The 114,021-nt window shown below is 72.5% G+C and carries 98 protein-coding genes, 2 pseudogenes and 1 riboswitch (1 of these 101 only partly in view); of the genes and pseudogenes, 23 read left to right on the forward strand and 77 right to left on the reverse strand.

The genetic code is table 11. From position 1 onward, the window contains the following. Positions 1-51: 51 nt before the first annotated feature. The 24 genes from argH to RM446_RS14350 all read right to left on the reverse strand — a co-directional run bounded on the left by argH (position 52) and on the right by RM446_RS14350 (position 27,765). Positions 52-1,485, reverse strand: coding sequence for an argininosuccinate lyase (gene argH, locus RM446_RS14235; RefSeq protein WP_311545760.1), 1,434 nt, complete (start codon positions 1,483-1,485; stop codon positions 52-54). A 139-nt stretch (positions 1,486-1,624) separates the two neighbouring features. Then, positions 1,625-2,824, reverse strand: a complete 1,200-nt coding sequence (locus RM446_RS14240; protein WP_311545761.1) for an argininosuccinate synthase — start codon at positions 2,822-2,824, stop codon at positions 1,625-1,627. A 76-nt stretch (positions 2,825-2,900) separates the two neighbouring features. Beyond that, the gene (locus RM446_RS14245) at positions 2,901-3,434 is read right to left on the reverse strand and encodes an arginine repressor (protein ID WP_311545762.1); all 534 of its coding nucleotides are present in this window, start codon (positions 3,432-3,434) and stop codon (positions 2,901-2,903) included. Further along, positions 3,431-4,411: an ornithine carbamoyltransferase gene (gene argF / locus RM446_RS14250; protein ID WP_311545763.1), complete on the reverse strand. Its 981-nt coding sequence runs from the start codon at positions 4,409-4,411 to the stop codon at positions 3,431-3,433. Before argF ends, RM446_RS14245 begins: the two co-directional genes overlap by 4 nt. Continuing rightward, positions 4,408-5,604 (reverse strand): acetylornithine transaminase, encoded by a 1,197-nt coding sequence (locus tag RM446_RS14255; RefSeq protein ID WP_311545764.1) that lies wholly within the window; start codon positions 5,602-5,604, stop codon positions 4,408-4,410. The genes argF and RM446_RS14255 overlap by 4 nt, the downstream gene beginning before the upstream one ends. Then, on the reverse strand, positions 5,601-6,524 hold the full coding sequence (gene argB, locus RM446_RS14260) for an acetylglutamate kinase (RefSeq protein ID WP_311545765.1): 924 nt from the start codon (positions 6,522-6,524) through the stop codon (positions 5,601-5,603). The genes RM446_RS14255 and argB overlap by 4 nt, the downstream gene beginning before the upstream one ends. A gap of 107 nt (positions 6,525-6,631) precedes the next feature. Further along, positions 6,632-7,783 carry a bifunctional glutamate N-acetyltransferase/amino-acid acetyltransferase ArgJ gene (argJ, locus tag RM446_RS14265; protein WP_311545766.1) on the reverse strand — a complete coding sequence of 384 codons (1,152 nt, stop codon included), beginning with the start codon at positions 7,781-7,783 and terminating at the stop codon, positions 6,632-6,634. Between the two features lie 32 nt (positions 7,784-7,815). Continuing rightward, positions 7,816-8,844, reverse strand: coding sequence for an N-acetyl-gamma-glutamyl-phosphate reductase (argC, locus tag RM446_RS14270; protein ID WP_311545767.1), 1,029 nt, complete (start codon positions 8,842-8,844; stop codon positions 7,816-7,818). Positions 8,845-8,958: 114 nt separating this feature from the next. Next, a complete protein-coding gene (locus tag RM446_RS14275; RefSeq protein WP_311545768.1) occupies positions 8,959-10,404 on the reverse strand; it encodes an NAD(P)/FAD-dependent oxidoreductase in 1,446 nt (481 codons plus the stop codon). A 130-nt stretch (positions 10,405-10,534) separates the two neighbouring features. Beyond that, positions 10,535-10,981, reverse strand: coding sequence for a MarR family winged helix-turn-helix transcriptional regulator (locus RM446_RS14280; protein WP_311545769.1), 447 nt, complete (start codon positions 10,979-10,981; stop codon positions 10,535-10,537). A gap of 204 nt (positions 10,982-11,185) precedes the next feature. Continuing rightward, positions 11,186-12,415, reverse strand: coding sequence for an aminotransferase family protein (locus tag RM446_RS14285; RefSeq protein ID WP_311545866.1), 1,230 nt, complete (start codon positions 12,413-12,415; stop codon positions 11,186-11,188). A 408-nt stretch (positions 12,416-12,823) separates the two neighbouring features. Further along, positions 12,824-15,322 (reverse strand): phenylalanine--tRNA ligase subunit beta, encoded by a 2,499-nt coding sequence (pheT, locus tag RM446_RS14290; protein ID WP_311545770.1) that lies wholly within the window; start codon positions 15,320-15,322, stop codon positions 12,824-12,826. Next, positions 15,322-16,440: a phenylalanine--tRNA ligase subunit alpha gene (pheS, locus tag RM446_RS14295; RefSeq protein WP_311545771.1), complete on the reverse strand. Its 1,119-nt coding sequence runs from the start codon at positions 16,438-16,440 to the stop codon at positions 15,322-15,324. The genes pheT and pheS overlap by 1 nt, the downstream gene beginning before the upstream one ends. A 126-nt stretch (positions 16,441-16,566) precedes the next feature. Further along, on the reverse strand, positions 16,567-17,652 hold the full coding sequence (locus RM446_RS14300; RefSeq protein ID WP_311545773.1) for a sensor histidine kinase: 1,086 nt from the start codon (positions 17,650-17,652) through the stop codon (positions 16,567-16,569). 286 nt (positions 17,653-17,938) lie between these two features. After that, positions 17,939-18,790: a TrmH family RNA methyltransferase gene (locus tag RM446_RS14305; protein ID WP_311545774.1), complete on the reverse strand. Its 852-nt coding sequence runs from the start codon at positions 18,788-18,790 to the stop codon at positions 17,939-17,941. 21 nt (positions 18,791-18,811) lie between these two features. Next, entirely contained in the window at positions 18,812-19,195 is a 384-nt protein-coding gene (gene rplT, locus RM446_RS14310) for a 50S ribosomal protein L20 (RefSeq protein ID WP_311545775.1), read from the reverse strand. Between the two features lie 120 nt (positions 19,196-19,315). Then, the gene (rpmI, locus tag RM446_RS14315) at positions 19,316-19,507 is read right to left on the reverse strand and encodes a 50S ribosomal protein L35 (protein WP_311545776.1); all 192 of its coding nucleotides are present in this window, start codon (positions 19,505-19,507) and stop codon (positions 19,316-19,318) included. A gap of 181 nt (positions 19,508-19,688) precedes the next feature. Continuing rightward, positions 19,689-20,306, reverse strand: coding sequence for a translation initiation factor IF-3 (infC, locus tag RM446_RS14320; RefSeq protein ID WP_311545777.1), 618 nt, complete (start codon positions 20,304-20,306; stop codon positions 19,689-19,691). Positions 20,307-20,777: 471 nt separating this feature from the next. Beyond that, positions 20,778-21,608, reverse strand: coding sequence for a shikimate dehydrogenase (locus RM446_RS14325; RefSeq protein WP_311545778.1), 831 nt, complete (start codon positions 21,606-21,608; stop codon positions 20,778-20,780). Beyond that, entirely contained in the window at positions 21,608-23,812 is a 2,205-nt protein-coding gene (mltG, locus tag RM446_RS14330) for an endolytic transglycosylase MltG (protein WP_311545779.1), read from the reverse strand. The genes RM446_RS14325 and mltG overlap by 1 nt, the downstream gene beginning before the upstream one ends. Then, entirely contained in the window at positions 23,809-24,288 is a 480-nt protein-coding gene (gene ruvX / locus RM446_RS14335) for a Holliday junction resolvase RuvX (RefSeq protein WP_311545780.1), read from the reverse strand. Before ruvX ends, mltG begins: the two co-directional genes overlap by 4 nt. 101 nt (positions 24,289-24,389) lie before the next feature. Next, positions 24,390-27,062: an alanine--tRNA ligase gene (alaS, locus tag RM446_RS14340; RefSeq protein WP_311545781.1), complete on the reverse strand. Its 2,673-nt coding sequence runs from the start codon at positions 27,060-27,062 to the stop codon at positions 24,390-24,392. After that, positions 27,062-27,364 (reverse strand): hypothetical protein, encoded by a 303-nt coding sequence (locus tag RM446_RS14345; protein WP_398695187.1) that lies wholly within the window; start codon positions 27,362-27,364, stop codon positions 27,062-27,064. The genes alaS and RM446_RS14345 overlap by 1 nt, the downstream gene beginning before the upstream one ends. A gap of 8 nt (positions 27,365-27,372) precedes the next feature. Then, positions 27,373-27,765: a DUF948 domain-containing protein gene (locus RM446_RS14350; protein WP_311545783.1), complete on the reverse strand. Its 393-nt coding sequence runs from the start codon at positions 27,763-27,765 to the stop codon at positions 27,373-27,375. 328 nt (positions 27,766-28,093) lie between these two features. On the opposite strand from RM446_RS14350, the gene RM446_RS14355 reads away from it, so the two are divergent. Continuing rightward, complete coding sequence (locus RM446_RS14355; protein WP_311545784.1) at positions 28,094-29,632, forward strand: serine/threonine protein kinase; 1,539 nt, start codon at positions 28,094-28,096, stop codon at positions 29,630-29,632. Between the two features lie 138 nt (positions 29,633-29,770). Here RM446_RS14355 and RM446_RS14360 read toward each other — a convergent pair whose 3' ends face one another. Both RM446_RS14360 and RM446_RS14365 read right to left on the reverse strand, forming a co-directional pair. Then, positions 29,771-31,111, reverse strand: a complete 1,341-nt coding sequence (locus RM446_RS14360; protein ID WP_311545785.1) for a replication-associated recombination protein A — start codon at positions 31,109-31,111, stop codon at positions 29,771-29,773. Between the two features lie 58 nt (positions 31,112-31,169). Beyond that, entirely contained in the window at positions 31,170-33,197 is a 2,028-nt protein-coding gene (locus RM446_RS14365; protein ID WP_398695190.1) for a SpoIIE family protein phosphatase, read from the reverse strand. Between the two features lie 378 nt (positions 33,198-33,575). Between RM446_RS14365 and RM446_RS14370 the strand changes: the two genes are divergently transcribed. Next, complete coding sequence (locus tag RM446_RS14370) at positions 33,576-33,716, forward strand: hypothetical protein (protein ID WP_311545786.1); 141 nt, start codon at positions 33,576-33,578, stop codon at positions 33,714-33,716. Positions 33,717-34,079: 363 nt separating this feature from the next. Here RM446_RS14370 and aspS read toward each other — a convergent pair whose 3' ends face one another. Together aspS and RM446_RS14380 are read right to left on the reverse strand one after the other, a co-directional pair. Further along, positions 34,080-35,819, reverse strand: coding sequence for an aspartate--tRNA ligase (gene aspS / locus RM446_RS14375; RefSeq protein ID WP_311545787.1), 1,740 nt, complete (start codon positions 35,817-35,819; stop codon positions 34,080-34,082). Between the two features lie 241 nt (positions 35,820-36,060). Then, complete coding sequence (locus RM446_RS14380; protein ID WP_311545788.1) at positions 36,061-36,747, reverse strand: MBL fold metallo-hydrolase; 687 nt, start codon at positions 36,745-36,747, stop codon at positions 36,061-36,063. Positions 36,748-37,172: 425 nt separating this feature from the next. Between RM446_RS14380 and RM446_RS14385 the strand changes: the two genes are divergently transcribed. Continuing rightward, complete coding sequence (locus tag RM446_RS14385; protein ID WP_311545789.1) at positions 37,173-38,405, forward strand: DUF349 domain-containing protein; 1,233 nt, start codon at positions 37,173-37,175, stop codon at positions 38,403-38,405. Positions 38,406-38,470: 65 nt separating this feature from the next. On the opposite strand, the gene RM446_RS14390 is transcribed toward RM446_RS14385, so the two are convergent. The 19 genes from RM446_RS14390 to RM446_RS14480 form a co-directional block, all read right to left on the reverse strand. Further along, positions 38,471-38,800, reverse strand: coding sequence for a cupin domain-containing protein (locus tag RM446_RS14390; protein ID WP_311545790.1), 330 nt, complete (start codon positions 38,798-38,800; stop codon positions 38,471-38,473). A gap of 89 nt (positions 38,801-38,889) precedes the next feature. Continuing rightward, positions 38,890-41,067 carry a RelA/SpoT family protein gene (locus tag RM446_RS14395; RefSeq protein ID WP_311545868.1) on the reverse strand — a complete coding sequence of 726 codons (2,178 nt, stop codon included), beginning with the start codon at positions 41,065-41,067 and terminating at the stop codon, positions 38,890-38,892. A gap of 523 nt (positions 41,068-41,590) precedes the next feature. Then, entirely contained in the window at positions 41,591-42,121 is a 531-nt protein-coding gene (locus RM446_RS14400; RefSeq protein ID WP_311545791.1) for an adenine phosphoribosyltransferase, read from the reverse strand. 153 nt (positions 42,122-42,274) lie between these two features. Further along, complete coding sequence (gene yajC, locus RM446_RS14405) at positions 42,275-42,673, reverse strand: preprotein translocase subunit YajC (RefSeq protein ID WP_386699399.1); 399 nt, start codon at positions 42,671-42,673, stop codon at positions 42,275-42,277. Positions 42,674-42,923: 250 nt separating this feature from the next. After that, the gene (gene ruvB / locus RM446_RS14410; protein ID WP_311545792.1) at positions 42,924-44,012 is read right to left on the reverse strand and encodes a Holliday junction branch migration DNA helicase RuvB; all 1,089 of its coding nucleotides are present in this window, start codon (positions 44,010-44,012) and stop codon (positions 42,924-42,926) included. A gap of 13 nt (positions 44,013-44,025) precedes the next feature. Next, positions 44,026-44,637, reverse strand: coding sequence for a Holliday junction branch migration protein RuvA (gene ruvA / locus RM446_RS14415; RefSeq protein ID WP_311545870.1), 612 nt, complete (start codon positions 44,635-44,637; stop codon positions 44,026-44,028). Between the two features lie 8 nt (positions 44,638-44,645). Next, positions 44,646-45,212: a crossover junction endodeoxyribonuclease RuvC gene (gene ruvC / locus RM446_RS14420; RefSeq protein ID WP_311545793.1), complete on the reverse strand. Its 567-nt coding sequence runs from the start codon at positions 45,210-45,212 to the stop codon at positions 44,646-44,648. 121 nt (positions 45,213-45,333) lie between these two features. Beyond that, positions 45,334-45,882 carry a DUF4282 domain-containing protein gene (locus RM446_RS14425; protein ID WP_311545794.1) on the reverse strand — a complete coding sequence of 183 codons (549 nt, stop codon included), beginning with the start codon at positions 45,880-45,882 and terminating at the stop codon, positions 45,334-45,336. Between the two features lie 205 nt (positions 45,883-46,087). Beyond that, positions 46,088-46,837, reverse strand: a complete 750-nt coding sequence (locus tag RM446_RS14430; protein WP_311545795.1) for a YebC/PmpR family DNA-binding transcriptional regulator — start codon at positions 46,835-46,837, stop codon at positions 46,088-46,090. After that, the gene (gene pdxT, locus RM446_RS14435) at positions 46,834-47,442 is read right to left on the reverse strand and encodes a pyridoxal 5'-phosphate synthase glutaminase subunit PdxT (RefSeq protein ID WP_311545796.1); all 609 of its coding nucleotides are present in this window, start codon (positions 47,440-47,442) and stop codon (positions 46,834-46,836) included. Before pdxT ends, RM446_RS14430 begins: the two co-directional genes overlap by 4 nt. Before the next feature lie 92 nt (positions 47,443-47,534). Further along, entirely contained in the window at positions 47,535-48,446 is a 912-nt protein-coding gene (pdxS, locus tag RM446_RS14440) for a pyridoxal 5'-phosphate synthase lyase subunit PdxS (RefSeq protein ID WP_311545797.1), read from the reverse strand. Between the two features lie 343 nt (positions 48,447-48,789). Further along, entirely contained in the window at positions 48,790-49,347 is a 558-nt protein-coding gene (locus RM446_RS14445) for a hypothetical protein (RefSeq protein ID WP_311545798.1), read from the reverse strand. A 6-nt stretch (positions 49,348-49,353) separates the two neighbouring features. Beyond that, complete coding sequence (locus RM446_RS14450) at positions 49,354-50,502, reverse strand: glycosyltransferase family 4 protein (RefSeq protein ID WP_311545800.1); 1,149 nt, start codon at positions 50,500-50,502, stop codon at positions 49,354-49,356. Next, the gene (locus RM446_RS14455) at positions 50,499-51,509 is read right to left on the reverse strand and encodes a phosphatidylinositol mannoside acyltransferase (RefSeq protein WP_311545801.1); all 1,011 of its coding nucleotides are present in this window, start codon (positions 51,507-51,509) and stop codon (positions 50,499-50,501) included. Before RM446_RS14455 ends, RM446_RS14450 begins: the two co-directional genes overlap by 4 nt. Before the next feature lie 16 nt (positions 51,510-51,525). Beyond that, positions 51,526-52,158 carry a phosphatidylinositol phosphate synthase gene (pgsA, locus tag RM446_RS14460; RefSeq protein ID WP_311545802.1) on the reverse strand — a complete coding sequence of 211 codons (633 nt, stop codon included), beginning with the start codon at positions 52,156-52,158 and terminating at the stop codon, positions 51,526-51,528. Between the two features lie 122 nt (positions 52,159-52,280). Further along, entirely contained in the window at positions 52,281-52,682 is a 402-nt protein-coding gene (locus tag RM446_RS14465) for a thiol-disulfide oxidoreductase DCC family protein (protein WP_311545803.1), read from the reverse strand. 17 nt (positions 52,683-52,699) lie between these two features. Beyond that, positions 52,700-53,245: an HIT family protein gene (locus RM446_RS14470; protein ID WP_311545804.1), complete on the reverse strand. Its 546-nt coding sequence runs from the start codon at positions 53,243-53,245 to the stop codon at positions 52,700-52,702. 177 nt (positions 53,246-53,422) lie between these two features. Next, positions 53,423-54,226 carry a TerC family protein gene (locus tag RM446_RS14475; protein WP_311545805.1) on the reverse strand — a complete coding sequence of 268 codons (804 nt, stop codon included), beginning with the start codon at positions 54,224-54,226 and terminating at the stop codon, positions 53,423-53,425. Between the two features lie 122 nt (positions 54,227-54,348). Beyond that, entirely contained in the window at positions 54,349-56,058 is a 1,710-nt protein-coding gene (locus RM446_RS14480; protein WP_311545806.1) for a DUF885 domain-containing protein, read from the reverse strand. 114 nt (positions 56,059-56,172) lie between these two features. Here RM446_RS14480 and RM446_RS14485 point away from each other — a divergent pair, with 114 nt between their 5' ends. After that, positions 56,173-56,838, forward strand: coding sequence for a cyclase family protein (locus tag RM446_RS14485; RefSeq protein WP_311545808.1), 666 nt, complete (start codon positions 56,173-56,175; stop codon positions 56,836-56,838). Positions 56,839-56,926: 88 nt separating this feature from the next. Here RM446_RS14485 and RM446_RS14490 read toward each other — a convergent pair whose 3' ends face one another. The 4 genes from RM446_RS14490 to RM446_RS14505 all read right to left on the reverse strand — a co-directional run bounded on the left by RM446_RS14490 (position 56,927) and on the right by RM446_RS14505 (position 62,003). After that, entirely contained in the window at positions 56,927-57,517 is a 591-nt protein-coding gene (locus RM446_RS14490; protein ID WP_311545871.1) for a GTP-binding protein, read from the reverse strand. A 34-nt stretch (positions 57,518-57,551) separates the two neighbouring features. Next, positions 57,552-58,046 (reverse strand): DUF742 domain-containing protein, encoded by a 495-nt coding sequence (locus RM446_RS14495; RefSeq protein WP_311545809.1) that lies wholly within the window; start codon positions 58,044-58,046, stop codon positions 57,552-57,554. A gap of 20 nt (positions 58,047-58,066) precedes the next feature. Next, on the reverse strand, positions 58,067-58,468 hold the full coding sequence (locus tag RM446_RS14500) for a roadblock/LC7 domain-containing protein (protein WP_131099191.1): 402 nt from the start codon (positions 58,466-58,468) through the stop codon (positions 58,067-58,069). A 220-nt stretch (positions 58,469-58,688) separates the two neighbouring features. Beyond that, complete coding sequence (locus RM446_RS14505; RefSeq protein ID WP_311545810.1) at positions 58,689-62,003, reverse strand: sensor histidine kinase; 3,315 nt, start codon at positions 62,001-62,003, stop codon at positions 58,689-58,691. A gap of 600 nt (positions 62,004-62,603) precedes the next feature. Between RM446_RS14505 and RM446_RS14510 the strand changes: the two genes are divergently transcribed. Next, positions 62,604-63,884: a M15 family metallopeptidase gene (locus RM446_RS14510; protein ID WP_311545811.1), complete on the forward strand. Its 1,281-nt coding sequence runs from the start codon at positions 62,604-62,606 to the stop codon at positions 63,882-63,884. A gap of 7 nt (positions 63,885-63,891) precedes the next feature. On the opposite strand, the gene RM446_RS14515 is transcribed toward RM446_RS14510, so the two are convergent. The 6 genes from RM446_RS14515 to RM446_RS14540 all read right to left on the reverse strand — a co-directional run bounded on the left by RM446_RS14515 (position 63,892) and on the right by RM446_RS14540 (position 70,691). Beyond that, complete coding sequence (locus tag RM446_RS14515; protein ID WP_311545812.1) at positions 63,892-64,572, reverse strand: hypothetical protein; 681 nt, start codon at positions 64,570-64,572, stop codon at positions 63,892-63,894. Between the two features lie 199 nt (positions 64,573-64,771). Beyond that, positions 64,772-65,794 (reverse strand): LacI family DNA-binding transcriptional regulator, encoded by a 1,023-nt coding sequence (locus tag RM446_RS14520; RefSeq protein ID WP_311545813.1) that lies wholly within the window; start codon positions 65,792-65,794, stop codon positions 64,772-64,774. A gap of 75 nt (positions 65,795-65,869) precedes the next feature. Beyond that, complete coding sequence (locus RM446_RS14525) at positions 65,870-67,234, reverse strand: GH1 family beta-glucosidase (protein WP_398695222.1); 1,365 nt, start codon at positions 67,232-67,234, stop codon at positions 65,870-65,872. 92 nt (positions 67,235-67,326) lie between these two features. Further along, positions 67,327-68,247, reverse strand: a complete 921-nt coding sequence (locus RM446_RS14530) for a carbohydrate ABC transporter permease (protein WP_311545815.1) — start codon at positions 68,245-68,247, stop codon at positions 67,327-67,329. Continuing rightward, positions 68,244-69,137: a carbohydrate ABC transporter permease gene (locus RM446_RS14535; RefSeq protein ID WP_311545816.1), complete on the reverse strand. Its 894-nt coding sequence runs from the start codon at positions 69,135-69,137 to the stop codon at positions 68,244-68,246. Before RM446_RS14535 ends, RM446_RS14530 begins: the two co-directional genes overlap by 4 nt. A 264-nt stretch (positions 69,138-69,401) precedes the next feature. Beyond that, a complete protein-coding gene (locus RM446_RS14540) occupies positions 69,402-70,691 on the reverse strand; it encodes an extracellular solute-binding protein (RefSeq protein ID WP_311545817.1) in 1,290 nt (429 codons plus the stop codon). 595 nt (positions 70,692-71,286) lie between these two features. On the opposite strand from RM446_RS14540, the gene RM446_RS14545 reads away from it, so the two are divergent. Further along, the gene (locus RM446_RS14545) at positions 71,287-72,303 is read left to right on the forward strand and encodes a coiled-coil domain-containing protein (protein ID WP_311545818.1); all 1,017 of its coding nucleotides are present in this window, start codon (positions 71,287-71,289) and stop codon (positions 72,301-72,303) included. A 68-nt stretch (positions 72,304-72,371) separates the two neighbouring features. Here RM446_RS14545 and RM446_RS14550 read toward each other — a convergent pair whose 3' ends face one another. Next, complete coding sequence (locus RM446_RS14550; protein ID WP_311545819.1) at positions 72,372-72,542, reverse strand: hypothetical protein; 171 nt, start codon at positions 72,540-72,542, stop codon at positions 72,372-72,374. A 555-nt stretch (positions 72,543-73,097) separates the two neighbouring features. Between RM446_RS14550 and RM446_RS14555 the strand changes: the two genes are divergently transcribed. Continuing rightward, the gene (locus tag RM446_RS14555) at positions 73,098-74,219 is read left to right on the forward strand and encodes a DUF3558 domain-containing protein (RefSeq protein ID WP_311545820.1); all 1,122 of its coding nucleotides are present in this window, start codon (positions 73,098-73,100) and stop codon (positions 74,217-74,219) included. A gap of 201 nt (positions 74,220-74,420) precedes the next feature. Here the strand turns inward: RM446_RS14555 and metE are convergent, their stop codons facing one another. Further along, positions 74,421-76,694: a 5-methyltetrahydropteroyltriglutamate--homocysteine S-methyltransferase gene (gene metE, locus RM446_RS14560; RefSeq protein ID WP_311545821.1), complete on the reverse strand. Its 2,274-nt coding sequence runs from the start codon at positions 76,692-76,694 to the stop codon at positions 74,421-74,423. Between the two features lie 155 nt (positions 76,695-76,849). Next, a riboswitch (cobalamin riboswitch) is annotated at positions 76,850-77,069 on the reverse strand. Positions 77,070-77,393: 324 nt separating this feature from the next. Here metE and RM446_RS14565 point away from each other — a divergent pair. The 3 genes from RM446_RS14565 to RM446_RS14575 all read left to right on the forward strand — a co-directional run bounded on the left by RM446_RS14565 (position 77,394) and on the right by RM446_RS14575 (position 81,720). Further along, the gene (locus RM446_RS14565; RefSeq protein WP_311545822.1) at positions 77,394-78,983 is read left to right on the forward strand and encodes a polysaccharide deacetylase family protein; all 1,590 of its coding nucleotides are present in this window, start codon (positions 77,394-77,396) and stop codon (positions 78,981-78,983) included. Positions 78,984-79,289: 306 nt separating this feature from the next. Then, positions 79,290-79,901: a DUF6461 domain-containing protein gene (locus RM446_RS14570; RefSeq protein WP_311545823.1), complete on the forward strand. Its 612-nt coding sequence runs from the start codon at positions 79,290-79,292 to the stop codon at positions 79,899-79,901. A 316-nt stretch (positions 79,902-80,217) separates the two neighbouring features. Then, positions 80,218-81,720 (forward strand): polysaccharide deacetylase family protein, encoded by a 1,503-nt coding sequence (locus RM446_RS14575; RefSeq protein ID WP_311545824.1) that lies wholly within the window; start codon positions 80,218-80,220, stop codon positions 81,718-81,720. A 95-nt stretch (positions 81,721-81,815) separates the two neighbouring features. On the opposite strand, the pseudogene RM446_RS14580 reads toward RM446_RS14575, so the two are convergent. From RM446_RS14580 to RM446_RS14595, 4 genes and pseudogenes are all read right to left on the reverse strand, one after another. Then, positions 81,816-82,691, reverse strand: a pseudogene (locus RM446_RS14580) (quinone-dependent dihydroorotate dehydrogenase); the annotation flags it as partial. A gap of 1 nt (position 82,692) precedes the next feature. Further along, positions 82,693-83,139, reverse strand: a pseudogene (locus tag RM446_RS14585) (PAC2 family protein); the annotation flags it as partial. 130 nt (positions 83,140-83,269) lie between these two features. Next, positions 83,270-85,039: an ABC-ATPase domain-containing protein gene (locus RM446_RS14590; protein WP_311545825.1), complete on the reverse strand. Its 1,770-nt coding sequence runs from the start codon at positions 85,037-85,039 to the stop codon at positions 83,270-83,272. Positions 85,040-85,434: 395 nt separating this feature from the next. Further along, the gene (locus RM446_RS14595; protein ID WP_311545826.1) at positions 85,435-85,884 is read right to left on the reverse strand and encodes an Lrp/AsnC family transcriptional regulator; all 450 of its coding nucleotides are present in this window, start codon (positions 85,882-85,884) and stop codon (positions 85,435-85,437) included. Positions 85,885-86,018: 134 nt separating this feature from the next. On the opposite strand from RM446_RS14595, the gene RM446_RS14600 reads away from it, so the two are divergent. Genes RM446_RS14600 through RM446_RS14610 form a run of 3 tightly spaced genes read left to right on the forward strand, consistent with a single transcriptional unit; the run spans position 86,019 to position 89,697 of the window. Continuing rightward, a complete protein-coding gene (locus RM446_RS14600; RefSeq protein ID WP_311545827.1) occupies positions 86,019-87,158 on the forward strand; it encodes a thiamine pyrophosphate-dependent enzyme in 1,140 nt (379 codons plus the stop codon). Beyond that, positions 87,158-88,195 (forward strand): alpha-ketoacid dehydrogenase subunit beta, encoded by a 1,038-nt coding sequence (locus RM446_RS14605; protein WP_311545828.1) that lies wholly within the window; start codon positions 87,158-87,160, stop codon positions 88,193-88,195. The genes RM446_RS14600 and RM446_RS14605 overlap by 1 nt, the downstream gene beginning before the upstream one ends. Next, positions 88,192-89,697, forward strand: coding sequence for a dihydrolipoamide acetyltransferase family protein (locus RM446_RS14610; protein WP_311545829.1), 1,506 nt, complete (start codon positions 88,192-88,194; stop codon positions 89,695-89,697). Before RM446_RS14605 ends, RM446_RS14610 begins: the two co-directional genes overlap by 4 nt. Positions 89,698-89,786: 89 nt before the next feature. On the opposite strand, the gene RM446_RS14615 is transcribed toward RM446_RS14610, so the two are convergent. From RM446_RS14615 to RM446_RS14625, 3 genes are all read right to left on the reverse strand, one after another. Beyond that, positions 89,787-90,752, reverse strand: coding sequence for a hypothetical protein (locus RM446_RS14615; protein ID WP_311545830.1), 966 nt, complete (start codon positions 90,750-90,752; stop codon positions 89,787-89,789). A gap of 518 nt (positions 90,753-91,270) precedes the next feature. Continuing rightward, positions 91,271-92,506: a kynureninase gene (gene kynU, locus RM446_RS14620; protein ID WP_311545831.1), complete on the reverse strand. Its 1,236-nt coding sequence runs from the start codon at positions 92,504-92,506 to the stop codon at positions 91,271-91,273. A 157-nt stretch (positions 92,507-92,663) separates the two neighbouring features. Then, entirely contained in the window at positions 92,664-93,551 is an 888-nt protein-coding gene (locus RM446_RS14625; RefSeq protein WP_311545832.1) for a tryptophan 2,3-dioxygenase, read from the reverse strand. A gap of 236 nt (positions 93,552-93,787) precedes the next feature. On the opposite strand from RM446_RS14625, the gene RM446_RS14630 reads away from it, so the two are divergent. Next, on the forward strand, positions 93,788-94,258 hold the full coding sequence (locus tag RM446_RS14630; RefSeq protein ID WP_311545833.1) for an Lrp/AsnC family transcriptional regulator: 471 nt from the start codon (positions 93,788-93,790) through the stop codon (positions 94,256-94,258). Between the two features lie 190 nt (positions 94,259-94,448). On the opposite strand, the gene RM446_RS14635 is transcribed toward RM446_RS14630, so the two are convergent. The 6 genes from RM446_RS14635 to RM446_RS14660 form a co-directional block, all read right to left on the reverse strand. Next, on the reverse strand, positions 94,449-96,023 hold the full coding sequence (locus RM446_RS14635) for a fluoroquinolone export ABC transporter permease subunit (protein WP_311545834.1): 1,575 nt from the start codon (positions 96,021-96,023) through the stop codon (positions 94,449-94,451). Further along, the gene (locus RM446_RS14640) at positions 96,020-96,949 is read right to left on the reverse strand and encodes an ABC transporter ATP-binding protein (protein WP_311545835.1); all 930 of its coding nucleotides are present in this window, start codon (positions 96,947-96,949) and stop codon (positions 96,020-96,022) included. The genes RM446_RS14635 and RM446_RS14640 overlap by 4 nt, the downstream gene beginning before the upstream one ends. Beyond that, entirely contained in the window at positions 96,946-97,527 is a 582-nt protein-coding gene (locus RM446_RS14645; protein ID WP_311545836.1) for a TetR family transcriptional regulator, read from the reverse strand. The genes RM446_RS14640 and RM446_RS14645 overlap by 4 nt, the downstream gene beginning before the upstream one ends. 125 nt (positions 97,528-97,652) lie before the next feature. Beyond that, on the reverse strand, positions 97,653-98,408 hold the full coding sequence (locus RM446_RS14650; protein WP_311545837.1) for an ABC transporter permease: 756 nt from the start codon (positions 98,406-98,408) through the stop codon (positions 97,653-97,655). A 52-nt stretch (positions 98,409-98,460) separates the two neighbouring features. Further along, complete coding sequence (locus tag RM446_RS14655; protein WP_398695207.1) at positions 98,461-99,417, reverse strand: ATP-binding cassette domain-containing protein; 957 nt, start codon at positions 99,415-99,417, stop codon at positions 98,461-98,463. A 136-nt stretch (positions 99,418-99,553) separates the two neighbouring features. Beyond that, positions 99,554-100,162 (reverse strand): PadR family transcriptional regulator, encoded by a 609-nt coding sequence (locus RM446_RS14660; protein ID WP_311545839.1) that lies wholly within the window; start codon positions 100,160-100,162, stop codon positions 99,554-99,556. A gap of 159 nt (positions 100,163-100,321) precedes the next feature. Here RM446_RS14660 and RM446_RS14665 point away from each other — a divergent pair, with 159 nt between their 5' ends. Both RM446_RS14665 and RM446_RS14670 read left to right on the forward strand, forming a co-directional pair. Next, on the forward strand, positions 100,322-100,816 hold the full coding sequence (locus RM446_RS14665; protein ID WP_311545840.1) for a hypothetical protein: 495 nt from the start codon (positions 100,322-100,324) through the stop codon (positions 100,814-100,816). A gap of 190 nt (positions 100,817-101,006) precedes the next feature. After that, the gene (locus RM446_RS14670; RefSeq protein ID WP_311545841.1) at positions 101,007-101,447 is read left to right on the forward strand and encodes a class F sortase; all 441 of its coding nucleotides are present in this window, start codon (positions 101,007-101,009) and stop codon (positions 101,445-101,447) included. A 341-nt stretch (positions 101,448-101,788) separates the two neighbouring features. Here the strand turns inward: RM446_RS14670 and RM446_RS14675 are convergent, their stop codons facing one another. Then, complete coding sequence (locus RM446_RS14675; protein WP_311545842.1) at positions 101,789-102,469, reverse strand: PhzF family phenazine biosynthesis protein; 681 nt, start codon at positions 102,467-102,469, stop codon at positions 101,789-101,791. Between the two features lie 330 nt (positions 102,470-102,799). Here RM446_RS14675 and RM446_RS14680 point away from each other — a divergent pair, with 330 nt between their 5' ends. Beyond that, positions 102,800-103,210, forward strand: coding sequence for a VOC family protein (locus tag RM446_RS14680; RefSeq protein WP_311545843.1), 411 nt, complete (start codon positions 102,800-102,802; stop codon positions 103,208-103,210). A gap of 75 nt (positions 103,211-103,285) precedes the next feature. Here the strand turns inward: RM446_RS14680 and RM446_RS14685 are convergent, their stop codons facing one another. Further along, entirely contained in the window at positions 103,286-104,056 is a 771-nt protein-coding gene (locus tag RM446_RS14685) for a DeoR/GlpR family DNA-binding transcription regulator (protein WP_311545844.1), read from the reverse strand. Positions 104,057-104,388: 332 nt separating this feature from the next. On the opposite strand from RM446_RS14685, the gene RM446_RS14690 reads away from it, so the two are divergent. After that, entirely contained in the window at positions 104,389-105,150 is a 762-nt protein-coding gene (locus RM446_RS14690; protein ID WP_311545845.1) for a glycerophosphodiester phosphodiesterase, read from the forward strand. Between the two features lie 244 nt (positions 105,151-105,394). Continuing rightward, positions 105,395-106,021, forward strand: coding sequence for a TetR/AcrR family transcriptional regulator (locus tag RM446_RS14695; protein WP_311545846.1), 627 nt, complete (start codon positions 105,395-105,397; stop codon positions 106,019-106,021). Positions 106,022-106,048: 27 nt separating this feature from the next. Here RM446_RS14695 and RM446_RS14700 read toward each other — a convergent pair whose 3' ends face one another. The 3 genes from RM446_RS14700 to RM446_RS14710 form a co-directional block, all read right to left on the reverse strand. Next, positions 106,049-107,242 (reverse strand): FAD-dependent monooxygenase, encoded by a 1,194-nt coding sequence (locus RM446_RS14700; RefSeq protein ID WP_311545847.1) that lies wholly within the window; start codon positions 107,240-107,242, stop codon positions 106,049-106,051. Continuing rightward, positions 107,239-107,856 carry a TetR/AcrR family transcriptional regulator gene (locus RM446_RS14705; RefSeq protein WP_311545848.1) on the reverse strand — a complete coding sequence of 206 codons (618 nt, stop codon included), beginning with the start codon at positions 107,854-107,856 and terminating at the stop codon, positions 107,239-107,241. The genes RM446_RS14700 and RM446_RS14705 overlap by 4 nt, the downstream gene beginning before the upstream one ends. 450 nt (positions 107,857-108,306) lie before the next feature. Further along, positions 108,307-108,867: an ATP-binding protein gene (locus RM446_RS14710; protein ID WP_311545849.1), complete on the reverse strand. Its 561-nt coding sequence runs from the start codon at positions 108,865-108,867 to the stop codon at positions 108,307-108,309. 490 nt (positions 108,868-109,357) lie between these two features. On the opposite strand from RM446_RS14710, the gene RM446_RS14715 reads away from it, so the two are divergent. From RM446_RS14715 to xylA, 4 genes are all read left to right on the forward strand, one after another. After that, the gene (locus tag RM446_RS14715; protein ID WP_311545850.1) at positions 109,358-109,594 is read left to right on the forward strand and encodes a DUF397 domain-containing protein; all 237 of its coding nucleotides are present in this window, start codon (positions 109,358-109,360) and stop codon (positions 109,592-109,594) included. A gap of 564 nt (positions 109,595-110,158) precedes the next feature. Next, complete coding sequence (locus RM446_RS14720) at positions 110,159-111,067, forward strand: helix-turn-helix domain-containing protein (protein ID WP_311545851.1); 909 nt, start codon at positions 110,159-110,161, stop codon at positions 111,065-111,067. Between the two features lie 277 nt (positions 111,068-111,344). Beyond that, on the forward strand, positions 111,345-112,736 hold the full coding sequence (gene xylB / locus RM446_RS14725; RefSeq protein WP_311545852.1) for a xylulokinase: 1,392 nt from the start codon (positions 111,345-111,347) through the stop codon (positions 112,734-112,736). A 136-nt stretch (positions 112,737-112,872) separates the two neighbouring features. Next, on the forward strand, positions 112,873-114,021 hold the 5' portion of the coding sequence (xylA, locus tag RM446_RS14730) for a xylose isomerase (protein ID WP_311545853.1). It continues 9 nt past the right edge of the window; the window shows 1,149 of its 1,158 coding nt (coding positions 1-1,149); its start codon is at positions 112,873-112,875; its stop codon lies beyond the right edge, outside the window.

The raw sequence follows: 114,021 nt of genomic DNA on the forward strand, positions 1-114,021 counted from the left end.
GTGCGGGCCGCCCGATCCCCGCCCGCCGGTTCCGGCCGGCTCGACCGGCCGCTACTCCGGCTTCGCCTCCGCGAACGCGCGGTGTCCGGCGATCCGGGAGCGGAGGCGCTCCAGCTGCTCGGCCACGCGCACCGGTGCGGTGCCTCCCTTGGCCGAACGCGACGCCAGCGACCCGGCGACGGTGAGGACCTCGCGGACCCCGGGATCCAGGTGCGGCGAGATGCCGGCGAGGTCGGCGTCGGTGAGGTCGGGAAGGTCGACGCCCCGCTCCTCGCACACGCGGACGCAGGCTCCCGCGATCTCGTGCGCCTCGCGGAAGGGGACCCGCTTGCGCACCAGCCACTCGGCGATGTCGGTGGCCAGAGAGAACCCCTGCGGGGCCAGCTCCGCCATCCGCTCACCGTTGAACCGCAGGGTGGCGACCATGCCGGTGAAGGCCGGCAGCAGCAGGGTCAGGGTGTCGACCGTGTCGAAGACGGGCTCCTTGTCCTCCTGCAGGTCGCGGTTGTAGGCCAGCGGAAGCCCCTTGAGGGTGCCCAGCAGCCCGGCCAGGTCGCCGATGAGGCGGCCGGACTTGCCGCGGGCCAGTTCGGCGACGTCGGGGTTCTTCTTCTGCGGCATGATCGAGGAGCCGGTGGAGAACGCGTCGTCCAGGACCGCGAAGGAGAACTCCTTGGTGGCCCACAGGATGATCTCCTCGGCCAGCCGCGACAGGTCGACGCCGGTCATCGCCCCGACGAACGCGAACTCCGCCACGACGTCGCGCGCGGCGGTGCCGTCGATGGAGTTCTCGGCCGAATCGGGGAAGCCGAGCTCGGCGGCGACCGCCTCGGGGTCCAGGCCAAGCGACGAGCCCGCCAGCGCGCCCGACCCGTAGGCCGAGACGGCGGCACGGCCGTCCCAGTCGCGCAGCCGCTCCACGTCGCGCAGCAGCGGCCAGGCGTGCGCGAGCAGGTGATGGGCCAGCAGCACCGGCTGGGCGTGCTGCAGGTGCGTGCGGCCGGACATGGGCACGGCGATGTTGGCCGCGGCCTGGTCGGCCAGCGCCGAAGCGAGGTCGAGCAGCTCACCGGCGACGGCGCGCGCCTGCTCGCGCAGGTACATCCGCACCATGGTGGCGATCTGGTCGTTGCGCGAGCGCCCGGCGCGCAGCCGCCCGCCCAGCTCGGGGCCCACGCGTTCGATGAAGCCGCGCTCCAGGGCGGTGTGCACGTCCTCGTCGGCCAGTACGGGGGTGAAGGATCCCGAGGCCACGTCGGTCTCCAGCCGGTCCAGGCCCTCCAGCATCGCCGCCAGTTCGCCGCCGGTGAGCAGTCCTGCGGTGTGCAGCACGCGCGCGTGCGCGCGCGAGCCGGCGATGTCGTGGCGGGCGAGGCGCCAGTCGAAGTGGGTGCTGAGGGAGAGACGGGCGAGCGCCTCGGAGGGGCCGCCGGCGAAGCGGCCGCCCCACAGGCGGGTGACCTCGGTGTCGCTCTCGTTGGCCACGGTCGGGGTCCTTTGCGTTCTGTCGTGGGGTCGGCCGGTTCCGGGCGCGCGCGCCCGGAACCGGGTGCAGCCCGGAACCCGGACTGCGGGGATCGACGGGGGCGTGAGCGGGAGGCCGCGCGGTGCAGGCCCTGCGGGCTCACCCCTGGCGGCGGTCCCGCAGGTTGGCGATCTTGGCGGGCATGCTCCAGACGTCGATGAAGCCGCGCGCCATGGACTGGTCGTAGGTGTCCCCGGTGTCGTAGGTGGCGAGGTCGTAGTCGTAGAGCGAGGAGTCGCTGCGCCGCCCGGTGACCACGGCCCGGCCGCCGTGCAGCACCATCCGGATGTCGCCGGTGACCTGCTGGTTGGCCTGGGCGATGAACCCGTCGAGGGCCTCCTTGAGCGGGGAGAACCACAGGCCGTCGTAGACCAGCTCACCCCAGCGCTGGTCGACGCCCCGCTTGAACCGGGCCAGCTCGCGCTCGACGGTGACGCTCTCCAGCTCCTGGTGGGCGGCGATGAGCGCGACCGCACCGGGCGCCTCGTAGACCTCGCGGCTCTTGATGCCCACGAGCCGGTCCTCGACCATGTCGATGCGGCCCACGCCCTGTGCGCCGGCGCGCCGGTTCATCTCCTCGATGACCTGCAGCGGGGAGAGCTCCTTGCCGTCGATGGCGGTCGGAATCCCGGCGGTGAAGGTGATGACCAGCTCGTCGGGCTCGCGCTGCTCGGCGGGGTTGTCGGTGTAGGCGTAGACGTCCTCGATGGGCCCGTTCCAGATGTCCTCCAGGAACCCGGTCTCGACTGCGCGGCCGAAGAGGTTCTGGTCGATGGAGTAGGGCGACTTCTTGGAGACGTCGATGGGCAGGCCCTTCTCCTCGGCGAAGGCGATGGCCTTGTCCCGGGTCATGCCGGAGTCGCGCACGGGCGCGACCACCTTGAGCTCGGGGAACAGCGCCGCCAGGCCGGCCTCGAAGCGCACCTGGTCGTTGCCCTTGCCGGTGCAGCCGTGGGAGACCATCGTGGCGTTGTGGTAGCGCGCGGCCTCGGCCAGGTGCTTGACGATCAGCGGCCGCGACAGCGCCGAGACCAGCGGGTAGCGGTCCATGTAGAGCGCGTTCGCCTGCAGGGCGGGGACACAGTACTGCCCGGCGAACTCGTCCTTGGCGTCGGCGACGACTGCTTCGACCGCCCCGCAGTCGAGGGCCCGCTGGCGGACCACGTCCAGGTCCTCGCCGCCCTGGCCGCAGTCGATGGCCACGGCGACCACCTCGGCCCCGGTCTCTTCGGCGATCCAGCCGATGGCGACGGAGGTGTCCAGGCCCCCCGAGTACGCGAGTACGACCCGCTCGGTCATGTCCTTCTCCCTGCTTGTTGCTTGTACGTTCTCGGCTGCGTCGCGGCCGCGGCCGCCCCCGGTCGGCCGGTGCCCCTCAGGGGCGCCGGTCGGCCAGCCGCAGCAGCGCCGATGCCAGTTCCTCGCCGCCCCCGGGGTCGCGGGAGATCACCAGGATGGTGTCGTCTCCGGCGATGGTGCCGAGGATGGCGTGGAAGTCGGTGTGGTCGATGGCCGAGGCCAGGTACTGGGCGGCGCCCGGCGGTGTGCGGACGACGACCATGTTGGCCGAGGCCTCGGCCGAGACCAGGAGGTCCTCGGCCAGGCGGGTCAGGCGGGCGTTGGAGACGCGCTCCAGGCCGAGCGCGTCGGGCCGGGCCCGCTGGAGCCGCTCGCCGCCTTCCCCGGGCAGCACGTAGATGAGTTCTCCGTCGACGGTGCGCAGCTTGACCGCTCCGAGCTCATCCAGGTCGCGCGAGAGCGTGGCCTGGGTGACCTGCACGCCGCTCTCGGCCAGCAGCCGCGCCAGGTCCGCTTGGGAGCGGACGTCGTGGCGGGTGAGGACCTCGCTGATGCGGGCGTGGCGGGCGGTCTTGGTCATGGGGGCCGAGCCGGCGCCGTCGACGGTCATCGTCGGTCGCTCTCCCTGCCCGCTGCCGGCGCGGTGCTCCCGGCGAGCAGAAAGTGCAGGAGCGCCTTCTGGGCGTGGCGGCGGTTCTCGGCCTGGTCCCACACGGCGCTGTTGGGGCCGTCGATGACCGAGGCCGCGATCTCCTCGCCGCGGTGGGCGGGCAGGCAGTGCAGCACGATCGCGCCGGGCGCGGCGGCGGCGAGGGCCTGCTCGTCGACGGCGTAGTCGCGGAAGGGAGCGGCACGCTGCTCAGCCTGGTCCTCTTGCCCCATCGAGGTCCAAACGTCGGTGGCCAGCACGTCGGCTCCCGCGGCGGCCGCGGCGGCGTCGCCGGTGACGGTGATCGACGCGCCGGTGCGGCGGGCGATGTCCTCGGCTCGGGAGAGGACGTCGGCCTCGGGCCGGTAGCCGTCGGGCGCGGCGATGCGCACGTGCATGCCCGCGAGCGCGCATCCCAGGAGGTAGGAGTGGGCCATGTTGTTGGCGCCGTCGCCGAAGTAGGTCAGCGTGGTACCGGCGAGGTTGCCCTTGCGCTCGCGCACGGTCTGCAGGTCGGCGAGGATCTGGCAGGGGTGGTAGGTGTCGGTGAGGGCGTTGACGACGGGGACGCCGCCGGCCGAGGCCATGGTCTCCAGCCGCACCTGGGCGAAGGTGCGCCACACGACCGCCGCGACCTGGCGCTCCAGCACGCGGGCGGTGTCCTCGACCGGCTCGCCGCGGCCGAGCTGACTGCCCTGGGCGTCGATGACCAGCGGGTGGCCGCCCAGCTCGGAGACGCCTACCGCGAAGGACACCCGCGTGCGGGTCGAGGGCTTGTCGAACAGCAGGGCGACGGTGCGCGGGCCTTCCAGCGGCCGGTAGGCGTAGGGGTCCTTCTTCATGGCGTCGGCCAGGTCGAGGACGGCGGCCTGCTCGGCGGACGTGAGGTCGTCGTCGCGCAGGAAGTGCCGTACCTGCCGGGGGGACGGGGTGGTCAACGTGCCTCCTCGAGGATGGCGGGCAGAGCCGAGGTGAACTCCAGGACCTCGTCGCGGGAGATCGTCAGCGGGGGCGCGATCCGCACCACGTCGGGCGCGAGCGCGTTGACGAGGAAGCCGTGTGCGGCGGCCGAGGCTTGGACGGCGGCTGCGGCGGGCGCGCTCAGCACCAGGGCGCGCCACAGACCGCTGCCGCGGACGCCCGCGAGCAGCGGGTGGTCGATCGCTGCAGCCTCGCGCTCCAGCAGGGTGCCGAGCTCGGCGGCGGAAGCCAGCAGGTTCTCGTTCTCGACCGTGTCGAGCACCGCCAGGGCGGCGGCGCAGGCGACGGGGTTGCCGCCGAAGGTGGAGCCGTGGTCGCCTTTGGCGAAGGCGGTGGCCAAGGGCCCGAAGCCCACGCACGCGCCGATGGGCAGCCCGCCGCCGAGCCCTTTGGCGAGCGTGAGCACGTCGGGGGTGACGCCGTGGGCCTGGTGGGCGAACCAGTGGCCGGTGCGGCCGATGCCGCTCTGGATCTCGTCGAGGACGAAGGCGGCGCCCGCATCGTCGCAGGCGCGGCGGATCTCGGCGAGGTAGCCCTCGGGCGCGGGCACCACGCCTGCCTCGCCCTGGACCGGTTCGACGAAGACGGCGGCGCAGGTGGCGTCGACGGCCGTGCGCAGGGCGTCGGCGTCGCCGTAGGGCACGAAGACCACGTCGGTGCCGTAGGGGCCGAAGGGGTCGCGGATTGCGGCCTTGCCGGTGACGGAGAGCGCGCCGAGGGTGCGGCCGTGGAAGCTGTTGTCGGTGGCCACGATCCGGGTGCGGCCCTCGCCCGCGGCGCGCTTGACGAGCTTGAGCGCCGCCTCGTTCGCCTCGGTTCCGGAGTTGGCGAAGAACACGCGCACGTCGCCGTCGCCCTCGCCGCCGAGGAGCGCGACGAGGCGTTCGGCGAGCTCGACCTCGCGCTCGTGCAGGAACAGGTTGCTGGTGTGGGCGACGGCGGCGGCCTGGTCGGCCACCGCGGCCACCAGCGCCGGGTGGCCGTGGCCGAGTGCGGAGACGGCGATACCGGCGATGAGGTCCAGGTAGGCCTTGCCGTCGGCGTCGTAGACGCGGGAGCCCTCGCCGCGGGCGATCGCCACGGGCGGGGTGCCGTAGTTGGGCATCAGCGCCGCGTCGAAGCGGGCCTGGAGGTCGGTCGTGGCGCTCATTCGTCGCTGCCCTCGAAGATGTCCACGGGTTCGGTGGGCTCGTCGGCCTCGGCGACGACCATGGTGCCGATGCCCTCGTTGGTGAAGATCTCCAGCAGCATGGAGTCGGGGGTGCGCCCGTCGAGAACGTGGGCCTGGGGAACGCCGCCGCGCACGGCCTTCAGGCACGCCTCCATCTTCGGCACCATGCCCGAGGACAGCTCGGGCAGCATGGTCTCCAGCTCTCCTGCGGTGAGCCTGCTGATCAGTTCCTCGCAGGCCGGATAGTCGGCGTAGAGGCCCTCGACGTCGGTGAGGACGACGAGCTTGGCGGCGTCGAGCTCCACGGCGAGCGCTGCGGCGGCGGTGTCGGCGTTGACGTTGAAGACGCCCTCGTCGGCGCGGGCGACGCTGGAGACGATCGGGATCCGCCCGTCGTCGAGCAGGGTGCGCACGACGCCCGGCTGGACGTCGACGACCTCGCCGACCTGGCCGAGGTCGACCGGGGCGCCGTCGATCCAGGCGGACTTGCGCTCGGCGGTGAACAGGTGGGCGTCCTCGCCGGAGATGCCGACCGCGAAGGGACCGTGTGCGTTGACGAGCCCGACGATGTCGCGGTTGACCTGGCCGACTAGCACCATGCGGACGACGTCCATGGTCTCGGGCGTGGTGACGCGCAGCCCGGCGGCGAAGGTGCTGGTGACGCCGAGGCGGTCCAGGTGCGCACTGATCTGCGGGCCGCCGCCGTGCACCACGACGGGGCGCAGTCCGGCGTAGCGCAGGAACACGATGTTCTCGGCGAAGCGCTCGCGCAGCGCGGGGTCGGTCATGGCGTTGCCGCCGTACTTGACCACGACGGTCCTGCCGTGGAACCGGCTCAGCCAGGGAAGGGCTTCGATCAGCGTGTTGGCCTTGTCCAGTGCCTGTTTGCGAGAGTTCATCGGATTCGCGGTGCCGGCCCCCGCCCTGCGGGGCCCGGGTGCACCGTTCTTCCCTCCCTTCCAACGTGTTCGGCCGGAGTCGCCGCCCGGCGGCCGGGCGGGTGCTGTCAGGAGCTGTAGGCGGAGTTCTCGTGCACGTAGCCGGTGGTCAGGTCGTTGGTCCACACAGTGGCGGCCTCGCTGCCGGCCGCCAGGTCGACCGTGACGGTGACGTCGCGGCCGCTGAGGTCGACCTTGCTGCGGTCGTCGCCGACTGCGCCGCGGCGGCACACCCAGACCCCGTTGACGGCGAGGTTGACCTCGTCGGGTTCGAAGGCCGCCTGGGTGGTGCCCACGGCGGCCAGCGCCCGGCCCCAGTTGGGGTCCTCGCCGTAGACGGCGCACTTGAACAGGTTGCTGCGGGCCACGGCGCGGGCGGCCTCGACGGCGTCGTCCTCGCTGGCCGCCCCCACGACCTCGACCGCGATGGACTTGGTGGAGCCTTCGGCGTCGGCGACGAGTTGGCGGGCCAGGTCGTCGCAGACCTCGGTGAGCAGCGCGCCGAACTCGGCTTCGTCGGGGGAGGTGCCCGAGGCACCGCTGGCCATGAGCACGACGGTGTCGTTGGTGGAGGCGCAGCCGTCGCTGTCGACCCGGTCGAAGGTGCGGCGCGTCGCGGCGCGCAGCAGGCTGTCGCACTGGGCGGCGGTGAGGTCGGCGTCGGTGGTGACAACGCAGAGCATGGTCGCCAGCGCGGGCGCGAGCATTCCGGCGCCCTTGGCCATGCCGCCGATGGTGTACCCGCCGCCGCGCTTGAACGAGATCTTGGCGACGGAGTCGGTGGTGCGGATGGCGTCGGCGGCGTCGGGCCCGCCGTCGCGCGCGGCCGATTCGACGGCCCGGCCGGCGCCGTCGAGCAGTGCGGGCATGGGCAGCCGCTCACCGATCAGGCCGGTGGAGCAGACGAGGATCTCCCCGGCGGAGTCGTCCATGGCGTCCGCGACGTGCTCGGCGGTGGCATGGGCGTCCTGGAATCCGGCCGGCCCGGTGCAGGCGTTGGCTCCGCCGGCGTTGAGCACGACGGCGCGCACGCGCCCGCCCGCGGCGACCTGCTGCGACCACAGGACGGGGGCGGCCTTGACGCGGTTGCGCGTGAAGACCGCCGCGGCGGCGCGGGAGGGACCGTCGTTGACGACGACGGCGACGTCGCGTGCGCCGTCGGGCTTGAGCCCGGCGCTGACGCCGGCGGCGCGGAACCCGTTGGGTGCGGTGACGCTCACAGTGGGCCTTTCACGATTCGAAGGCGGGGGTCCTAGGGCGCGACGCCGGCGACGGGGAGCCCGCCGGCCTCGGGCAGTCCCAGGGCGATGTTGGCGCTTTGCAGGGCACCGCCGGCGGTGCCCTTGGTGAGGTTGTCCAGCGCGGCGACGGCGACCATGCGCTCGGCTCCCGGGTCGACGGCGACCTGGACGAGCGCGGTGTTGGCGCCCAGCGTCATGGCGGTGGCGGGCCAGGTGCCCTCGGGCAGCAGGTGCACGAAGGGCTCGTCGGCGTAGCGCTCGCGGTAGGCGGCGGCGATCCCTTCGGCGGTGGCTCCGGGCCGCAGAGGGGCGGTGCAGGTGGCCAGGATGCCGCGGGCCATGGGCGCGAGCACCGGTGTGAAGGAGACCCGCACCGGCACGCCGGCTGCCTGCGTCAGGTTCTGCACGATCTCGGGCGTGTGGCGGTGCGTGCCGCCGACGCCGTAAGGGCTGGCCGATCCCATGACCTCGCTGCCGACCAGGTGCGGCTTGGGCGCCTTGCCGGCCCCGGAAGTCCCGGTGACCGAGACGACGACGGCCTCGGGCTCGGCCAGGCCCGCGGCCAGCGCCGGGAAGAGGGCGAGCGTGGCAGTGGTGACGTGGCAGCCGGGGACGGCGACGCGGCGGGTGCCGGCCAGCGCCTCGCGCGCACCGGGAAGCTCGGGCAGCCCGTAAGGCCAGGCGCCGGCGTGCGGGGTGCCGTAGTAGTGCTCCCAGGCCCGTGCGTCGGTGAGGCGGAAGTCGGCGCCGCAGTCGACCACGAGGACCTCGGGGCCCAGCTGCTCTGCGATCGCGGCGGACTGGCCGTGCGGGAGGGCCAGGTAGACGACGTCGTGTCCGGCGAGCGCCTCGGCCGTGGTCTCCGCCAGCACCCGGTCGGCCAGCGGGAGCAGGTGCGGCTGGTGCTCACCGAGTCTGCTGCCGGCGCTGCTCCCGGCCGTGAGCGTCCCGACCTCCATCTCGGGGTGGGCCAGAAGCAGGCGCAGCAGCTCCCCGCCGGCGTAGCCGCTGGCTCCGGCGACGGCCGCGGTGTATCCCATACTCGCTCCCCGTGGTGCGCCCCTCCGCAATCTTTGAACCATATTGCATCACGATGCAAGTTTATGCAACCGAGGTGGACGGAGACCGCCGGCGCCGGATCCGCTGCCGCCGGGCTATTCCCGTCCCGCTAGCCGGCCGGCGATGCCGGCCAGGCGGGAGGTGCGCGAGACCCGGTCGGACTCGCGGCGGTCGGCGCCCCGGTAGAGGCCGTAGACCAGGCGGGTGCCGACCCAGCGCACCGGCTCGGGTTCCCAGCCGCGCACGCGCCGGCCGACCCAGGGAAGCTGCGTGAGTTCGGTGCGCTCCCCCAGCACCAGGTCGCGCAGCGTGCGCCCGGCCAGGTTGCTCGTGGTGACGCCGCTGCCGACGTAGCCGCCGGCCCAGCCGAGGCCGGTCTCGGGGTCGAGGTCGACGCTGGGGCACCAGTCGCGGGGCACGCCCAGCACGCCCGACCAGGCGTGGGCGATGGGCACCTCCGCTGCGACCGGGAACAGCCGCGCCAGCACGCGCCACAGCTCGGCGATGGTCTGGGGCGGTGTGGCGCCGTTGGAGTCGCGGGCCGAACCGAACCTGTAGGGGACTCCGCGGCCGCCGATGGCGATACGGCCGTCGGCGGTGCGCTGGGCGTAGCAGTAGGCGTGGGCCGTGTCGCCCAGGACCTCCGGGCGCTCCCAGCCGATGTGGCGCCACATCACCTCGGAGAGCGGCTCGGTCGCGATCATCGAACTGTTCATGGGCAGCCACTGGCGGCGCTGGCCGTGCAGGCCGGCGGTGAAGCCTTCGGTGGCGCGGATGACGTGGTCGGCGCGCACGGTTCCGGCGGGGGTCACGGCGCACGGCCGCTCCCCGCCGGTGCGCGAGCGGATCTCGGATACCGCGGTGTCCTCGAAGACGTCCACGCCCAGCGCCTCGGCGGCCGCGGCCAGCCCGATCACCAGCTTGGCCGGATGCACGCGCGCGGCGTGCGGGCTGTAGGCCGCCGCCACCGCGCCGTCGACCTGCAGGCGCGGCTCGCCGCGCGGGTCGAGCAGGTGGAGGTCCTCGGGCCAGTAGCCCCACTCGTGCAGCTCGGCGACCTCTTCCTGGAGGCGGGCCTTCTGCGCCGGGTTGGTCGCCACCAGGCGCATGCCGCCCTTGACGATGTCGGCGTCGACACCCTCCTGCTCGGCGACCGAGACCACTTCGTCGACCGAGGCCATCATGGCGCGCTGGAGGGCGACCACGGCCCCCTTGCCGTGGGTGGCGGCGTAGCGCCGCTTGGAGCCGGCGAACTCGGCCGAGAGCCAGCCGCCGTTGCGGCCCGAGGCGCCGAACCCGGCGAACTCGCGCTCCAGCACGGCCACGCGCAGGTCCGGGCGGGCCTTCTTGAGGTAGTAGGCGGTCCACAGACCCGTGTAGCCGGCGCCCACGATGCATACGTCGTAGTCGGCGCCGCCGGGCAGGGCGGGGCGCCGCGCAGGGAGGCCGACGTCGCGGAACCAGTAGGAGACCCCGCCGTTGCGGAACCCCGGCGAGCGGGGCACGGCGCGCATCTCGGCGGCGGTGGCGAACGGTGTCATATTGCGGCCCCCGGCTGGTCGGTCGTGCTGCTGCAACGGCCGACCAGACTACCGGGGCGCGGTCGCGCGCTCGGGCCCGGACCTGGACTCGGCGCCGCGGTGGCCGCTCGCGGTTCGCTGCGGGCCCCGTTCAGCCCGTGCGGGAGCTGTCGCGCAGGATGCGGGCGAGCTCGCCGAGTCGGCGCAGGCCGTCCTCGCCGAGAGGGCCGAGGACGTGCTCGCGCAGCAGCACGACGTGCTGGGCGCGGGCCTTGTCGGCGAATTCGCGGCCGGCGGGCGTGAGCTCGGCGTAGACGACGCGCCGGTCGTCGGGGCACGAGGCGCGCACCAGGTAGCCCTGGCGCTCCAGGCGGTCGGCCAGCTTGGTGAATCCGCCGCTGCTGAGACTGACCTCGCGGGCCAGCGCACTCATGGGCAACCGGTTGCCGGGGGAGCGCTGGAGCCGGATCAGGACCTCGAACCAGGGACCGGACATGTCGCCGCCGCTGGGGTCGACTCCGCGGAGCAGCAGCGGCGAGGTCTCACTGTGCGCCTCGACCAGCAGCCCCCAGGCCGTGATGACCTCGTCGTCGCTCATGGCGCCGCCGGTACCGGAGTCCGCGTTCCCGCTCACGTGTTCGGCCCCGCTTTCATCGACCTCCTAGCGACTACGTTGTTTATATTATCCAAGCGCAACATCTTGCTTGTCAGACGAATAGGCCGAGCGCCCGCGCGGCACCGGGACCGCACAGCGGCGGGGGCGCCGCGGCGGATGCGCGGCGCCCCCGGCCCGGCCGGTGGGTCACTGGTGGCGCTCGGCCACGGCGTCCAGTGCGGAGCGGAGCGTGGAGACCAGGTGGTCGGTCTGCTCCCAGGTGATGATCAGCGGCGGCGAGATCAGCAGGGAGTGCGGGATCGCCCGCAGGATGACACCGCGGGCCCGCGCCTCGGCGAACACCTCGGCCGTGGTGATTCCGCGCTCGCCCAGCGCCTCCTCGGTGAGCTGCACCGCGGCCATGACCCCGGTGCCCGAGCGCACCTCGGCGACCAGCGGGTGGTCGGCCAGCGTGCGGACCGCGCCGTCGAGCTGGGTCTCGACCTCCAAGGCGACGGTGAACAGGTCCTCGCGCTCCAGGATGTCCAGGTTGGCCGAAGCGGCCGCGCTGCAGGCCGGGTGGCCGGCGTAGGTGGTCCCGTGGTGGAACGGGTTGCCCGAGCAGTTCCAGAACGGCTCGGCGATCTCGCCGCTGACGATCACACCACCCAGAGGCTGGTAGCCGCTGCTTACGCCCTTGGCGAAGACGATCATGTCGGGGAGCACGCCGTAGCGCTCGATGCCGAACCAGTTGCCCATGCGCGCGAAGGCGCAGATCACGCTGTCGACGACGAAGAGCACGCCGTGGCGCCGGCAGACCTCGGAGACGCCGGTGAAGTACTCGGTGTCGACGGCGTAGACCCCGCCCGCGCCGATGACGGGCTCGGCGAAGAACGCGGCCACGTTCTCCGGCCCGACGCGAAGGATCTCCTCCTCCAGTGCGCGCACGGAGTCGTGGGGCACCACGGAGGCGTCCTCGACCATGGGGCCGAAGCCGGTGCGGAAGCGGTCCATGCCGATGATGCCGGTGCCGATGCCGTGCAGGCCGTGGTAGCCGCCGGTACGGCTGATCAGGTGCCGCTTGGCCGAGCGCCCCCGGGTGTCCCAGTAGCGGCGGGCCAGCTTGGCCGCCGTCTCAATGGACTCCCCGCCGCCGCAGGTGAGGATCACTCGCGGATCGACCACGGGGGCGTGGGAGGCCAGGCGCTCACTCAGCTCCAGCGCGGGCCGGTTGGCGAAGTCGCCGTAGACGGTGAACGCATCGAGAGTGGTCAGCTGCCGGTGGACGGCGTCGGCGATCTCGCGGCGGCCGTGTCCGACGTTGCTGTACCAAAGGCTCGCGGTGCCGTCGAGGAACCGGTCGCCGTTGTCGTCCCAGAGCCAGGCCCCTTCGGCCCGCTCGACGACGAACTTGGGCCCCTGGGAGACCTTGTTCATATCGCTGAAGGTGTGCCAGAAGCGGCTGGGTTCCAGCCGCTCCATCGGTGTACGCGCGTACGAAACCACTGTTTCGGTCATATAGCGACCTCCGAGCCGAGCTGTGCGTGCATACACGCAAACGCCGATTGGAACAGCTCTTCCGCGAGTACCCCGGGGCCCCCGGATCGCGGCAGGTGACTGCAGGTTAAGTTCTCGGAGCGGCCCGGTTCAAGAGACGAAACAAAGAATAATCCCCGCATTAACCGGCAGCATTCATCCTACCTTTGACCTTACAACCTTAAATGCCATTTGACCTGCGACGATGAGGGGAAAATTCTTCTAAGAAAACGTCTTCGGCCCCGCCCCTCCGATGTTTCGCAGAGGCGGGGCCGACAAGCGGATCGCGGGGCGCCGGGCCGCGGCCGCTCAGGCGCGCAATGCCGCTCCGGTCCGCTCCGCCGCCGCCGCCACCGCGGCGTCGCGCGCGCCGGCGATCTCTTCGGCCTCCAGGGTGCGGTCGGGGGCGCGGAAGCGCAGCGTATACGCCAGCGAGCGGCGGCCCTCGCCCACTTGCTCGCCGGTGTAGACGTCGAACAGCCGCACGTCCTCCAGCAGGTCGCCGGCGCCCGCCCGCAGCGCGCCCTCGACGTCGGCGGCCGGAACACCCTCCTCGACCACGAGGGCGACGTCCTGCAGCGCCACCGGGTAGCCCGACACCCGCGGAGCGGTCGCCGGTCCCCCGGCCTCCTCGACGGCGTCGAGGTCGATCTCCACGGCGACGGTGCGCTCCGGGAGCCCGTAGGCCGCCACGGCGCGGGGGTGCAGCTCGCCGGCGTGGCCGGCGAGGCGCTCCTCGCCGCCGATGCGCACGTACAGCGCCGCACACCGGCCCGGATGCCAGGGCGCGTACTGCGCCGCCCGCACGACCAGCTCGGCGTTGGCCGAACGGGCCACCTCACGCGCCGTCTCGATCGCGTCAGCCCAGGTCACCGGGCTTCCTGGACCGCGCCACCCGCCGGGCTCGCGGTCGCCCGCAAGGACCGCGCCCACGCGCCGCGGCTGGTCGGGCAGGGCCCGGGCCAGCGACTCGCGCTCCTCGGGAGTCGGCCCGCGGTCGACACGCAGCATGGGCGCGCGCTCGGGCGCGCCGGGCCGCGGGATGTAGACCAGCGCGGTCTCGAAGAGCGCGACGTCGTTGAAGCCGCGCCCCACGTTGCGCACCAGGGTCTTCAGCAGCCCCGGCAGGAGTGTCGTGCGCAGCAGCGGCTCGTCCTCGCTGAGCGGGTTGGACAGCCGCAGCGCGTCGCGGCGGGCGTCGTCGGCGGGGACCTGCAGCCCGTCGAGGTCGCGCTCGCCCGTGAACGGGTAGGTCAGCACCTCGGTGAAGCCCGTGGCAGCCAGCCGCCGGCCCACGGAGCGGCGCAGCCGCTGGCCCGCGGTCAGCCCCCGACCCGCCGGAGCACGCGGCCGGATGGACGGGATGTTGTCGTAGCCCTCGATGCGGACGACCTCTTCGGCGAGGTCGTTGGGGTCGGTCAGATCAGGCCGCCAGGTCGGCGGGGTGACACGCAGGCCGTCCGCGTCCTCCTCCTCGACGGTGCAGCCGACCTGCTCCAGCCGCCGCACCACCCGCTCGCGCCCGTAGGCCACACCGGCCACGCGGTCGGGGTGGTCGGCGGCGATCGCGACGGGCCGCGGCCCGGAGGCCGGCCGCTCGGCGTGGGTGAGCCCGCCGGGGGCACCGCCGCCGAGACGGCGCAGCAGCTCGACCGCGCGGGCCGATGCGGGCAGGGGAAGCTCCCGGTCGACGCCCCGCTCGAAGCGGCGCGAGGCCTCCGAGTGCAGCGCGTGGCGGCGGCCCATGCGGGCGGTCCCCGGCGCCGAGAAGTGGGCGGCCTCCACCACCAGCTCCGTGGAGGTCTCGTCGACCTCGCTGTTGAGGCCGCCCATCGTCCCGGCGATGGAGATCGGCCCCGACTCGTCGGTGATGAGGATGTCGTCCGGGTCGAGGTCGCGGACGACGTGGTCCAGGGTCTCCAGCCGCTCCCCCTCCTGCGCGCGGCGCACCACGACCGTGCCGGTCAGCTTGGTGCGGTCGAAAGCGTGCAGCGGCTGCCCCAGCTCCCACATCACGTAGTTGGTGACGTCCACGGCCAGCGAGACCGACCGGATGCCCACCAGCCCCAGTCGGCGCTTGATCCACAGCGGAGTGGGCGCCGCGGGGTCGAATCCGCTGAGGTCGCGAAGCACGAAGCGGTCGCAGGCCTCGCCGTCGGCGATCTCGGCCGGGTAGCCGGTGCCGGGCGTCCCCGCGGCCTCGACGTCGGCCGGGTCGCGGAAGGCCGTGCCGTAGGCGGTGGCGGCCTCGCGGGCCACCCCGCGCATCGACAGTGCGTAGCCGCGGTCGGGCGTGACCGCGATGTCGAGCACGTCCTCGCGCAGGCCCAGCAGGCCGTAGGCGTCCTCGCCGGGCTCGGCGCCGCCGTCGGGCAGCACGACGATTCCGGTGTGGTCCTCCCACAGCTCCAGCTCCGCGGCCGAGCAGATCATGCCCTCGGAGAGCCTGCCGTAGGTCTTGCGCGAGCTGATGGCGAACCCGCCGGGCAGCACGGCGCCGGGCAGGGCGACCACGACCAGGTCGCCCTCGCCGAAGTTGCGCGCGCCGCAGACGATGTTCTGCGGCTCGCCCGTGCCGTTGGCCGCGCCGACGTCGACCCGGCAGTAGCGGATGGGCTTCTTGAACCCGGTGAGCTCCTCGATCGACAACACGCGTCCGACCGCGATGGGTCCGCTGATGTCGGCGCCGACGCTGTCGACGGTCTCGACCTCCAGTCCCAGGCCCACGAGCGCGGCCGCGAGGTCCCGGGCGGTCACGCCCTCGGGCAGGTCGGCATAGTCCCTTAGCCAGGAAACGGGGACGCGCATCAGATCTCCATCCCGAACGCCGAGGTGAACCGGACGTCGCCCTCGACCATGTCTCGCATGTCCTCCACTCCGCGGGCGAACATCAGTGCCCGCTCCACGCCCAGGCCGAAGGCCCAGCCGCTGTATCGGTCGGTGTCCACGCCCGCCGCCGTCAGCACCCGCGGGTTGACCACTCCGCAGCCGCCGACCTCGATCCAGCCCTCGGAGGAGCACGTGCGGCAGGGGTTGGCGGGATCGCCCACCGAGGCGCCCCGGCACACGAAGCACTCCATGTCGACCTCGGCGGAGGGCTCGGTGAAGGGGAAGTAGGAAGGCCGGAAGCGGGTACCCAGGCCGCTGCCGAACATGTTCTCGACGAAGGCGTCGATGGCCCCGCGCAGGTGGCCCATCGTGATCCCCTCGTCCACGACCAGGCCCTCCAGCTGGTGGAAGACGGGCGTGTGCGTGGCGTCCAGCTCGTCGGTGCGGAAGGTCTTGCCGGGGGCGACCACGTAGACCGGGAGGTCGCGCTCCAGCAGCGCGCGCACCTGCACCGGCGAGGTGTGGGTGCGCAGCACCAGGCCGGACTCGCCGCCGGCGGGCGACTCCACGAAGAAGGTGTCCTGCATCGTGCGGGCCGGATGGTCGGGCAGGAAGTTGAGCGCGTCGAAGTTGAACCACTCCGCCTCGACCTCGGGGCCCTCGACCATCTCGAAGCCCATGCCGACGAAGATGTCGGCCATGCGCTCGGCGACGGTGGCCACCGGGTGCCGCCCGCCCTGCGGCAGGCGGCCGGTGGGCAGGGTGACGTCGACCGCCTCCTCGACGAGGACGCGGGCGTCGCGCTCCTCCTCCAGCTCCGCTTGGCGCTGCTTCACCGCCTCCCCGACATCGCGCCGGGCGCCGCCGACCCGCTTGCCGGCCTCCGCTCGGGCGGAGGGAGGGAGCGCGCCGATCTCGCGGTTGGCCAGCGCCAGCGGGGAGCGGTCGCCGGCGTGGGCCAGGCGCGCCCGCTTGAGCTCCTCAAGCGTGGCGGCCGCCGCGACGGCCTGCAGCGCCTCGTCGCGCATCCGCGCGACCTCGTCGGGATGCAGGGGGGTCACTTCGACCGGATCGTACTGGTTATTGGGTGCAGACATGGATGTTCGCCTCGCCGCCCGCGCCCGCATGGGCGGGGCGGCCGTCACGGCCCAGCGCTTCGCATGGGCTCAAGCCGACAGGGACCTGGGAAGAAAACCGCCCGCCGCGGCCGCTACCGGGTGCGCTTACGCGAACTCGGGGGTGCCGGCGGGCACGGTAAATCGGAACTCGGCACCGCCGCTGGGCGCGCGGCCGACTGTGATCTCGCCGCCGTGGGCCTCGATGAGCCCCTTGACTATGAACAGCCCCAGACCGGTGCCGCCGCGGCGCCGCGTGCGCCAGAACCGCCGGAAGACACGCGGAACGGCGTCGGGAGCGATCCCCTTGCCTTCGTCGCGTACCGACACAACGGCTCCGTCCTCGTACGGCTCGATCACAATGGTGACAGTACCAGCGCCGTGCCGTACACCGTTTTCCAGCAGGTTCGCCATGATCTGGCCGATCTTGTCGGCGTCGAGCCAGAGCTCGGGCAGCGGCGAGCGGACCTCCAGCCGGTAGCGGTCGGCGGGTTCGCCGGCGGCCACCCGGCCGGCGATCAGCGTGCGCGCGAGCTCGGGGAGGTCGACGACCTGCTTGCGGACCTCTACCCGGCCGGACTCGATGCGCGAGACGCTCAGCAGCTCGGTGATCAGCCGGGTCACGCGGTCGGCGTCGGCGTTGACCGTCTCCAGCATGAACATCTTCTGCTTGTCGGTGAGCCGGTCCCACTTGCCCAGCAGGGTGGCGGTGAAGCCCTTCACGCTGGTCAGCGGCGAGCGCAGTTCATGGGCGACGGTGGAGACCAGGTCGGCGCGGCTGCGTTCGCCGCGAGCGCGGTGCGAGGCGTCGCGCAGCGTGACGACCAGTCGTGTGAGCTCCCCGCCGGGGTTGCCGCGGATGTAGCGCGCGGCCACCAGGATCTCGCGCCCGTCGACCAGGAACAGCGGGCGCTCGGGCTGGCGCGTGCGGGTGCGCAGGCCCCCGAAGGGGTCGCTGCACTTCCACCAGTCGCGGCCGTCGGCGTCGTGCAGGGGGAGGACGTCGCGGAAGTCGCGGCCGAGGGCGTCCTGGGGCGCGATGCGGGAGAGGCGCTGGGCCATGCGGTTGAACGTGACCACGCGGCCCTCGCCGTCGGCGACGACGAGGCCGTCGGGAAGGTCCTCGGCCGAGAGCCCGGACACCGCGCACGGCGCGCCCGAGCCGCCGAGCTCCCCTGGTTGGTCGCCGCCCACGACCGCCTCCCCACGCCCTGATGTGACTGCCCGCCGGGGATCATTACCCGCAGTCTCCGCCCGCTACGCTCCGGGGACAGTCGACCCCTGACCCACGACGGCCGGGCGGTTCCGCCGCGCTGCGCCGGCGACCCGTAGATGAGAGCTTGAGCGTATCGGCAACAAGGGGGATGCGGGCAACCCGCCGAACGCGGCAAAACCTGGGCATACGCCGGGATCACCGGCGCGGGGGCGTCTCACCAGGGGCCTTGGACCCGAAAAGCCCGACTACCCGTACCGCGGGTGGCTACGCTTCCGCCGCATAGCGCCGTGCGGTCGCCGGGGCCGCGGCGTTGGCGCGCTGCTGGCGCGCAGTGGTGTACAGGCACACCGCCGCGGCGGTAGCCAGATTAAGGCTTTCCGCCGCGCCGTAAATGGGTACGGCGACCGCGCCGTCGGTGAGCCCGACGGTCTCCTCGGGCAGGCCCCAGGCCTCGTTCCCGAAGACCCAGCACACCGGCCCGTCGAGCTCGCCGGCGTCAGCGGCCTCGTGCAGATCGCGCTCCCCGCCGCCGTCGGCCGCGAACACGCGGGAGCCGGCGCCGCGCAGGCGGCCCAGAACGTCGGCGGCGGGAACGTCCACGACGACGGGCAGGTGGAACAGGCTGCCGGCCGATGCGCGCACGCACTTGCCGTTGTAGGGGTCGACCGAGGCGTCGGTGAAGACGACCGCGTCGGCGCCGGCGGCATCGGCGGTGCGAACCACGGTCCCGGCGTTGCCCGGGTCGCGCACGTGCGAGAGCACGACGACCAGACGGGTCGGGCCGAGCCCGCTCAGCGGCACATCGACGAAGTCGCACACCGCCAGCAGGCCCTGAGGGGTGACCGTCTGCGCCAGCTCGGTCATCACCTCGAGGGTCACCCGGTGGACGGCCGCACCGCGCGCGCCGGCGGCCCCGATCAGCTCGGGGTGGCGCTGCGCGGCCTCGGCGGTGGTGAACAGCTCGTGTACCCGCCCCGGCGCGGCCAGCGCCTCCCGTACCGCCTGCGGTCCTTCGGCCAGGAACCGGCGCTCACGGCGCCGGAACGCACGCTTGGCGAGCCGACGAGCCCCCTTGATGCGGGGAGACCTGGCGCTTGTGAACTCGTGGCTCGCCATCGCGTCGTGCTGTGAGCCCGGTCAGGCCGCGGTCTTCTGCTGCACGTCGCCGGGCAGCGCGTTCTTCGCGGTCTCGACGAGGGAGACGAAGGCCGCTTCGTCGTTCACGGCCATCTCAGCGAGCATGCGGCGGTCGACCTCGATGCCGGCGAGCTTGAGACCCTGCATGAACCGGTTGTAGGTGAGGCCGTTGGCGCGGGCGCCGGCGTTGATGCGCTGGATCCACAGCTTGCGGAACTGCCCCTTGCGATCCTTGCGGTCGCGGTAGGAGTAGGTCATCGAGTGGAGCATCTGCTCCTTGGCCTTGCGGTACAGGCGCGAACGCTGCCCGCGGTAGCCGCTGGCCCGCTCGAGAACGACCCGGCGCTTCTTCTTGGCGTTGAGAGCCCGCTTCACGCGTGCCACAGTGACTCCCTAATGGGTTGGCGTCGGTATCCGCCGCGCGGCCCCCGCAGTCGGCGCAGGCGCGCGGTGGCCCCGCCGGACGGACCGGCCGGACGGATCGGACGGAATGGAACTCAGCCGCTAGCCGAGCAGCTTCTTGATCTTCTTCGTGTCGGCGGGGGCGAGCTCGATCTCGCCGCTGATGCGGCGGGTGCGCTTGCTCGGCTTGTGTTCGAGCAGGTGGTTCTTGTTGGCACGGCGGCGCATGATCTTGCCCGAGCCGGTCACCCGGAAGCGCTTGGAGGCTCCGCTGTGGGATTTGTTCTTCGGCATAGTCGCCGTCGTCTCCTACTCAGTTCTCGGTGCTCACCCGTGCCCGCCGGTCCCCGGCTGCACGACTGCGCACGGCGTTTCGGCACACCGCGGTGCGCCTCCGCCTCTCCCCGCGGGTTCGACGGCGGCACACCGCGCTGCATCAACGTACCGGGGCGCTGGGCGCCCGGCCCGCCGGAGCTCAGGTCCCCTGGCCGGCCTGCTCCTCCTGGCGCGGCTCGCGCCGCGGCTTGGCGGCGCCGGCGCGCGCTTCGGCCTTGTGCTCGGAGCGGCGCTTGTGCGGTCCGAGCACCATGACCATGTTGCGGCCGTCCTGCTTGGGCTGCGACTCGACCGCCCCGAGATCCGCGACGTCGTCGGCCAGCCGGGCGAGGAGCCGGCGCCCCAGCTCCGGCCGGGACTGCTCGCGGCCGCGGAACATGATCGTCACCTTGACCTTGTCCCCGCCCTTGAGGAACCGCTCGACGTGACCCTTCTTGGTCTCGTAGTCGTGCGGGTCGATCTTCGGACGGAGCTTGATCTCCTTGATGATCGTGTTCGACTGGTTCTTGCGCGACTCGCGCGCCTTGACCGCGGACTCGTACTTGTACTTGCCGTAGTCCATCAGCTTCGCGACCGGCGGGCGGGCCGTAGGCGCTACCTCAACGAGGTCGAGCTGGGCTTCTTCGGCGAGGCGCAGCGCGTCCTGAACGGGCACGATGCCGACCTGTTCGCCGTTCGGTCCGACGAGTCGGACCTCGGCCACCCTGATGCGGTCATTGATGCGGGGCTCAGCGCTGATGGGACCCCTCCCTAGCATTGTCGTGGATCTTGTGGGGGGTCACCCGGCCCTGAACGGAACCGAAAAGCGAAAACCCCGCCGGCGGTGTGCAAGCGGGGTGATCCACCGAAGCGCGTCCGCCGGCGAACGGTTCCACCGTCGCCGCGACGCGCCGCCGCCAATACCGGCGGCGCCGAACGGCGCACCGTGTGCGCCGCCGACCGGGACCCGGACGGGTGTGCCCCGCCGGGTGGGAGGATCCGCCTCCGCTTACGTGTGTCCGATGCGATGAGCACCGGATCAGGTCAGGCACAATCATACCAGCAGTTCCGCTGCGCTCGGCCACGAGCGCCGGGTGACACCTGCAGTCTGCACTAGACTGCTGCGTTCAACATCCGCGGTGTGTGCGCCTATTCCCTCCCGTCACCCACCGCCACCCTTGATCGAAGCGCTACGCGCCCCCACACACTGTCACCCACCGCCACCCTTGATCGAAGCGCTACGCGCCCCTCAGCCGTTCCGGCGGTCGAGCTCGGCCCGACCCGCGGTGCGCATCGCCTCGACCGGGGCGCACTCGGCGCCGGTCATCAACTCCACCTGGCGTGCCGCCTGGTGCAGCAGCATCGCGAAGCCGCCGACGACGGTACGCCCGGCCTCCTGCGCCGCCGCGGCCAACGCCGTGGGCCACGGGGTGTAGACGACGTCGAACACGACCGCACCGCACCCGGCGACCGCGCCGGCGTAGGCGTCGCCAGCTCCGCTGGGCAGCGTGGAGACGACCACGTCCACGCCGAGGAAGTCGTCGATCCGGACCAGCGGCGCGACCGAGAGCCGCACACCCATGCGCTCGGCCGCGTCGACCGTGCCCGCGGCCCGCGCCGGCTCGCGTGCGAGGAGGGCGATCCCGCCGTCGGCGGCGGCACCGAGATCGCGCAGCGCGGCCACCGCCGAGGCGGCCGTCGCTCCGCCGCCCAGCACCGCAGCCGAGGCCACCCGCTCCACGCCCGCTTCGCGCAGCGCCGCGGCGATCCCGTGGACGTCGGTGTTGAAGGCGCCGGACCGCCCGCCGCCCAAGACGAGGGTGTTCGCGCCGCCGACCTCGCGTGCGACGGTTTCGGCCTCATCGGCGAGCCGCAGCGCCTCGCGCTTGAGCGGCATCGTCAGGCTGAGCCCCGCCCAGCTGTCGTCGCAGCCCTTGAGGAAGCCGCCCAGCTCCGCTTCCGTGCACTCGCGGCGCTCGTAGGACCACTCCCCGGCCAGGCCCAACGCGGTGTAGGCGGCCGTGTGCAGCACCGGCGACAGCGAGTGGCCCACCGGAGAGCCCAGCACCGCCGCCCGCATCACGCGTCACCCCGGTTCTGCTCGAACTCCTGCTTGAGCTGCACGAACTCGTCGTAGGTCTCGGCGAACTCGGTCACACCGTTCTCGGGATCGGTGGCCACGAAGTAGCGCCAGTCGCCCTCGGCCGGGTTCAACGCCGCGTTGATGGCGTCCTTGCCCGGACTGACGATGGGCCCCTGCGGCAGGCCCTTGCGGCCGTAGGTGGCGTACTCGCTGCCGCTGCTTTCGCACTCCGCGACCTGGGCGCTGGTCAGCGCGATCCCGTACTCGCCGAGGACGTAGAAGCAGGTGCTGTCCATGCCCAGCTCCATGCCCTGCTGCAGCCGGTTGTAGACGACTCGGGCGACCTTGGACATGTCCTCGACCGACCCCGATTCCGCCTGGACGACGGCGGCCACCGACATGGCCTCGTTGGGCGTCAGGTTGAGCTCCTCCGCCTTCTTCTCCAGCTTCACCTCGCCGGCCACCGTGTGGAACCGGTCGACCATGCGCTTGAGCAACGCGGTGGCGTCGGCGTCGGCGGGCATGTCGTACGTGTCCGGGAAGAGGTAGCCCTCGGCCCCGTACTCGGCGTAGTCGGGCAGGCCCAGCTTGTCCCCGTTCTCGTAGGCCGCGCGCAGCTCCTTCATCGGGATGTCGGTCTTCTTGGAGATCAGGGTCAGGATCTCCTCGGAGCGCAGGCCCTCCTTGAAGGTGACGTGGGCCCGGATGCGTGTGGCCGGGTCCGTCAGCATGGCCACCGCCGCCTCACCGCTCATCCGCTCGCGGAGGCGGTACGTGCCGGGCGCGACGCTGCCTTCCGAGGCGTTCAGCGCGTTGAGGAACGCCTGGGAACTGGCCACGACTCCCTTATCGGCCAGGTTCCGGGCGATGGAACTGCCCGAGGAGCCTTCGGCGACCTCGACTCGCACGGAGCCGCTGCCCTTGCCCTCGTAGTCGGGCGGGAACACGTACGCGCGGCCCACGTAGCCGCCCGCCCCCAATACGGCGACCAGGACGACGCAGAGCAGGATCACCGGACCTTTCCTGGAACGGCGGTTGCGCTGCTTGGCCGGGCGCCCCTTGCGGCCGCGCCCTCCGCCGGCGCGGGCTCCGCGCCGAGGACGGCGGCCGTCATCGCCGTCATCGCCGTCGGAGGGCTCGGGCGAGTCGTCCGCGGAGGCGGCGCGGCGCCGCCTCCGGCCGCCGGTATCCTCCGGCGAAGCCTCACGGCCCCGGCGTCGCCGGGGTCCGCGCCCGCGCGGTGCGGGCTCCTCGGCCTCCTCGCGGTCCTGCGCCGCGCCGGAGGGCGCCTCGACGGGCTCGCCGCCGACCGGGACGCCGTCCGGGCGGCCCCGGGTCTCGCGCCGGGAGCGGCCGCGGCGGGGCGCGGGCGCCTCGTCTTCGGCGGGAGCCGGCGGGGTGCTCGCGGCAGTGTCGTCCCTCCGGCGCCGACGGCCGCCGCGCGGTTCGTCGCCGTAGGGATCTCCGGAACCCGCGCCCGACTCGTCCACGGCGGGGAACGAACCGGACTCCGGCGAGCGCCGCCGGCGGCCCGGGCGGCCTTCGTCGGCGCCCTGGGTGTCCTCGGAGCCTTCGGCACCCCGCTCGGGCACGGTCGGGAACGCCCCGGTGTCGCCGGAGCGCCGGCGGCGTCCGCCGCGACCCTCGTCACGGGGGTCGTCGTCGCGCGGGCGCTTGCGGCGCACCGGCACGGCGTCGAAGTCCAGGGTGCGCGGCGGCGCGGGCCGGAAATCGTCGTCGGCGTCGCCGGACTCGGGCCGGCTCCAGGCGAGGTGTTCCTCGGCTTCGTCCGCGGAGCGGGACCGGCGGCGGCGCGGTGCGCCGCCGTCGGGCGGCAGGGTGGAGTGCGGTCCGGTGGCCGGCCCCGCGTCGGCCGGGTCGCGGTGCCGGCGGCCGCGGGGTTGGGCGGCCTGCACGTCCTCCCAGCGCGGCGGACGCCGGTCGGTGTCGTAGTCGGGACCGCCGGGCGCCTCGCCCTGGTGCGGCCAGGGATCGGTGCGCGGTTCGGCGACCCGTCCGGCGCGCGCCTGGGTCGAGCGCCGCGGATCGGTGCGCGGGTCGGCGTAGGGGGCGGGCCCCTGCGGTCCGGCGGCGGGGCGCCCGCCGCGGCCGTCGTCGAGCGGGTCGGTGTCCGGCGCCCGGCGGCGGCCGCGGCGGCCCCGGTCGTGGTCGCCGCCGTCGTAGGGGGTGCGGTCGCTCATGCGCCGCTCCCCACGGTCTCGCCGGGGGGGGTTCCGGTCTGGCGCTCGGCGTCCAGGGCACTCTGCAGTAGTACGACCGCCGCGGCCTGGTCGACGACCGAGCGCCGAGCCTTGCCTCCGCGGGCGCCGCGCCGACTGTAGGAAGCACCGGCGCGCAGCTGCTCCTGCGCGGTGACCGTGGTCATGCGCTCGTCCACCAATCGCACCGGCACAGGCGCGAGCCTGCGCGCCAGCGCTTCGGCGAAGGAGCGCGCCCGCCGCGCCGAGGGCCCCGCCTCGCCGGAGAGCGAGGCGGGATAGCCGACGACGACCTCTCGGGCCTCGTGTTCGAGTACGAGCTCGGCGATCCGGTCGAGGTCGCCGTCTCCGCGGCGGACGGTCTCGACGGGGGTCGCGAGCATGCCGCTGGGATCGCTGAGTGCAACCCCGATCCTGGTACTACCGGGATCCACCGCGATGCGCACACCGTGCCTCAAGAATCGGGCTCCCCCATGCGGGGACAGGGCAGTGCGCCCGGGGGCGCGCTGGGGAGGGTCCTGCTCAACTCGGGGTGTCCTTTCTGCCCGTGGGGGGCGGGTCAGGAGGTTTCGGCGACCCGATTCTCGACGGCGCGCAGGGCGTCGTCGACGGCCGAGGGGTCGCTTCCGCCTCCCTGCGCCAGGTCGGGCTTGCCGCCGCCTCCGCCACCGAGGGCGCGGGCGGCAGGGCCGACAAGGTCGCCGGCTTTGAGGCCGCTCTCCCGCCCTCGCTTGTTCACCGCGACCACGACGACCGGGCGGTCCTCGGGGACGGCGGCGAGAGCGACGACGGCGGGGCGGTTCTCGCCGAGGCGCTGGCGCACGTCGGAGGCAAGCCGGCGGAGGTCGTCGGCGGTCGTGCCGTCGGGTGCGCGGTGGGCGACCAGCAGCGTGTCGCCGTGCGGACGGGCGCTCTCGGCAAGCTCGCCCGCCTGCTGGAGCACCTGGGCGGCCCGCAGGCGCTCGATCTCCCTCTCGGCGCCGCGCAGCCGGGTGACGATGGAGTCGATGCGCTCGGGCAGCTCCTCGCGCGGAGTCTTGAGCTGCTCGGAAAGCTGTCCGACCAGCAGCGACTCCGTGGAGAGGCGGCGGAACGCGTCGATGCCGACCGCGGCCTCGACACGGCGCACGCCCGAGCCGACCGAGGACTCCCCCAGCAGCTTGACAACGCCCAGCTGCCCGGTGGCGGCGACGTGTGTGCCGCCGCACAGCTCGCGGGAGTAGTCGCTCATCTCGACCACGCGGACGCGGTCGCCGTACTTCTCGCCGAACATCGCCAGTGCGCCCATGGACAGCGCCTCGTCCAGCGAGGTCGTGAAGTCGCGCACCTGGATGTCGCCGGCCAGGACCGTGTTGACCTCGTCTTCGACCTCGCTGAGCTCCGCTGTGCCCAGCGGCTTGCTCGCGGTGAAGTCGAAGCGCAGCCGACCCGGCCGGTTCTCCGAGCCGGCCTGCCCGGCCGAGGGGCCCAGGGCGTTGCGCAGCGCTGAGTGGATCAGGTGGGTGGCCGAGTGCGACCGGGAGACCGAGCCGCGGCGGCCGGTGTCGATGGCGGCCTCGACACGGTCGTCCAGCGCGACGGTGCCTTCGCGCACGGTCCCGCGGTGCACGAACAGGCCGGGAACGGGCTTCTGCACGTCCTCGACGTCGACGGTGCCGCGGCCGGGCGCGGCGACGGTGCCCTTGTCGGCGAGCTGGCCGCCGCTCTCGGCGTAGAAGGGGGTGCGGTCCAGCACGAGCTCGACCGCGTCGCCGGCCGAGGCGGCGCCGACGGACTCGCCGTCCACGATCAGGCCCAGCACGCGGGACTCGGACTCGTGGTCGGTGTAACCGAGGAAGTCGGTGGCGCCGGCGTTCTCCAGCAGCCGCCCGTAGACGCTGACGTCGGCGTTGCCGAGCTTCTTGGCCTTGGCGTCGCGCTTGGCGGTCTCGCGCTGCTCGGTCATGAGCGTGCGGAAGGTCTCCTCGTCGACGCCCAGGCCCTGCTCGGCGGCCATCTCCAGGGTGAGGTCGATGGGGAAGCCGTAGGTGTCGTGCAGCTGGAACGCGTCGGCGCCGGAGATCTCCGCCGAACCGCCGCCGCGCGTGCGCTCGGCGGCGCGGGCGAACAGCGCCGTGCCCGACCGCAGTGTGTCCGAGAAGTTCTTCTCCTCGGTCTCGACGACCTCGTGGATGCGGTCGGCGTTCGCGCGCAACTCCGGGTAGATGGCCTCCATGGCGGCGATGGCGGTCTCGGTCAGGCCGTGCAGGTAGGAGGCGTCGGTGCCGGAGAGCAGGCGCAGGTTGCGGATCGACCGGCGCAGGATGCGGCGCAGGACGTAGCCGGCCTTCTCGTTGCCGGGCCGGACGCCGTCGGAGACGAGCATGGTGGCGCTGCGGACGTGGTCGGCGACGACGCGCAGCATGACGTCGGAGCGCTCATCGGCGCCGTAGGCGACGCCGGTGCGCTCCGAGGCGTCGCGCAGGATGCGGCCCAGGGTGTCGGTCTCGTAGATGTTGTCGACGCCCTGCAGCACGGTCGCCAGGCGCTCCAGGCCCATGCCGGTGTCGATGTTCTTGCGGGGCAGGTCGCCGAGGATCGGGAAGTCCTTCTTGGCGCCGCCCTCGCCGCGCTCGTACTGCATGAACACGAGGTTCCAGACCTCGACGTAGCGGTCCTCGTCGGCGGCCGGGCCGCCCTCGGCGCCGTATTCGGGGCCGCGGTCGTAGAAGATCTCCGAGCACGGACCGCAGGGGCCGGGAACTCCCATGGACCAGTAGTTCTCCTCGACGCCGAAGCGCTGGATGCGCTCGGGGGGCACGCCGACCTTTTCGCGCCAGATCGTCTCGGCCTCGTCGTCGTCGAGGTAGACGGTCACCCACAGCCGGTCGGGGTCGATGCCGAAGCCGCCGTCGGGGACGGGCTTGGTCATCAGCTCCCAGGCCAGCGGGATGGCCTTCTCCTTGAAGTAGTCGCCGAAGGAGAAGTTGCCGAGCATCTGGAAGAAGGTCGCGTGCCGCGAGGTCTTGCCGACCTCTTCGATGTCGATGGTGCGGATGCACTTCTGCACGCTGGCCGCGCGGTCGTAGGGCGCCGTGCGCTGGCCGAGGAAGTACGGCTTGAACGGCACCATTCCTGCCGCGACGAACAGCAGCGTGGGGTCGTCGGCGACCAGGCTGGCCGACGGCACCGCGGTGTGTCCGTTCTCCTCGAAGAATGCGAGGAAGCGGCGGGCGATCTCTGCCGTCTCCATCAGGTGCCGTCCTTCATGTCGGGGGCGTCGATTGCGCCGCGGGGTCGGGTGGATCGGCCCGGAGGGGCGCCGGGCAGCGCAGGACGTCCGCCTTCGCTGTCGTAGCGGCTCTGCAGCTCGGCCTCACGCTGCCGCATGGCGTCGTGGACGTCCTCGTTGAACTCGCGGAGGGCGGCGCGGTAGTCGGCGACCTGGTCCTCGACGCGGCCGGCGATTCCCGCCGGGCTCCACGCACGGGCCGTGCGGTTGAGCTTGTGCACAACATACCCGCCGAGCGCGGCACCTGCGACAAGATAGAGCATCCGGCGGATCATCGGCGCGCCTTCCTGCGTCGGCCGCGTACCAGCGCCAGGGCCCGGCGCTGGCCGAGCACCCTCCGCACGCCGTACGAGAACGAGGCCGCCTTGACCAGCGGGCCGGCGACCACCGAGCGCGTCAGCGCGGTGACGGTCGAGACGTCCTCGGTGGCGGTGGCCACGTTGGCGGTGATCTCCTCGACCCGGTCGAGGGAGGCTCCCGTGCGTTCGACGGTGCCGGCGACGTCGTCGAGCATGGGCCGGGCGCGCTCGCCGAACTCCGCGACGACCTTGGTGGTCTCCGACAGCAGACGGGTGAGCTTGACGAGTACCACGCACATGAACGCGACCAGCACCGTCCAGACCACCGCCGCGATGAGCGCTGCTACGTCTCCTGCGGTCAGCATGCGGGACTCCGTTGGAAATCGGGGTGGCGGAATCTCCATCGGCGGCATTCAGGGGGGTTGCCCGGCCCGCCGCGTCGGCGGCGGAGGCCGCATCGGCGCCTCCGGTTGGCACCGGGCCGACGGAATGCGGAGATCCGAATATGCCGACCCTACCGCGTTCGGCGCCGGTGTGCCCGCGTGCGGCCGGTGTGTGGCGTCCGACGCGCGCCAGCGCGTCGGATGTCCCGCGTCGACGAAATTCCCCAGATGTCGCAGAATCAGGGCATCGATTCCCGCAACGCCGCCCGACGGCGCGAGATGGCCTGACCCCCGTGCAGACAGGATGCCCATGAGCCGCCCTTCCGAGCGCGAGATCACCGTTCTGGTACCGCCGCATCTCGACCCTCTCGCACCCGGAGACCCGGATTCGGTCGGACCCTATGTGCTCATCGGCCGCCTCGGCGCCGGCGGCACCGGAACGGTCTTCGCCGCGATCGACGCCAACGAGGCCAGCGGCGATCTGATGGCGGTGAAGGTGCTGCACCCCTGGTCGGCAGAGGAGCCGGAGGACCGCGCGCGCCTTCGGGAGCGGCTCGCTGCGCTGGCGGAGGTAGACGGGCGAACCTACGTGCCGCCGGTCGGCTTCGACGTCGGGGCCCGGCAGCCGTGGCTGGCCATGCCCTACGTGTCGGGCCTGCCGCTGGACGGCTTCGTGGGCGACCACGGCCCGCTGGGCCGGGGCCGTCTCATCGCCCTGGCGGCTGCACTGGGCGAGGTCCTGTCGGCGCTGCACATCAAGCAGGTCGCCCACGGCGATCTCACGCCCGACAACGTGCTGCTGAGCGGCCGAGGCCCGCGCGTGCTGGACTGCGCGCTACCGGGCGAGGGCGAGCTGCTGCGCCGCAACGCAGCACCGTGGACCGCTCCCGAGCGGCTGGACGGCGGCGAGCCCTCCTCGCCCGCCGACATCTTCTCCTGGGCGGCGATCGCCGTGTTCGCCGCGACCGGCAGGCCCCCGGTCGCGGAGGAGGGCGCCCCTGCGTCGGCCACACCGTGGCTGGAAGGCGTACCTGCGGAGATGCGCCCGATCGTGCGCCGCGCGCTCTCGGAGGACCCCCGCGACCGGCCCACGGTGCGCGAGGTGCTGGGGTCGACCATCGCCGCGTGGGAGGCCATCAGCGGCTCGGACGCGGCGCCGGTGCAGGGAACGGCGGTCACCCAGGTCCTCTCGCGGGAGTGGCGGGGCGTCGTGGAGCCGGACCGGCTGCCGCGGCTGGTGCGTCTGGGCACCGACCGCGGCCGCTCCGCCGGACGCGGTCTGCTGATCGCCGGAGGCTCGGTGATTGCGCTGGCGCTGATCGGCGGCGGCGGATTCGCGGCTTTCGCCGCGGCCAACGGGCTCCTGCCCGGACCGGCCGAACCCGAGGCGTCGCCCTCGCCCTCGCCTTCGCCGTCCGCCTCGGTCGGCGGCCCGGAAGGACCGACGATCGTGCGGTTCGATCCGGCCGAGCAGGAGAACCCGGCGGACGGTCCGTGGGTGTACACGCAGGTGGAGCGCCGCCCTTCGGCGCCGGCCACACCTGCGGCCACCCTGGCTCCGGACGCCTGGAGCGAGCAGTGGCAGCCGGTCGGCGATGACGCCGAGCAGCAGGCTCTCATCACCGAGGAGACCGAGGTGCTCTGCGCCCGGTTCTGCGTTCCGGGTCCGGGCTACGTCGAGGACGACCGCGGCACCTTCCCGGTGGAGGGCCAGGACTTCATCGACTACCTCGCCTGGGGCGGTCCGGTGGTCGCGGAGGTCGAGTTCGCCGAGCCCGGGGACGAGGGCGGCGACGGGCCGCGCGAGCTCACCCGCATCGTCGAGGTCTATCCCACGCCGCCGGATTAGGGCCCGTGTTCGTGCTGCGGCCGCGCGGCGACCATCGCCACAGCACCGTTGATCTTGTAGCCATCGTCACTGGAAATCGTTTTACATCACGATAGCTACAAGATCGACGGGGTTCGGGCGCTGCTGCGGCGGCCGGTCTCACCGCTCGCCGGGCCCGCCCGCCTCGCCGCGCAATACGCCCCTGATGCGCTGCAGGACCTCGCCGATCCTGCGCTCGGCGCCGTGGGTGGTCGGGGTGTAGTACTCGCGGCCCGCGAGTGCGTCGGGGACGTACTGCTGGGCCGCGACCCCGCCGGGGTGGTCGTGGGCGTACTTGTAGCCGGCGCCGTGGCCGAGCTCGCGGGCGCCCTTGTAGTGGGCGTCGCGCAGATGCGCGGGCACGGGGCCGGCGCGCCCCTGGCGCACGTCGGCGATCGCGGTGTCGATCGCGCTGATCACGGCGTTGGACTTGGGCGCCAGGGCGATGTGCACCACCGCCTGGGCGAGGTTGATCCGCGCCTCGGGCAGGCCGATCAGCTCCACCGCCTGTGCGGCGGCGACCGCGGCCTGCAGGGCCGTGGGGTCGGCCAGGCCCACGTCCTCGCTGGCGTGCACCACGACGCGGCGGGCGATGAAGCGGGGGTCCTCGCCGGCCTCGATCATCCGGGCCAGGTAGTGCAGGGCGGCGTCGGGGTCGCTGCCGCGCATGCTCTTGATGAAGGCGCTGATGACGTCGTAGTGCTGGTCGCCGGTGCGGTCGTAGCGCACGGCGTGGCGGTCGACGGCGCGCTCGATGTCGGCGGCGCTGATCTCCGTGCGGTCGCCGGCGACCAGTGCGGCGGCCTCCAGATAGGTCAGCGCGCGGCGCGCGTCGCCCCCGGCGAGGCGCACGAGGTGGTCGGCGGCGTCGCCGGCCAGCGTGTAGCGCCCGCCCAGGCCGCGCTCGTCGCGCAGGGCGGCGTCGACGACACCGCGCACGTCCTCGTCGGTCAGCGACTCCAGGCTCAGCAGCAGCGAGCGCGACAGCAGCGGGCTGATCACGGAGAAGAACGGGTTCTCGGTGGTGGCGCCGATGAAGCTGACCCAGCGGTTCTCCACGGCGGGCAGCAGGGCGTCCTGCTGGGTCTTGCTGAAGCGGTGCACCTCGTCGACGAACAGCAGTGTGCGGGTGCCGCGCATGCCCATCTGGCGGCGGGCGTCCTCGATGACGGCGCGGACGTCCTTGACCCCGGCGCTGACGGCCGACAGCTCCACGAACCGGCGCTGAGTGACCCGGCTGACGACGGTGGCCAAGGTCGTCTTGCCGGTGCCGGGCGGGCCCCACAGAAAGAGCGACATCGGTGCGTCGTCCTCGACCAGGCGGCGCAGCGGGCTGCCCTCGCCCAGCAGGTGGGCCTGGCCCGCGACCTCGTCCAGGGTGCGCGGGCGCATGCGTACGGCGAGCGGCTCCTGGCCGCGCTGCGCTTCGGCGCCGGCGTCGTCGAACAGTGTTTCGGACACGCTTCCCAGCCTAAGCGAGCACGCCGGGCGGCCGCAGCGCGCGGGCGGGCCGGTGTGCTCAGCCGGGGCCGTTCATCCGCACGATGAGCAGGGCGATGTCGTCGCCGCGCCCGGCCGGGGTGAGGCCGATGAGGGAGGCCGCGGCGCCTTCGACGTCCTCGGCGCGGCCGCGCAGGTTCTCGCCGACGATGCGCAGCCCTTCGTCCATGGGCATCCCCGAGCTCTCCACGAGCCCGTCGGAGCACATCAGCAGCGTGTCCCCGGCCCGCAGCCGGCGGGTGGTCACCGGGTACTTGCTGTCGGAGTCGACGCCCACCGGCGGGCCGGTTTCGGGTTCCCACAGGTCGTAGGAGTCGGCGGTGGCGATGACGGCGGGCGGCTGGCCGGCCCATGCGGCCTGCATCTCCCCGTTGTCGAGGTCGAGCACGAGGTAGCCGCAGGTGGCGAAGACGATCTCGCCGGTCTCGGAGAGGAGGCGGTTGGTCTCGGCGACCACGGCGCCCGGGTCGACCTGGTTGCTGGCGTAGGCGCGGAAGGCCACGCGGATCTGGCCCATGGCGGCCGCGGCCTCGACGCCGTGGCCCTGGACGTCTCCCACGACCAGGCCGACGCGGCGCCCGGGCAGGCGGATGACGTCGTAGAAGTCGCCGCACACCCGCCAGCCGGCGCGGGCCGGCAGGTAGCGCACGGCGATGCCGAGCTCGTCGAACCGGGCGATCTGGGGCGGCAGCATGCGGCGCTGGATGGCGTCGGCGAGCTGGAGCTCCTCCTGCTGGCGGCGCACGCGCTGCAAGGCCTGGCCGGCCAGCCCGGCGAGGGTGAGCATGAGGGCCCGCTCGTCGGGTGTGGCGTGGTGGGGTTCCCCCCAGGAGACCTGCCAGACGCCCAGCGCCACGCGGCGGTCACCGAAGATGGGGATGGTCGCCCACGACTGGGCGCTGGTGCGGTGCAGGAACTCGGCGACGGCGGGGAAGCGCTCGAGGATCTCGGCGCGGCTCTCGAAGAACCGGGGCTGGCGGTCGGAGACGACGGCGCCGACGGGGTGGGCGATGTCGGACGCGTCGTGCTCCTCGGCCAGGCCCATGGGGCCGGCGTCGTCCTCCGGCGGAGCCGGAGAGGGGCGCAGGCTGCCCTCCTCGACGAGCATGACCGCGGCGCCCGCTCCGCCGAAGATCGGCGCGAACTCGTCGGTGAGCAGCCCGGTGACCTCTTCGACGGTGGTCGCTGAGACGAGTTTGGCGGCGAGGTCGGTGACCTGGCGCCCCTGGGCGGCCTCGATGCGGCGGCGGTCGGCCAGGCGGCGGATGAGCTGGACGTGCTCGGTGACGTCGTCGATGGTGCCGACGAGGCGGGGATGGTCGCCGGGTATGTAGCGGGCGCGGGCGTGCAGCGAGCGCTCGTCGCCGAGGTGGTCGAACATGCGGAAGCGCTGCTCGTAGTCGCGTCCCTGATGGGAGGCCTCGATGGCGTCGCGGACGCGGGCGATGTCGTCGCGGTGGACGCGGGCGAGAAGCTCGTCCAGCCCGCGGGCGTCGCCCGCCAGCAGCCGACCCAGCGGCGAGGGGCCGAACAGCTCCTGGAGCCGGCCGGAGCGCAGGTCGAGCGTCCACAGTGCGGTGTCGGCGTTCTCGGTGCGCAGCTCGCTGATGACGCGGAGGGTCTCCTCCTCGCGCAGCGGTTCGCGGAACACGACGACGACGCCCGCGGGCTTGCCGTCGGACGCGGTCGCGGGCAGCGCGCGGGCTTCGGCGACGATGCGGTGGGACGCCCCGCCGTAGTCCGCCGAGACGAGGGCGCGCTGGTGGACCGGTGCGCCGCCGAGCGCGGCCCGGTGCAGCTTCCACGCCGACTCGGGGTCGGCACGGTCGCACACCTCGGGCCAGGGCCGGCCGAGGACCTCGTCCTGCGTCCGCCCGGTGAACTCGGTGAACGCGTGGTTGGCGAGCGTGACGCCGCCCGCGCGATCGGCCACGACCATGGCGGCCGGGGCCGTGCCGAATCCGACGCCGGCCCGCTGAAGCTGTTCACCCCCGGACATCGCCGAAGCACCGGCGACGCCGTCGGTAGAGCCGGTTGCACCGTTCACGAATAGATCATCCCTGTATCGTCACAGACGTCCTTTTCGCGCAATTGCGCGCTCCTCCCGGGGACATCCGATTCGGCTCAGTCTAGCCAGATCACCGCCCGTCCGTGCAGGTGAAGGATGGCTTGCCCGAGGTGTACCCTGCACCCCTTTTACTCCTGCGATCCTGCGCACCATTCGGCACACGGGAATACAAAAAACAACACGAGCGCCAGGAATGCCAACGAATCACACGGCCCCACCCCGTGACATTCGGCGAATCGTTACGCTCGCGTGACCATCGCCGCATATCTGCGTAAAGTCCGCCTCCAGCCTAAACCACTGATCACCACGCGCTTCGCGCCACGGGACCGCGAGGAAAGACCGGCCTAAAATTCGGTCATGCGTGAACCATCAACACGAACCGGGCCCGTCCTCGGGAGCGCACTCATCGTCCGCAACTGGACCTGCCGCCTCTGCACCTACAGCAACCCCGACAGCGAGGACATCTGCTGCCAGCGCTGCGGCGCCGCGAAGAAGTAGAGCGCCGCCGCGCACATTAGCGCACCCCGCGGACCCCCGGAAAGCCCTGCACACACTGCTCGGACGGCGTGTCCCGGTGCAGGGTCGCACCCGGCCGTGCCGCCCCGGCCCCCGAAGAACGGCCCGTTGCCCGCACCCGTCGGCCGTCCAGCGCGCGGCGCCCCCGCACGATCTCCCGCACCGTTCGGCCTCCTGCGCGACGGCGCGCGGTACCGGGACCCACGAACGGCCGGCGGTGCGGACCCCCGCCTTCCCCGAACGGCGCCGCGCCGGATGCGCGCGACGGCGGGACCGCGTCGGCTCTGCGCGAAGCGCCCGGGGACGCGCGGGTCCCCGGGCGGATGATCGTCTAGCCGGCGCCGGTCAGACCCCGTCCTCCTCGGGGACGAAGTCCACGCCCGCCTCTTCCCGCTGGTCGGGCGTGATCTGTGTGGGCGCCCCGGTGAGCGGGTCGCCGCCGGAAGCGGTCTTGGGGAAGGCGATGACCTCGCGGATCGATTCCGCGCTGGTCAGGTGCGCGATGATCCGGTCCCAGCCGAAGGCGATGCCGCCGTGCGGCGGAGGGCCGAACTGGAAGGCGTCCAGCAGGAATCCGAACTTCGACTCGGCCGACTCCTTGCTGATACCGAGCGCCTCGAATACGCGCTGCTGCATTTCGCCGCGGTGGATACGGATCGACCCGCCACCGATCTCGCTGCCGTTGCAGACCATGTCGTAGGCGTAGGCCAGGGCGTTGGCGGGGTCCTGGTCGAAGGTGTCCGCCCACTCCGGCTTCGGCGCGGTGAAGGGGTGGTGCACCGGAGTCCAGCCGCCGTCGCCGTCCTCCTCGAACATGGGCGCGTCCACGATCCACAGGAAGGACCACTGCGACGTGTCGATCAGACCCAGCCGGTTGCCGATCTCCAATCGGGCCGCACCGAGCAGTTCCTGGGAGGGCCGCCGAGCGCCGGCGGCGAAGAAGACGGCGTCGCCCGGAGCCGCGCCCACGGCCTCGGCCAGCCCGGCCCGTTCGGTCTCGGAGAGGTTCTTGGCGACCGGGCCGCCCAGCGATCCGTCCTCCTGGACGAGCACGTAGGCCAGGCCCTTGGCGCCGCGCGCCTTGGCCCAGTCCTGCCAGCCGTCCAGCTCCTTGCGGGTCTGCGAGGCACCGCCGGGCATGACCACAGCGCCGACGTAGGGAGCCTGGAACACGCGGAAGGAGGTGTCGGCGAAGAACACCGTCAGCTCCGTCAGCTCCCGACCGAACCGCAGGTCGGGCTTGTCGGAGCCGAAGCGGGCCATCGCCTCGAAGAAGGGCATGCGCGGCAGCGGCGTAGGGACGTCGTAACCCAGCACGTCGCGCCACAGTCGCACGACGAGGTCCTCGGCGACGCCGATGACGTCGTCCTGGTCGACGAAGCTCATCTCCAGGTCGATCTGGGTGAACTCGGGCTGCCGGTCGGCCCGGAAGTCCTCATCGCGGAAGCACCGGGCGATCTGGTAATAGCGCTCCATGCCGCCGACCATCAGCAGCTGCTTGAACAGCTGCGGCGACTGCGGCAGCGCGTACCAGTGGCCGGGCTGCAGGCGCACCGGCACCAGGAAGTCGCGCGCGCCCTCGGGAGTCGAGCGGGTCAGGTAAGGGGTCTCGACGTTGACGAACCCGTGGTCGCGCATCACGTCGTGCACGACGTAGCCCGCCTGGGAGCGCACCCGCAGTGCCGAGGCCGTCTCCGGTCGGCGCATGTCCAGATAGCGGTAGCGCAGGCGCGTCTCCTCCGAGATCTCCTGGGAACCGTCGAGCGGGAAGGGCAGCGGGGCCGACTCGCTGAGGACCTCGATCTCGTCGGCGACGACCTCGACCCCGCCGGTGGCGATCTCGGGGTTCTCGTTGCCCTCGGGACGCACCCGGACCCTGCCGGTGACCTTGATGCAGTACTCGGCGCGCAGGTCGTGGGCCAGGTCGTCCTCGCGGACGACCACCTGGACGACGCCCGAGGCTTCGCGGAGGTCGAGGAAGACGACGCCGCCGTGGTCGCGCCGGCGGGCGACCCACCCGGCCAGGACGACGGTCGCGTCTGCATGCTCGGCGCGTAGGGCGCCGGCGTCATGCGTGCGGATCAACGGAGTTCTCCTTCAGGTGTCTCAGGTACCTACTCATCTTGCCTGACCTGCGTGCCGGTTCGGCCCTGCTGCCGGCCGGCGCAGCCGGGGCCCGTGGGGTCGGTCGGCCGGTGCCGCGGTCGGTGCGGAGCAGGCGGGGTCGGTGTCCGACGTGCCCACCGGTGGCGGCCCGCGGGTGCGGGCTGCTGATCCCGCGCGCCGACCGGGGCGATCGGCGCAGCGCACATCGGTCGCGGGCAGGTCAGCGCCCCGGGATATCTCCGAGGAACGGATTGGTCGCGCGCTCACGGGCGATGGTGGTCTGCGGCCCGTGGCCGGGGCGGACGCCGGTGGTGTCGGCCCAGTCGCTGCAGACGCGCTCCAGGCTGCGCATGATCTCGCCGTGGTCGCCGCCGGGGAAGTCCGTGCGGCCGATGGAGCCGGCGAAGAGGAGGTCGCCGGTGAACAGGATCGGCTCCGCGCCGCCGGGTGCCAGGCCGTAGCACACCGATCCGGGCGTGTGGCCGGGTACGTGCTCGACGCGAAGCTCCATGCCGGCGAGCGCGAGGGTCTCGCCGCCGGCGAGCTCGCGCAGGTCGTCGGGCTCCTCCAGGCCGACCTGGCCCAGCAGCGCCGAAAGCTGGGCGGCCAGGGCGGGGTCGAGCCCTTTGGCGGGGTCGGTCAGCAGCGGCCGGTCGGCGGCGTGCACGTAGACGGGGACGCCGTGGTCGCGTGCGACCTCGGTCGCCGACCAGACGTGGTCGAAGTGGCCGTGGGTCAGCAGTACCGCCGCGGGCGTCAGCCCGTGCTCGGCCAAGAGGGCGGAGAGCTGCCCGGCGGCGTCCTGGCCGGGGTCGACGACCACGCACTCCGCTCCCCGATCCGCGGCCGCGGCGACCACGTAGCAGTTCGCGGCGAGCGGCCCGGCTGGGAATGCGGAGATGAACACGGTGAGCGCTGACTTCCTCTCGAACGTCCTGCCTGGCGGGCGCGGAGGGCGGCCGCCGAACCGCGTCCCCGCCAAACCGAGCCTACCGAGGCGCGGGCCCAGCGGCGACCGGGTTGCGCCCTCCCGGGCGCACGTATAGCGCCGTCACATCACCATTCGATCACCGCCAGACTCACGACTCTTTGCCAAACGGCCCGTCAGTGTCATATTGGTCGCGTCGCACCCGTCCGGTGTGTCCGGACGGCATGCCTCGATACGGCTCAGGCCGTTGATGTGCGACGACGCTGACAGGAGGCGGACGATATCCGGTGGGGTGTGCGGATATCGTGCTTAGTCACGGCGGTTCACACCGGCTCTCATCCAGCCGCCGCCGGACCACCCGGACCTGGCGCGCAGCGCCGGGCTCATGACTGCTGGAGGACACGGTGAGCACGGACCCCTGGGGCCGCGTTGACGACGACGGCACGGTCTACGTGCGCACGAGCGAGGGCGAGCGCGTCGTCGGATCGTGGCAGGCGGGCGCGCCCGAGGAGGCCCTCGCGTTCTTCCGCCGCAAGTACGACGCCCTGGTGACCGAGGTCGACCTGCTGGAGAAGCGGCTGCGCACCACCGACCTGTCGGCTTCGCAGGCGCTGTCGAGCGTGGAGAAGCTGCGTACCGCGGTGCGCGAGGCGAACGCCGTCGGCGACCTCGACGCGCTCTCGCGGCGCCTGGACGCGCTGACCGGGCAGGCCGAGGAGCGCAGGGTCGAGCAGAAGCAGGCCCAGGAGCAGGCCCGCACCGAGGCCCGCGAGGTCAAGGAGCGCATCGTCGCCGAAGCCGAGCGCGTGGCGGCCGAGACCACGCACTGGAAGTCCGGCGGCGAGCGGATGCGGCAGCTGATCGACGAGTGGAAGGCCGCGCCGCGCACCGACCGGCCTACCGAGCAGGCGCTGTGGAAGCGCATGTCGGCCGCACGCAACTCCTTCTCCAAGCGCCGCAAGGCCTACTTCGCCGGGCTGGACCAGCAGCGCGAGCAGGTCCGCCAGGACAAGGAGGTCATCGTCGCCGAGGCGGAGTCGCTGGCCGACTCGACCGACTGGGGCGGCACCGCTGCGCGATACCGCGACCTGATGCAGCAGTGGAAGGCCAGCGGGCGGGCCGACCGCGCCAGCGAGGACAAGCTGTGGGCCCGGTTCAAGGCGGCCCAGGACCGGTTCTTCCAAGCGCGCAACGCCGCCTTCGCCGAGCGCGACGCCGAACTGCGCGTCAACGCCGACGCCAAGGAGCGGATCCTCGAGGACGCGCGCAGCGAGCTGGCCGAGATCTCCGACCCGCGGGCCGCCCGCGCCCGGCTGCGCGACTTCCAGGAGGCCTGGGAGGAGGCGGGACCGCTGCCGCGCGACCAGCGCGACCGGCTGGAGGGCGCCTTCCGCAAGATCGAGGACGAGGTTCGCCGCTCCGAGGACCACGAATGGCAGCGCACCAACCCCGAGGGGCGTGCGCGCGCCGAGTCCACCGCCAGTCGGCTGCGCGACTCGATCGCCCAGCTCGAAAAGGACCTGGAGCACGCGAAGGCGCGGGGCAACGAGCGACGGGTCCGCGAGGTCGAGGAGGCGCTCGGCGCCCGCCGGTCCTGGCTGGACGAGGCCGAGAAGGCGCTGGACGAGATGAGCTGAGCCGGCGAGGCCGGCGGCCGCTCCGCGGGGCCCCGCGCTCGCCTCGGAGCGGTCGGCGGCCGGGCTCAGCGCTTGGCGACGGTGAGTACCACGGCGGAGTCCTCCAGCGCCTCCAGCGAGGCCTCCTCCCGCGGCATCACCAGCAAGTCGTTGGTTCTGGCCTCCCAGCTGTCGCCGCCGGCCTTGAGGCGCACGCGTCCGCGCAGCACCAGCACCGTCGACTCGCCGGGGTTGGGGTGCTCGGAGAGGGCGTTGCCCTTGGTCAGCGCGATGAGGGTCTGGCGCAGAGTCTGCTCGTGCCCGCCGTAGAAGGTCTCGGAGCTGCGGCCGGCCGAGGCCGCCGCCGCGGTCTCCATGTGCTTGCGTGCCAGGGCGTCCAGCGACAACTTGTTCATGCCTGCAGTCTGACCGCTGGACGGCGGCTCACACGCCGCGAATCGCCGCGCGTGCCCCGGGACCGGCGGCGCGCCGCGTCGGCGGGGTGTCAGTTCTTCATCCGGTAGACGTCGTAGACGCCGTCCACGCCGCGCACGGCCTTGAGGACGTGGCCGAGGTGGGTGGGGTCGGCCATCTCGAAGGTGAACCGGCTCAGCGCGACACGGTCGCGGCTGGTCTGCACGGTGGCCGAGAGGATGTTGACGTGCTGGTCGGAGAGCACGCGGGTGATGTCGGACAGCAGCCGCGAGCGGTCCAGCGCCTCGACCTGCAGCGCGACCAGGAACATCGAGTCCTCTGTGGGCTGCCAGTCGACGTCGACCATCCGGGCGCGGTCCAGCGCACGCGTGTTGACGCAGTCGCTGCGGTGCACGGACACGCCGTTTCCGCGGGTCACGAAGCCGACGATGCTGTCGCCGGGCACGGGGGTACAGCATTTGGACAGCCGCACCCACACGTCGGCGTCGCCCTCGACGACCACGCCGGGGTTGCCGGCCGGGCGCGACCGCGGCCGCGAGCGCGTGGGCAGTGAGGACTCGGCGATGTCCTCTTCGGCGCTCTCGATGCCGCCCATGGACTCGACGAGCTTCTGCACGACGTTCTGCGGGCCGATGCGGCCCTCGCCGACGGCGGCGTAGAGCGAGTCGACGTCGCCGTAGCGCAGGTCGCGCGCCAGGGCGATCAGCGCCTCGCCGCTGAACAGCCGCTTTATCGGCAGCTCCTGCTTGCGCATGACCCGGGCGATGGCGTCCTTGCCCTGCTCGATCGCCTGCTCGCGGCGCTCCTTGGTGAACCACTGCCTGATCTTGTTGCGCGCGCGTGCGCTCTTGACCAGCTGCAGCCAGTCGCGGCTGGGGCCGGCGTCGCTCGCCTTGGAGGTCAGGATCTCCACGGTCTCGCCGTTGTGCAGCTCGCTCTCCAGCGAGACGAGCCGACCGTTGACCCGTGCGCCCACCGTGCGGTGGCCGACCTCGGTGTGCACCGCGTAGGCGAAGTCGATGGGTGTGGCGCCTTGGGGCAGCGCGATGGCGTCGCCCTGGGGGGTGAAGACGAACACCTCCTGCACCGACAGGTCGAAGCGCAGCGACTCCAGGAACTCGCCGGGGTCCTTGGTCTCCTGCTGCCAGTCGATGAGCTGGCGCAGCCAGGCCATGTCGGCGGTGCCCTTGGACTTGGCGCTGTCCTTGGCCGCGGCCCGCTCCTCCTTGTACTTCCAGTGCGCCGCGATCCCGTACTCGGCCCGGCGGTGCATGGCGCGGGTGCGGATCTGCAGCTCCACCGGGTTGCCCGACGGCCCGATCACGGTGGTGTGCAGCGACTGGTACATGTTGAACTTGGGCATCGCGATGTAGTCCTTGAACCGTCCGGGGACGGGATTCCACCGCGCGTGGATCGTGCCCAGGGCCGCGTAGCAGTCGCGGACGCTGTCGACGAGTACCCGCACCGCGACGAGGTCGTAGATCTCCTCGAAGCCGCAGTTGCGGGCGATCATCTTCTGGTAGATCGAGTAGTAGTGCTTGGGTCGGCCGCGCACCGTCGCCTTGATCTTGGCCTCGCGCAGGTCGGCCGAGACCGCCTCGATGACGTCCTGCAGGTATACGTCGCGGCGCGGCGCCCGCTCGGAGACCAGGCGGGCGATCTCGTCGAACCGCTTGGGGTAGAGCGTGGCAAAGGCCAGGTCCTCCAGCTCCCACTTGATCGTGTTCATGCCCAGCCGGTGGGCCAGCGGCGCGAAGATCTCCAGGGTCTCGCGGGCCTTCTTCTCGCGCTTGGGCTGGGACAGGTAGCGCAGGGTGCGCATGTTGTGCAGGCGATCGCACAGCTTGATGACCAGCACCTTGATGTCGCGGGACATGGCGACGACCATCTTGCGCACGGTCTCGGCTTGGGTCGCCTCGCCGTACTTGACCTTGTCGAGCTTGGTGACGCCGTCGACCAGCTCCGCGATCTCGTCGCCGAAGTCGTCGCGCAGCTGGCCGAGCGTGTAGGTGGTGTCCTCGACGGTGTCGTGCAGCAGCGCGGCGGCCAGCGTGGGCTCCTGCATGCCCAGTTCGGCGAGGATGGTGGCGACGGCCAGGGGGTGCGTGATGTAGGGATCGCCGCTCTTGCGCTTCTGGTCGCGGTGGTGGTAGGCCGCGACCTCGTAGGCACGCTCGATGAGCCGGACGTCGACCTTGGGGTGGGTCGCCCGGACGGTCTTGATGAGTGGTTCGAGGACCGGGTTCATTGATACCCCCCGCTGTGCACCGAGTCGTGCGAGTCTGCGGCGTACCCGCACGCTGGACGACGGGCTGGACGGTGCCTGTGCGGCGCCCTGCTCGTCGGCGCCGGTGTCGGGGTGTCTGTCGGGCCGGGCTCCGGGGGCGGCGGACTCCGCGGCCTGCGCTGTGGGAGGCGCGGGTGCCCGCGGGTCGTCGGGGCGCTCCTGTCCGCTCGGGGAGGCCCCGCGCAGCGCGGAGGCCGCCTCAGCCGATACCGCATCGCCTGCCATGGACATCCCTCCCGCGGCCAGTCCCGGGGACCGGGTGCGCTCCGCCCGTCGTGCGGGAGGGCCACCGCTGCGCGGCGGTGTTGCCGCCGCTCGGCCCGCCGGGTCGACGTCTGCGTCGTAAACGTCAGGTGTCACCTGTACCAACGCGTCGCCGCAGCTCCGTTATGCCCGCGAGTCTACTGCTGGGCCGCAGCGGTCTTCGCACGTCAGGGCTGCGGGGGAAGCGGGGCCGGGCAGGGTTCGCCGGACACCGGCCCGTTCAGACCACGGCCAGCGCGTGCGGCTCCACGTCGGTCAGTCTCCGCCGGCCCTTGAGGAAACCGAGTTCCACGAGGACCGAGAATCCCACGACCGTACCACCGGCCTTGTCGACGAGTTCCACCGCGGCCCGTCCGGTGCCGCCGGTGGCGAGTACGTCGTCGACGATCAGGACGCGGCTGCCCGGACTGACGGCGTCGGCGTGCATCTCGACCGTCTCCGAGCCGTACTCCAGATCATAGGACGCGCGGTAGGTCTCACGCGGGAGTTTCCCCGCTTTGCGCACGGGGACGAAGCCGGCGCCCAGCGCGAGGGCGATCGGCGCGGCGAGGATGAAGCCGCGGGCCTCCAGCCCGAGCACCGCGTCCACTTCCGACTGCGCGTAGCGAGCGGCGATCCCCTCGACGACGGCCCGCAGCGAGTCGGGCTCGGCCAGCAGAGGGGTGATGTCCTTGAAGACCACCCCTTCCTCGGGGAAGTCGGGAACGTCGCGCAGACCGGCCTTGATCAGGGAACTCAGGTCAGCGGGCATGACAGGGGAAGTCTCCTCATCAGGTCGGTGGCACGGGTGCCGGGAAGGCGGCGCGGCCTGCCGCAGGGCGACCGGTCGGGCGGCACGTGGCGGACGCGGACACGCGAAGGCGGCGGGCCCCGCCCCCGGGGGCCCGTTCGGTGCCGCCGGCTGCTACCTCGGGCCGTCGTTCTTGTCGTCGTTGCCCGGAAAGTCGGGCCGGTCCTCGACCGGGGTGTCGTCGCTCACGCCGTCGTTGGGACGGACCACGTCGCCCACGCCGGCCTTGAGCATCCTGATCCGCGTACCGGGGGAGATCTCCAACTCGATCTCGCTGTCGCGCACCTCCACGACGGTGGCGTAGAAGCCCGCCTTGGTCAGTACCTCGACACCCGGCTGCAGTTCGCCCTGCATCTTGGACTCCTGCTGCTTGCGCTTCTGCTGCGGGCGCAGGATCAGCAGCCAGAAGACCAGTGCGATCAGCACGAACGGCAGGATCATCCCGAGGAGCCCGCCTTGTCCCTGGGCGCCATCGGCCAAAATTGTCTGAGCCAGCACGGGGTGTCCTTCCATCGTTTGTTCCGACCTTCGCGGCCGCGCCGCCACAACGGGTGGCGGGGCCGTGTCCGCGGCTGTCGCCGCCGCAGGTCAACGCTCCGCAGGCGGCGCGTGTTCCCATCGGCCGCACGCCCGTGGGCATCGTTGCCGTTTCGCAAGGTCCGGGACTCAGTTTACCTACCGGCCCTGCGGTTTCGCCCGGGCCCTGCCCGCGGTGTCGGCGGCCGGGGTCCGGAGCCCGGGACCCGGCGGGACCGGTGACCGGCTAGGAGCCGCCTGTCTTAGGCGCATCGGCGGTACGCGGGGCGGCCGCGCTGTCCGCGGCGGCGGCGGCGCCGAACGCGGCGTCGGGGGGCGGTGCGATGCCCAGGTGGCTCCAGGCGTCGGGGGTGGCGACGCGCCCGCGCGGGGTGCGGGCGACGAAGCCGGAGCGCACCAGGAACGGCTCGGCCACGACCTCGACCGTCTCGGGCTCCTCCCCCACCGCGACGGCGAGGGTCGACAGACCCACCGGCCCGCCGCGGAACTTCCCGCACAGCGCCTCCAGCACCGCGCGGTCGAGGCGGTCCAGACCGTGCGCGTCGACCTCGAACAGCGCGAGCGCCGCGCACGCGGTGTCGCGGGTGAGGCGGCCGTCGCCGTGCACCTCGGCGTAGTCGCGCACCCGCCGCAGCAGCCGGTTTGCGATGCGGGGCGTGCCGCGCGAACGGCCGGCGATCTCGGCGGCGGCGTCGCCGTCGACCTCGACCCCCAGCAGGCCGGCCGAGCGGTGCAGGATGCGCTCAAGGTCGGCGGCGGCGTAGAAGTCCATGTGCGCGGTGAAGCCGAAGCGGTCGCGCAGCGGCGCGGGCAGCAGGCCCGCGCGGGTGGTGGCGCCGACCAGGGTGAAGGGCGCCACATCCAGGGGGATGGCGGTGGCGCCCGGGCCCTTGCCCACCATCACGTCGACGCGGAAGTCCTCCATGGCGACATAGAGCATCTCCTCGGCCGGACGCGCCATGCGGTGGATCTCGTCGAGGAACAGCACCTCGCCCTCGTGCAGGGTCGACAGCACGGCGGCGAGGTCGCCGGAGCGCTCGATCGCCGGCCCGGAGCTGATGCGCAGCGGCGAGCCCAGCTCGGCGGCGATGATCATGGCCAACGTGGTCTTGCCCAGGCCGGGGCCGCCCGACAGCAGCACGTGGTCGGGGGCGCGGCCGCGCCGCTGGGCGCCGCGCAGCACAAGCGTCAACTGCTCCCGCACGCGCTCCTGGCCGACGAAGTCCTCAAGGCGCCGCGGCCGCAGCGCGCCCTCGAGCGCGCGCTCGTCGGAGTCGGCGTCGGCCGAGACGGCGTCCCGCTCGTAGTCGCTCATGGTTTCGCCATTCCTAGGCGCGGCTCAGGCGGCGCAAGGCGCTGCGCAGCAGCACGGCCACATCGGGGGTGTCGGCCGCCTCGGAGGCGACGGCGTCGGCCGCGGCCTCGGCGTCCTTGGCCGACCATCCCAGGTTGACCAGGCCCGAGACCACCTGCGGCCGCCACGGCGCTTCGGGGGAGGGAAGGGCGCCGTGCTCGGCGACGGCGGGATCGGCGGCCCGGGGCGGGCCGAGCTTGTCGCGCAGCTCCAGGGCGATGCGCTGGGCGCCCTTGGGTCCGATGCCCGGAACGCGGGTGAGGGCGGCGGTGTCCTCGGCGGCCACGGCGGCGCGCAGCGTATCGGGGGTGTGCACCGCCAGGATGCCCAGCGCCAGCCGCGGCCCCACACCGCCGGCCTGCTGAAGGCGCTCGAACACGTCGCGCTCGTCGTAGTCGGCGAAGCCGTAAAGGGTCAGCGAGTCCTCGCGCACCACCAGGGAGGTGGCGACGGTGGCGTTCTCGCCCACCCGCAGTCCGGCGAGGGTCGCCGGTGTGCAGTGCACCGTCATGCCGACACCCCCGACCTCGATCACGGCGGTGCCGCCTGCGCGGGCGGCCACCCGGCCGCTGAGGAACGCGATCACTGCGAAGGTCACCTTCCCTGGGGATCGGGAGTGCGGCGGGAGCGGCGCGCGAGCTCCACCTTGCGGGCGAAGTCCTGCTGGGCTCGGGCGATGCGGTCCTGGGCGCCGCCGCGCCAGATGTGGCAGATGGCCAGCGCGAGCGCGTCGGCGGCGTCGGCGGGCTTGGGAGCGGCATCGAGGCCGAGCAGCCGCGCGACCATGGCCTGGACCTGCGCCTTGTCGGCGCGACCGCTTCCGGTGATGGCGGCCTTGGCCTCGCTGGGCGTGTGCAGCGCGACGGGCAGCCCGCGGCGCGCGGCGCAGGTGATGGCGACCGCGCTGGCCTGTGCGGTGCCCATGACCGTGCTGACGTTGTGCTGGGCGAAGACGCGCTCGACGGCGACGGCGTCGGGGGCGTGGTCGTCGAGCCAGCGCTCGATCCCGCGCTCCACGCCCAGCAGCCGCTCGGCGAGGTCGGTAGCGGGGTCGGTGCGCACCACGCCGGCGGCGGTCAGCGTCAGCGAGCGGCCGACGGAGCCGTCGACGATCCCCACCCCGCACCGGGTCAGCCCGGGGTCGACCCCCAGCACGCGCATGGTCGGCGGCTCCCTTCCGGCCCGGGCCTCGAACGTCCGTTCGCAGAGCCTACCGCCCGCGGGCCCCGCCGCGCTCGGGGGACACGGCCGGGCAGCTGAGGCGGTCCGGGGGGTGCGGAGCTCACATCCCGTTGCGGGAGCGGATCGCGGCGAGGTCGTCGCTGATGCGGAACAGCACGATCAGCACCTCCAGGCCCACGCGGGTGAGCAGCACCGCCACGGCGCCGCCGACCAGGGAGCCCAGCAGCGTGAGCAGCCCGGCCACGGGGGCGATGCTCATCTGCCCAAAGGAGTTGACGACACCGCTGAGGGTGAAGACGGCGATCAGGACCAGCCAGAGAACGAACAGGACCGTGATGATCCGGGTGGTGACGAAGCTGCGGAACCGGAGGTCGAACAGCGCCGCCAGGAAGCCGCCTCCGCCGCCCGCGGGAGGCGGGGCGGCGGGCGCGGGGCCCCCGGCGCCGCCGTAGGGCTGCTGGGGCGGGTGCTGTGGGCCCGGCTGCGGCCCCGAGGCGCCGGGCGGCACGGGCGTGTCCGGCTGCCCCGGTTGCTGCCCCGGGTAGCCGCCGGCGCCGGAGTGGCCCGGGGTGTTCGGGCCGGGCTGCCCGTACTGGCCGCCGTAGTCGGGGCGGCCGGGCTCGTAGGGGTTCTCGCCGGGGGGATTCATCAGGAGCTCTTCCTCACGGGGGCGGTGCTGACTGCTTCGGCGAATGGCCACCTTATCGTGCGCGTCGCTCGGCCGCGGGGCGACCGGCGGCGGGCGGCCCGCGGCCGGCAGCGCCGCGGGCCCGGCGGGAACGAAACGCCGCACGCCCCGCATCCCGTCTCCGGGTGCGGGGCGTGCGGCGAAGGTGCGCGCGGCGAGCGGGGCGCTAGCCGATCTTCTCCATGACCTCGTCGGGGATGTCGGCGTTGGTGAAGACGTTCTGCACGTCGTCGGAGTCCTCCAGGGCGTCCACGACGCGCATGACCTTCTTCGCGTCCTCCTCGCCCACCTGCACCTCCACGCTGGGCAGGAAGGAGGTGTCGGCCGAATCGTAGTCGATTCCGGCCTCCTGCAGGGCGGTGCGCACGTTGACGAGCTCGCTGGGCTCGCTGACGATCTCGAAGGACTCGCCCAGGTCGTTGACGTCGTCGGCGCCGGCCTCGACCACGGCGAGGGTCACGTCGTCCTCGCTGACGCCCTCCTTGGATACCAGCACGACGCCCTTGCGGCTGAAGAGGTAGGAAACCGAACCGGCGTCGGCCATCGACCCGCCGTTGCGCGTGACCGCCACGCGCACCTCCGAGGTCGCGCGGTTGCGGTTGTCGGTGAGGCACTCGACCAGCAGCGCGACGCCGCCCGCGGCGTATCCCTCGTACATGACGGTCTGCCACTCGGCGCCGCCGGCCTCCTCGCCCGAGCCGCGCTTGCGGGCGCGTTCGATGTTGTCGAGCGGGACCGAGCTCTTCTTCGCCTTCTGGATGGCGTCGAACAGGGTGGGGTTGCCCTCCGGGTCCCCGCCGCCCGTGCGCGCCGCCACCTCGACGTTCTTCACCAGCTTGGCGAAGAGCTTGCCGCGCTTGGCGTCGATGGCGGCTTTCTTGTGCTTGGTGGTGGCCCACTTGGAGTGGCCGCTCATGCCTGTCCTTTCACCATGTCGACAAAGAGCCGGTGTATCCGCGGGTCACCGGTGAGTTCGGGATGGAAAGAGGTAGCCAGCAGGCCGCCCTGTCGTACCGCCACGATCCTACCGGCCCGCTCACCGTAGGCGATCTGGCCGAGGACACGCACGCGCTCGCCGACCGACTCGACCCAGGGCGCGCGGATGAAGACCGCTTCGAAGGGGTCTCCGCCCACGCCGTCGACGTCGATCCCCGCCTCGAAGGACTCGGTCTGTCGCCCGAAGGCGTTGCGCCGCGCCGTGATGTCGAGACCGCCCAGGGTCTGCTGGTCCGCGGCACCGTCGAGAATGCGGTCGGCCAGCAGGATCATGCCTGCGCAGGTGCCGTAGGCGGGCATGCCGTCGCCGATGTGCTTGCGCAGCGGCTCGACGAGATCGTAGCGCGCGGCGAGCTTGGACATCGTGGTGGACTCCCCGCCCGGCAGGATCAGCCCGTCGACCCGGTCGAGGTCCTCGGGGTGGAGGACGGGGACGGCCGGGACGCCGAGCACGCCGAGCACGCGCAGGTGCTCGGCGGTGTCGCCCTGCAGGGCGAGAACGCCGACGGTGGGGGTCGCGGACACGTGCTTCCTCGCTTCGGTGGCTGTCGGTCGCCGGTGCGCGGCGCAGCGCCGAGCCGGCGCGGGGCGCACCCGCGCCGGCGGCGCCGGCGGAGCTACCAGCCGCGTCCGGCGTAGCGCTCGGACTCCTCCAGATCGTCCAGGTTGATGCCGACCATGGCGTCGCCGAGGCCGCGGGAGACCTTCGCGACGACCTCGGGGTCGCGGTAGTGCAGGGTGGCCTGGACGATGGCGTCGGCGCGCTTGGCGGGGTCGCCGGACTTGAAGATGCCCGATCCGACGAAGACGCTCTCGGCGCCGAGCTGGCGCATCAGCGCGGCGTCGGCAGGGGTGGCCACGCCGCCGGCGGAGAACAGCGGGACCGGGAGCTTGCCGAGCTTGGCGACCTCCTTGACGACCTCGTAGGGCGCCTGGATCTCCTTGGCGGCGCCGAACAGCTCGGGCTCGTCGAGCGTACCGAGCCGGGCGATCTCGCGGCGGATGGCGCGCATGTGGCGGGTGGCCTCGACGACGTTGCCGGTGCCGGCCTCGCCCTTGGAGCGGATCATGGCCGCGCCCTCGGCGATGCGCCGGAGGGCCTCGCCGATGCTGGTGGCGCCGCAGACGAACGGAACGGTGAACGCCCACTTGTCGATGTGGTAGGCCTCGTCTGCGGGAGTCAGCACCTCGGACTCGTCGATGAAGTCGACGCCGAGGGACTCCAGGACCTGGGCTTCGACGAAGTGGCCGATGCGTGCCTTGGCCATCACGGGGATGGAGACCGTCTCGACGATGCCGTCGATCATGTCGGGGTCGGACATGCGGGCCACACCGCCGTGCTGGCGGATGTCGGCGGGCACCCGCTCCAGGGCCATGACCGCGACGGCGCCGGCGTCCTCGGCGATCCGGGCTTGCTCAGGGGTGACCACGTCCATGATCACGCCGTTCTTGAGCTGCTCTGCCATCCCGCGCTTGACGCGGGTGGTGCCGACGGCGCTGCCTGCCGGGGTGTCAACGGTGTTGGTCACGGTTGCGGATCTCCCAATTAGTCATTCGGCCGGGGCGGGCGGCCCGGTGCGCGCTGGATGGTCGACGTGGCACGTCAGCGGCGCGCCGCCGATGCTGTCCCGGTTTCCATGGTAGTTCACCTTTTCGGATGGCCCTGTGACGGCAACAGTGCGGGCCCGCCTGCTGTTCCGCGAGCTCCCGCCCGCGGACGCGCGGCGGACGCCGGGGGCCCGTACGCCCCCGGCGCGCTGGCTGCAACCGGGACACCACCGTCGATCTTGTAGCCATCGCAAATGGCAATCGCTTTCATTCACGACAGCTACAAGATCGACGGGTGGGGGCGCGCAGAACGTCGTCGGCGATCTAGTCGCGCTCGGCGGCGGGGGGCTCGTCGTCCATCTCGAAGAACTCCGGCATGGGCGCGCTTCCGGCCAGGCGGAGCAGGCGCACCAGCCGGCCCGCGCGGGCGTCGCGGATGCCGGAAACGGCGTCGTTGTAGAAGTGCCGCGCCAGGAGCACGCGCTTGGCGGCGGACTCGACCTCGGCGACGACGTCTGCGACGGCGCCGTCGGGCCGGCCCGCCAGCTCCACGGCGAACCCGGGCTCGCCCAGAACGGCGCGCAGGGCGCGCGAGAGGTTGCTCTCGGCCAGTTCGCGGGCCGCGCGGCCGTCGCCGTGGGCGCGGCGGGCGCGGGCGGCGGCGTCGCCCAGCAGCAGCGCCGATGCCGGCTCCAATGCCCGGGATCCTGTGAGCTCAAGGACGACCGCGCCGCGCCGCAGCAGAGCCGCGTCGAGCGCGGCCCAGGCGGTCTCGACGCGGATGTGCAGCCGGTCGAGCCGCCCCGCCCGCCAGGACACGTACGCCGACAGCAGCACCAGCGCCGCGACGGCCAGGCCTGCGATCAAGATCCACGTGGACATCGGCGGCTACACGATCTCAGAGCGGCCGGCGGTGACCGGGCCGTGGCCGCGGTCCAGCGGAAGCACGGTCTCGTAGACCTGGGCGACGTCGGCGGCCACGGTGGTCCAGTCGTAGGCGCGCACGGCCTTGCGCGCAGCGCGGGAGAGTACCCGGCGGCGCACGGGGTCGTCGAGCAGCTCGGCGGCCCCGCGCGCGAGGTCGGCGGGCTCGCCGGCGGCGAACAGCCGGCCGGCCTCACCGTCGCGCAGGACCCGGGCGAAGGCGGGGATGTCGCTGGCGAGGATAGGGGCGCCGGCCGCCATCGCCTCGGCGAGCACGATCCCGAAGCTCTCCCCTCCCAGGTTGGGTGCGCAGAAGACGTCCACCGAGTGGTACGCGCGCACCTTGTCCGCCTCGTCGACCCGGCCCAGGCAGACGACGCGGTCGCGCAGCTCCGGTGCGACGCGCTCGCGGACCTCGTCGGCGTCGCCGGGACCGGTGACCAGGAGCCGCAGGCCGGTGCGGTCGCGGGCGAGGGCGTCGAAGGCGTCCAGCAGCACGCCCAGGCCCTTGCGCGGCTCGTCCAACCGGCCGAGGAAGCCGATCGCACCGCCCTCGCCCGGCCAGCCGTCCAAGGGGCGAGCCTCGGTGTAGCGGTCGACGGCGACGCCGTTGGGGATGAGCACGGCGTCGCCGCCCAGGTGCTCCACGAGTGTCTTGCGGGCCGCTTCCGAGACCGCGATGCGGCCGTTGATCTTCTCCAGCGCGGACTGGAGCACGCCGGCGGAGGCCGCGAGGGCCCGGGAGCGGGGGTTGGAGGTGTGGAAGGTGGCGACGATGGGGCCTTCGGCCACCCAGCAGGCGAGCAGGGACAGGCTGGGCGCCGCGGGCTCGTGTACGTGCAGGACGTCGAAGGCTCCGTCCCGGATCCAGCGGCGCACGCGGCCGGCGGCGCGGAACCCGAAGGAGAGCCGTGCCACCGACCCGTTGTAGGGCACCGGCACCGCGCCTCCGGCCGAGACCAGGTAGTCGGGCAGCCGGGTCCCGGTGTCGCACGGCGCCAGGACCGACACCTCGTGGCCCAGGTGCAGCAGCGCTTCGGCGAGGTCGCCGACGTGCTGCTGCACGCCGCCGGGCACCTCCCAGGTGTAGGGGCAGACCAGACCGACCCTCATGGCCTCGTTCGCCTCCGACTCCGACTGCGGCCGCGCCGCGGGGCGGCCGCCGGCGGTGCGGCGGGGAACTCCTCGACGCTGCCCTGGTCGTGCTCGCCCCCACTGCCGGCCAGGGGGTCGAGGTCGGCGGTGAACACGCGCTGGAGCATGTGCCAGTCCTGGGGGTGTTCGGCGATCGCCTGCTCGAATACCCGGGCCAGCCGCTGGGTGGTGGCCCGTACCCGGTCGGCCCGCGAGTCCCCGCCGGCCGGGGCGACCTCCTCGTGGACGTGCACCCGCATGCGTCCGCCCTCATACCACAGCGACACCGGCACCAGCGCGGCTCCCGTGCGGTCGGCCAGGACCGCGGGACCGGCGGGCAGGCGCGCCGGCTCGCCGAACAGCTCCACCTCCACTCCGGACTCGGTGAGGTCGCGGTCGGCGAGCAGGCAGACGAAGCGGCCGCGGAGCAGCCGCCGCGCGAGCACACCGGCGCTGTGGGCCGTCCCGCCGGTCAGCGGCAGCACCTCCATGCCCAGGTGTTCGCGGAACGATACGAAGCGCTCGAACAGCGGCTCGGGCTCGAGCCGTTCGGCCACCGTGGTAAGCGGGATGCCGTAGCGGGTGACCCAGGCGCCGGCGAGGTCCCAATTGCCCATGTGCGGAAGCGCCGCGACCACGCCGCGGCCGCCGGCCATGATGCGGTCGATCCGCTCGATACCGGTGCACTGCACCCGCGCGCGCAGCTCCTTCTCGCCGAGCGCCTCCAGCAGGAACATCTCGTAGAAGTAGCGCAGGTAGGAGCGCATACCCGCGCGGGAGAGCGCTCGGATGCGGTCCTCGCCGGCAGCGGGGCCGGCCACGCGCCGCAGGTTGGCTTCGAGGCGCCTGACGCGGGGGCCCCGCCGCAACCAGCTCCAGTCGGCGACGGCGCGGAACGCGGCGCGCCCGGCGCGCTCCGGTACGCACCGCAGCACGGCCCAGCCCGCTGTGTACAGCGCAGTGGTGGCGCGTTCCCGGGGTTGCATGCCGCCCCTCCCCCGCTCAGACGGAGCCGGTGTCGCCGGCGGTGCGCCGCGGCCGGGTGAGCCGGTTGCGGGTCTCGATCAGGCGCTGGACTACAGTGATGCCGCTGAGCAGGGCCAGGATCCACAGCCCGGCGGGCAGGACGTAGGGCACGTCCAGCCCGCCCAGGCCCGCGGCCACCAGCAGGATCACCAGCCGCTCGGCGCGCTCGGCTATGCCGACGTCGCAGTTGGCGCCCAGCGCTTCGGCGCGCGCCTTGATGTAGGAGACGCCGAACCCGGCGACGAGGCAGAACAGGCTGACATAGCCCAGGGTCGGGTTCTCGCCGCCGCCGAAGAACCACAGCATGAGGCCGCTGAGGATCGCCGCGTCGGAGAGCCGGTCAAGCGTGGAGTCGAGGAAGGCGCCCCACTTGGTGGTGTTGTCGGAGGCGCGGGCCACGGCACCGTCGAGCATGTCCAGCAGCACGAAGCCGGTGATGACGGCCGAGCCGGCGAAAAGCTCGCCCAGGGGGTAGAAGACCAGTGCGCTGACGACGACGCCGAGGGCGCCGACAAGGGTGACCGTGCTCGGCGTGATCCCGAGCTTGGCCAGCAGCCGACCGAGGGGCAGCAGCAGTCGGCTGAACAGAGGACGCAGATATCTCAGCATGATCTCTCAAGATCGTATTGCGCAGGAGGCGGAGGCGGCCACACGGCGCTCCGGCGGCACCGGCCCTGCATCGCCCGGTACCCCCTCGGCCGCCGCCGCCACGGTCGGCGGAGGCGTCGGCGTCAGGGAGCTTGCCCCGGGTCGAGGCTGCAGGCCGGGGTGCCTCCCGGCATCAGGTGGCGGTGACGGGCGACCCACTGGTAGGCGCCGGCGGCCAGCGGGCGCAGGGGCGCGCGGCGCAGCAGCCACCCCACGGGCGGCCACAGCGGGCGCCGACTGGCGAGCATGAGCACGGCGATCGCGTCGGCGCCGCCCCACAGCCGCCTGCCGGAGGCGTCGAGCAGCAGGACCTCCTCCCGGGCGCGGGCCCGGGCCGGTGCGGACAGTCCGCTGCGCTGCCAGGGCACGGTGCGCAGCCGCGGCTCGACGTAGCGGCGGGCCAGGCGGGCGCTACTGGTGCAGAAGCCGCAGTCGCCGTCGAAGACCAGCACGGGTGCGGGGTGCTGTGTGGCGATGGGACTCACCTCTTCTTCCGCGGCTGTCACGCCTCGGGCCAGGACTCGGCGAGGGTCTCGCGGGTCTGCCGGAGGAGCTCGGGCAGCACCTTGGTGCGCCCGATCACGGGCATGAAGTTGTTGTCGCCTCCCCAGCGCGGCACGATGTGCTGGTGCAGATGGGCGGCGATACCGGCCCCGGCGGGCTCGCCGAGGTTCATGCCGACGTTGAACCCCTGCGGCCCGTAGGCGCGGCGGAGTGCCGTGATGCCGGACCGGGTCAGCCAGGAGAGCTCGGCCGTCTCCGCGTCGTCGAGCAGGGTGAGGTCGCCGACGTGCCGGTAGGGGCAGATCAGCAGGTGGCCGCTGTTGTAGGGGTAGAGGTTGAGCACGGCGTAGCCGGTCGTGCCGCGGGCCACCACGAGGGACTCGGCGTCCGCCAGTCCGGGGGCGCGGCAGAAGGGGCAGCCGTCGTCGGGCGCCGGGCCGCTGGGCTTGTTCTCGCCCTGGATGTAGGCCATGCGGTGCGGGGTCCACAGGCGCTCGAAGCCGTCGGGGTCGCCGAAGGGGGCCTCCCGCTCGGCTTCACTCATCGTCGGCTCACCTCACCGCGTATCGACGCCGCCACACTTCGCGGTCCGCACCGCGGCGGCCGTGCTGGCTCCAGCATAGGCCGCCCGGGCCAGGGGGGCCGAACAGCCTGCCGCTCCGCCCGGTCCGCCGCGCAGACCGCGGCGTTCCGGGCGGGCCCCGGCGGCTCCCCGCCGCGGTCAGTCGGTCGTGGCGCGCTCCTCGCCGGAGTCGCCCCCGCCGGCCGTGTCCTCATCGGCGCCGTCTTCGGCGTAGCGGCTGCTCAGCTTGACCGGGGCGCTCTTGGAGCGCCGGCGCAGCAGGTTGAGGACCTCCACGAACAGCGAGAAGCCCATGGCGGTGTAGATGTAGCCCTTGGGCACGTGGAAGCCGAGCCCGTCGGCGACCAGGGTCATGCCGATGAGCAGCAGGAAGGCCAGCGCCAGCATCTTGATCGTCGGGTGCTTGTTCACGAAGCGGCTCAGCGGCCCGGCCAGCACCAGCATGACGACGACCGCGATGACCACCGCCGCGACCATCACCCAGATGCCGTTGGGCTGGTCGCCGATCATGCCCACCGCGGTGATGACCGAGTCCAGCGAGAAGATGATGTCCAGGGCGACGATCTGGATCAGCACGGCGCCCATCGCGGCGCGCACCTGCGAGCCCGCGTGGTCCACCTCGCCTTCGAGGCTTTCGTGGATCTCGTAGGTGGCCTTGCCGATGAGGAAGAGCCCGCCGACGAGCAGGATTATCGACTGGCCGCTGAACTCGAACGAGCCGAGGGAGAACAGCGGCGCCGTAAGCCGCATGATCCACGTGATGGAGGCCAGCAGCAGCAACCGGCTGATCAGGGCGAGGCCGATGCCCAGTTGGCGCGCGCGGGCGCGCTGGTGCTCGGGCAGCTTGTTCGCCAGAATCGAGATGAAGACGAGGTTGTCGATTCCGAGGACGATCTCCAGCGCGGTCAGCGTGAAGAATCCGACGATCAGGTCCGTGGTCATGGCGGGGTCGTCAGCTCCGGGGATCTGCGGGCGGGGGACATGTGCGGGCGTGTGGAGTCTAGATCATGCCGATGTGTGCCGTTGGTAAAGGACACCCGCCGGCGGCGGCCGGATCAGGCCGCTCACACGCCGAGCAGGGTGCGGAGGTGGCGCGGAGCCGGCGCGCCGTGGGCCAGGACGCCGTCGTGCAGGTCGCGGCGGGAGGCTCCGGGACGTGCGGCGGCCGAGTCGCGCACGATCGCCGACACCTCACGGTAGCCGGTGTAGTAGGTGGACAGCTGCGCGCTGCTGAGCCGGGCGCGCCGCCACTTCCCGGCGGCCTCGCCCTCCTCCTGGTGGCCGCGTTCCACCAGCAGCGACATGGCCTCGGACTCGGTCATGCCGTGGGCGTGCACGCGCACGTCGAGGATGGCGTTGATGATCGTCCGCAGCAGGGTCTTGAGCTGGACCAGCCGCATGCGCAGGTTGAGGCCGGGGTCGTCGGCGCACCAGCCGTCCGCGTGCAGGGCCTCCTCGGCGTAGACGGCCCAGCCCTCGATGAAGGTGTCGCTGAACAGCGCCCGGCGCAGCCGGGTGCCGCCGGAGTAGCGCGCCCCGTGGGCGAGCTGCAGGGCGTGCCCGGGGACGCCCTCGTGCACCATCAGCTCGCGCAGCATGTCGGCGTTGTACTCGCGGTAGAACGAGGCGCGGCGCTCGGCGGGCCAGTCGGCGGGCGGCGGAGCGACGGCGACGAGCGTGGGGCGCTCGGGCGCGGACGAGAGCGCGCCGGGCGGGTCGCAGTAGGCGACCGACATGCCGCGGCGGGCCTCGGGCATGGCGATCACGCGCACGGGCTGGTCGGGCAGCGTGGCGAAGTCGAGCTCGCGGGCGCGATCGAGCAGGTGCTCCAGCGCGCGCTCGCAGGCGGGCCGCACGGTCTCCTCGGTCGTCGCGGACCCGGCGGCGATGCGGTCGAGGACCTCGCGCACCTGGCCGGGGCGCGGCGGCGCGCCGGCGAAGTCCGACGCGGCCTCGGCGATCGCCTCCTCGGTGGCCAGCAGGTCGCTCTCGGCCCGGGTGAGAAGCGCGTCCTGGGAGAGTTCGGAGTCGAGCGTGTACCACAGCCGGGCCGCGTGGTCGCGCGCGCCCAGGCGCGGGTCGGCGTCGGCGGTCTCGACACGGGAACGCAGCCAGTCGGCGTGCTTGTGCAGCGCGGCCGCCGCGCTGCCGCGGGCGTCGTCCGCGCCGGCGCGCAGGGCCGGTGTCCGCACGTGCTCGGCGAGGCGGTCGATGCCGTCGCCGAGCAGCCCGAGGATTCCCTCGGCGCGCCCGATGGCGGTCTCGACGTGGACGCGCGGCATGCCGGGTCCGCCCTCCAGGCGCTCGCGGGCGGTGGCGAGGAAGCCGGGTACGGCGGCACAGCGCGCCGTGATCGCGCGCAGCCGATCCTCGGCGGGCAGGTCCTCCCCGGCGAGGATGCCGTAGAGCGCGTCGCCGGGCAGATGCACCAGGGGGTCCCACGTCTGCGGGCGCAGCTCGGTGAGCTGCCACAGGTCGGCCGAGACGCGGTTGCGCAGCATCTCCAGGTCGACGCGGTCGGCGGCGGGCAGCAGCAGGTCGTCGATCTCGTCGAGGGCGCCCAGGGCGTCGGTGAGCACGCCGGCGCGCCGGGCGTCGGCCTCGGAGGAGTGGTCGGCGAGGCGGTCGGAGAAGCGGTGGTCACCGAGGTCGTCGGCCCACTCGGGTGCGTCTTCGAGGAGTGCGTCGAGGATGCCCTCGCCGACCGCGTGGAAACGGTCGGTCATCGCGTTGGCGCCGGGCTCGGGCCGGTCGCGGGAAGGGTCGGAAGTCATCGCCTGCTATCTTGCACCGTCACCGCGCGCGACGCACCCCGTCTGCACAGGCCGGGTGCCGCGCCGCGGTCGATACGCTCGCCGACCAGCAGCAGCGACCATTGGAGGAACCCGGTGCAGTTCACCCGCATCGTCGACCTGAGCCGGACCGTGGGGCCCGACACGCAGGCCTTCCCCGGGGACCGGGAGCCGCACGTGGAGCGCTCGGCCACCGTGGCGGTGGAGGGGTTCAACTCCAGCGCGGTGCACATGAGCTCGCACAGCGGCACCCACGTCGACGCGCCCTATCATTTCCTGGACGGCGGGCAGCGGCTGGAGGACCTGCCGCTGGAGCGGTTCACCGGTCCCGCGGTGGTGGTCGACGCGACGGGGCGCCCCGACCGCTCGCCCGTCACGGCTGCGGACCTGGAGCCCTGGCGGGACCGCTTGGCCCCGGGCGCGGCGGTGCTGGTGCGCACCGGATGGGACGGGCACTACGGCACTCCCCGCTACTTCGACCACCCCTACCTGGACGCGAGCGCGGCCCGCATGCTCGCCGAGTCCGGGGTGCGCTGCGTCGGCGTCGACTCGCCCAGTCCCGACTCCACGCCGCACGGTCCGCACGCCCCGGGCGACTGGGCGGCGCACAACGTCCTGCTTGGGGTGGGAGCCGTGATCGTCGAGAACCTGCGCGGACTGGAGCGCGTGGACTTCGCCGACCCGCTGTTCATGGCTCTGCCGATCCGCCTCAGCGGCGGTGACGGAGCGCCCGTGCGGGCGGTGGCCGCGCGGCTCGGCTGAGGCGCACCGATACTCCCGCCCGAGCGTTCCGCGGACGCGGCCGGACCGTCCCCCGGCCGCGCCGGCTCCCGCGGCGGCCGGGGGCAGGTCAGCGCCAGGAGCCCTGTCCGCCGGTGGAGGTGGGCTGGCCCGCCCCGCCGGGGTCCCCGACGGTGATGGCGTGCTCCACGAGCGTGATCAGGGTCGACTTGGTCGAGGAGCGGTCGCGCGCGTCAACCTGGACGATGGGGATCTCCGGGCTGAGCGTCAGCGCGTCGCGCACCTCCGCGGCTGCGTGGGGGTAGTACCCGTCGAATCCGTTGATCGCCACGACGAACGGCAGCCGGGCCTCTTCGAAGTAGTCGATGGCGGGGAAGCAGTCGGCCAGGCGGCGGGTGTCGACCAGCACGACGGCGCCGATGGCGCCCTTGACCAGGTCGTCCCACATGAACCAGAAGCGGTGCTGGCCGGGCGTGCCGAACAGGTACAGGATGAGGTCGGAGTCCAGCGAGACCCGGCCGAAGTCCATGGCGACGGTGGTGGTCTGCTTGTCCGGCGTCTTCGCGAGGTCGTCGACCCCGACGCTGGCGCTGGTCATGACCGCCTCGGTAGTCAGCGGCACGATCTCGGAGACGGAGCCGACGAACGTCGTCTTGCCTACACCGAAGCCTCCGGCGACGACGATCTTGACCGACGTCATCGCACTCGCCGCGGCACCGCCCTCGTCGGCCGCGCTAGAGCTTGCGAAGTCCACTGAGCACCCTTTCAAGAAGGTTGGCGTTGGGCCGACTGTCGGTGTTGGTCGACGACGTGATCTGCAGCAGTCCCTGTTCGGACATGTCCGCCACAAGCACCCGCGCGACACCGAGCGGGATGCGCAGCAGAGCTGAGACCTCGGCCACGGAGCGCCATTCGCGGCACAGGTCGCTGATGGCCTGGCACTCGGGGGTGAGGGTCCCCGACTCGTTTCGCGCCGTGTCCGTCGAGGAGATCAGCGTCTCCAGAGGCAGCTCGGACTTGGGCTTGGTGCGCCCCTTCGTCACAGCGTAGGGGCGGACCAGCGAACTGGGGGAACTGTTGGCCGCCGCCTGCTGGTCGGCGTTGTTGTTCTGGGTTGGTCGTGGAACATCCGCGCCGCCCGGGCCTGCCGCCGGCGACCTGGGGGCGCCGGCGGGTTGCTGTCCGAACCACGAGGCGCTCCCGGCATCTCGACTGTGAGGTGCCACCACTTCCTCCTGTCGGTGGTGGTTCAGTGGATTCCCGAGGTACGCGCCGCCGGAGTCAGCGCACGCCCCGCCCGCTCGACGAGCAGGGTCATCTCGTAGGCGACCAGGCCGAGATCGCACTCGGCGGCCGCGAGCACAGCAAGGCAGGAGCCGTCGCTGATCGACATGATCAGCAGCAGCCCCCGCTCCATCTCCACGACGGTCTGCGATACAGCGCCGCCTTCGAAGACCCGGGAGGCGCCCTGGGTCAGGCTGGAGAGCCCCGAGGCGATGGCGGCCAGCTGGTCCGCCCGGTCAGCGGGAAAGCCGGTCGAGGAAGCGAGTGGGAGCCCGTCCGACGAGACGACGATCGCGTGTGCGACGTCCGGCACTCGATTTGCGAAGTCAGTGATCAGCCAGTTGAGCTCATTCACCGGTTGATTCATCTGTTCTCCTGTCCGTATCGGCCGGGGGATCGACCGCGGCCCGCGGGCCTCACGTCGGCGGCCGAATGGGCTCCTGTAGTGACCTTATTCGGTTGCTTACTGCTGATCATCACGGGAGGTGCGGATGATGCTAATCCATCGCTGTTCCGTGATATGTCAGGACCCCGGCCCGGCGGCCCGCGGCGAGTCGGAGCGCGCCTGACCGTACCCGCACAATGCACTAGTTCTCCTCGTTCGGCGCATCGCCGATCTGGTTGCGGCCTTCGCGGACCCCACGCTGGAAACCCGAGAAGCGGTTGCGCACCCGGTCTGCGGAGCGGTTCGGGACCTGCTTGACGTTTTCCGGCGTGGGAGCCGTTCCGGGCACAAGGTTTGCCTTAGGAACGCGTTTTGGCAAGCCCGAAGTCGTCAATCCGCCTGCGATGGGTTCGGCCGCGGTCTGCGCCGCCTGCCAGCCGCGGTCGGACTCGGACCGCCAGTCGTCCTCTGTTCCGTGCGGTTGCGCCGCCGCGGAGTCGCGGCCGTCGTTGGACTGGTGGGCGCCCTGGTCGTGGTGCATGTGCTCATCACCCTGTCGCGCCGGGGCGCTGTTGGCGCCCGCCGGCTCGGCTGCGCCGTACTGAGGCGCCTGGGCCGCCGGTGCGCCCTGCTGCGTCCTTTCCGACCGGCCCCGGTCGCCCCGGGCGTCGGATTCGGCGCCGAAGCGCGGCAGCGGGCCCGTCTCGGGCTCGGTCGCGGGCCCGCCACTGCGGCGCCGGAACCAGTTGGACTCGATGGCGTCGAAGATCGGCAGGGTCTCGGAGCCGCCGTCGGGAGAAGGCGGGACGACGGTGTTCTGCCCTGCTGCGCCGCCCCCGCCGCCGTAGCGCCGCGAAAGGTAGGCGGTGGAGCCGTAGCCCTCGCGGCTCTCGGACTCGCTCCACTCCGGGCGGCCCGCCTCGGCACGGGCGGGCTGCTGGCGGGGCTCCTCGGGCCGACCCGTCTGCTGCGGGTAGTGGCCGTTGGCCCCGTTGGCCCAGCCGTTCTCGGCGGGGCCGGACTGCGACGCCCGAGGGGCCGCCTCGTCGGCGGGGCGGGCGAAGGACTGCGTAGGAGCGTCTTCGCGGTACCGATCGTCGGGCCGCTGCTGCTGGTTGCGCGGCTGCTCCCGCCAGCGGCGGGTGTCCCAGGCGTCCCACTGCGGTCCGCCCGGCTGCTGCTCGGCGCGCGGCGGCTCGGCGTGCTGGGGCTCCGACGCGTAGGTCCGCGGCTCGGCGGGCTGCTGCGGCGGCCTGCTCTGCTCAGGATGGACGGGCGGCTGCGCGGCCGGCGGCTGGGGAGGTGCGGGCGGCGGTTCGGGAGCCGCCGGAGGCTGCGGCGGGCGGCTCTGCGACTGCGCGGGCGGCAGGTTCCATCCCGAGCCCTGCCACAGGTCCTCACCGCTGGGCGGGTGCTCTTCGCCGGAGCCGCCCGCGCGGTTGATGCCCGGCTCCCGCTTGGGCAGCTGCGGGCCGGCGGCGGAGTCGCGGCGGTCGCCCCAGACGGAGGGCTCGGGCGGGGCCGGGTTGGCCGCGAACGCGGCGGCGGCTTCGGCGTAGGTGTCGGGCGCGCCGGGCGCGCCGGGGGACTCCAGCGCCGGCTGCGACTCCACCGGCGTGATCAGCAGGTCGGGGGGCAGGGCGGCGTAGGCATTGATGCCGCCGTTGTGTGCCTCGTACAGACGCACGCCGATGCCGTGGCGGGCGGCCAGGCGGCTGACCACGAACAGGCCCATGCGGCGGGAGACGCCGACGTCGATGACCGGCGGCTCTGCGAGGCGGGCGTTGACGGCGCGGATCTCCTCCGGCGGCATGCCGATGCCGCTGTCGGTGACCTCGACGCGCACGCCGCCGTCGTCCATGGCCTGGGCGGTGACGGCCACCGGGGACTCGCTGGAGGAGAACGCCGTGGCGTTCTCGACCAGCTCGGCCACGAGGTGGATGACGTCGTTGACCGGGCGCCCCAGCACCGAGATGTGCGAGGGGGCGCGCACGTTGATGCGCTCGTACTCCTCGACCTCGGAGATGGCGCCGCGCAGCACATCGACGAGCGGGACCGGCTGCGCCCACTTGCGGGTGTTGTCCTGGCCGGAGAGGACCAGCAGGTTCTCGTTGTTGCGCCGCATCCGCGTGGCCAGGTGGTCCAGCTGGAACAGGTCGCCCAGACGCTCGTCGTCCTGCTCGCCCTGCTCAAGGCCGTCGATCAGCCGAAGCTGCCGTTCCACCAGGGTCTGGCTCCGCCGGGAGAGGTTGACGAACATCGCGTTGACGTTGCTGCGCAGCGCGGCCTCGTCGGAGGCCAGGCGCAGCGCCACGCGGTGGACCTCATCGAAGGACCGGGCGACCTCGCCGATCTCGTCGCGGGATCTGACCTCGATGGGGGCCACCTCGACCTCACCCTCGCCGGCGGCGCTGGACTCCTGCATCCGGGAGATCGCGCCGGGCAGGTCGTCCTCGGCGATGCGCATCGCGCCCTCGCGCAGTGCGCGCAGCGGCCGCACCAGGGAGCGCACCACCATCGAGGTGAGCGTGAAGACGGTGATGAGGACGGCCAGGACCAGGATCGACTCGATCGCGGCCCGGTTCAAGGCGCCCGACCGCAGCGAGTCGGCCTGGGCCCGCACGGAGGTGGCCAGGTTGGACTCGATCTGCGACATCTTGCCCAGGACGACGCCGGTGACCTCCTGGTAGGACTGTGGCGTGTCGCCCGGCGTCACTCCGGAGAGGTCCTGCTCGTCCCGGGCGCGCATGATGATCCGCAGCCGGGTGGTTGCCATCTGGCTGACCTCGGCGCCGACGAACGTCTCCTCGTACATCTGGCGCTGGCCGGTGGTGGCGGCGTTGCGGAAGTTGTCGCGCTCGTTCTCGAAGGTGGCCCGGCTGTCCTCGATCTCGGAGCGGATTCCCTCGGACATGTTGCCGCGCATCAGCGAATGCAGCATCAGCGCGCCCTCGTAGGAGAGCTGTTCGCGCGCCTTGGCCACTCCCGTCAGCGCGCGCACGCTCGACCGCAGCTCGGTGTCGCTCGTTCCTTCCGCGATGACCTGGTTGAAGTCGGAGAGCGAGTCGAGCACCTGGGAGTACTTGGTGACCATCGGCAGCACGGTCAGACGGGTGCTCTGCACCTCGTCTCGCACCCGGTCGAGGTTGCCGAGGCTGCCCTGCATGGTCGCCAGGCGGGTGGCCATCAGCTGGCTGCCGGGGTCGCCCAGGCCGTCGATGAGGCTCCGCACGCGCTGCTCGGCCTGGCGGCTCTCCTCGATCTGGTCCTGGAGGTCGCCCAGCGACTCGTCGGAGCGCTGCTCGTAGTTGGGGTCGTCGGCGATGAAGGCGGCGGCCATCAGGCGCTCCCGCCCCAGCTCGGTCGACAGGTCGACCACGGCTTCGCCCAGTGCGGCGGCCTTCTCGATTCGGTCGTGGGTGACCGTGTTGACGACGCTCTCCGAGATCCGCAGTCCGCCCAGAACCAGGGCGACCGCGGTGGGGATCACGATGAGTGCGATCAACCGGGGGCGCACGCGCCATTCCCGCGGTGCCCACCAGCGCCGCCGGACGTCCGCCGGCTCGGCCGCGCGGTCGGCCTGAGGCGCGCCCCGTGCGGCGCTGCCTCCGTCATCTGTCGCTCGTGTCGACACGGACCCTCGCAACCTTTCGTGTTCACCGCCTCAACCGCCGGATTCCTATTCCCTGCGGGCGGTACCGGATCGGATGGAGGCCGGTGGAGCCTGAGTGATTCCGGATGGGGCCCAACCGGACCGCCGCGCGCGGCGATCCGCGCGGAATAGAGTGGGGTTCCGCGCCCTGGCGCGCCCTCAGGGGGAATGAAGAGGCGTTGTGCACCATAAACCAAAAATGGTGCACGTGAGGTTGATAGCGTACCAATCCGTGCAGATGCCACGGTTCGCGTGAGCGGCCGCGCGCCGCACCGGCAGTCGCCGCGGCCATCGCGAAACCCCGCTTACCTGGCACGACCCGCGCCCCATCCGCCGGAGACGGGAAGGGTATCGGACCTCCGAAATCACTTAGATAACTTTTCGGACACACCCCCGACTTTGGGTGAAAAGACCACCCCGCCATGTCATCGTGCCTGGTGAGCACCGTGACATCGGAGGGAGCCCGTGCCGTCGGACCGCTGGCAGCCACCGCTTCCCGAGTCGTCGCCCGTCCCCGCCCGCGGCGGCGGACCGCGCCGCCGCGCCGCCGCTGGGGCCGCCGTTGCGCTGTGCCTGGCCCTCGGGTCGTCCGCTCCGGCGGCCGCGCCCGCCGCGGCCCGCGGCGGCGGGCCGGAGGCGGCCGCGCACGAGGCGACCCTCGCCGGCCTGAACACGCAGGCGGCCCGCATCCGCGCACGCCTTGACGGGCTCTACGAACGCGCCGACGAGAAGATCCTCGACTACGCGGAGGCGGCCGCGCGGCTGGAGGCGGCCGAGGAGGAGAGCGTGTCGGCCGGACTCACCGCCGAGCGCGCCCGCGGGCGGACCCGGGAGCTCCGCGAGGACGCCGCCGACTACGCCGCTGCCGCCTACATGGGTGCCGACCTCAGCGCCGCCCTGGCCTGGAGCTCGGCCGACGGGCCCCAGGAGGTGCTCGACCGCGGCGCCGACCTCGCCCTCGTCGGGCAGCGCCGCGGCAGCGCAGTAGAGACGGCGGGCGCGGCGCTCAGCGCAGCGGAAACGCTCGGCGACCGTGCAGAGGAGGCCGAGGAGGAGCGCCGCGAGGCAGCCGGCGAGGCCGCCGACGCCCGGGACGAGGCCTTGGAAGCGGTCGCCGAGCAGGAGGGCGCTCTCGCCGACGTCACCGCCGAGCAATCTCGGGTGGAGCTGGCGCTGCAGCGGGTCCGCGGCGACACCGGGGAGCAGGAGCAGGAGCGCGAGCAGGCCCTGGAGCAGGCCCAGGCCGCCGCGGGCGCCCAAGGCGGGCCGGGCGGCCTGTCAGGCGGCGCCAGGGCGCGCGACGGCACCGCCGGTGCCGCGGACCCCGCCGGTCAGGGCTGCACCGCGTCGGGCGCCGAGGGCTTCGCCAACGGGCGCATTCCCGCGTCCGCGCTCTGCCCGCTCCCCCAGAGGGGCGAGATGCTGCGGGCCGGCGCCGCGGCCGCGTTCATCGAACTCGACGGCGCGTTCCGCGACCGCTTCGACCGCCCGATGTGCGTTACCGACGCCTACCGGCCCTTCTCCGACCAGGTCCGGCTCTTTCGCGAGAAGGCCGCCGGCATGGCGGCAAGCCCGGGCACCAGCGCGCACGGCCGCGGCACGGCGGTGGACCTGTGCGGCGGCATCGACCGGCTCGGGTCCCCCGAGCACGAGTGGATGGCGGCCCACGCCCCCGCATTCGGATGGCGCAACCCGCCGTGGGCCAGGGGAGGCTTCGAGCCGTGGCACTGGGAGTACACCGCTTGAGCGTGTCTCAGGCACCCGACCCCACGCGCAGTTCGAACCCGCCCAGCGGCCCGCCGTCGACGTAGACCTCCTCGCCGCGCTCCAGCGGACGGCTCGGCTCCGACAGCGCAGCGGCCGCACGGCCGTCGCGTGCGTCGGCCGCCCAGTGCAGTCCTCCGTCCAGTTCGGCCCGCGCGACGCCGCTCTCTTCCACGGAGGCCTCCACGACCAGCGGCGAACCGTCGAACTCGTCGTGGGTGACGATGGCCGGCCCCACGCTCAGCGAGACCGGGACGCCGCCGGGCGTCCGCCACAGGCACGCCGGGGTGTAGCCGGCGTGCCGGCCCCGGCCGCCGAACAGCGCCATCACGCCGACGGAAGCGGTCAGCGCCGTCTCGCCCGCGGGCAGCACGACCCCGTCGTCGGTACCGCGCACCAGCGCGGGATCCACGCGCGTCCACACGTCTTCGACCCGGACGGGCACCGCGTGCTCCGGGCGCACCGGCGCGCACAGGCGGGTCTCGAACTCGACGATGATCTCCACCGGGGCCGCAAGGGCTTTGTGATAGGCGTCGGCGAGGGTGTCGCGGCTCTCTTCGAGCAGCTCGGGAACGCTCTGGGTGCCGGGGTAGCCGAACACGCAGCCGTCGTCGACGACCCCGGAGCGCTCCTCTCCCCCACTCGGCGAAAGATAGGTGACCCACCGCATCGAATGCTCCCCTCCCAGCAGCGGCCGCCGGGCCTTTCGGCCCGTTTCCTCCCGGCCTCACGGTATCCCGGCGGCGGGGGTCGGCCGTCCGCGTCCGCCGCGCCGGCAGAACGCCGGCGGCGGCGGGCCGTGAGCGGCAGGAGGGGCGCCCGCGGCGCGTCCTGCGGATACCCGGCGCCGGGCGGCTGCAAGCGCCTGCTCAGCCGGACTCGCGGACGACCAGGTGGGTGTCGAGGACCTGCTCGCTGAACTCGGCCTCGCCGGGGATGGCCACGTCGGCCAGGATGCGCGCCATCTCGCCGCCCATGCGCTCGGTCGGCTGGTGCACGCTGGTCAGCGGCGGGTCGCTGTGCGAGGCGAAGGAGGAGTTGTCGTAGCCGATGACCGCCACGTCGTCGGGGATGCGCCGCCCGCTGTCGCGCAGCACCCGCATCGCCGCCAGGGCCATGGGGTCGGAGGCCACGAACACCGCATCGACGCCGGGGGCGGCCGCCAGCAGCTCGCGCATCGCGGCCTCGCCGCTCTCGTAGCTGAAGTCGCCGCGTACGACCCGCTCCGGCGGCGTGGCCAGCCCGCTCTCGCGCATGGCCTTGAGGTAGCCCTCCAGCCGGTCCTCGCCGGCGACCATGTCCGGCGGGCCGGCCACCGTGGCGATGCACCGCCGGCCCGTCTCGACGAGTCGGCGGGTCGCCGTGCGCGCCCCGCCGACGTTGTCGATGTCGACGTAGTGGATGGGGTGGCTGGTCTGCCACGACGGCCGGCCGCCGATGACGCACGGCACACCCGCCTCGGCCAGGCGGTCCGGCAGCGGGTCGTCGGCGTGCAGTGAGACCAGCAGCACACCGTCGACGTGGTGGGCCGTCAGGTAGTCGCCGAGTCTGCCGTACTCGTCGGCGGAGCGCACCGTGGTCAGCAGCAGCTGCAGGTCGCGCTCGTTCAGCGTGGCGCTGACGCCGCGGACGATGTGGGCGAAGAACGGCTGGGCGAACAGCCGGTCGTTGGGCTCGGGCACCACCAGCGCCACGGTGTCCGTGCGGCGGGTGACCAGGGTGCGCGCCGCGTGGTTGGGGACGTAGCCCAGCTCGGCGATGGCGTTGCGCACCGCCTCGCGCGTCGCCGGGCTGACCTGGTCCGACCCGTTGATCACGCGTGAGACCGTGCCGCGCCCGACACCGGCGCGCGTGGCCACCATCTCCAGCGTCGGCCGCCGGACCCCGCTCATCGCAACACCTTCCCCGATACCCCGGCCACCGCCGCGCCGGGCTCGTCCACACCCCTACCAGGATCGCATCCGCCGCTAGCCGGGGAGGCCACCTTTTCGCACCACATCGGCGTACCAGCGGCCGCTGTCCTTCACGCGGCGGCGCTGTGTCTCGTAGTCCACGTGGACGACGCCGAAGCGCTGGGAGTAGCCCCAGGCCCATTCGAAGTTGTCCAGCAGGGACCAGACGAAGTAGCCCCGCATGGGCACCCCGGCCTTGAGGGCCTCGTGCACGATACGCAGGTGGGCGTCGATGTAGGACACCCGGTCGGGGTCGTGCACCCGGTCGTCGGGGCCCACTTCGTCCTCGTAGGCCGCACCGTTCTCGTGGACGTACATGTCCACACCGGGGCACTCGGCGGCCAGCCGCACCAGGACCTCGTACAGGCCGGTGGCGTCGATCTCCCAGCCGATTCCGGTGCGCGGCAGGCCCTGGCTGACGAACACCACGTCGTCGCAGCCGACGAACGCGCCGCTGTCGCCGCCGCTCTCGATGCGGGCGGGGTCGACGCCATCGGCCGTGGCCGAGACCCATTCGGGCGTGTAGTAGTTGACGCCCAGGTGGTCCAGCGGCGCGGAGACGAGCTCCAGGTCGCCGTCGCGGACGAAACCGAAGTCGGTGATGGCCGCGAGGTCGTCGAGCAGGTCTGCCGGGTAGCGCCCCTGGAACAGCGGACCGGTGAAGACCCGGTTGCGCACGCCGTCGGCGCGGCGGGCCGCCGCGACGTCGGCGGGCGTGGTGGTGTAGGGCCGCACCGTGGTCTGGTTCAGCGTCAGCCCCACGCGGCGGTCGGAGCCGCCCTCACGCAGGACCGCGGTGGCCAGGCCGTGGCCCAGCAGCAGGTGGTGCGCCGCGGCGAGCGCCGCCGCGGGGTCGCGGCGGCCCGGGGCGTGCACGCCGTCGGCGTAGCCGAGGAACGCCGCGCACCAGGGCTCGTTCAGCGTCGTCCAGTCCCGGACGCGGTCGCCGAACCTGTCGCGCAGCACCTCGGCGTACTCGGCGAAGCGGAAGGCGGTGTCGCGCTCGGGCCAGCCGCCCTTGTCCTCCAGCGCCTGGGGCAGGTCCCAGTGGTAGAGGGTGGGCCAGGGTGTGATGCCGGCCTCCAGCAGGTTGTCCAGGAGCCGGTCGTAGAAGTCGAGCCCGGCCCGGTTGACCGCCCCGCTGCCTTCGGGCAGGATCCGCGGCCAGGCGACGGAGAACCGGTAGGCTCCGATGCCCATGTCCTGCATGATCTCGACGTCTTCGGCGTAGCGCCGGTAGTGGTCGACGGCGGGGTCGCCTGTGTCGCCGTTGAGCACCTTGCCCGGGGTCGCCGAGAAGGTGTCCCAGATGCTGGGGCCGCGCCCGTCGGCGGTGGTCGAGCCCTCGATCTGGAAGGACGCAGTGGACGCGCCCCACACGAAGCCCTCGGGGAAGCGGACCGCCGCGTCGGCGCCGGGGTGGGTGTCGGTGTCGGCGGTCGGGTCGGCGACGGTGGACACGTGTGATTGGGTCACGCTTTGATCGCACCTTCCATGATGCGCCCGACCAGCTGGCGGCCGAACACGAAGAAAATGAGCAGCAGGGGCAGAGTCGCGAAGGTCGCGCCGGTGAACATCAGGGCGAAGTCGCGCGAGTATGCCGACTGGTTCAGCTGCTGGATGGAGAACTGCACCGTGGGGTTGTCCGGTGTCAGCACCGCGATCGCCCAGATGAACTCGTTCCATGTCTGCATGAACGTCAGCAGGCCCAGCACGACCATCGCCGGCCGCAGGGCCGGGAGGACGACGCTCCAGTAGATCCGGAACGTGGAGCAGCCGTCGATGCGGGCCGCCTCCATCAGGTCGTCGGGGATGGTCTGCAGCACGTACTGGCGCATCATGAACACGCCGAAACCGCTGACCATGAACGGGACGATCACCGACTGCAGCTCGCCCCGCCAGCCCAGCCAGTCCATCAGGATCAGCAGCGGGACCAGGCCGATCTGCACGGGCACGGCCATGGTGATGACCACCGCCACGGTGAAGAAGCCGCGGCCCTTGAAGCTCAGCTTGGCCAGGGCGAAGCCGGCCAGCGAGCAGAAGAACACGACCGAGACGGCCACCGTCGTTGAGGCGATGACCGAGTTCAGCATGCCCGTGGTGAAGTTCGCTGAGGAGTTGGTGAAGAGCCGGCTGACGTTGGTGAAGAGGTTTCCTCCCGGCAGGAGTGCCGGCGGGAACTGCGAGGCGGCCCTCGTGGTGCGCGTGGCGACGACGAGCATCCACCACAACGGGAATACCGACAGGACGAAGGTCAGGATCAGCGCGAAGTAGGTCAGCGGTGTGGCCTGGCGCATGCGGCGCAGACCGCCGCCCGCGCGCCGGCTCTTCTGCGGTCGGCGGCGCTGCGGCGACCGCGGCTGGGCGGGCCGCCTGGTGGTCGTGGCCGTCATTGCGCCCCCTTGATCCGGCTGGTGAGCCACACGTTGATCAGTCCCATGAGCACCACGATCAGGAACAGCACCCAAGAGATCGCGGCGGCGTAGCCGAAGTTCTGGTAGTCGAACGTCTCCTGGAAGACGAGCATCATCACCGTCTGGAACTGGCCCTGCGTGCCGCCGGCGTAGCCGTTGTTCCCGAAGATCGTGGGCTCGGTGAACAGCTGCATCTGGCCGATCGTGGAGATGATGACCGTGAAGATGATCGTCGGCCGCAGCAGCGGGACGGTGATCTGGGCGAACTGCCGCAGGCGCGACGCGCCGTCGAGGTCGGCGGCCTCGTAGACGTCCTTGGGGATCGACTGCATCGCGGCCAGGTAGATGAGCGCGTTGTAGCCCGTCCAGCGCCAGTCGATCATCGTCGCGATCGCGGCCCAGGACCAGTAGCGGTCGCCCTGCCAGGCGACGGGGTCCAGGCCCAGCGCGGTCAGCACCTGGTTGATCAGGCCGAACTGCTCGCCGCCGAAGACCACGCTGAAGACGATGGCCAGCGCGGCGATGGAGGTGATGTACGGCAGGATCAGCGTCATCCGGAAGACGTTGGCGAAGCGGATGCGGCGGTTGAGCGTGTCGGCCAAGAGCAGGGCGAGCAGCAGTTGGGGAACGACCGCGATGACGAAGATGCCCAGGGTGTTGTAGAGCGAGTTCCAGAACTTCTCGTCGCCGACGAGGCGGACGTAGTTGTCCAACCCGGCGAATCCCTCGTTGCCCCCGAGGAGACTCCAGTCGTGCAGGGAGACCCACATCGTGTAGAGCAGCGGGAAGAGGCCGAACACCCCGAACAGCAGGAAGAACGGGGTGATGAACAGGTAGGGCGAGGTTCGGATGTCGAGCCTGCTCAACATCTGGCTGCGGCGAGCACGCGCCCGCTCCCGTGGGCCGGGAGGACGGGTACCGGCACCTCCCGCCGACCCCGGCGGGGGTGACGGTGGAGCGCCGTGCTGCAGGGAGGTCACGTCGCACTCCTTTCGAAATGCCCTGGAGGGACCAGGAGCTGCTGAAGCGGTCGGGTCTTGCCAGCGTGAAAGGCGGCCCGGCCAGGCGGTGACGGGGCGTGGTCGCCGCGTCACCGCCGGAGGGGAGAGGCCGGGCCGCCGGGCCGGGGAGGGTCAGCCTTCGCCGGTGGCGCGCTTGGCCTCCTCAAGGGCCGTCTCCCAGCCTTCGCTGGGCGAGGCCTGTCCCTGCTCGACGGACTCCAGGGCGGCGCGGAACCCGTCGTCGATCGCCTGGCTGTCGGGGCCGAAGTAGACGGGCTTCAGCTCCATGGCGGTCGAGCTGTAGATCTCACCGACCGGTGCGTCGTTGAAGTACGGGCGGGTGAATTCCGTGACCTTCGGGTCCTGCAGCGCCTCGGGGTTGGAGGGCAGCACGTTGGCTTCCTCCCAGGCGCTCAGCTGGCCCTCCTTGCTTGTCAGGAACTTGGCCAGCTCGACGGCCATGTCCTGGTTCTCGCCCTGCGTGGGGACGGCGAGGAACGAGCCGCCCCAGTTGCCGCCTTCACCGGGGACGCCCGCGACGTTCCACTGGCCGTTGCCCTCGTCGCCGGCGGTGTCCTCGAGCGTGCCGAGCATCCACGCCGGGCAGGGCAGGGTGGCGAAGGAGTTGTTCTGGATGCCGGCGTTCCACTCCTCGGACCAGATCGGCAGGCTGCCCGACAGGCCGGCCTCGGACATCGCGGTGACGGTGTCGTAGGAGTCCCGCGTGGTCTCCTGCTGTTCGATGATCAGCTCGCCCTCGCGGTTCTGGTACGGCTCGCCGCCGTGCTGGGCGAGGACCGCGCGGAAGTAGGGCTGGATCGTGGAGACGAAGGACGCCCCGGTGTCGGCGTCCATGAAGTCCTCACCCGTGGAGACGAAGTCGTCCCAGGTGGGCCAGAGCTCAGCGACCTTGTCCGGCTCGGTGGGCAGCCCGGCCTCGTCGAAGAGCGGCACGTTGTAGCACATGCCCATGGACCCGATGTCGGTGCCCAGGCCGACCAGCTCCCCGTCGGGCGCGTGCCCTTGCTCCCACTTCCACGGCAGGTAGCCGTCCTCCAGCTTCGCCCCTTCGTGGTCGTTCAGGTCGACGAACTGGTCCGGCTGCGCGAGGAACTGGGCGATGATGCCCTCCTCGATCGCGACGACGTCGCCCGCACCGCTGCCGGCTGCGATGTTCTGCTGCAGCTGCGGGGTGTAGTTCGCCAGGTCGGCGACGTTGCGCTCTTCGACCGTGACGTTGGGGTGCTCCTCCTCGAACGCCTTGATGCGGGCGTCGTAGCCCATGGTCCCGAAGGTGTCGACGACGAGGTTGATCTCACCGTCGTCGGCGCCTCCTCCGCCACCGCATGCGGTGGCGAGGAGCAGTGCTCCGCCGCCCAGCATCGCGGTGGCCACATTGGCACCGCGCCTACGCTTAAACATCTGCGACCCCTTACGTCACACGAGGATTCCAATCTGACCGCGTCCCCGTACCCCCGCTTGGGAGCGCTCCCATAAGAGAATCGGGTCACACTCGCGCAGTCAATGCCCGGACCCCTCGAAGAAACCCAACCGTTACCGTGGAGACGTCCCACGCACCGCTCCAGCACCGTCGGGCGCGCCCGACACACCGTCCGAACAGAGGATTAACCCACGGTTGACCTGGGAGCCGATGGCGCGACGGAGGAAGCGCAGCTTCGCCGCACCCGTCCCCGGCGCCCGCCGGGGCGGCGCGCGGCCCGCGGCGCGGGCTCGCTCCAGGGCTCCCACCGGCCCGAATCCGTTCCGGCGTGCCCGCCCCACCCGCCGGCGACGCCTCCGTACAATCAAAGGCGCCCCTTGGGCAGGCCATCGATTGGCAAACTTAGTTTGTTGCCCTAACCTGCGACAGATTAAACACCGCCCTGTTCACAGGCGCTCGGTGCGCACCTTGAACCGCCTACGATCCCTACGCGGCCGCGCCGAGTCCTACCGCGCATCCGATCGAGAGCGCGCCTTCCCCGTCCGGCGGGCGCGCCAGCCGAGGAGAGCGACCCACGTGGAGTCCGAACGACCCGACCGCGCGAATGACTTCGCCGACTTCTGGGCGCCTGATCCCCCGTGCCCGCGCGACCTCGACGACCCGCCCGGAGCCGGCCGCCGCGGCACGGCGGCTGCTCTGGCCGCCGCTGTGCTGGCAGCGTGCTCGCTGGTCTCCCTGCCGTCCAGCGCCGCGCCCCTGCCCGCCGACCCGAGCCTGTCCGAGCTCCGCGGCCGCGCCGACGGCCTCAGTGACGAGTACCGCGGCGAGCTGAACGACATGAACGCGGTCATCGAGGAGGCGGAGGCCGCCGAGGAGCGCGCCGACAGCACCCGAGAAGAGGTCCGCGACGCCCAGAAGCAGGTGCGCCAGCTGGCGGTCGCCAGCTACACCGGCGGCGGCCTCGACCCCGCCCTGGCCATGTTCGTCGAGGACGACCCGCAGGCCATCATCGACCAGGCCCAGCTCGTGGGTCACCTCTCGGCGACCAACCAGGACAAGGTGGACCAGCTCGAACAGGCCATCGAGCGCGACGAGAAGGCGCAGCAGAACGCCGAGGAGAAGGTCGACGAGGTCGAGAAGGACCTCGACGAGCTGGAGGACCGGCGCGCCGACGTGCAGAAGATGATCGCCGACTACCCCGTGCAGGAGATGCAGGGGCCCTACAACATCACGCCGCGCACCGAGCAGATGCGCAAGCTGGTCATCGAGAAGTTCGGCGAGAGCCCCGGCACCGGCGGCGTCGGCTGCTACCGGCCCGACGGCGGATGGGTCGTGGGCGAGCACCCCAAGGGCCGCGCCTGCGACTTCATGGTCGACGCCAACGGTCAGATGCCCTCGTCCGATCAGGTGAAGCGCGGCCAGCGGATCGCCGACTGGGCGCAGGAGAACGCCGATCGGCTGGGGATCATGTACATCATCTACCGCCAGGAGATCTGGGACATCCGCCGGGGCGGCGAGGGCTGGCGCCCCATGGAGGACCGCGGCAGCATCACCGAGAACCACTACGACCACGTGCACATCTCGATGTTCTAGCCGGGATGCTCCGATGCCCGGACCGCCGCCCGCCCGGCGGACCGGTCCCGGGCACCGTTCCCGGAGAATCAGGTGTCGCCTGTCACCAGCGGGCCGTAGAGGACCGACACGCAGCCGCCGAGCAGGACCAGGACCGAGACGATCGCCAGGACGAAGACGGTCCAGGCGAATGGCCCGTACCCGCTCGCGCGGCGCTTCTGCGAGGGGGGCGTGGAGCCGCCGGAGTCCGACGATGGCATTGAGGACCTTTCCGCCCCCTGCGGCCGCGCGGGCCGGGGCTGTCCCGGACGGATGCGTAGAGGAAACGGTTCCACCGTAGTCCGCCACCCGGCCCCGCACTCCCCCGGCTGTTGCGATCAGGCAACGATCCGCCTCGGCGGCGCCGGCGCCGCCGAGGCGTCCGGTTCCGGCCCCGGATCCGGCACTGCCTGCCGGGTACCGCAATCGCCCCTGCCCAGGACACGAAAGAGTACGTTCCTGCCACGAAACGGTGACGATATCCGCGGTCCCGGCCCATCCCCGCCACTCTCGCGTGCAAACTCGGACGCTAGGATGCGAACCCCGGCCCTGGCCCGCGACTCCACCAGCGGGCACGGCCGGCCGCGACGCGGCCGGGGGCCGTGGAGAGCCCGTGCCTTCGGCGCGGTCACACCTGCGCCCGGAACCGGTCCGGGAGCACGCGCGTCCCCCGCGGCCCGCCCACGGCGACCGAGGGCGGCCGCAGGTGGTGGAACCGGAAGCACACCGACGCGCGTCTCAGACAGCGTTTCGAACTCAGCGGCGCGAGGGGAGTCATGAGCGACAACGGGCCCTACACACAGCCTCCGCAGTACCCGGAGGGCGAGGGCGGCTCGGGCGGGCAGCAGCCGCCCTACGGCGGCTACGGCCAGCCCGGACCCGACCAGGGTGCGCCTCCTCCCCCTCCCGGCCAGCCCTACGGGAGCGGGCCTTACCAGGCGCCGCAGCAGCCGTACCCCCAGCAGCCGCAGGGCGGTCCCTACAACGACCCTTCGGGCGGCCAGCCCGGCTACGGCCCTCCAGGCGGCTACGCCCCCCAGGGCCCTCCCGGCGGACCGCAGTTCCAGCAGCCGCACGAGCAGCAGATGTTCGCCGGCGGCCAGCCTCCCTACGGCCCCGGCGGACCCGGCGGACCGATGGACCCCGGCGGCGGCTACCCGCCGCCCAAGAAGAGCAACGCCGGCCTGTTCATCGTCATCGCCGGCGGCGCCGTGATCGTCGTACTGGTGATCGCGGTCCTGGTCGTGCTGCTGCGCAACCCCGGTGAGCAGCCTCCCGTCACCGACCCCACCCCCACGCCCGACGAAACCACGGCGCCCCCGGACGACGACGCGAGCGGCGACACCGGGGACGGGGACACCGATCAGGCCGGCGGCCCGCCCTACGCGCTGCCCGAGGACCCCTGCGCCGCGATCCCGGAGGACATGCTCGCCGAGCACGGGATCCAGGACGGCAGCAAGAATCTCACCGACGCCTCCTCGTCGTGCAACTGGTACGTCGAGGGCGAGGGCGAGACCTACGGCGGGCTCTCGGTCACCTACCAGACCCCCTACGGCGGGTCCGACTCGATCGAGGGCGCCAAGGAGGAGTTCCAGTCCAACCTGGACTACGCCACCGACGAGGGCAACAGCTACAGCGAGCTGGAGGTCCACAACGAGGAGGAGGCGGACCTCGGTGACGAGGCCGTGCTCGTGTTCTCCACCGAGGTCGTGCTGAGCACCCAGGACTCGGTCGCGACCATGCTGGTCCGCAAGGGCAACATGAACGTCGAGGTGCGCTACTCCCTCTCCCCCGGCCTCTCCGCGGACGAGGACACCCCGGCGCCGCTGGAGTTCTCCGACGTCGAGGGCCTGATGAACGACCTCGGCGAGGAGTCGCTCAGCCCCATCGGAGGCTGAGGCGACGCGCTGCGCGCGAGGCGAAGGGGGTGCGGCCCGCAGCCGCACCCCCTTCGTGTGTTCGCGTGTCCGGATCCTCGGCGCCCGCGCCGACCGCGCGGCGGGGCCGGAGTCCGCCCGCGGCGCCCGCGCAGCCGGTGCCGAGTGGGCGGTAGGCGGGCCGGGGGAGACGCGCTCCGCGCCGCCTACCGCCGTCCTACATCAGCGGCCCAGCTCGGCGCGGACCCGCCGCGCCGCCTCGACCAGGTTGCGCAGCGCGGGCTCGACCTCCGCGTACCCGCGGGTCTTCAGCCCGCAGTCGGGGTTGACCCACAGCTGCTCGGGCGAGAGCGCCCTCAGCGCGCTGCGCAGCGACGCCTCGATCTCCTCAACCGAGGGCACCCGCGGGGAGTGGATGTCGTAGACTCCCGGGCCGATCGCCCGGCGGTAGCCCTTCGCGGAGAGGTCGCCGACGAGTTCCATGTGCGAGCGGGCGGCCTCCACGCTGGTGACGTCGGCGTCGAGCGCCTCGATCGCCCCGACGATCCTGCCGAACTCCGAGTAGCACATGTGGGTGTGGATGCGGGTGCTCGCCGCCACGCCCGAGGTCGCCAGCCGGAACGACTCGACGGCCCAGGCCAGGTAGTCCGCGCGCGACTCCTCCCGCAGGGGCAGCAGCTCGCGCAGCGCGGCCTCGTCGACCTGGATGTGGCGGATGCCCCCCTTCTCCAGGTCGGCGATCTCGTCGCGCAGCGCCAGCGCCACCTGGCGGGCGGTGTCTCCCAGCGGCTGGTCGTCGCGCACGAACGACCACGCCAGCATGGTCACCGGACCGGTGAGCATGCCCTTGACCGGCCTGTCCGTGCGGGACTGGGCGTAGGTGATCCAGTCGACCGTCATCGGCTCGGGGCGCGACACGTCTCCGTAGAGGATCGGCGGGCGCACGCACCGCGACCCGTAGGACTGGACCCAGCCGTTGGCGGTGGTGGCGTAGCCGTCGAGCTGCTCGGCGAAGTACTGCACCATGTCGTTGCGCTCGGGCTCGCCGTGCACGAGCACGTCCAGGCCGATGTCCTCCTGGAGCTTGATGACGCGGTCGATCTCCGCGCGCATCAGGCGCTCGTACTCCCCGTCGCCGATGCGTCCGGCCCGGTGGTCGGCGCGGGCCCTGCGGACCTCGGGCGTCTGCGGGAAGGAGCCGATGGTGGTCGTCGCCAGCACGGGCTCCTTGCCGGCGACCGTTCGCCGCCCGTCGCCCACGCGGGTGGTCGCACCGCCCAGCGCCTCCAGCCGGGCGCGCACCCGGGAGTTGGTGAAGGACGCGGGCGCTGATCCGCGGGCGGCCTTCAGCTCAGCCGCGGCGGCCCCGTCACCCTCGGAAAGGGCGCGGCCGAGCAGCACCACCTCGTCGACCTTCTGCTTGGCGAACGCAAGCCGCTCGCGCACCGCCGGGTCCATGCCGGGCTCGGCGTCCAGGTCGATCGGCACGTGCAGCAGCGAGCAGGAGGTGCTCACCTCGACCCGGCCGGCCAGGCCCAGGACGGACCCCAGCGTCGACAGCTTCCCGGGCATGTCGGCGCGCCAGACGTTGCGCCCGTCGACGACACCCGCGACCAGGGTCTTGTCACCCAGGCCCGAGACGCGCGCCAGCTCGGCGACGCCTTCGGGGCCGCTGGCGAGGTCCAGGCCGATCTGCTCGACGCCGGTGCCCTTGAGCACCTCGAGCGCCTGCGCGCCGATCGCACCGAAGTAGGTGGAGACCAACAGCTCGGGCCGCCGGGCCTGGGCGCCCAGGCGGCCGTAGGCGTGCTCCAGGGCCGGCAGCTCGGCGCGGCCCTCGTCGCTCGCCAGGATCGGCTCGTCGAGCTGCACCGACCGGGCGCCCACGGCCGACAGCCGATCGAGCAGTTCGGAGTAGCACGCCAGCAGGTCGTCGAGCAGGTTCAGGGGCCGCCAGCCCTCGGGGGCGTCCGCGGCGGGCTTGGCCAGCATCAGGAACGTCAGCGGGCCTACGAGCACCGGCCGGGTGGGCACGCCCAGTCCCTTGGCCTGGGTGTACTCCGACAGCGGCTTGCCGCCCGCCAGGCGCGGCCGCGTCGCGGGCGACAGTTCGGGGACCAGGTAGTGGTAGTTCGTGTCGAACCACTTGGTCATCTCCATGGGCGGGAGGTCGCCGGTGCCGCGCGCCATGGCGAAATAGGCGGCGAGTTCGGACTCGCGGTCATCGGCGGCCTCGAACGCCGCCCGGAATCGCTCGGGCACCAGCCCGAACAGGACCGCGTTGTCGAGGACGTGGTCGTAGTAGGAGAACGTGTTGGACGGGATCGTGCCGATCCCGGCGTCGCGCAGCGACTCCCAGACTTCGCGGCGCAGGCGCGCGGCGACGGCGTCCAGATCGGCGGCGCCGGAGCGGCCGTCCCAGTAGGACTCGCAGGCGCGCTTCAGCTCCCGGTCGCCGCCGATGCGCGGGTATCCGTGGACGGTCGTGGGGATCATGCGGCACCGCCCGCGGACGTGTGGCCTTCTCGCATGGCTTGTTCTCTCCCTCGTCGATCAGCCGGACGATCCGCGGCCGCGGGAGAGGGGGTGCGAGCGCACAGGAGCGCCACCGCCCTGGCCCTCCCTCGGGGCGCACGGACCACCGCGGGCGTGTCAGCCCGCGGGCGGTGGCAGGTATTCGGACTCGCGGGCGCGGCACGGCCCGATCGGGCCGCTCCTCCTACCGGCCGCCGCTTCCCAGGCGCAAACGCCCAGTGCGATGGCGGCTTTCGTTCCCACTTACCGCTGCGGGGCAGTCCCGGATTCGCACCGGGTTCCCTCTTGCGACACGCACGGCTCAACGTGCGCGTACCGACCGCGGCTGCAACTATAGTCCAGGCAGTCACGACCGCCCGCGGACGCCTCCCCACACAGCGATCCCGGGCCTGCGCAGCGACCGGACGAGGCCTGGCGGCGGCCGCCCGAACCGCTCCGGCGGACGCGAGGCCGACGCGCGGGGGCAGGCGGACTTTGCCAAGCTTGTGCAGTTGTTGGCCGCATCATGACGTCTTCTGTCGACTAATTCACCTCTGCGGAGATTACCCTCGACCGATGGACCGTGTCCGAATTGATATGTCATTCGCGGAACCCGCGCGGATTCCCAGAGCGACACATTCACCGGCACCCGACTCCAGAACCGTGAAGGACGCGCACCAGTTGAAGCACCAGCCAGTCGGCTCGCATACTGGCTTCCGGCCAGGCGCCGTCACACTCCGCTCTCGAACAGCAACCGCGAGTACAGTTTCCGCCGCGGCGGCTCTGGCGCTGCTGCTGGCACTGACCGCCTGCACGGGCGGCGGGGCCGACCCTGCATCGTCGGGTGCATCGGCGTCGGCATCGCCCGGTGCCACGCCGGCCACGGGTGCAGCGGACGAGCTGACCGCCGTCGACACGGAGCACATCCCCGGTCTTGAGGAGCAGACCTCCACCGAGACCCTCGACGGTGGTGTGGAGACGCACGTGTCCTACCCGCGCGTGCCCAAGGCCGGCCCGTTCACCGAGCGGCTCGGCGAGATCACCGAGCAGGACGCGCAGGACTTCGCGAGCGCCGAACGGGGAGCGAAGTCCTACACCGTCGACTGGCAGGTGAGCGTCGCGGGCGGCAACGTCCTGGCGGTACGCCTCACCCAGCACGAGAAGGACGGCGGCGGCAAGCGGACCGGCCACTCCACTTACTGGTACAACACCGAGTCCGGCCGCACCGCCTACTCCACCGAGCTGCTGGACGGCCAGGGCAGCCTGGAGGAGCTCGACGGGCTGGTCAAGAAGCGGTTGAAGGACCGGGGCGGTGTCGACGCCTCGAAGCTGCACCCCATCGCCGAGATGTACGACTCCGTGGGCTTCAACCCCGACGGCGACCTCGTCGTGGAGTTCGACGAGGGCCAGGTCGCCCCGCCGAAGAAGGGCCGGGTCCGCGCCGTCGTACCCGGGAAGGCGGCGGCGCCGCTGCTCTCGTCGTTCGGCGAGCGGGCCCGCGACGCCGCCGTGGTGGTCACTCCCGAGTTCGAGATCACCAACGCCGCGAGCGCGCCCAAGGACAGCCCGCCTGAGGGCAGCGTCCCGGGGACCTTCGCCACGGATCCCGACGAGGTCGACTGCGACTCTCCCGACTCCAAGTGCATCGCGCTGACCTTCGACGACGGCCCGGGAGGGCGCACGCCGGAGTTGCTCGACACGCTGGCGAAGTACGACGCAAAGGCGACGTTCTTCGTCACGGGCGAGCCGGTGCGCGAGTTCCCCGACACGGTCCGCCGCGAGTACGCCGAGGGGCACGAGCTGGCCAACCACACGGTCCACCACCCCGACCTCACCTCGCTGGGCAAGGACGGGATCGGCGACGAGCTGACGACGGTCAACGGGCTCGTCCGGCGCGAGACCGGCTACAGCATGGATCTGATGCGCCCGCCTTACGGCGCCACCGACGAGGGCGTCGCCGACGTCACGACGGAGCTGGGCCAGGCGCAGATCCTGTGGAGCATCGACACCAACGACTGGCGCGACCACGATTCGGAGCTCGTCAGCGACCGCGCCGTCGAGCGCGCCCGGCCCGGATCGATCGTGCTGATGCACGACATCCACGGCACGACGGTCGACGCCGTACCCGACATGCTCAAGCGGCTGGACAAGAAGGGTTACACCATGGTCACGGTGTCGCAACTGCTCGGCGAGACCGACCCCGGAAAGAAGTACATCGACGGCCACCCGCCGAAGCCCGAACCGTCGGGCTCGGAGAGCCCGTCGAACTGACGAGAGGCGGTGGCCTGGGCGTTCGCCGGTGCGGGCGGCCGGGCGGCCGCGCAAGCGCGGCGACAGGACGCGGGGTGTCCCCGGTGCGGGGCACCCGCGTGCGCGCGTAGGCTGGTGCGCCGTGGCACTGGGACGGACCCCGCCGGGTACCCGGGTACCCGGGCAGGGACCGCCGAACCGCGCCGGCGTGTCCTCAACCGGCCTGCATAGCGGGGCTCCCCGGGGGAACGCGAAGGGTGAAGGCGGTCGTTCCCGACGATGTGAGCAGCCACCACAGCGTGCCCCGTGGACGTGAAGGGAATTCCGATGGCCGTTGCGTTGGCCCGCGACTATGCCTGGTTGCGGGAGACTCAGCCGGACCTCGCCGAAGCGTACTGCCTCTCCTACGTCCGAGGACTCGGCAAGGCCGCCGCTCTGGGGCGGCTCGGTGTGGCCGAGCGCGACATGCGCTGCCTGCCCATCGCCGAGGCCGTCGAGGCCGCACTCTGCTGCGCCGACGACCGCCCCCCGATGACCGTGCACGCGCTGGCGGTCGGCGGCTGGACGGTGATCATCGAGCCGACCGGCTGCCGGGCCACCCGGCCCGAGTGCTACCGCGCGCTCTCGGCCGAGACCGAGCTGGTGTCGGTGCGGGTGCTGATGGACCACCGCTACGAGTTCCGCTGGGTCATCGACGGCGTGCTGCAGACCTTCTTCGACGCCCGCACGCCGCGGGTGCGCCGGGGTACCCGCCCCGACTCCCTGGAGGCCCAGATGGGCGCCGTGGGCCTGGGCGGCACCGCCGCCGAGACCGAGCCCGCCGCCGCGGTGCTGGCGCTGGCCGACCGCGTGACCGGCGTGCGTATCCGCTCCTCCCACCTCGCGGGCCCTCTGCTGGGCGCCGAGCTGGACTCCGCGCTCCCCCTCACGCCCCGCTGATCCCCCTCGTCCCGACGCGGGCGGCGCCCCGGCACAAGACCCGGCGGGCGTGCCCGAGGCGGGGCGGCCCGACCCGCGCGCGGGGGCGTTCCGCACCACCGCTCCGGCCCGGCGGCGCGGCGACGCCCGAGTGCCCGAATGCGTTGTCCTCCGCAGGTCGCTGACCTGTTGTGGTCACATTCTGCAACCCTGTGCTTCGGCGGTACCGCATGTCCTACGTTTCTTGCAGGGACGCCGACGCGGTCCGGATCCGGCGCGACCCGCCGTCCGGCCCGGATGCGGCGCAGTCGGCCACGTGGAAGGAACACTCCGGCGCATGACCCCATCTCCTGCGGGCCCCGCACCGAGCGCGCCGGCGCGCGGCCGGGCCCTCGTCCTGGTGGCGGCCGCGCTCGCCGCGGCGACCGGCTGCAACGCCCTCGCGCCGCCCGTCCCCCCGCCGACCGCGTTCACGTCCTTCGCCGCCGAGAACGTGCCCGGCCTCGGCGAGCGCAGCGTCGAGGACGACTCGGGCGGCTTCGCCGTGCGGGGGTCGGTACCCGAGATCCCCGGCGCCGAACCGCTCACCGACCGCCTGGCGGCGATCGCCGACCGCGAGGCCGCGGACTTCCGGGCCGCCTACGACGAGGCGGAAAGCATGGAGGTCGACTGGGACCTGACCGCGGCCGCGGAAGGGCTGGTCGGGGTCCGCATGGTCCGCACCGAGGCCGACCACCGCGGCCGCCACGACGCCTACTCCACCTACTATTACGACGTGCGCACCGGACGCACCGCCTACTCCACCGAGCTGCTCGCCGGCGACGCCGAGCTGCGCGAGCTGAACGTCCTCGTCGCCGAGGAGCTGCAGCACGGAACCGGCGACCCCCAGCGCCTGCACCCGGGCTTCCGGCTCTACGACTCCCTCGGGTTCAACCCGGACGGAGGCCTCGTCGCGGAGTTCGACGCGGGGCGGGTCGCGCCGGTCGCCGAGGGCCGCGTCGTCGCCGTGGTCGCCGCCGACGCCGTGCGCCCGCTGCTGTCGGATCTGGGCGAGCGGGTGCTGGCCGCCACGCGGGCGGACCCCCGGGCGTTCTCCGTCGACTCCGCGCCCCAGGACCCGCCGCCGGACGAGCCGGCTCCCCCGGGGCCCGAGGTCCCCGGGGCGGTGCCGCCCCGCGAGGACCACGACTGCGGCGTCGAGACCGTGTGCGTCGCCCTGACCTTCGACGACGGACCCAGCCCGCACACCGGCGAGGTGCTGGACCTGCTCGCCCGCCGCGACGCCGCGGCGACCTTCTTCCTGTCGGGCAACGCGATCCGCAACCGGCCCGCCCTCGCGGGCCGCACGTGGGCGGCGGGCCACGCCGTCGGCAGCCACGGCGAGACCCACGAGCCGTTCACCGACCTGTCCCGATCCGAGCTGGACGACGAGCTGGACACCGTCGACGCGCTGCTGCGCCGCGAGGCCGGGGTGAAGGCGGACCTGCTGCGCCCGCCGTTCGGCGACACCGACGAGGCGGTCGGCGAGGTCGCGAAGGAGCACGGCCAGGCGCAGATCGTCTGGGACACCGACTCCGAGGACTGGACCGGAATCAGCGCCGAGGAGATCGTCACCAACGTCACCGCGGCGACGCCGCCCGGCGGCCTGGTGCTGCTGCACGACACCGAGCGGACCACTGTCGAGGCCCTGCCGGAGATCCTGGACTACTTCGAGTCGCAGGGCTGGGCCACGGTGACGGTTCCCGACCTGCTCGGCGACACCGAGGCCGGGCGACCGTACTACACCCGGGACCCGGTGGCCAACGAGGAGTGCATCCTCCTGGACGGCTGCCCGATCTGACGCTCGGTCCTACCTGCGGTGCGCCTGGCGGCGGGGGCGGTGGTGCGCCTCGCGCAAGCCGCGGACGGCCCCGCGGGCGGTCCGCGGCCGGGTGTTCAGCCGGGCAGCGCGGCCGTGTCGGAATCGGCCCCCACGGCCTCGGCCACCGACGTGTGTCCGGCCGAGCGCATCAGGCGCGCCAGACCGCGGTGCATGCGGCGCGGCCACAGCGGTCCGCCGTAGATGAGCCCGGTGTAGCCCTGGACGAGGGTCGCGCCGGCCCGGATACGCTCCCAGGCGTCCTCGGGGGTGGAGATCCCGCCGACCGAGACGAGCAGCAGCCGGTCCCCCGCGCGGGCCCGCAGCCGACGCAGCACCTCTAGTGATCGCCGGCGCAGCGGCGCGCCGGAGAGCCCGCCCGCTCCGGCGGCCGCGACCTCCTCGCCGGGACTGCGCAGGCCCGCGCGATCGATGGTGGTGTTGGTGGCGATCACGCCGTCCAGCCCCAGGTCGACGGCGAGGTCGGCGACGGCGTCGACGTCGTCGTCGGCGAGGTCCGGAGCGATCTTGACCAGCAGCGGCAGCCTGCCGAACCCGTCGCCGTCCAATGCCGCTCGGACCTCGCTCAGCAGTGGCCGGAGCCGTTCGACGGCCTGGAGGTCGCGCAGGCCGGGAGTGTTCGGCGAGCTGACGTTGACGACCAGGTAGTCGGCGAAGGGCGCCAGTCGGCGAGCGCTCTCGACGTAGTCGGCCACCGCTTCGGACTCGCGCGCCGCCCTGGTCTTGCCGATGTTGACGCCGACCACCGGACGGCCGCCGCCGCGCCGGGCGCGCAGTGCGCGCAAGTGGTCGGCGGCCACGACGGAGCCGTGGTTGTTGAAGCCCATCCGGTTGACGATCGCGGAGTCCGCGGTGAGCCGGAACAGGCGCGGCGCGGGGTTGCCCGGCTGCGGATGGGCGGTCACGGTGCCGACCTCGACATGTCCGAACCCGGGCGGTCGCGGTGGTCGGCCGCGTGTGCGGAACGGCCATCGGGATCCCGTGCACGCCCACGGCGAGGCCCACGGAGAACCGCTCGACGAGGTCGCGCACCGCCGCCGCGAAGGCCTCCCACTCGTGGTCGGGTTCCAGCCCGTGCAGCAGGAGGAACGGAGTGCCCTCGGTGTCGCGCATCTGGTAAAGAGACAGCTTGGGCGGGCTGTACTCGGTGTAGGCGCTCTCGACGAAAGTCAGCATGGGGCGGCGGGCCCGGTAGTCCAGCAGCCGGTCGACGTCGAAAGCGGCGATCTCCTCGGCCTCGAACTCGGCGAAGAGCGCCTCGGCGGCCTGGCGGCCGACCGTACCGGCGTCCACGAACCCGTCGAGTACGACCAGCATCACGGTCCCGGCGGCCTCCTCGGCGGCCTGGCGGAGCTGGTAGAGGTCAGCGTGGTCACGCACCTGGCGGGGTCTCCATTCGCACACGGGGCGGCGGGGCGGGGAACATGCGCGCGGTTCCGGCGCGCGGTCGGATGCGCTGTCCAGAATAGTCGAGCGCGACCGCCCCGCCCCAACGCCGAGGCGGTCCCCGTCACTGTGACCGCAGCACCCGCAGGCTGCGCAGCCGGTTCAGCGCGGCGGCGATCTCATAGCGGCGCGGGAGCACGTAGTCGCCCGCGTAGCCGCGCCCGAGAGCGGTCACCCCGTCGCCGTCCAGCCGCTCCTCCAGCGCGTCCAGCGCTTCGGCGAGCGTGCGATCGTCGCCGAGCAGGCCGCCCTCGGCCAGCAGCCGCATCGCCAGGCCCACCCCGATGATCTGGCCGGGGTCGACGAGCTGCGCGAGGTTGCGCACGTCGATCTCGTTCTCGCCGAAGGTGAGCACGTCCATGTCGCGGCGCTTGATGCGGGAGCGCCCGCGCGCCGTGGCGTCGACCGAGCGGCGGTCGAGCACGCGGGCGGCGGGCGCGGCGAAGTCGGCGTCGGCGCGTTCGGCGGCCAACTCCCGTGCGCGGTCGGTGACGTCATAGGGGCGGTAGCCGTCGAGCATGACGACCTGGTCGGCGACGTCGAAGTAGTCGCCGCTGCCGCCCATCACCAGCACCGTGGAGACCCCGTGGTCGCGCCGCAGCGGGCGGACCAGGTCGACGAAGGGGGTCAGCGGCTCCCGGTCGCCGTGCACCAGGCGCTGCATCCGGGCGTCGCGGATCATCAGGTTGGTGGCGGTGGTGTCCTCGTCGATCAGCAGCGCCGTGGACCCGGCTTCGAGGGCCTCGGCGATGTTGGCGGCCTGGGAGGTGGAGCCCGATGCATTCTCGGTCGAGAAGTCGGAGGTGTCGGCGCCGGTGGGCAGGTTGCGCACGAACGCTCCGATATCCGTGCGCTCGACCTGGCGGCCTTCCTCGGCGCGGATCTTGACCGCGTCGGCGCGGGAGACCACCAGTTCGCGACCGTCGCCGGGCACGTGGTCGTAGACGCCGCGCTCCAGGGCGTGCAGCAGGGTCGACTTGCCGTGGAAGCCGCCGCCGACGATGAGGGTGATGCCTTCGGCGATACCCAGGCCGCCGACCTCGCCCGCGTGCGGCAGGCTGACGGTGACGCGCATGGACTCCGGCGAACGGAAGGGGACGGCGCTGCCCTGCATGGGCAGGTCGCTGACGCCGCTGCGGCGCGGCAGCACCGAGCCGTCGGCGACGAAGGCCACCAGTCCCAGTCCGGCCAGGCGGTCACGCAGCGCGCAGGTGTCCTCGACCGTGTCGGCGAAGGCGGCGGCCTCGGCGGCGTCGAGTGCGGGCCAGCGCAGCACGTCGACCATGGCGGGCAGCCGCTCGCACAGCTCGCGCTCGGCGGTGCGGCCGTCGATCCTGCGGCCGTTGCCGGGCATCTCGATGCCCAGCCGCAGCAGGACCTCGCCGTCGCGGATCTGGCAGGCGGCGCGGTCGAGCACCTCCTGCCCGCCCGCGTCGATGCGCAGCCGGGCGCCCTTGAGCTCGCGGTAGGCGCGGCGCACCAGGTAGTCGGCGGTGGCCCGGCGGCGCACCGGCGAATGCCAGGCCGAGTCGGGCAGTTCGGCGATGTCGGCGGGGATGCGCACGGAGACGCGGGAGGGCGGCGCGAAGGGGTCGGACTGCACGCGGTCGACGGTCAGCGTGAAGTCGGGGAAGGACCAGTCGCCGGTGAGCGACTTGTAGCGGCCGTAAGAGGAGCCGTCCATCTTGCGCAGCTCCTCGGCCAGGCGTGCGTCGTCCCGCCGGCCGCGGATCTCCGGCTGCTCGCGGCGGCCGCCTCCGCCGCCCGGACCGCCGCGCCGCTCCGGACGTCCTCCGCTGTGGCGGCGTTCCTGGCCCCCGTACCGTCCAGGCATCGGTCGGTTCCCTCCTAATGGTGCGTTCTCGTGCGTCGGGCTCGCCTGTGCCGGGCGACGCCGGCCCAAGGGCGCGCAAGTCGGCTGCCCGCTCGGCGGTGCGGTATGCGCGGCGTCCCGCTCCGGCGTCGTCGCGGCGACCCCGTTGATCTTGTAGCTATCGTGAAGTAAAACGATTTCCAGTGACGATAGCTACAAGCTGTGTGGGGCCTCCCTCTGGTCGGCCGTACCGGAGGAACAAAACGAGGGTGAACCGGCCCGCTCCAGACCCACTTCAGGGAATGTCACGGAACGATAACGGGATTTCGTGGGCGCCTCGCGATGGAGTGCGTTTGCCCAGCTCAGAGGTGCTAGCTCCGCTGTTTTGGGAATAGATCAACGGTGATATCCGCGCCTCAGTCCGGTTCGCGCAGGGCGGGCTCGTCGAGGATGAACATGGTCTGGGTGTTGCGCACCTCCGGGATCCGCTGCAGGCGCTCCAGCACGAAGGTGCGCAGAGCGGCGGCGTCGGCGACCCGGACCAGCAGAAGGAGGTCGACGTCGCCGGAGACGAGCGCGGCGTGGTCGACCTCGGGGATGTCCCTCAGGTGGTCGCGGAACCGCTCCCAGGAGTGCTGCTCGATGCGCACCGACACGTAGGCGGCCAGCCCGTTGCCGTACTTCTCGTGGTCGATGACCGCGGTGAAGCCGCGGATGACGCCGTCGGAACGCAGCCGGTGGAGCCGGGCGTAGGCATTGGCGCGGGAGATGTGCGCGTGCTCGGCCACCGCGCGGATCGACATGCGGCCGTCCGCGCGCAGCAGGTCGATGATCGCGTGGTCGACGTCGTCCAAGGCGGTGGCCATGTGTCTCACCTCACACCGGCGGAGCGGGAGCACATCGAGACGGATCCGACTCCACGATCGTTTCGTCTGGCCATCCGTCTACGATACGCGGCTCATTATGGACATTATGCGGCACCCAACCGCATATTCGGACCATGACGACCAGCGAAGCGCCACCCGTTGCGGTTCCCACGGTCCCCTCCGCGGAGCCCATCCGGCTGATCGACGCCGAGGGCCGCCGCACCGCGGACCCGGCGGTACGAGCCGGCTTCGACCTGCCCGGTCCGGACACCCTTGAGGCGCTGCTGCGCGCCATGGTCGTCGGCCGCCGCTTCGACGGCCAGGCCGGCGCGCTGGCCAAGCAGGGCAGGCTGGCGGTGTACCCCTCCAGCCGCGGTCAGGAGGCCTGCCAGGTCGGCGGCGTGCTCGCCCTCGCCGAGAACGACTGGCTGTTTCCCACCTACCGCGACTGCGTCTCCCTGGTCGCCCGCGGTGTGGACCCGGTCGAGGTGCTGACCCTGCTGCGCGGCGACTGGCACTGCGGCTACGACCCCAAGGCCTACCGCTGCGCGCCGCAGTGCACGCCGCTGGCCACCAACGCCTCGCATGCCGTGGGGCTGACCTACGCCGCCCGCCGCAAGGGCGCCGACACCGCGGCACTGGTGCTGATGGGCGACGGCGCCACCAGCGAGGGCGACGCACATGAGGCGTACAACTTCGCGGCGGTGTGGAACACGCCGGTCGTCTTCCTGATCCAGAACAACCAGTGGGCGATCAGCGTGCCGCTGCACAAGCAGTCCGCGGCCCCGACGCTGGCGCACAAGGCCGTCGGTTACGGGATGCGCGGCTACCTCGTCGACGGCAACGACGCCGCGGCTGTGCACGCGGTGGTCGCGCACGCGCTGGCCGAGGCCCGGTCGGGCGGCGGTCCCGCGCTGATCGAGGCGCGCACATACCGGGTGGAGCCGCACACCAACTCCGACGACCCCAAGCGCTACCGCGACGACGCCGAGGTGGAACGCTGGCGCCGACGCGACCCCCTGGCCCGCCTCGAGGCGCTGCTGCGCAGCGAGGGCCTGCTCGACGACGCGCGCATGGCCGGCTTCCAAGACGAGGCCGACCGGCTGGCCGCGTCGGTGCGCGAGCGCCTCTCACGGCCGCCGAGGCGCACCGCCGACGATCTGTTCGCCCACGTCTACGCGGAGCCCACGGCGGCCCTGCGCCGCCAGCGCGCCGCGGTACGCGAGGCCGCGGAGCACGCGGAGCGGACCGGCGGACCGGACGGAGGCCGCTGATGGCGCGCACCACCCTCGGCCAGGCCCTCAACCGGGCGCTGCGCGACGCCTTGGCGGCCGACCCCGACGTGGTCGTCTACGGCGAGGACGTCGGACCGCTGGGCGGGGTCTTCCGGGTGACCGACGGACTGTCCGCGGAGTTCGGCGAGGACCGCTGCTTCGACTCCCCCCTCGCCGAGTCCGGGATCACGGGGACCGCGGTGGGCATGGCGATGTACGGCCGCCGGCCGGTGATCGAGATGCAGTTCGACGCCTTCGCCTACCCCGCCTTCCAGCAGGTCGTCTCGCACGTGGCCAAGATGCGCAACCGCACCCGCGGGCGCCTGGAGCTGCCGCTGGTCATCCGCATCCCCTACGGCGGCGGTATCGGCGCCGTCGAGCACCACGGCGACTCCTCCGAGGCCTACTATGCCCACACGCCCGGCCTGCGCGTCGTCACCCCCGCGACCGCGGCCGACGGCTACTCGATGCTCCGCGAGGCGGTGGAGTCGCCCGACCCCGTGGTTTTCCTGGAACCCAAGCGCCGCTACTGGGCGGCCGAGGACGTGGAGCTTCCGGCGCGCACCGAGCCGATGGACCGCGCGGTGGTACGCCGCGAAGGAAGCGACCTGACGATCATCGCCTACGGCCCGACCGTCGACACCGCCTTGCTGGCCGCCGAGGCGGCAGCAGGCGAAGGGCGCTCCGCCGAGGTGGTCGACCTGCGCAGCCTCTCCCCTTTCGACGACGAGACCGTGGCCGCGTCGGTGCGGCGCACGGGCCGCGCAGTGGTCGTGCACGAGGCCCCCGGGTTCGCCGGCTTCGGCGCCGAGGTCGCCGCGCGCGTCACGGAGCAGTGCTTCCACTACCTGGAGGCGCCGGTGATGCGTGTGTGCGGACTTGACATCCCCTATCCGCCGCCGCACCTGGAGGAGTTCCACCTGCCGGGTGTGGACCGCATCCTCTCCGCGGTCGACCGGCTGCAGTGGGAGTCGTCCTGGGTCCCCGGCACGGCGCCGGTCGGCGCTCCGGAGCAGCGTTCGGAGGTGAACGCGTGAGCGCGCAGGACCGGGGCCCGGTGCTCAGCTTCCTGCTCCCCGACCTGGGCGAGGGGCTGGCCGACGCCGAGATCGTGGAGTGGCTGGTGTCAGTCGGCGACCCGGTTGCCGTGGACCAGCCGGTGGCCGAGGTCGAGACCGCGAAGGCGGCCGTACAGGTGCCGTGCCCGTTCAGCGGGACCGTGGCCGAGCTGCACGGCGCCCCGGGCGACACCGTCGCCGTGGGATCGCCGCTGGTCGGCGTGCGCACCGCGGCCGAGAGCACCGGAGCCGCGGATCCCGGCGAGCGCGCCGGGACCGGCCCGCACACGGCCGGGCGGGCGGACGCGCCGGATCGGCGGGACACCGCCGACGCCGCCGACACGAACGAGTCGGGCGGCGAGGCGGCCGGTTCCGGTGCGGTCCTGGTCGGCTTCGGTACCCGTCCGGAAAGCCCGTCCCGCCGCCTCCTCCCCAGGCGGGACGCCGTGGAGGAGGCGCCGCCGACAACGGCGTCGGCGGCGCCTCCCCGTCCCCGGCCGGTACCTGGAGAGCGGGCGCCGGTGATCTCGCCGCTGGTGCGCCGAATCGCTCGGGAGCACGGTATCGACGCCGCCGCGCTGTCCGGGAGCGGCGAAGGCGGGCTGGTGCTGCGGCGCGACGTGGAGGCGGCGGCCGCGGCAGCGGCGCCTGCTTCCCGCGCCGACGGGGCCTCCGCCGGGGCAGCCGCTGAGCCCGGGCGGCCGGCGGCGGTTCCCGGACCGACAGCGAACGGCGTCGCGCGCCGGCCCGGGGCGCCGAACGGCGCGGCGGCAGACGCGCCTGCGGCCGGAGCCGAAAGCGTCGCGCTTTCCGCCGCACACCGCGAGATGGCCCGCCGTATGACCCGGTCCCGGCGGGAGATCCCCGAAGCGACGGTGTGGGTCGACGCCGACGCGACCGGCCTGCTGGAGCTGCGCACGGCGCTCAACGAGGCCGACCCCGAGCGCCCGGTGAGCCTGCTGTCGCTGGTGGCCCGCTTCTGCGTGCTGGGACTCCAGCGGTGGCCCGCGCTGAACTCGCGGTTCGACGCCGAGCGCGAGGAGCTGGTGCGCCCCCCGGGCGTCCATCTGGGCTTCGCCGCGCAGACGCCCCGAGGGCTGGTGGTGCCGGTCGTGCACGACGCCCACCGGCTGACCACGCGGCAGCTGGCCGCCGAGCTGAGCGCGCGCACCGAGCGGGCCCGGGCCGGCACGCAGCCCCCCGCCGAGCTGACCGGCGGCACGTTCACCGTGAACAACTACGGCGTGTTCGGCGTCGACGGCGCGGCGGCGGTCATCAACCACCCCGAGTCGGCGATCGCGGGCATCGGGCGCATCGTGGAGCGGCCGTGGGCCTACCGCGGCGAGGTGGTGCTGCGCCCGGTCACCGAGCTGACGCTGGCCTTCGACCACCGCGTGTGCGACGGCGGGCAGGCCGGGGCTTTCTTGCGCTTCCTCGCCGACTGCGTGGAGCACCCGGCGCTCCTCATCGGCGACACGTGAGCGCCCCCGGAGACGACGCTGCGGCCGCGCCCCCGCCGACCGGTCTAGCCGGGGCGAGGGCGCGGCCGCGTGTTCCGCAGGGCCGGAGGCTACTCCTGGCCGCTGCGCCCGGAGCCGCGCTCGCGGACGGCGCGGGCGGCGCGCTCCCAGTAGGCGCCCACGGTCTCGCGCACGCTCTGCGCGGTCCCGCGCATGCCCTCGACCGAAAGCAGCGAGGCCTCGCGGTGGCGGCCCGAGGCGCCGTAGTCGACGGCGTGGCGGCGCCGCGCGAAGAGGAGGGCCACCAGTAGTGCGGGCAGGATGGCCAGGGTCAGGACACCGGCGGCCATGGGGAGGTCGTCGCCCGCAAGCGAGATGCCGGAGACGTCGTTGGCCGCGGTCTCGGCGGTGAGCCCATCGCCGGAGCCGCCGTCGCCCTTGCCGGAGGCGGCACCGCCCTGCTGCTGGTCGCCGTCGGCCTGCTGGGTCTTCGACCCGCCGCCGGACTCCTCGGACTTGCGCGCATTGGACTCGTCGCCGGAGCCGGCGCCACCGCCGCCACCGCCGCCACCGCCGCCGCCGCCACCGCCTCCGCCTCCGCCGCCGCCACCGCCGCCGCCACCACCGGCGGAGCCCGGGACGGGCTGGACCTCGCGGCCGTCGCACACCTCGGACTCGCTCATCGGCATGGGTGCGCCGGGCGTTCCCGCGCCGTCGCCCCACTCGGTGATGTAGTACTCGAGCTCGATGTGGCCCTCGCCGCTGGCGACGGTGTAGCTGGAGCTGTCCCAGCTCGATCCGACCAGGTCGGCGAAGGTCTGGCCGTCCAGGTCGAGCATCACGCCGCACCCTTCGGCGGGGTCGCCGGGGCCGCGGTCGCCGACGAAGAACTCGGCCTTCTTACCGTTGTATTCGACGTAGCCCTCGGTGCCGAGGGGCCAGCTCGGGCTGGCCGCCATGCCCTTCTGCATCGGCAGGCCCGATGCGGGGGCGCCTGTGTCGCCGTTGATCCCGGAGCCGTCGTCCCAGAAGTAGGACGCGGTGGTCTGGCCGTACTGGATGGGGTCAGAACTCATAGAAATGCAAACCCAATTCGACTGAGCGGGGGCCGAGCGAGGCCGCATAGGCAGACATACCGGGCATTTCGGGTACGCCAGAGACAGGGGCGTCCGAATGCCGGATGTACCTGGTGGGGCTTCTGACCGGATGGCCAGGAGCGGCGGGGATCGCCGGCCGCCGTCGAAGGACGGCGCACCGGGGCAGGCGCTGGATGCGCGGCCCACCCGCAAGAGGTTCGGGGGCCTCTCTTCCCCGGGGTCAGATCCCGGGGCTCGGCATCGGCTAGGCAGACCTGGGTCCTGGAAAGGTAATGACCAAGTCACGAACCGATCACGAAGGACTGTAGCCCACGAAAAAGTCAAACGCCACAAGCGGGGACGCAAAACCGCAGATCAGGACGGGTTCCACCGCTGGCTGCGCCATACGAAACGCCCGCACACACGGCTGATCGGCGCTTTAAACCACAAAAAATATGACACCCGTCACATTTCGGCGGGTGCCGTCTGGGAGCGCCCTCAAGGCGGCGATCCGTGCGTCAGGTCACGCCCTTGGCTGCGGCAAAGCGAGGGTCACGCCACTCCCCGCTGCGCACCACCTCGACCAGCGCCTGGGCCGCGTCGAACACGTCGGCATAGCGCAGGTAAAGCGGGGCGAAGCCGAAGCGCAGGATGTCGGGGGCCCGGAAATCGCCCACGACGCCGCGCTCGATCAGCGCCTGGACAATCGCGTAGCCGTCCGGATGGCGCAGCGACACCTGGCTGCCGCGCCGCTCCGGCTCATGCGGGGTCGCGAGCCGCAGTCCGGCGGGGCGGGTCGCCTCGATGAACAGTCCGGTCAGGGCAAGGCTCTTCTCCCGCAGCAGGCCGAGGTCGACGCGCTGCCACAGCTCCAGCGACGCCTCCAGGGCGGCCGCGGCCACCACCGGCTGCGACCCGCTGAGGAACCGGCTGGCCCCCTCGGCGGGCGCGTACCCGGCGGAGAAGTCGAAGGGGCGGGCGTGGCCGTGCCACCCCGTCAGCGGCTGCCGGGCGCCGGCGTGGTGGCGTTCGGCGGCGAAGGTGAAGGCGGGCGCCCCCGGACCGGCGTTGAGGTACTTGTAGGTGCAGCCCACCGCGAAATCGGCCCGGCAGGACGCAAGCTCGACGGGCAGCGCGCCGACGCTGTGGCACAGGTCCCACACCGCGATCACCCCGTTGGCGTGCGCCAGACGGGTGATCTCGGCCATATCGCGCAGCGCGCCCGTGCTGTAGTCCACATGGCTGAGGAGCAGGACGGCGACGTCGCCCGCGGCCAGCGCACCGGCGAGGGCAGCGCGGTTGTCGGCGTCGACCCGGCGCTCGACCGCACCCATGATCTCGGTCACGCCCTCGGTGATGTACAGGTCGGTGGGGAAGTTGCCCTGCTCGCCCAGAACCACGTGCCGCTCGGGATTCAGCCGCAGCGCCGCCACCAGCGCCTTGAAGAGGTTGGCCGAGGTGCCGTCGCCGACGACCACCTCGTGCGGCGCGGCACCTACCAGCGGCGCGATCCCGGCGCCGAGCGCCCGCGGCTTGTCCCACCAGCCGGCCTCGTTCCAGCTCGCGATCAGCCGCTCGCCCCACTCCTGCTCGACCGTCCGCGCGATGCGGCCGGGCGTGGCGGCGGGCAGCGCTCCCAGAGAGTTTCCGTCGAGGTAGATCGTCTGCGAAGGCAGCAGGAACTCGCCGCGGAATCCGGCCAGCGGGTCCTTCTCGTCGCGGCGCAGGCAGTCGTCCCGGGTGGTGGGTGTCATCGCGATGGGCCTTCCTGAGCTGGGTGGTGGGGCGGCCCGGCGGCCGCGCGCGGCTCCGTCGGCCGGGCCTGCAGGCGGCGCGCCGCGCTCGGGCGGGCGCAGACGGTCGGCACGTGGTGTGCATGCCCGCCCGGGCCGCCGCCTCACGCACGGACCGCTATACGTCGGTACGCAGCGACCACAGTTCGGGGAAGACGTCCTGCGCGGCGTTGCGGGCCAGCCAGTCCAGCCCGCTGGAACCGCCCGTGCCGGGCTTGGCGCCCATGGCGCGCTTGACCGCCATGAGGTGCCGGTGCCGCCAGCGGGTGACCCGCTCGGCGGTGTCCAGCAGTGCCTCCGCCAGCCGCAGGAGGTCGTTCTCAGGGCGTTCGTCGGCGTAGACCTCGGCCCAGGCCCGCCCGACCCGCGGGTCGGCGGCATAGGGGCGGCGCCAGTCGCGTTCGGCGACCTCGCGCGGGACCGGCAGTCCGCGACGGCGAAGCAGGCGCAGCGCGGCGTCGTAGAGGCCGGGCTCGGCCAGCGCGCGCTCCAGTTCGGCATGGGCGAGCGGCAGGTCCTCGTGGGCGCGCGCCATGCCCGCCGACTTGTTGCCCAGCAGGAACTCCAGCTGCCGGTAGGAGGCCGACTGCACGCCCGAAGCCACGCCCAGCGCGTCGCGGAACCTGTCGAACTCGGCGGGTGTCAGCGTGGCCAGAAGTCCCCACGACTCGGCCAGCACGTCCTGCGTACCGGCGCCGCGGCGCAGCGCGGCCAGGGCCGATCCCGTGTCATCGGCCTCCAGCGCGTCACGGGCGGCCTCCCAGTGGTGGCGGACGAGCCGGAACAGCAACTCCATGACCTGCGTGGCGATGATGAAGTCCAGCTCGGCCGGCTCGCCCGTCCGCGGACGCTGCAGGCTCAGCAGCGTCTCAGTGTGCACGTAGTCGGTGTAGGCGGCGGCCTCGTCGGCGCCGAGCACCGGACAGCTCTGCGGTTCCCCGGCGCTCCCCGCGGCCGCGCCTCGGACCGCGGACCGCCCGTTGTCGTAGGACGCGGTCATCGCCATCGTCGCTCTCCTCGCCGTCGGCACCGTGCGAACTGATCATGCTCAGCATGCGCCAATCGGGACCGCTGAATGAATGGCCGGCGATTGCAGATCCGGTGATCTCGCTTAACATGCGTAATAGATCTCGCCCTCCGGGCTTACGAACGCTGGATGGCGCTTGCCAATCCGCAAACCCGGCTCGGTAAGGGGCGTCTGCGCGGCGGCGCACGCAGCGCGCAGCGCCACCGCTCGGGGTGATGGAGGGTGACGGGAGGGCCATGGTGGACGGCGTCGACCGGCGGATACTCGCCGAACTGCAGGACGACGCGCGGCTGTCCTACAACGAGCTGTCGCGGCGGGTGAACCTGTCGGCGCCCGCTGTGGCGGACCGGGTGCGGCGGTTGCAGGACACCGGAGTGATCACCGGCTACCACGCCCACGTCGATCCCGCCGCCGCGGGACTGCCGGTGACCGCCCTGGTGCGCATGGAGTGCTTCGGCCCCCTGTGCCTGCTGCGCGACGCGCCGGCCATGGCGATGCCGGAGATACTGCAGCTGCACCGGGTCACCGGCGACGCTTGCTGCGTCCTGCTGGTAGCGGTGGCGTCGATGGCGCACTTCGAGGAGGTCATCGACCGCCTGGCCGAGCACGGCCGCCCGTCCAGCACGATGGTGCTTTCCAGCACCTATCCCTGGCGGCCCGTGCGCCCGCCCGCGGCACAGGCGTGACCCGCGGCGAGCCGTGGGCAGCGCGGGCGCGCGGCGCCGCCCACGGGCAAGCGGACTTGGTCGGCGGTCACGTCGAGGACGCCGCCGGTTCCCACCGCGCCCGGCGCGGCCGACCCGTACGCGATCCGCGCCGTCCGGCGCACGCGACGGTCCGCGTGCGGCGCCCGGCGCACGCGAGCGCGGTGGCCGTTCACCCGTGCTCCAGGCGCCGCAGGGTCCGGCTGAGCAGCCAGGCGCCGGTCAGCGCCGACAGCGCCGCGCCCGCCGCGAGCCCCGCCGGCCACGGGGCGGCGTCGTAGCCCGGCAGCACCGCCACCGACCAGAACGGGGGCAGCGGAGCAACCGCCCAGACCGCCCAGGAGGGCAGCCACCACACTGCGGCGGGCAGCAGCGTGAACACCGCTCCGGCTGCTTTGACCAGCACAAGCGACTCGACCTTGGAGGCCGCGAACGCGGAGGCGGCCAGCACGAGCAGCGCCGCCTGGAGCGCTGCCAGCCCGGCCGCCGCCGCGAGTGCGGGCAGCCGCTCCGCCGGAACATGCGCCGCCAGGCCCGACAGCGGGACCGCGGCGGCCAGTCCGGCGGCCGCGGCGACCGCTGCGACGGTGAGCCGGTAGGCGAGGTACCGCGGCAGGCCCAGAGGCGTGGCGCGCAACAGGGCCAGCGTGCCGTCGTCGGCGTCCTCCGCCGTGCGCAGGGCGGTGATCGCGCCGATCATCAGCGGCACGTGCAGTACCACCAGAGCCGCCAGAATGACGGGGGCCAGGGGATCGGTCTGCAGCCCGTAGCGGTCCGCGAGGAACCCGCTGACCGGTGGAAGCGCCCACCTCAGCAGGAGCGCCAGCACGGCCGGGCCCAGCAGCATGGCGCTGAGCATCGGATCCCGCAGCAGCCCGCGCAGGTCGATGCGGGCCAGCCCGGCCACGGCCCCGCCGCGGGTGTGCGCGACGCTCGCACCCGCGGAGACCCGCGGTTGCGCCGGTGCACGACCGGCGGCGCCCGCACGGGACGAGCCCTCGCCGACCCGCACGCCTGCAGCAGCCGTCCTCGGCCCCACCGCCCGGCAGGCCAGCGCGGCGGCACCTGCCGCCCAGACCGCCAGGTACAGCGCGGCCAAGGCCGGCGGCACCGGTCCCGGTGCCGCGTTCGGGAGGAGCCCGTCGCGGATCAGCTCGGCACCGCCGGTCGTGGGCACCAGATACAGCAGAGGGTGGTCGAGCGCACCGGAGACGTGTGCCACCGGCGCCGCGACCAGCGGTGCGACCAGGGGCAGCCGGGTGAAGAGCACGCCCAGCCCGCCCGCTCCCCCGCAGGCCGCCAGCGCCAGGCCGACGAGCAGCAGCGACAGCAGCGCTACCCCGATCAGCACCGGCGGCAGCGCCGCCGCCGCGGTCGGGGGCAGCTCACGCGCAGCCGCGAGGGTCGCCGGGACCGCGATCGCCGCCGCGAGCGCCGTGAGCACGGCGAGCTTGGCGCCGACGTACTCGGCCGGCCGCTGTGGCGACACCGCGAGAACGTCGCGGCCGCCCTCGGTCCGCTCGAAGAGCACCAGCACCACCGCGAACAGGACCCCGAAGCCCGCGGTGTCGACGACGAGCAGGTAGACGGCGGCCGTGGGTGCGGCACCGGCGGGAACGGCGACCAGTACCGCGGTCCACAGCACCGCGAGCGCCGCCGCGGCCGCGGGTACGCCGTGGCGCAGCTCCACCCGCCACTCCAGCGCCAGACCGGCCGCCGCCCGCGCCGGCGCACCCGCCGCGATCACAGCTGCGTCCTGGTGACGGTGGCGAACACGTCGTCCAGCGACGCCTCGCGGGTGTGCACCGTCTCGACGGCGCCGCCGGCGAACAGGTCGGCCAGGTCCGGGGCGGCGGCCAGCGCGTCCAGCGAGACATCGCGCGAGTCCAGACGGCCCCCGGCGCGGTACTCCACCCGGACCCCCGGCCGCCCGTAGCGCAGCTTGAAGGCGCGCGGCGCGTCCACGGCCGCGATCCGGCCCTCCACCACGAATGCGACGCGGTCGCACAGCCGGTCGGCCGTCGCCATGTCGTGGGTGGTCAGAAAGACTGTCGTCCCCTGGCGCGCCTCGTCGCGGACCACGTCGCGCAGAGCGGCCGCGTGAACGGGGTCCTGGCCTCCGGTGGGCTCGTCCAGGAACAGCAGGTCGGGCCGGTGGGCGAGCGCACGGGCCAGGTTGAGGCGCATGCGCATGCCCTTGGAGAAGCCGTCGACGCGGCGGTCGGCGGCCGCGCCGAGGTCCACCAGGTCCAGAAGCTCGCCTACCGGCCGCGTCGGCCGGCGGTAGAGGTGCGCGACGGCGGCGAGGTTCTCCGCCGCCGTGAGCTTCCCGAACGCGACGGGCAGCTCGAAGCCGACGCCGATGCGCTCGTGGTAGTCGGCGCCCCAGCGGTCCAGCGGCCGACCGAACACCGAGGCGCGGCCGCCGTAGCCGCGGAGCAGGCGGGTGAGCACGCGTTGCACCGTCGACTTGCCCGCCCCGCTGGGGCCGAGGAAGCCGAACACCTCGCCCGGGGCGACGGCGAAGGTCATCCCGTCGACGGCGTCCGCGTCGGTGCCGCGGTAGCGCACGCGCAGGTCCTCGACCGAGATCACGGCCGCGCCGGTGTCCGCTCCGCGCGAGTCGGAACCGCCGGCTCCCTCCGGGCGCGTGCCGCGCCGGTGCCGCCTCATGCCAGTTCCGCGCGCAGCTGGAGGAACGCCTCGTCGACGAGGTCGGGGAGCTCGGCGCCGCCCTCGCCGCGGTTCCAGGCCGTGATGGCGGTGGTGAGCACGGCGAGGCACGCCGCGGCGACGACGCGGACCCGCATCGGCACCTCGGCCGGGTCGTCGGTGTCCGCCAGCGCCCGTTCGAGCAGCGACTGGGTGTCCTGCAGCTGCTCCCAGAGCCGGGCGCGCAGCGCCGGTGCGCCCAGCACGAGGTGCACCCGCGCGAGCAGCGCGTCGCGGTCGGCGGCGTAGACGGCGGCCAGCCCCTCCCCCACCGCACCGCGCACCCGCTCGACGAGGTCCTCGGAGCGCGGACGGCTGCGCAGCGCCTCCTCGATCAGCGGATCGTACTCGTCGCCGAGCACGACGTCCTCCTTGGTCGGGAAGTACCGGAAGAAGGTCGTGTGGGAGACCCCCGCGGCCGATGCGATCGCCGCCACCGTGGTCTCGTCGTAGCCCTGCTCGCCGAACAGGCGCAGTGCCTCGCGCTGGATCCGCTCCCGGGTCCGCGCCTTCTTGCGTTCCCGCCAGTCGCCGCCCATGAGCGCCCTCCCGAACTGAGGATGTTAGCTACTAACATGTTAGCGACTAACACCTCCCGCGCAAGGCCGGTGGCCGCCTGACCGCGTCGCCCGACCCCGCACCGGTGCGGGGGCGGGCGACGCGGTCAGGCGGCCAGGCGGCGCATCAGGCGGGTGCCGAGGGCGAGCGCCACGACGGCGACCGCGACGGCCACGCCGGAGCCGATGTAGACCGAGGGGTCGCCGAAGTCGCCGGCGAACAGCGCCCGCTCGGCGTCGACGACGTGGCTCAGCGGGTTGGCGCGGGAGAGGGAGTAGAGCCAGGTCGGCGCCAGGTCCATGGGCAGCAGGATGCCCGACAGCAGGATCAGGGGCATCGTCGTGGTCTGCAGGATCGCCGGGAAGAGGAACTCCTGCTTCACCGACATCGCCAGCATGTACGACAGCGTGCCCAGGCCGATGCCCATGACGAGCAGCACCAGCAGACCGGCGACCGCTCCCGCCGGCGAGACCCGCAGCCCGAACGGGAGGACGAGCAGCAGGATCACGACCGCCTGGCCGAGCAGCACCGTGATGTCGCGCATGACACGCCCCAGGAGCAGGGCGACGCGGTTGACCGGTGCGGCGAGCAGCCGCTCGTGCGCGCCGCTGCGCATCTCGGGCAGCAGTCCGAAGCCCGCGAAGGAGGTGCCGAACAGCGCGAGCATGGCGAGCACACCCGGCACGAACCACTGCAGGGAGTTCTCGCCCATTCCGCCGGGCATCCCCGCCAGCAGCGGCGCGAAGAGCGTCAGGTAGAGCACCGGCTGGAGCATGCTGAAGCCCATGCCCGTGACAGGGCTGTGCAGGGTGGGGCGCAACTGGCGCAGGCAGATCAGCCAGGTGTCGCGCAGGAGGGACATCGTCAGCGTTCCTTTCGGTCCGTCAGGGAGGGGCGGCGGGTGGGCCGGGCTCTCATTCGGCGCTCTCGCGCAGGCTGCGCCCCGTCAGGGTGAGGAAGACGTCGTCCAGCGAGGGCCGGTGCACCTGCACGGTGCGCAACTCCAGCCCGCGCGCGTCGACCGCTCGCAGGATCTCGGGCAGGACCGCGTCGCCGCGGTCGACGCGCAGCCGCACCGCGGCCGCCGCGGTGTCCACCGAGTGCGCGGAGGGCACCGCCTCGACGGCGGCAGCCGCGGCGCGGGCGTCCTCCTCCGACCCCGTCTCGAGGATCACCAGGTCGCCCGAAACCTTGCCCTTGAGCTCGTCGGGCGTGCCGTCGGCGATGACCGAGCCGTGGTCGATGACGACCACGCGTTCGGCGACACTGTCGGCCTCGTCGAGGTAGTGGGTCGTCAGCAGGATGGTGGTGCCGTACCGCTCGCGCAGCCGGGCGATGTGGGCCCAGAGGTTGGCGCGGCTGTGCGGGTCGAGCCCGGTGGAGGGCTCGTCCAGGAACAGCAGTTCGGGCCGGTGGATCAGGCCCATGGCGATGTCCAGCCGCCGCTGCTGCCCGCCGGAGAGGTGGCCGGCCTCCCGCTTGTCCAGGCCCTCCAGATCCAGGTCGGCCAACAGCTCGGCGGCGCGCGACTTCGCCTCGGCCTTGCCGAGCCCGTAGAGCCGCCCCTGGCTGATCAGCTCCTCGGCGACGTACTGGCCCGTTCCGGCCGCGTGGCCCTGGCCGACGTAGCCGATGCTCCGGCGCACCGCGCGGGGGTCGGCGACCACGTCGGATCCGGCGACCTCGGCAGTACCGGAAGTCGGCAGCAGGAGCGTGGTGAGCATGCGCAGCGTAGTGGACTTGCCCGCGCCGTTGGGCCCCAGGAACGCGACGAGCTCGCCGGCGCCGATGTCGAGGTCGAGGCTGCGCACCGCCTCGACGGTGCCGGTCCTGGTCGTGAACATCCGGCATAGTTCACGGGTATGGATCACTGCTCCCCCTGGGGTGAATCCGGTAGTCAAACTTGATCACTCCGTCAAGCATGGCGAACCGCGGCGAGGTAGTCAAACTTGATTAGCCAGCTGCGGCAACCCCGCCGCCATGGCGCCGGGCGGCGGCGGGACCCGCTCAGCGCTGCGCCGGCGACACTTCTCCGGGCTCTCCGAACACGGGCCCCTGCTCGCCGGACATGGTGTAGGCGCCACCCTCCAGACGCTCGATCAGCTCAGAGGTGAAGGCGACGGCCGCGTCCCCGCCGACGACCCAGGACCGGAACAGCTCCCAGACGTGGGGCGGCTTGGCTCCGGTCACGGCGCCTTCGTCCAGCATCTCCTTGAGGCTCCGCTGATCGCCCTCAAGCCGGGCCAGGCGGTGCCGCAACAGCGTGAGGGCCCGCTCTCGCGACTGGCACGTGAGAAAGACGATCCCCGCGCCGAAGAACTCCGGTTTGGCCGAGGCGTCCGACAGCGCCTTGGCGAGCAGCCGCAGGAACTCCTCCTCGCCGCTCGCGGTCAGCTCGAAGAGCGTGCGCTCGGGGCCTTCACCGCTCTCCTCGACGCCGGCACCGCGCAGCATCCCGCCCTTCAGCAGCTGGCGCAGCGCATGGTAGACAGACCCGGGGTTGATGCTGGCCCAGCGCTCGGTGCCCCAGCGCAGCAGCTCGCGCCGCACCTGGTACCCGTGCGCCCGGCCCGAGGCGCGCACCGCTCCCAGGACCAGCAACCGCGTGGCCGACATCGCTCGCTCCGCCCTGCCCGAATCTCGCCTTCCGTTCGAGGATAGGGCCGGACGCACGCCGCAGCGGAAGCCGCCGACACCCCTAACGACGGTGCGTGACGATACGTCACCGAGTGTGACATCGTTCGATTGTCCGATGTGCGGCGATGAGGAGACGACATGCGGCTTCTGGTGACGATCGGCCTCACGGCGAGCGCGCTGGCGGTATGCGCCGGCACAGCCGGGGCCTCCCCCGGTATCACAGCCATTCCGGAGACCGCCGCACCCGGCGACTCGATCACGCTGCGCGCCGCGTGCGCGGGACCCGCCGAACGGCTGGAGTTCACCTCCCGGGCGTTTCAGGGCGCCCCCTCGGCCGAGCTGGTCGACGGCGCCGGCACCGTCCCGGTCGTGGTGGCACCGGGCACGCGGCCGGGCATCTACGCGATCATGGCCGAGTGCGCGGGCGGCAGCTCCACCAAGACCGTCGAAGGCGAACTGACCGTCGTCCGCGGCCCGCTCACGCCGACCCCGTTCGGCGCTCCGCAGACCGGGGGCGGCGGCGCCGCCCCCGAGTCCGCCCCGCCTCTGCTCGCAGCCGTCGCCGGAACAGCACTGCTGGCTCTGGGCGCCGCTGCGGCCGCCTACCGCCGGCTTCCGGGCCGTGCGCGCTGAGCGAGCCGCCCACACGCTGGCCTGCGCACTCGCCGCGGCCGTGGTGGCCTCCGCGGCTTCGGGGTCCTCGGCCGCACCGCGGACCGGCGCGTCCGGCCCCGAACCGCCGCACACCGCACCCGAGCGGCGGCCAGTGCGCGATCCGGCCGCCGCTCGGGCACCGGGCGCTGGCGAAGGCGCCCCCGCGCCGGTGCGCATCAGCATCGGCGCGATCGGCGCGGCGGCGCAGATCGTCGCGGTGGGCCTCGACGCAGACGGCACGCTGGACGAGCCGCCGCTGGAGGACACCTCGACGGCGGGCTGGTACCGGCTGGGCGCGGCGCCCGGCGAGCGGGGCCCGGCCGTGATCGTCGGACACCGCGACACCGCGTCGGGCCCGTCCGTGTTCTTCCGGCTGGGAGAGCTGGCACCCGGCGACACCGTGCGCATCGGCCGCGCCGACGGCTCGACCGCCGTATTCCGGGTGCAGCGCACCGAGCGGGTCGCCAAGGACCGCTTCCCCTCGGCGGAGGTCTACGGCCCCGTGGACCACGCCGCGCTGCGCCTGGTCACCTGCGCGGGGCCCTTCGACTCCGCTGCCGCGCACTACCGGCGGAACCTGATCGTCTACGCGCGCCAGGTCGGGGACTGAGCACGGCCGTACCCTGCCCGCACCCGCACCCGCACCCGCACCCGCACCCGCAGAGACGAACCCCGGCGATCTTGTAGCCATCGCAAAGGAAAGCGATTTCCAGTTGCGATGGCTACAAGCTGTGTGGGGCCTCCCTCTGGTCGGCCGTACCGGAGGAACAAAACGAGGGTGAACCGGCCCGCTCCAGACCCACTCCAGAGAATGTCACGGAACGATAACGGGATTTCGTGGGCGTCTCGCGATGGAGTGCGTTTGCCCAGGTCAGAGGTGCTAGCTCCGCTGTTTTGGGAATAGATCCGGTGTGTCCGGTGCGGTCGCACGGCCGCCTGCGTGCCCGACTCTCAGGGCAGCCGGTACTCGCGAGTCTCCAGGAGTGCGCAGCGGCCCCCGACCTCGACGGTGCCCTCAGGTCCGGGACGCACGTCGATACGCGAACCCTCCCCCTGGCGGATGGTCAGCTCGCGGCCGAGGCGCCCGCCCAGCCGCAGCGCGGCGGCGCCGGTGGCCTCGTCCTCGCCGATGCCCATCTCGTGCGGGAACACCCGCACCCTCACGCGCCCGGCCGCCTCGTCCTCCCAGGCCCACACGTGCAGGTCGACGCCCGGCTCGCCGCCGGCCAGGGCGTCCACCTCCGAGGGCGAGGACAGCTGCCGGGTCTCGAAGACGGGCGCGAGCCCGGGATCAGCCCTGATCCATACGCGCTCGCCCTCGGTCCAGGTGGGCACCGGGCCCGCCGGCGGGTTGAGGACGCCGATCGGGCTCCCCCTCTGCGCCAGCAGCCAGGACGTGCCGACGAGCGGATGGCCGGCCAGCGGCAGCTCCACGGCGGGCGTGTGGATGTGCAGCAGGCCGCCGCCCTGGCCCATGAAGACGGTCTCGGAGAAGGCGAGGTCGGCGGCGATCCGCTGCCGGTCAGCCGCGGCGAGGCCGGGCGCGTCCAGGAAGACGCCGAGCTTGTTTCCTCCCGTACCGCCGTCGCTGACGAAGACGGTGACGACGTGCAGTGTGGTGTTCCCGTTCATGGCGCAACTCTGCCATGGCGGCGAGGAGGGCGCCGGTCCGCACGGCGCCCGCCCTTGCCGCCGACCGGCCCCGGTCCGGCGCCGACCTCCCGTTGGGGCCGCCTTGGTGTGCGTGGCCTCACACGCGGCCGGTTGCGGCCGCGCGATCCCTGCCACAGCGGCCGTGCGGGCTCCCGGCAGCCGGACCCGGTCCGCGAACCGCACCAATGCGTCCCGTTAAGCATGCATTAACAACAGTCGAGTGTGCCGGTGACCCGCGTAGTCTCAAGAATCGTGCTAACGATGTTCCCGCCCCGCAAACGTGCACTGGACCGCCGGAGAGAGGTTTCCGTGCCTCGAGTGACCGGGCTCGCGCACATCACGCTGTCGGTGCGCGACCGTGATGCCAGTATCGAGTTCTACCGCTCCGTACTCGGTTTCAAGGAGTACAAGACTCGTGACGGCAAGCAGTGGCTGCTTACCGAGTGCCGACACCCGTGCGGCGTCGTGCTGGGCTTCATCCAGCACAAAGACCAGTTCAAGGCCACGTTCGACCACAGGCGAACGGGCATGGACCACGTCGCCTTCCAGGTCGGCAGCCTAGGCGAGCTGGACTACTGGGAGGACCGGCTCACCGAGCTGGACATCGACCACTCGCCGGTCGTGCACTCCGACAACGGCTCCATGATCCAGTTCTCCGACCCGGACGGCATCCAGCTGGAGCTGTTCTGCCCGGCCGAGCTGGGCAGCGACGAGGCCTGAGCTCCGGCTTCCCGCCCGCCGACCGACCGCCTGCCCCGCCGGGCCGTTCCGCGGCCCCGGCTCCCTGTCCCGCGATCACTCCGGGGAGACCAGCTCCAGCCGCACGTCCTGGGCCCGGATCTCGTCGGCGGCCGACTGCGGCAGCCGGTCGTCGGTGACGATCAGGTCGAACTCCTCCAGGCGCGCCACCCGGAACGTCCCGAACTTGCCGTACTTGGTGCTGTCCACGGTGAGCACGCTCTTCGACGCCATCCGCAGGAGCTGCTGCTTGGCCACCACCTTGGCCTCCGACGGCGTCGTCGAACCCCGCTCCACGTCCCAAGAGCTGCTCGCGATGAAGGCGATGTCGACGTTGACCTTGCTCAGGAAATCGGCGGTGAACTGGCCGACGGACGAGTGGTCGGCGTGCGAGACCACGCCGCCGGTGTGGATCAGCTCGATGTTGGGGTACTCCATGAGGTGGCCGACCACGTTGAAATCGTTGGTCACCACCGTCAGCCCCACCTTGTCCGTGAGCATCGGCACCATCTGCAGGGACGTGGTGCCGGCGTCGAGGAAGATGGTGAAGTTCTCGCGCACCAGCTGGGCCGCCGCGCGTGTGATGGCACGCTTGGCCGGCACCTCCAGCTGAGCCTTCGCGAGGTAGGACGGCTCGCTCTTCAGCCGCGCCGCCAGACGCACGCCGCCCGTCACCGAAAGCACCTTGCCGTCGTTCTCCAAGGCCTGGATGTCGCGCCGCACCGTCATATGCGAGACGGACAGCATCGAGGTGAGCTCGTTGATGCTCAGCACGTGCCGCTCCTGCAGGAGCTTGAGGATGTGCTCGCGGCGCTGGTCGGGGATCATCTTTCGCCTTCGGAGTCGTCGTCGGACTCGCGCCGGCCGCTGCGGCGGGCGCGCGTGCTTACCACAGAAGTGTCCCAGTCCGCGAGAGCGGTCCGCCGCCCGCCCCGCTGTCTCCGCCGTGCCCGGCCGACCACGGGATGGGAGGCTCGCGTGCCGCAGGGGCTCCGGCGGAAGGGCCGCACGCAGTTCCAGACACCCATATTGCGTTCGCAGTACAGCCGAATCCGTCTGAGTACATCGAGTCCGCCTACGCGGGCCTGCCCGGTTTGGCACTGTGTTCCCAAGTCCGGCGGCCCACCCGCCGCCGCTGAACGGGGCCTGGGGGATCATCGATGACGCTGGCGACCGCACTACGGGGCGACACCTCCCGTTTCCGCGAGAACACGCTGCCCGCGATCCGCTCCGCGATCGCGGCCGGCGCCGACGCACTCGCCGTGGACCTGCGCATGACGGCCGACGGCCACGTGGTGGTGGTGCGCGACCTGAGTCTCAAGGAGGACTGGGGCCTGGAGCGGCCCGCCGTGAGCGCGGACCTGGCCGAGCTCGCGGTTCTGGGTACCGACGTCGAGCTGCGCATCCCCACGTTCATGGAGGTGCTCGCCGAAGCGGGGCGGGGCCGCACCGCCTGCTCCCTGCTGTGCGAGGTGGACTCCGCCGACACCGCGCTGGCGGCCGAGGCCGTGGTGGGCGAGCACGGGATGAGCGACCGCGTCCACTACACCGGCCCGGTCGAGACGCTGCGGGCCCTGCGGGCCAAGCTGTCGGCCGCGCCCATCGCGCTGCCCTGGGACCGGCCCGACCTTCCGGCGCCCGGGGTCTGGGAGGACCTGCGCCCCGACCTCTTCAGCGCCGACTACCGGATGCTCACCCGGGAGGTGGTGGTGGAGATCCAGCGCCACGGATACGGCGTAGCGGCCTGGACCGTCGACGACTTCTCGGAAATGGTGCGCCTCGCGGGAATGGGAGTGGACTCCATCATCACCGCCAACATCGTCGACCTGGTTCCCCTGACCCGAAACCGGGCGCAGCCGACCGAATCCGGGCCGCAGGAGAACCCGGTATTCGCTCCGGAGAAAAGCGGCGAACTACTCTGACCGGGAAATGAATTCAGTTCATTTCCACGGGGAAACCGGACCGCACTCGCCGCCGCCACTGCACCCCTCCCATGCCACCGGCACACCGCTGCCGCGCGTCCCGCAGGCCGCTGCCGGATGCGCCGCGCGTCCCGCATTTCTCTGAAAAGTCCGGAGAATATCGCTACCCTCGAATACACCGTCGACGAATTCGTCCGGCGCACCTCTCGACCACACCCCCTTCCTCGGGGCCGGCCCTGCAGAGATGATCATGACGGCGGACCTCTACCACCATGACCCGAAGACCCTCGACCTCACCCTGAACGCCGCGGCGCGCGTGTTCGCCCGGCACGGGCTGCACGGACTGGACATGGCCTCCGTCGCACGCGAGGTCTCCTGCGAGACCGGACTCGATTCCGCCGACTTCCGCAGAGCCTTTCCCACGAGACTCGACCTCGCCTGCGCCATCGCGTTGCACAGCGCCCGGAGCCTCGTGCGTGACCAGCTCGCCGACCGGGAGCCGGGCGCTCCCCGGGAACGCCTGGAACGCCTGGTGCGGCGGCACATCGACCACTTCCGGCACCACCGCACCGAGGAGGATCTTCGCCGCGCCGTACTGCCCGCGCTGCGCGCCGTACACCCCGGCCGCCACCGCGAGCTCGCCGAACTGCGCCAGTCCTATCGGGATCACCTGCGCGCCGTCGTGGCCGAGGGAGCCGCTCAGGGGCGGTTCCGCGTGACCGATCCCGGAGCGGCGGCCGCGGCGGTGCTGGAGGCCCTGGAGTCGGTGCTCAACTGGTACGACCCCGATGACGGGCTGACGGCCGCCGAGCTCGGCGACGTCTACACCGACCTGATCGTCCACCACCATCTCGGCGGCCCGCGCGAGTGACCGCCGGGGCAGGGTCCGGGCGCCGGCTCAGCCGCGGCGGCCGCTGCTCGGGGCCGAGGCCTCCGGCAGGGGAACCGGCTTTCCGGTCAGCGACGCCGCGATATAGCGCTCGACCCCCGGGATGCGCGACAGTCGCAACGCGACCCGCCGCCCCCACAGCGCCCAGGGCGTGTCGGGCAGGAAGACACGAGCGCCGCGGCGGCCCACCTGCTGCTTCTCCTCGACGACGGGTCGCCACCCCTCTTCGTAGCTGCGCAGCGCGGCCTCGACCGTGTCCTCGCGGACCAGGTGCTCGGCGAGCACGTGCGCGCCGGCCACGGCCAACGAGGCGCCCATCCCGGCCAGCAGCGACACCGCCTGGCAGGAGTCGCCGAGCAGGACCACGCGGCCCCGGCTCCACGGCGACATGCTGATCTGGGCGACCTGGTCGTAGTAGATCTCCTCGGAAGGCGGGCAGGCCTCCAAGGCGCGGGGCACCACCCAGCCGAGCGAGCCGTAGACCTCGCGCAGCGTGGCGCGGAAGTCCTCGGGAAGTACGGGGTCGGGGGTGCGGTGCACGGCGAAGGCCGCCACCCGGTCGCCGCGCAGTGCGTAGAAGCCCATCATCCGCCCGATGCTGTCGGTCAGCCGGAACGCGTCGCCGATCTCGGCGCTCAGACCGGGGTCGGAGAACACGTAGGCGGCGGTGTGGAAGCCCAGGTAGCGGATGAACCGCTCCTCCTCGCCGAAGACGTCCCGGCGCACCTGGGAGTGGATCCCGTCGGCGCCGACGAGCAGCGCGGCCTCCAGCTCGCTGCCGTCGGTCAGCCGCAGCCGCACGCCGTCGTCGCGGTTGTCCAGGTCGGCGATCGAGGTGGAGTAGCGCAGGTCGACGCGGTCCGACAGCTGCTCCCGCAGGCCCTGCTCGAGGTCGGGGCGCATGATGCTGAGCAGGCGGCCGCCGACGGCGCGGGCGAACCGGTCGTAGTCGAGCCCGCCGCGGTTGCGGCCGCGGGCGTCGACGTAGCGGGCCTCGTCCACGCGGTGGCTGAGCTCACGCAGCCGCGGGAGCACGCCGATGGCTTCCGCGGCCTCGTAGCCGGGGCCGAAGAAGTCGATCATGTAGCCCTGCGGCCGGGGGCCGGGGGCCTTCTCCAGGACCACCACCTCGAATCCGAGGGTGTCGAGGCGCTGGGCGAGGGCGAGCCCCGCTATACCTGCGCCGCAGACGACGATCCTCATTCCGGATCACCTGTTCCTTCCGTCTCGTGTTGTCCGCGCTCGCCGGCGGCGGGCGCGAAGATGCGGCTCAGTACGGGGGCGATGTCCGAGCCGCGCAATCCGGGACTCAGCGCCCGGTGCATCAGGACGCCGTCGATCGCTGCCGCCAGCACCGCCGCGGTGGCGTCCGGGTCGGCCACACCGCACCGGCCCAGCCAGTCGGCCAACCGCGACCGGAACTCGGCCAGCACCGCGGAGATCTCGCCGCGCAGCGCGTCGTCGCGGGTAGCGGCCAAGTAGGCCTCGACGAACAGCAGTGACTGCGGGTCCAGGCCGGTGTGCCGGTCCAGCTCGCCCAGCAGCAGCTCCAGTCCCCGGCTCGGGGACTCCGCCTGGTCGAACAGGCCCGGAGCCTGGTCGAGGTAGTCCCGCATGGCGCTGGTGGCGGCCTCGGACAGCAGTGCCTGCACCGAGGAGAAGTGGTAGTGCACCAGTCCCGGCGTGACGCCGGCCCGGTCGGCCAGCATGCGGGTGCTCACCGCGGTCCAGCCGCGCTCGGCGATGAGCCGGCAGGCCACGTCGAGCAGCTTGCGGCGCACCTCGCGGCCGCGTTCGGCCGTGGTGGGTCGTGCCATGGGTCCTCCCTGCCCCGCACCGGCCGCCGACGCCGGCGACCGGATCAGACATGCACTCATACTTGGACGATCGACTTGGTCGTTTGCCCAATTTAGCACACGCCTCTCCCGCGGCGGTGCAGGACTGACGGAGCCGGAAGCGAGAACGAGGCACGCGAAGCCGCGGAGCACGGTGAAGGAACCGGGCGGCCCGGCGGCCTCACCAGGAGAGGCGGCAGCCCGTCTGCTTACCGTCTCGATCGCCGCGCGGGCGGACGGGGTCGGCGGTCACAGGAGACGGCACCGCGAAGAGGGGGGCGGCCGACAGGGGCGCAAAGCGGCACGGACGGTGCGCAGGCGCGGTCGCACCGGGGCGCCGGGCGAGCGGCGCCGGACAAAAAGGGGCGCCGCCGCCGGAACCGGCGGCGGCGCCCTATCCGGAAGGGCGAGGGTTTGATCGGGTGGTGCCCCTCAGGGCGCGTCGGGAATGGAGAACGCGGCCCAGACCACCTTTCCCTGCCCGTCGAGGATGTTCCAGCCCCAGTCGGAGCTGTATGAGTCGATGAGGCGCAGACCCCGGCCGCCCTCGCCGCAGCCTTCGAGCTCGCCCATGACGGGCGCGGCCTTGCTGGGGTCGAAGACCATGCAGGTGAGTTCCCCGTCGCCGCGCACCAGCCCGAACTGGACGGACCACTCGGAGATCATCCCGGAATCCACCGGTGCCGCGTGGCGGCACGCGTTGGTGACCAACTCGGAGACGACCAGGCGCAGGTCGCAGGAGAGGGACTCCAGGCCCCAGTCGTCCAGCACACCCGCGGCGAAGTCGCGGGCCCGCTTGACCGAGGCAGCGTGGAAGCCCAGTCCGCACACCGCGGTGCTGGGGCGGATGAAGTGCTCCCCGACCGGCAGCGGTGCCAACGACAGGCCTTGCCAGCCTCCGGGCACGTCGCCGACGCGGGCCGACGGGACTCGGGCGCCTCCGGACTCGAGGAAGAGGCCACCGGCTTGGAAGTGGGCAGAGTGCGCAGTCATCGCGCTCCTTGCGCTGTCGGGCTACTCGCACCGTACGGGTCCACTTGCATCCCTATCTCTCGTCGCTTACAGACGTAAGCACGAATGCATGTGCATTACGCAGTCTAGTGAGATGTGCGCCGCATGTCCCCTCTGGAGCAGGACGTTATGAAAACTTTGCCGAACCGACGGGGCACCGAGCGGGTCTCGACCGGCAGCACACCCCCGTCGTTGCAGGCCACAAGGACCCGTTCCACCATCGCTGCAGGCCACGCCGGTCACCCCGGGTCGACGACGGACCGAACGCGGCTCGGAACTGGGACCGAAAGTCCCGATTTGCTCTGAGGGTTCCAACTTGCCCCACTCATGGCGTCTAAGCGGGTATTGCCAGAGTTAACGTGGCTTACCAACGCAAGCACGCCTGCAAGCACATATGCACGTGCATCATGTAGTCTGCGCGCGAGCCGCGGATGATCTTGATACGGCGACTGGACCGAAAGAGAGAGCACCGATGGAGCAGACCTACAACGGCATCCCCGCCGGCAGTCTCCGAGGCGCCGTGTGGCGCAAGTCCGAGCTCAGCAACCCCAGCGGCAACTGCGTTGAGGTCGCGCGCCTGCCGGACGGGGAGATCGCCGTGCGCAACTCCCGCCACCCCAACGGTCCCGCCCTCATCTACACGCCCGCTGAGATGACGGCCTTCGTCAGCGGGGCCAAGCAGGGCGAGTTCGACCACCTGCTCGACTGACGCGCCCGTTGAACGCGAACGGCCCGGCGCGGGTGGCCCACAGCGCAACCGGCCCGAGGACGGGACGGTACGCATCCCCCACTCCCTTGCAGCGCCCCCGCCCCACATTGACCCCCGTGATCGACCTCCGGGGAGGGCCGGGCCGACTTCTTCGCCTTCGGCGGCGCGTCCGGCGCTGCCGACACCCCCGTGCCTTCCGAACGCACACGCTTCATCCCCGCGCGTATGCGTGTACGCGCGTAGACGCACATCATGCACTGCGGTTGCCAGCGCGATCGGCGAACTTCACGGATATCCCCGAGTAAATCCGTGGCGGTCTTGGACAATGTCCGCGGAATTCACTCGCTTCGCTCAGAGCAGGCCCCCTTCGCTCCCCTCGGGGCGCACGCCCGCCGCCGGCCCGGCTCCGACGACGGTGATCCGAATGCGTCTTCACCTGGTCACAGCGTGTACACCTAACAGCGAGAGGCCGCGACCGCGAGCGTGTACGGCGTTCCACGGCAATTGCCGTACCCGCCGCTATTCTGATTCACTGTCCCGGTCAGCTGCTCTCGGAGGGGCAAAATGGAGATAGCGCGGCCGGAGGAGGACACTCCCCCTGCGAACGTACTCGCCCAGTCACGGGGCGGGCCGACTGTGTTGCGCATTCTGCTGGGCACCCAGCTCCGGCGGCTCCGCTCGGCCAGGGGCATCAGCCGCGAGGACGCCGGGTACGAGATCCGCGCCTCACACGCCAAGATCAGCCGCTTGGAGCTCGGCCAGGTCAGCTTCAAGGAGCGTGACGTGGCCGACCTGCTCTCGCTCTACGGCGTGGACGACTCCGAGGAGCGCGCCACGCTGCTGTCCCTCGCGCGCCAGGCCAACAACCCCGGCTGGTGGCACAAGTACAGCGACGTGCTGCCGAGCTGGTTCGAGGTCTACGTCGGCCTTGAGGAAGCCGCCTCGATCATCCGTACTTATGAGCTGCAGTTCGTGCCGGGCCTGCTGCAGGCCGAGGAGTACGCCCGCGCAGTGATCATGTTGGGCCACGGCAACGCGCCCGTCGACGAGATCGACCGCCGCGTACATCTGCGCATGACGCGCCAGGAGCGCCTGACCGGCCCGAACGCACCGCGCCTGTGGGCCGTGGTCGACGAGGCCGCGCTGCGCCGTCCCCTCGGCGGCACGCATGCGATGCGCGCGCAGCTGGAGCATCTGATCGAGATGGCCACGCTGCCCAACGTCACGCTGCAGATCGTGCCCTTCGCGCGCGGAGGGCACGCGGCGGCGGGCGGACCCTTCAGCATCCTGCGCTTCACCGGCGCCGACCTGCCCGACGTCGTCTACCTGGAGCAGCTCACCAGCTCGGTCTACTTCGACAAGCCCGAGGAGACCGACCACTACATGGCGGTCATGGACCGGCTCTGTCTGGAGGCCGCTCCGGCCTCGGAGACCCCGCGCTACCTGCGCCGCATCCTCGACGATCTCGGCTGAGGCAGGGGCCGGGCCGTCGCGGGCGCGACGGCCCGGCGACCCGCCGCGCCCGTCGACGCCGCTCCCCCGCCCTCCTCCGGAGCAGCGGGTACGGAGCGCTCCCAAGCTCCCGCGGTACCAGCGCCTGCGCTTCGGGCGGGCGGGATTGACTTTTGATTAGTCCGGAGACCAAACTAATCCTCACCGCGGTGCGCGGCGAAGGTCACACCGCCCCCGCGCCGAGCCACCGCAACCCCTCAACGATCGCCCCGATCACGACGCGCTTGGAGGTCCGACGATGCTGGTCGCGGGAGTGGACTCGTCCACCCAGGGCACCAAGATTGTCGTACGCGACGCGGACACCGGCGCGCTGGTGCGGCGCGCGCAAGCACCCCACCCCGACGGAACCGAGGTCGAGCCGCGGCACTGGTGGGACGCGCTGCTGAAGGTCTGCGGCGACGGCCTGCTCGACGGTGTCTCCGCGATCGGCGTGGGCGCCCAGCAGCACGGCATGGTCGCCCTCGACGGCGAAGGCGAGGTCGTGCGCCCCGCCCTGCTGTGGAACGACACCCGCTCCGCCGGCGCCGCACAGGACCTCGTCGCCGAGCTCGGCGGTCCCGCCGAATGGGCCCGCGCGGTGGGCAGCGTGCCCGTCGCCAGCCTCACCGTCACCAAACTGCGCTGGCTGGCAGAGCACGAGCCGGACAACGCCGCCCGCACCCGCCGGGTGATGCTCCCCCACGACTGGCTGACCTGGCGGCTGCGCGGTGAGACCGATCCCGTCACCGACCGCGGCGACGCCTCGGGCACCGGCTACTTCGACACCGCCGAAGGCGCCTACCGCCCGGACCTGCTGCGCATGGCCTTCGGCCGCGATCTGGAGGTGCCGCGCGTCGCGCGGCCGGCGGAGAACGCCGGCGAGGTGCGCGTTCCCGGCCTGCCCGAGATCGGCACCGTGGCGCCGGGCACCGGCGACAACATGGCCGCTGCGCTCGGCCTGGAGGCCCGCCCCGGCGACGTCGTCGTGTCGCTGGGGACCTCGGGTACCGCCTTCGCCGTCGCCGACAAGCCGGTGGCCGACTCCTCCGGCCTGGTCACCGGGTTCGCCGACGCCACCGGGCGGTTTCTGCCGCTGGTGGCCACCCTCAACGCCGCCCGCGTACTCGACGCCGGCGCGCGGATGCTGGATACGGACCTCGGAGAGTTCGGCCGGCTCGCGCTGTCGGCACCGTCGGGAGCGGAGGGCCTCACCCTGCTCCCCTACCTCGACGGCGAGCGCACCCCCAACCTGCCCGACGCCACCGGCCGCCTCGACGGCATGACGCGGGCCAACCTGCACCCCGCGGCGATCGCACGCGCGTTCGTCGAAGGCATGCTCTGCGGCCTGGCCGACGCCGTCGACGCGCTGACCGCCCAGGACGTGCCGGTGCACCGCGTGCTGCTGATCGGCGGCGCCGCCCGCTCGGAGGCGGTGCGCGCGATCGCCCCGCAGATCCTGGGGAGGCCCGTCGTGGTGCCCGAACCCGGCGAGTACGTGGCCGACGGCGCGGCGCGCCAGGCCGCGTGGGTGCTGGCCGGCACCGCCGAGCCGCCGGAGTGGGCCGGGCCGGGCAGCGCCGAGGTCTACGAGGCCGACGCCGCACCCCGTGTCCGCGAACGCTACTCCCGGGCGCGCAGCGCCCTCGCCTGACCGCTGGTCGGGCAGAACCGCACAGGCATCGTGCGTCGGTCGCGCCCCGGCGGCGCGCCGCCGCCGCTGCCCTGCTGCGCAGCGAAATCCGCTTCCTCCCCGGTCTGAAGGCGGGGGTATCGATGGAGGGAATCCGATGAACGACTACCAGCCCGTCCGCGAGGACAAGTTCACCTTCGGCCTGTGGACGGTGGGATGGCGCGGCGTCAACACCTTCGGCGAGCCGGTGCGCCCGGCACTGGACCCCGTCGAGGCCGTGCGCCGCCTCTCCGATCTCGGCGCCTACGGCGTCACCTTCCACGACGACAACCTCATCCCGCCCGGCAGCGACGCCGCCGCGCGCGAGCAGATCCTCAAGCGCTTCCGCGGTGCGCTGGAGGAGACCGGCCTGGCCGTGCCGATGCTCACCACGGACCTGTTCAGCGACCCGGTGTTCCGCGACGGCGGCTTCACCTCCAACAGCCGCGACGTGCGCCGCTACGCCCTCCGCAAGGTCGTCCGCAATATCGACCTGGCCGCGGAGATGGGCGCGCACACCTACGTCTGCTGGGGCGGCCAGGACGGCGCCGAGACCGAGGCGGGCAAGAACGGCCGCGCAGCCCTGGACCGGCTGCGCGAGGCGTTCGACTTCCTCTGCGCCTACGTCCGCGAGCAGGGCTACGGGCTGCGCTTCGCCCTGGAGCCCAAGCCCAACGAGCCCCGCGGCGACGTGCTGCTGCCCACCGTGGGCCACGCACTGGCCTTCATCAACGAGCTGGAACACCCCGAGATGGTGGGCGTCAACCCCGAGGTCGGCCACGAGCAGATGGCCGGGCTGAACTTCACACACGGCATCGCCCAGGCCCTGTGGCACGGAAAGCTCTACCACATCGACCTCAACGGCCAGCGGGGCGTGAAGTACGACCAGGACCTGCGCTTCGGCGCGGGCGACCTCAAGGAGGCGTTCTTCCTGGTCGACCTGTTGGAGAACGCCGGCTACACGGGCCCCCGGCACTTCGACTTCAAGCCGCCGCGGACCGAGGACATGGACGGCGTGTGGGCCTCGGCCGCGGGGTGCATGCGCAACTACCTGATCCTGCGCGAGAAGGCCGCGGCCTTCCGCGCCGACCCTGAGGTCCAGGCGGCCCTGGAGGCCTCGCGGGTGGGCGAGCTTTCGGAGCCCACGCTGCGTGCGGGCGAGTCGGTGGCCGACCTGCTCGGCGAGGAGCTGGACCTGCCGGCGGTCGGCGAGCGCGGCTACCACTTCGAGCGGCTGGACCAGCTGGCCCTGGACCACCTGATGGGC

This window comes from Streptomonospora wellingtoniae (genome assembly GCF_031845375.1).
In the GTDB taxonomy this organism is placed as follows: domain Bacteria; phylum Actinomycetota; class Actinomycetes; order Streptosporangiales; family Streptosporangiaceae; genus Streptomonospora; species Streptomonospora wellingtoniae.

Bases quoted from the DNA above. Each gene is read 5' to 3' on its own strand.
- RM446_RS14570 (WP_311545823.1), top strand. From the start codon at position 79,290: ATGGCCGTTGCGTTGGCCCGCGACTATGCCTGGTTGCGGGAGACTCAG.
- RM446_RS14245 (WP_311545762.1), bottom strand. From the start codon at position 3,434: ATGACCGTCGACGGCGCCGGCTCGGCCCCCATGACCAAGACCGCCCGC.
- pgsA (WP_311545802.1), bottom strand. From the start codon at position 52,158: ATGCTGAGATATCTGCGTCCTCTGTTCAGCCGACTGCTGCTGCCCCTC.
- RM446_RS14430 (WP_311545795.1), bottom strand. From the start codon at position 46,837: ATGAGCGGCCACTCCAAGTGGGCCACCACCAAGCACAAGAAAGCCGCC.
- RM446_RS14370 (WP_311545786.1), top strand. From the start codon at position 33,576: ATGCGTGAACCATCAACACGAACCGGGCCCGTCCTCGGGAGCGCACTC.
- RM446_RS14575 (WP_311545824.1), top strand. From the start codon at position 80,218: ATGACCCCATCTCCTGCGGGCCCCGCACCGAGCGCGCCGGCGCGCGGC.
- RM446_RS14345 (WP_398695187.1), bottom strand. From the start codon at position 27,364: ATGCTCTATCTTGTCGCAGGTGCCGCGCTCGGCGGGTATGTTGTGCAC.
- pheS (WP_311545771.1), bottom strand. From the start codon at position 16,440: ATGTCTGCACCCAATAACCAGTACGATCCGGTCGAAGTGACCCCCCTG.
- RM446_RS14475 (WP_311545805.1), bottom strand. From the start codon at position 54,226: ATGACCACGGACCTGATCGTCGGATTCTTCACGCTGACCGCGCTGGAG.
- RM446_RS14640 (WP_311545835.1), bottom strand. From the start codon at position 96,949: ATGAGGCGGCACCGGCGCGGCACGCGCCCGGAGGGAGCCGGCGGTTCC.
- RM446_RS14480 (WP_311545806.1), bottom strand. From the start codon at position 56,058: ATGACTTCCGACCCTTCCCGCGACCGGCCCGAGCCCGGCGCCAACGCG.
- RM446_RS14705 (WP_311545848.1), bottom strand. From the start codon at position 107,856: ATGGCACGACCCACCACGGCCGAACGCGGCCGCGAGGTGCGCCGCAAG.
- RM446_RS14400 (WP_311545791.1), bottom strand. From the start codon at position 42,121: ATGCCCGCTGACCTGAGTTCCCTGATCAAGGCCGGTCTGCGCGACGTT.
- RM446_RS14665 (WP_311545840.1), top strand. From the start codon at position 100,322: ATGCGGCTTCTGGTGACGATCGGCCTCACGGCGAGCGCGCTGGCGGTA.
- RM446_RS14280 (WP_311545769.1), bottom strand. From the start codon at position 10,981: ATGAGCGACGACGAGGTCATCACGGCCTGGGGGCTGCTGGTCGAGGCG.
- RM446_RS14555 (WP_311545820.1), top strand. From the start codon at position 73,098: ATGAGCGACAACGGGCCCTACACACAGCCTCCGCAGTACCCGGAGGGC.
- RM446_RS14675 (WP_311545842.1), bottom strand. From the start codon at position 102,469: ATGAACGGGAACACCACACTGCACGTCGTCACCGTCTTCGTCAGCGAC.
- RM446_RS14450 (WP_311545800.1), bottom strand. From the start codon at position 50,502: ATGAGGGTCGGTCTGGTCTGCCCCTACACCTGGGAGGTGCCCGGCGGC.
- ruvC (WP_311545793.1), bottom strand. From the start codon at position 45,212: ATGCGCGTGCTGGGGGTCGACCCCGGGCTGACCCGGTGCGGGGTGGGG.
- RM446_RS14615 (WP_311545830.1), bottom strand. From the start codon at position 90,752: ATGAGTTCTGACCCCATCCAGTACGGCCAGACCACCGCGTCCTACTTC.
- RM446_RS14500 (WP_131099191.1), bottom strand. From the start codon at position 58,468: ATGAATCAACCGGTGAATGAGCTCAACTGGCTGATCACTGACTTCGCA.
- RM446_RS14325 (WP_311545778.1), bottom strand. From the start codon at position 21,608: ATGCGGGCGGCGGTGCTGGGCTCTCCGGTGGGCCACTCGCTGTCGCCG.
- RM446_RS14515 (WP_311545812.1), bottom strand. From the start codon at position 64,572: ATGCGGTGGGTCACCTATCTTTCGCCGAGTGGGGGAGAGGAGCGCTCC.
- RM446_RS14350 (WP_311545783.1), bottom strand. From the start codon at position 27,765: ATGCTGACCGCAGGAGACGTAGCAGCGCTCATCGCGGCGGTGGTCTGG.
- RM446_RS14685 (WP_311545844.1), bottom strand. From the start codon at position 104,056: ATGATCCCCGACCAGCGCCGCGAGCACATCCTCAAGCTCCTGCAGGAG.
- RM446_RS14305 (WP_311545774.1), bottom strand. From the start codon at position 18,790: ATGGCGAGCCACGAGTTCACAAGCGCCAGGTCTCCCCGCATCAAGGGG.
- RM446_RS14285 (WP_311545866.1), bottom strand. From the start codon at position 12,415: ATGAACAAGGTCTCCCAGGGGCCCAAGTTCGTCGTCGAGCGGGCCGAA.
- metE (WP_311545821.1), bottom strand. From the start codon at position 76,694: ATGATCCCCACGACCGTCCACGGATACCCGCGCATCGGCGGCGACCGG.
- RM446_RS14690 (WP_311545845.1), top strand. From the start codon at position 104,389: ATGACGCTGGCGACCGCACTACGGGGCGACACCTCCCGTTTCCGCGAG.
- mltG (WP_311545779.1), bottom strand. From the start codon at position 23,812: ATGAGCGACCGCACCCCCTACGACGGCGGCGACCACGACCGGGGCCGC.
- RM446_RS14395 (WP_311545868.1), bottom strand. From the start codon at position 41,067: ATGAACCCGGTCCTCGAACCACTCATCAAGACCGTCCGGGCGACCCAC.
- RM446_RS14630 (WP_311545833.1), top strand. From the start codon at position 93,788: ATGGAGGGTGACGGGAGGGCCATGGTGGACGGCGTCGACCGGCGGATA.
- RM446_RS14520 (WP_311545813.1), bottom strand. From the start codon at position 65,794: ATGAGCGGGGTCCGGCGGCCGACGCTGGAGATGGTGGCCACGCGCGCC.
- RM446_RS14625 (WP_311545832.1), bottom strand. From the start codon at position 93,551: ATGGCGATGACCGCGTCCTACGACAACGGGCGGTCCGCGGTCCGAGGC.
- ruvB (WP_311545792.1), bottom strand. From the start codon at position 44,012: ATGAGCGACTACGAGCGGGACGCCGTCTCGGCCGACGCCGACTCCGAC.
- RM446_RS14275 (WP_311545768.1), bottom strand. From the start codon at position 10,404: ATGACACCGTTCGCCACCGCCGCCGAGATGCGCGCCGTGCCCCGCTCG.
- RM446_RS14470 (WP_311545804.1), bottom strand. From the start codon at position 53,245: ATGAGTGAAGCCGAGCGGGAGGCCCCCTTCGGCGACCCCGACGGCTTC.
- pheT (WP_311545770.1), bottom strand. From the start codon at position 15,322: ATGCGCGTCCCCGTTTCCTGGCTAAGGGACTATGCCGACCTGCCCGAG.
- RM446_RS14445 (WP_311545798.1), bottom strand. From the start codon at position 49,347: ATGTCCACGTGGATCTTGATCGCAGGCCTGGCCGTCGCGGCGCTGGTG.
- alaS (WP_311545781.1), bottom strand. From the start codon at position 27,062: ATGGAGACGGCAGAGATCGCCCGCCGCTTCCTCGCATTCTTCGAGGAG.
- argC (WP_311545767.1), bottom strand. From the start codon at position 8,844: ATGGGATACACCGCGGCCGTCGCCGGAGCCAGCGGCTACGCCGGCGGG.
- RM446_RS14715 (WP_311545850.1), top strand. From the start codon at position 109,358: ATGGAGCAGACCTACAACGGCATCCCCGCCGGCAGTCTCCGAGGCGCC.
- RM446_RS14600 (WP_311545827.1), top strand. From the start codon at position 86,019: ATGACGACCAGCGAAGCGCCACCCGTTGCGGTTCCCACGGTCCCCTCC.
- RM446_RS14255 (WP_311545764.1), bottom strand. From the start codon at position 5,604: ATGAGCGCCACGACCGACCTCCAGGCCCGCTTCGACGCGGCGCTGATG.
- RM446_RS14490 (WP_311545871.1), bottom strand. From the start codon at position 57,517: ATGACGTCGGTCAAGATCGTCGTCGCCGGAGGCTTCGGTGTAGGCAAG.
- RM446_RS14710 (WP_311545849.1), bottom strand. From the start codon at position 108,867: ATGACTGCGCACTCTGCCCACTTCCAAGCCGGTGGCCTCTTCCTCGAG.
- RM446_RS14590 (WP_311545825.1), bottom strand. From the start codon at position 85,039: ATGCCTGGACGGTACGGGGGCCAGGAACGCCGCCACAGCGGAGGACGT.
- RM446_RS14660 (WP_311545839.1), bottom strand. From the start codon at position 100,162: ATGTCGGCCACGCGGTTGCTGGTCCTGGGAGCGGTGCGCGCCTCGGGC.
- yajC (WP_386699399.1), bottom strand. From the start codon at position 42,673: ATGGAAGGACACCCCGTGCTGGCTCAGACAATTTTGGCCGATGGCGCC.
- RM446_RS14700 (WP_311545847.1), bottom strand. From the start codon at position 107,242: ATGAGGATCGTCGTCTGCGGCGCAGGTATAGCGGGGCTCGCCCTCGCC.
- RM446_RS14720 (WP_311545851.1), top strand. From the start codon at position 110,159: ATGGAGATAGCGCGGCCGGAGGAGGACACTCCCCCTGCGAACGTACTC.
- RM446_RS14530 (WP_311545815.1), bottom strand. From the start codon at position 68,247: ATGACGGCCACGACCACCAGGCGGCCCGCCCAGCCGCGGTCGCCGCAG.
- RM446_RS14540 (WP_311545817.1), bottom strand. From the start codon at position 70,691: ATGTTTAAGCGTAGGCGCGGTGCCAATGTGGCCACCGCGATGCTGGGC.
- RM446_RS14425 (WP_311545794.1), bottom strand. From the start codon at position 45,882: ATGAATCCCCCCGGCGAGAACCCCTACGAGCCCGGCCGCCCCGACTAC.
- RM446_RS14645 (WP_311545836.1), bottom strand. From the start codon at position 97,527: ATGGGCGGCGACTGGCGGGAACGCAAGAAGGCGCGGACCCGGGAGCGG.
- xylB (WP_311545852.1), top strand. From the start codon at position 111,345: ATGCTGGTCGCGGGAGTGGACTCGTCCACCCAGGGCACCAAGATTGTC.
- RM446_RS14605 (WP_311545828.1), top strand. From the start codon at position 87,158: ATGGCGCGCACCACCCTCGGCCAGGCCCTCAACCGGGCGCTGCGCGAC.
- kynU (WP_311545831.1), bottom strand. From the start codon at position 92,506: ATGACACCCACCACCCGGGACGACTGCCTGCGCCGCGACGAGAAGGAC.
- RM446_RS14535 (WP_311545816.1), bottom strand. From the start codon at position 69,137: ATGTTGAGCAGGCTCGACATCCGAACCTCGCCCTACCTGTTCATCACC.
- RM446_RS14695 (WP_311545846.1), top strand. From the start codon at position 105,395: ATGATCATGACGGCGGACCTCTACCACCATGACCCGAAGACCCTCGAC.
- infC (WP_311545777.1), bottom strand. From the start codon at position 20,306: ATGCTAGGGAGGGGTCCCATCAGCGCTGAGCCCCGCATCAATGACCGC.
- rpmI (WP_311545776.1), bottom strand. From the start codon at position 19,507: ATGCCGAAGAACAAATCCCACAGCGGAGCCTCCAAGCGCTTCCGGGTG.
- RM446_RS14240 (WP_311545761.1), bottom strand. From the start codon at position 2,824: ATGACCGAGCGGGTCGTACTCGCGTACTCGGGGGGCCTGGACACCTCC.
- argB (WP_311545765.1), bottom strand. From the start codon at position 6,524: ATGAACTCTCGCAAACAGGCACTGGACAAGGCCAACACGCTGATCGAA.
- RM446_RS14650 (WP_311545837.1), bottom strand. From the start codon at position 98,408: ATGTCCCTCCTGCGCGACACCTGGCTGATCTGCCTGCGCCAGTTGCGC.
- RM446_RS14390 (WP_311545790.1), bottom strand. From the start codon at position 38,800: ATGAACAAGTTGTCGCTGGACGCCCTGGCACGCAAGCACATGGAGACC.
- RM446_RS14595 (WP_311545826.1), bottom strand. From the start codon at position 85,884: ATGGCCACCGCCTTGGACGACGTCGACCACGCGATCATCGACCTGCTG.
- RM446_RS14355 (WP_311545784.1), top strand. From the start codon at position 28,094: ATGAGCCGCCCTTCCGAGCGCGAGATCACCGTTCTGGTACCGCCGCAT.
- RM446_RS14455 (WP_311545801.1), bottom strand. From the start codon at position 51,509: ATGCAACCCCGGGAACGCGCCACCACTGCGCTGTACACAGCGGGCTGG.
- RM446_RS14550 (WP_311545819.1), bottom strand. From the start codon at position 72,542: ATGCCATCGTCGGACTCCGGCGGCTCCACGCCCCCCTCGCAGAAGCGC.